Origin of the sequence: Bacillus sp. RC242, assembly GCF_044908245.1 — a bacterium.
Lineage (GTDB): Bacteria > Bacillota > Bacilli > Bacillales > Bacillaceae_G > Bacillus_A > Bacillus_A mycoides.
This window is the reverse complement of record NZ_JBIYCZ010000011.1, coordinates 1-115,343: the sequence shown is the minus strand read 5'-3', so window position 1 is coordinate 115,343 and position 115,343 is coordinate 1. Positions and strand designations below refer to the sequence as shown.

Genomic DNA, 115,343 nt, shown 5'->3' with positions numbered 1-115,343 from the left:
ACATGATGCAACCATACAAAAGTAGCGACTATTATATCTAACTTACTATGTTCGATCGCTTGTATATCCTTAATTTTCATCTGCTTATATTCGTTTACTTGAAAATCCTTCGGTATCATAAGTGGTTCATAATTTTGTTGTAAAAATTGTTCATATCTCTCCATATATGAACGTTTTAAGAAAATACTCATACTGAATCCTCTCGCTCTCCATAAAATAAAGTGAAACTTTAATCAGTGGGGGTGTTCATCCCCCACTGATTAAAATTCCACTTCCAACATCCTTAAATTCAGATATTAGACTATTGATTAAAGAAAGAAAGGTGCAGATTATATCTACACCTTATATTTTTTATTAACTTTTAAATTCTCCAATCAACTCTTGTAACTCCTGTGAAAGCCAACTTAAAGAAGTTGCTAATTCTGCTATATCTTGCACAGACATTTCTTGCTCCTTCATACTCTCTTCAACGTTACTACTACTGTTTGCATATGTATTTGCAATATGGGATAGCTCATTTACAACTTGTACAATATTTTGGCTATTTTGCAGAATATCACTTGAATTGCTAGAAACGGCTCTAACTTGATTTGTAACAGATTGTGCTGACTTTGAAATTTTCTCAAAGAAGGCACCACTACTTTGAACAAGTGCAATTCCAGACTCTACTTCTTTTGAGCCTTTCTGCATCGAGACTACCGCATCTTCTGCTTCAGATTGTGTTTCCCCTATTAATTTAGCTATGTCTTTTGCTGACGCTTCCGTTTTCTCTGCTAATTTACGAACTTCATCTGCAACAACTGCAAACCCTCTCCCAGCTGTCCCAGCACGTGAAGCTTCAATGGAAGCATTTAAAGCTAATAAATTTGTTTGATTTGAAATGCCAGTAATTACAGTTACAATATCACTAATTTCTTTTGATCTTGTTTCCAATGAATAAATGATAGAAGATAAATCTTGTACTGCATTTTGGATTAAACTCATTTGATTAATGATTTGTTCAATAACTCCATTACCCTCAACTGAATGTTGCTCCATACCTTCTGAGGAAACTGCAACTTGTTTGGCAGCCCCTGTTATTTCTTTCATCTTATTTCCCATCTCATGTACAATACTTAAACATTGTTGTACAGAAGCTTCTTGAGACTGAGCACCAGCTCTTAATCCTACCATAGAGCTTGCAATCTCCTGAACTGCCATACTATTCTCCTCTGTACTTGCTGACAATTCTTGTGAAGATGAAGAAACTTGTTCGGCCGTCTGCTTCACTTTATCTATAATTCCTTTAAACTTCTCAATTGTAGTATTAAAATACACATTAATAATACCAATATCATCTGGTCTTTCTTCTAATTTAATACTTAAATCTCCTTCACCCACTTTACGCAATCCTTCACGTAAATCTCGTAATGGAGCAAGTGAATTGCGCACAATCAAGAATTGAATAACTGTCGCAATTAAAACTGAAATACATATAAACATTAAACCTTGCATAATAAATTTCTTCTTTGTACTAGGAACAATAGAAGCATCTACATCAGCTGCAACAATTGCAACAATATTTTCTTCTCCGTCTGTAATCGGCTCTAATATCGTTACCCAAAATCCTAGTTCATCTTCATATACTTCCGTCATTTGTACTTTTTTTGTTGCCATTACTTTATCGTATGTTTTCATCCAACGAGCCGGTTGTTCATAATAATCTCCCGGTTTTACTGGAACAGCGTTTGCTAACTCTGTAGTCAAACCAAATACTTGTAGCTCACCTTTTGTATTTGGTTTTGCCCCAATAACATACGTTTGTCCAACACTTTTTAATTCTTTGGTAACTTCATCTAATTGCTCTGTTAATTTCGTTCTCTTCTCTTTTTCTGCTGTCGGATCTTTCGCAACATCTCTCACTACTTCTGCATCTAATTTATGTAATACTGCATCTCCTGTTTCAATAGACTGTCTTTCAAATAAAGACATCATACTACTTTGAAACATGTTAAAACTTAACGCCCCCATACTACCAACAAGCGTCAAGATAACTAGTACAGTTAACAATACATTTTTTTGAAGAAACGATAGCTTGTGCCAATATTTTTTCATTAACATCACCTTTCTCAATTCACTCCATCTAAAATGAAACTATCCACACATAAACACACCAAACTGATAACGATTCTCAAGTTTATATATATAAAAAAAAGACCAATGAAAAGAGCATTGGTCAAGACCAACCCTATCCGTCCGGTAACTGGCTAGCGTAGCCTTTCGACCTTAGCTCCTGTAGTTTTGCGTCCTAATGTTTCCATCAGTTTGCCTTTCTCGCTGAACGAGTTGAACGATATGGGAGTTCTATGAGAATTAAATTATTCTCTATCAAAGATTACAACATAAAAATTAAAATGTCCACCTATTTATAGATATAAATATAAAGTTTTAATGTATTATTTTTTCGAAATAATTTAACAAAGTACGTGAATGTTACATTTCTTGTGTTATATAATAAAAAATGTATATAATACAAGGATTATTTCGGATCATTACTTAATTTCCACTCAAATCAAACTATTCGAATATATCTTAACTTACGAATTTCGGAGGTAGTTTATCATGTTTTGGCTACAATTTCTTACGTTACTAATCTGCATTTTTATTGGTGCACGCCTGGGCGGAGTTGGTCTAGGAGTAATGGGTGGCGTTGGTATGGCAATACTTGTTTTCGTCTTCCACTTACAACCTACAGCTCCTCCTATTGATGTAATGCTTATGATTTTAGCAGTAATTACAGCTGCCGGTGCTTTGCAAGCTGCTGGAGGAATGGATTACCTTGTCTACCTTGCTGAGAAAGCATTACGAAAAAATCCAAAGCGTATTACATTTTTTGCTCCTATTGTTACTTATTTATTCACGCTATGCGCGGGAACTGGTCATGTCGCTTATTCTGTACTTCCCGTTATCGCCGAAGTATCTCGCGAATCAGGAATTAGACCTGAACGACCAATGTCAATTGCCGTTATCGCTTCCCAGCAGGCAATTACAGCTAGTCCAATATCGGCTGCAACAGTTGCGCTTTTAGCAATGTTAGCCGACTATAAAATCACCTTGTTAGATATTTTAAAAGTCAGTATCCCTTCTACTTTTATTGCTTGTATGGTAGCTGCATTCGTTGCTAGTAAAATGGGAAAAGAATTAAATGAAGACCCTGAATACTTGAAGCGATTAAAAGAGGGAATGATCCCTAAACTTGAAGAAAAAAAAGAATTTTCGGGTGTAAAAGGCGCTAAATTATCAGTTATCCTTTTCCTAGTAGGAACTTTCCTTGTCGTACTTCTTGGTTCATTTGAAGCCCTTCGTCCGGGATGGATGGTTGACGGAAAGTTAGCTCGTCTTTCCATGCCAAACACAATTGAAATGGTCATGTTAACCATTGCTGCTCTTATTATTATTTTCTGTAAACCAAATGTGGAAAGCATTGTAACTGGTAACGTCTTTAAAGCAGGCGCAACAGCAGTTGTTGCTATTTTTGGTATCGCTTGGATGGGAGATACTTTCTTCAACGGAAACTTAAATATAATTCAAGGATCAATTCAACACTTAGTGACAAGTGCACCATGGTTATTTGCTATTGCACTATTCATTCTATCTATTTTACTGTATAGCCAAGCAGCAACAGTTCGTGCTTTAGTGCCACTTGGACTATCACTTGGTATTCCGCCGGCATTACTTATTGCGATGTTCCCTGCAGTAAATGGATATTTCTTCATTCCAAACTACGGGACAATCGTTGCTGCAATTAACTTTGACCGTACTGGTACAACAGGAATTGGTAAATATGTTTTAAATCATAGCTTTATGATTCCGGGCCTGATCGCAACCTTTACTTCTATTGGAATTGGAATGCTCTTAATTTCAATTATGTTTTAAAGAAAAAGCACAAACCTTTATTTAAAAAGGTTTGTGCTTTTTTAATCAAACGTTTGTTTAAACTTTTTTGGCAGTCTATTCCTCCATATAGCATTTAAAATATTACATGGGCTTTTTCTACAAACTCTTATTTACTTTCCTCAACTAATTTCTTCGTACTTTCATACGCAGATTCCGCTAAGCTAATCGCTGAAATAACTGAAACACCATCCGCACCCGCTTCTATAACAGAAGCTGTATTTTCAATTGTAATCCCACCAATCCCAACGATCGGTATTGTAATCTCTTGTTCCCTAAAATACTTTAGACCTTTCGTTCCTTGAACCGCTTTTGTATCTTTTTTCGTACTCGTCGGAAAAATTGGACCAACTCCTAAATAATCGGCTCCATTTTCAATCGCCCAGCGTGCTTCTTCAATTGTATGTGTAGATACTCCAATAATTTTATCTCCCATTTTTTTACGAACAGATGTAATTCCTTCATCATCTTGTCCAACATGCACGCCATCTGCATCTAACTCGAGGGCTAGTTCCACATCATCATTTACGATGAATGGTACATCGTACTCCTTGCAAAGCGCTTGCAGTTCTTTCGCAAAATCAATACGTTTCTCTCCCGTTAAAGCCCCTTCCCCCTTTTCACGAAATTGAAAAATTGTTATACCGCCTTCAAGTGCATCTCTCAATACTTGTAGTGGCTCCTTCGTACAATTGTTACTTCCCATAATAAAATATACTCGTAATAACCTAGACATTTCATCCATTGTAATGCGCGACATCTAGTTCCCCTCCTTACTGTATAACCTCAATCTTTCCATACTTCTCAATATCATCTGAAGTTGTATTCGCTAACTGATTTAAAAATTCAATTTGAAAGCTTCCTGGTCCATTCTCTACTGTTTTCGAAGCCGCTATTTCTGCTGCTACTCCATAGAATGTTAATGCCGCTACTGCTGCCTTTACATAATCCTTTTCTACCGCTATAAATGCTCCTATTACAGAAGTTAGTAAACAACCTGTTCCAGTAACTTTCGTTAAAATAGGATGGCCATTTCGAATAAGAATAGTTCGCTCTCCATCTGTAACAACATCTTCTTGTCCAGTAATTATCGCAACTGTATTTAATTCATCCGCTGCCTGTTTTGCAATATTTACAACATTACCGTTTCCAGTACCAGCGTCTACACCTTTAATTTCCCATGTCTCATTAATAACGTTAGCTATTTCAGCTGCATTTCCGCGGATAACAGCTAAATCGATTTCAGCTGGAATATATCTCGCAACTTCTGTTCGATAAGAAGTTGCTCCTGCCCCAACTGGATCAAACAATACTGGTACATCATTCGTATTTGCTGATTTACCAGCAAGTAACATCGCTTCTACCTCTTCAGGACGAAGTGTACCCATATTTAAAACAAGGGCTCCCGCAATGCTAGCCATTTCTGCTACTTCTTCTTTTGCATACGCCATTACAGGTGATGCTCCTAATGCTAACAAACCGTTTGCTGTAAAATTTGTTACAACAACATTTGTAATATTATGAACGAGTGGATTAGATTCTCTCACCAAATCCACTACTTTACTAATTTCTTTCATATTCATCCTTCTCATCCCCTAACTATAGTGATGGGAGATACACAAAAAGACACTTTGCGCGTACGCAAAGTGCCTGAACATGTGCTTTTACACTCTCCCTACGCTGGCATTATCCAACAGGTTCAAATGGTCAATGACGGATTAGTCATACTCTCAGTTTGCATCCACAAACTCCCATGTGTTTAGTATTCATCTACTTCAAAGTCTACTCTTATTCTAATAAAATAACAAGTTCTTTACTTTTATAAAATGATAGAGATCATAACTCTCCTAGTTCAACCATTCTTCTCCTTTATATAAGTAAAACTCTCACACGTATATTTCATCACAAATAACTCAAACCGTCAGCAAGACTGAATAGAACAAAGATGTATGCTATATTTAACGTATGGAAATTTGAAAGGATGTTTTTAAATATGGCAAAAAGTATTGTAATTGCTGAAAAACCTTCTGTTGCACGTGATATCGCACGTGTACTGAAATGTGATAAAAAAGGGAACGGCTATCTTGAAGGTAGTAAATATATTGTTACTTGGGCTTTAGGTCATCTCGTTACATTAGCTGATCCAGAAAGCTATGATGTGAAATATAAACAGTGGAATTTGGAAGATTTACCAATGCTACCGGAGCGTTTAAAACTAACCGTTATTAAACAAACAGGGAAACAGTTTAACGCTGTAAAAAGTCAGCTTCTTAGAAAAGATGTAAATGAAATCATTATAGCTACTGACGCCGGTCGTGAGGGGGAGTTGGTCGCACGCTGGATTATCGATAAAGTTAAAATGCAGAAACCGATTAAACGTCTATGGATTTCATCTGTTACCGATAAAGCAATTAAAGATGGCTTCGCAAATTTAAAACCAGGAAAAGCATATGACAATCTATACGCTTCAGCTGTCGCACGTTCAGAGGCTGACTGGTATATCGGACTTAATGCGACTCGAGCATTGACTACTCGCTTTAATGCCCAACTAAATTGTGGTCGTGTTCAAACACCTACTGTAGCCATGATTGCAAGCCGTGAAGATGAAATCAAACATTTCAAAGCTCAAACTTACTATGGTATCGAAGCTCAAACAGCTGAGAGATTAAAGCTAACTTGGCAAGATACAAAAGGAAATAGCCGTAGCTTTAATAAAGAAAAAACTGATGCAATCGTGAACAAAATTAGTAAGCAACATGCTACTGTTGTAGACATTGATAAAAAACAAAAGAAATCGTTCGCCCCTGGTCTTTACGATTTAACTGAACTACAACGTGATGCGAATAAAATATTTGGTTATTCTGCGAAAGAAACATTAAACATTATGCAAAAATTATATGAACAGCATAAAGTTTTAACGTACCCTCGTACAGATTCACGCTATATTTCATCTGATATTGTCGGCACACTTCCAGAGCGTCTGAAGGCTTGCGGAGTCGGAGAATACCGTCCTTTAGCACATAAAGTATTGCAGAAACCTGTAAAATCTAACAAATCATTTGTTGATGATAGTAAAGTAAGCGATCATCACGCAATTATTCCAACAGAGAGCTATGTAAACTTCTCAGCTTTCACAGATAAAGAACGTAAAATTTATGACTTAGTTGTAAAACGTTTCTTAGCTGTTTTATTCCCAGCCTTTGAATATGAACAACTAACATTGCGCACGAAAATTGGTGATGAAACGTTCATCGCACGCGGAAAAACGATTTTACATGCTGGTTGGAAAGAGGTTTATGAAAATCGATTTGAAGATGATGATGCAAGCGATGATGTAAAAGAACAAATCTTACCTCGCATCGAAAAAGGCGATACATTAAACATAAAACTAATTGTCCAAACATCAGGTCAAACGAAAGCACCTGCACGTTTTAATGAAGCAACATTACTTTCAGCGATGGAAAATCCAACAAAATACATGGATACGCAAAACAAACAACTTGCTGACACGTTAAAGTCAACTGGTGGATTAGGTACTGTAGCTACACGAGCTGATATTATCGACAAGTTATTCAATTCGTTCTTGCTTGAAAAACGTGGTAAAGATATTCACATTACTTCAAAAGGCCGTCAGTTACTTGATTTAGTGCCAGAAGAACTGAAATCTCCTACACTAACTGGTGAATGGGAGCAAAAGTTAGAAGCTATCGCTAAAGGAAAATTAAAGAAAGAAGTATTCATTTCAGAAATGAAGAACTATACGAAAGAAATTGTTGCTGAAATTAAATCGAGTGATAAGAAATATAAACACGACAACATTTCAACGAAGTCTTGTCCAGACTGTGGTAAACCAATGTTAGAAGTAAACGGTAAAAAAGGTAAAATGCTTGTATGCCAAGATCGCGAATGTGGTCACCGTAAAAATGTATCCCGCACTACAAATGCACGCTGTCCTCAGTGTAAAAAGAAACTAGAACTTCGTGGTGAAGGAGCAGGCCAAATTTTCGCATGTAAATGTGGCTATCGTGAGAAACTTTCTACATTCCAAGAGAGACGTAAAAAAGAATCCGGCAGCAAAGCTGATAAACGCGACGTTCAAAAATATATGAAACAGCAGAACAAAGAAGAAGAACCATTAAACAATCCATTCGCAGAAGCATTAAAGAAATTAAAATTTGATTAAATAAAAAGGTTCCTACCTCTATCGGTAGGAACCTTTTTATTAATGAATGATTTTACTTCCTTTTGCATTCTCAACGAATTTTTCACTTGATTTGTTAATTGGTGTTTTCAGTAATAACGCAGCAACAATCATAACTACTACGAAAACACTTAACACAAGTAAATCTCTAGTTACTATATCCCAAAGCATTCCGCCAACTGTTTCACGAATTGCACTAATTGCATATGTGAATGGTAAGAACGGATAAATCGCTTGGAAGAACGGTGGTGTCATTTGAATTGGGAATGTTCCGCCTGATCCTGCTACTTGCAGTACAAGTAAAATGATCGCCATCGATTTCCCAACGTTTCCGAAAATAGAAACGAGTGAGTATACGATACAAACAAAGACTCCCCCAATAAATAAACTAAATAACACAAACCAGAACTTATCGACTACGTACGTACCGAGTAAGAATATATCTCCCATTGATACGATAAACGCTTGTGAAAGACCTATCGTTAAGAATGTTAATAAACGTCCGAAGTAAACTTCATGGCTCTTATAATTCGCGCCCTCTTCGTGTACTTCTACCGTTAATAATGAAACCATTAATAATGCGCCTACCCATAATGCAAGCACTGTATAGAATGGTGACATTGCTGAACCGTAGTTCGGCATTGCAAATAATTTATTCTCTTTTAAATTTACTGGATTTGCAAAGTAGTCACTTTGCTTTTCAACATCATTCTTTAATAAGCGTATGATGTCTTTTATATCCTCTTCAGATTCAAAATCACGAATTTTATCTGCTAATTCTTTAATCTTTTTCTCAGTAGCTGGCATTTCAGCTTTAATATCTGCAATTTTCTTTTGACCATCTACTAAGCCTTTTGATGAATCTTCAAGTAATTTTTTCACATCTGGAAGCTTCTTATCTGCCTCGCCTAAAATTTGAGATGTATTTTTAGACATCTCTTTTGTACGAGCAATTGCTGCGTTAAAGTTTGGAACGATTTCTGAATCATATTTAGCTAAAATGTCACCAATTTGGCCCGAAACATTTTTAGACACTTGATTAATACTTTCAATAACATCTGCTGCTGGTTTTTGACCTTTATTAATAGCGTCAATTCCTTTATCAGTTAAATCGATTCCTTTTTGCAAACCATCTTTTACTTTATTTAACTTAGCAATTGTGCCATTAAGATTTTTATCACTATTCACATCGCCCAAAACTTTATTTGTACTTTCCATAACCGGAATCATATCATTAACTAAATTCCATCCTGCTTTGAACTGTCCATTTAAATCATTTAAGGCTACTTTTGTAGAATCTAATCCATTAACACCTTTGTTACTTAAGTCTTCTCTTGCTTTTTCAAGCTCCGTTTTTAATCTGCTGTAATCATTTACAGCCTTATCATATTTTTCTCTACCATTGTCTAATGCTTCATTTGTTTGGTTTACTAAATCATTTGCCGCTTTTATATCTTGATTTAAATTCCCTCTTAACTGCTGAGCATCTTCTTTTACATTTTCAGCTTTGTTTTTCAATTGCTCAGCTGTGCTTACTGCTTTTTCGAAATCTGCTACAAACGTAGCATTATAATCTGCTTCTGCTTGATTTACCAAGTTATTTATTGCATCTAATTTTTTATTAGTAGCGTCTCTTACATCTTGTTTCACTTCTTGCCCTGTACCAATAATATTGGCAATATCTTTAACGCCACCATTTGCATTTTCAATAGCTGATTTAAGGTTTGTTAATTTTTCTATTCTCTTTTGGAAGAATTCTTTTCCAAAATCAGTTGATGCAGACTCTTTAAATTTAGTAAAGACATCAATTAAATATGAAACACTATCTGCTCGACCTTGCAACGTCTCAGAAACCTTATTAAGATCTTGTTTCGCTTTTTCCGGATCCAAATTACCATTTTGCAACCCGTTTATAACACCTTGTGCATAAGTTGTTCCGACACGTATCGAACTAAAAACATTATTTACAGTTTGATCAATATTTTTAGCAATATTTTTATACCCCTCACCATTCACTTGCGGTAACGCTGGAATTTCTGGTATTTGTGGTACTTGCGGAATAGTTATATTGGGCAACACTGGGAATTTAGCCGGATCTGGAAGTGTCAGATTAGAATCAAATGATGGATTTTTTAAGAAATCCGTAATTGCTGCCGCACTATCTAAACCTTGTTGCATTACAATTAAATTATTCTTAATTGTTCCAGGTGCACGCTTCAATGTTTCATCATTTCTCGCAAAGAATTTATCTAAATTCCCTAACGCCTCTTGCCCATCATTCATAACACTTTCTACAACTGGCAACTCTTTTTGTGCTACTTTCACAACATCTTCTGCCCGAGTCGCATCATCTAATGCCTTATCCACAAGTGTATTCATTTCTGGGAACTGTGCTTCTAACTTAAATACGAGATCCTTGACCTTCTCAATACTCGGTAAGTTAGTTTCTAAATCGATTCCAAGGTCATTGAAGATTTTAAAAATCTCACCGTTTGCTGTTTTAACAAAGTTTTTACTAACCTCTTCTGTAAGACCCGATGCACCTTTAGCTGTAATTTTCGGTGCAATCGCATTTACTTTTTCATTTACATAGTAATCAAGTTCTGGTTTCTGTGGATTTTCATTCAAGACCGTTGCAATCTTTTCAGAAAAATCTTTTGGAATAGTAATACTTGCGGAATAATCTCCACGCTCTACTCCATAAATTGCTTGCTTTTCATCAACAAACTTCCACCCGAAATTTTTGTTCTTCTTAAGTGAATCTACAATTTCTTCCCCGATGTTAATATCTTTCCCTCTTAAATTTGATCCAACATCTTGGTTAGAAACTGCAATTTGGATTCCTTTCGTATTTCCGTAAGGATCCCAAGAAGCTTTAATGTTAAACCATGCATATAACGATGGTAAAATCATTAACCCTAAAACAATAACAATTGCAGCCCAATGTTTGGCTACATTCCGTAAATCTGTCTTATAAATACGCCAAATTTGTTTCATAAAAGTTATCACCTAATTATATATTTTTCCTTCTTTAGAAAATGATACATACATTTTGTAATTATATCACTTTCTACATCGTGGATTAAACGAAAACATACTATTTTTCCCATTAAATATTTCACTTACTTCATTATATAACGAAGTAAAAAAAGTATGCATACAAAATGACCAAATTAGTTTTACATTCAATAATAACAAATATATAGGAAATGTCATAAAAAATACAAGTATTTTCTCTTGGGAATACTTGTATTTATCAAAAAATCCTCACAGCTTTTCATTATCTGTGAGGATTTCTTCTATTATATATCTAATTGTACTTCTACACCGAAATGGTCAGAAATTACATTTCGATTTGTTCCATTAAAAATGACTTTTGAAGAATTAACTGTTTTACTTTGATTGCTTAATATTAGGTCGATTCGTAAGTTTTGTTTATTTTCATCCCAACCAGCAATCTCTCCTTGGACAGTTGTTCCTTCATCCTTCTCTATCGCTAGTTCATATGTGTCATATAAACCTTTTTGCATCATATACTCATAACCCTCTCCTTCCAAACGAGCATTGTTATTAAAATCACCCATTAAGAAGGAAAGTTCATTGCTATTTACACGCTCCACTAAACGATCAACTTGGCCTTTGAATGATTCTTCTTCATCATTCCACCAACCGAGATGGCAAGAATAAAACGTTATATTCTTATCATTATAAGCAATTGTTGCACTTACAATTTTGCGTGTTTTCCAATACGTTGTATCCTTATTTTCTGAGACAAAGAACGTATCTTCCTTTACAATGTTGTGCTTAGTTATAATTGCTAATCCTTCTTCGTACACATCATATCCAATATGAGAGAAATCCCAAATAATATTGTATTCTTTTACATTTAATGCTCTTAACTCTTCTAGCAGTAAAAGCCCAAAATTATCTTTTTTCTTGTTACCGCATACATTTTCAGCTTGTATAGACTGACTTACTTCTTGCAATGCGATCACATCATAATCTTCTTCTTGAATTGCTTTAGCAAGATACTTTATTTTTTCAATTTGATTCTCTTCTTGCCAAGAGTGACAATTTAAAGTTAGCAATTTCATATTATTACGCACCTAACATATCTTGAATATCTGACTTTAATACGTCAGCTTTCGGGCCATATACTGCTTGTACACCTTTATCTTTTACAATAAGTCCTAAAGCACCATTTTGTTTCCATTGTGCTTCTGGTGCAACAACATCTAAATCTTTTACTGTTATACGTAAACGTGTCATACAAGCATCCACGTCAGCAATATTATCTTTTCCGCCCAATAAATCAATAACTTTTGTTGCTAATGAACCATCTTGTACATTTCCTGTTCCTTCTGTTGACTCATCTTCATTATCAATATAGTTACCTGCACGCCCTGGCGTTGGTAAATTGAATTTTTTAATTAAGAAGTTGAATAACGTAAAGTTAAGGCCGAAGAACACTAATGAAACAATGACAAAGTTGATTAAATCTCTCGTTAAACCTGCATTGATCATCATTGGTGTACGTGTAATTAACTCAATAAATCCAAATGCATGAACACGTAAATTAATTAAATCCGCTAATGCGAATGCAAGTCCTGTTGTAATTGCATACACAACATATAATACTGGTGCAATAAACATGAACATGAATTCAATTGGTTCTGTTACACCTGTTAAGAATACTGCTAATGCAGCTGATAAGAACATTGGTTTATATTTTGCACGTTTTTCTTTATCAACATTACGGAACATCGCAAACGCAATCCCCATTAACGCTGCCGTTGAGCCGATAACTTGTCCAGCTTTGAAACGAGCTGGTACAACGTTATTTAATAAATCGTTATATGCTTTCGTATCTCCATTTGCTAATAAGTTATTTAAATCTGTAATCCATGCAAGCCATAACGGATCTTGTCCCGCTACAATTTGTCCAACCTTTGAGCCAGTTAACATCGTATATGTTCCGCCTAGCTCTGTGTAGTTCATCGGAATTGTTAACATATGATGTAATCCAAATGGTAATAATAAACGTTCTAACGTTCCATATACAAACGGTGCAATAACTGGTGCACTATCTTTAGATGCTGCAATCCAGCGACCAAATTCATTTAATCCACTTTGGATAAATGGCCATACAAGTGATAATACAATCGCAGTGACTGTAGACCAAACAATTACAACGAATGGTACGAATCGTTTTCCATTAAAGAATGCTAATGCCTGTGGCAGTTTATTATAATTGTAGTATTTGTTATATAAAGTAGCTCCTAAAAAACCTGTGATAATCCCTACGAAAACTCCCATGTTTAATGCTGGTGCACCAAGTACAGAAGTAAAGTAATCTTTTACAAGTAAATCTCCTGCTAAAAATGAAGAAACTGTCGCTTTTGAATCCGTTAACATTTGAGCGTTTACGCCAAATATAGCTCCTGTAATTCTGTTTGTTAAGACGAATGCTAATAGTGCTGCAAATGCACCACCTGCTCGATCCTTCGCCCAAGATCCCCCAATTGCTACTGCGAATAAGATGTGTAGATTTGTAATAATTGCCCAACCGATGTCTTCCATTACTCGAGCAATTGTATGAACTGCGTTAATATCCCCAGCAGACATCCCAATTAACTTACCGATGGAAATCATTAAACCAGCTGCTGGCATTACAGCTACAACCACTAATAATGCTTTCCCGAACTTTTGCCAAAAATCAAAAGACGTAATTTTCATCTGTTCTTCCTCCCCTTTATTTATAACAACATAATGATTTAAATTATAATTTCTATTTCTCTTATGAAAACGATTCCTTATGTTACTTTTTTCTCTTTACGCAACCGTTTTCATAAATCTATTTTAATAAAAGCGTTTTCACATTGCAATAGAAATTTATTTTTTTTCATAAAAAAAGATGCTCAAGGAGCATCCTTTTTCATTATGAAATGCGATAAACCCTTGTTTCATAAGGTTTTAACGTGATTGTAGTTATTTGTTCATGTTCCGCAACTTTATAGTTATTTAAAAGCAAACGTTTGCGTTCTAATGCGAATAAACTCGCATTATACACAGCTTCCTCTTTTGAGATATTACTAATTACAATGACTTTTTCATCCTGTAACGTACGTGTATATGCATAAATTTGTGGATCGTCTTCTAAAAGTAAATCGTACGTACCGTAGTTCAGTACATCGTGCTCTTTTTTCAAGGCAATCATTTTCTTATAGAAATTGAAAATAGAGTTCTCTTCATTTTTTTGCTTTTCAACATTAATTTCTTTGTAATTTGGATTCATGCTAAACCAAGGTGTACTTGTTGTGAAGCCAGCATTCATTTCATCGTTCCACTGCATAGGTGTACGTGAATTATCGCGGCAAGAAGCCCATATAATTTCCATCATATCTTGATGTGATACGCCCTCTGCAATTTTCTCACGATATAAATTTTTAATTGCTACATCATCGTAATCTTCAATATTTGGGAACTGAACATTTGTCATACCAATTTCTTGTCCTTGATAAATAAACGGTGTGCCGTGCATAAAGAAATACATCGCTCCTAAAGCCGTTGCACTTTCACGCCAATATTCTTTATCATTTCCCCAAGTAGACACAATACGTGGCTTATCATGATTTTCAATATATAAAGCATTCCATCCCTTATTTTCTAAACCTTTTTGCCACTTTGTTAATACTTTTTTCAACTCAACAACGTCAAGGTCTTTCTTCTTTTCTGCATCCCATAAGCTTAAATGCTCAAATTGGAATACCATATTGAATTTACCGTTCTCTTCTCCAACCCAAAGATCAGCATCTTCAACTTTCACACCATTTGCTTCTCCAACAGTCATAATATCGTATTTAGCAAATGTGTTTTCTTTTAATTCTTCTAGTAATGGCTGAATACCATTTACATTCATATGTTTGTCAAAAGAAGGCACATACTTTAACCCTTTTGGGTTTGGCATATCCTTGAGGCCATCTTCTTTTTTTATATGACTAATCGCATCGACGCGGAAACCATCAATACCTTTATCAAGCCACCAATTAACAGTATCATATAAAACTTCACGAACTTCTTTATTCTCCCAGTTCAAATCTGGTTGTTTACGCGAGAATAAATGTAAATAATATTGCTCTGTCACTTCATCATATTCCCATGCAGAACCATTAAAGATACTTTCCCAATTGTTTGGTTCCGCGCCGTCTTTCCCATCCTGCCAAATATACCAATCACGCTTCGGATTGTCTTTAGAAGAACTTGATTCAATAAACCATGGATGTTCATCACTTGTATGATTAATAACTAAATCAATAATAAGCTTCATGTCACGCTTATGAACTTCATCTAGTAGCATATCAAAATCTTCCATCGTACCAAATTCATCCATAATATCTTGATAGTCACTAATATCATAACCATTATCGTCATTAGGTGATTTATACATTGGACAAATCCAAATTACATCTATACCTAAATCTTTTAAATAATCCAGCTTTGCAATAATCCCCTGCAAATCTCCAATACCATCACCATTTGAATCCATAAAGCTACGTGGATAAATTTGATAAGCAACTGCTTCTTTCCACCATGTTTTCTTCATAATAACTCTCTCCTTTTGCATCTCGATTTTTTATGCAAACGTTTTCGTAACACTATCATAACAAAATATGGAGAGTTTGCAACGAGAATTTTTCACACTACTATTAAATATCTACATTCCATTACGAAATCATCCCCTATTTCATTGTGATCGCATAAGTTTTATTACTATCAGACTTGATTAGCTTACTTTCCAAAATATAAAGTGTGAGTCTTCACCTTCCACTTATCTTCTTTGCTTTCACTAGATTTTGAGGTACGAGTATAATTTTCCGTTAATGCAAAATTCTTACTTGTCACATTAACCGATTGCGTATCTGATTGAATTCAAAAAAGATGATTCCTGTTTTCATACAGAGATCACCTTCTTAAAGTTACATTATTTGTTTAGTACCCTTTAAAAGGGTGACATTTCAACTTCCTTCTCCAAACCAATTCATTTCATTACCTATATAATTTAATTGCCCTGCTTCTTCTTCTTTCTTCTTCTCATATAAACAGAAAGTAAGAGTACAACTAAAATAAAGATTGGCACGGCCATCATCCAATCTTTGGACCTAGATGGTTTTGAAATCATTTCTTTTTCTTTTACTTCATAAGGAATTCGATGCCCTCTAATTAACAAACGATGTGTATTCACACCATAAGGAGTACATGTAATTAAAGTTGCATAATCTTTATTTTCCACAATTAATAAATCGTCTACTTCATGCGGCAACACAACTTTAATTTGATCTACTTTATAAGCGAGGACCTTATCTAATGAATGGATATAAAAAACATCCGATTCCTTCATTTTATCTAAATCAGTAAATAATACTGCAGAAGGTAAACCTCGATGCCCCGTTAAAACAGTGTGTGTGCTTGTCCCACCTACTGGCAATGAAGATTTATCTAAATGACCTACACCGCGACTCAAAGCTGCCTCTGAAGTCCCTTGATAGATTGGAAGCTTCACATTAATCTGAGGTATCTCAATATACCCCATTGTATCGCCTAGATTTAAAGCATCTGCATAAGAATTTTGATTATCTTTTGGTTGTTCAGCAAATGGATCTGCAAATGTTTGCCCAGAGCTTTGAACTTGCTTATTATGCTCATCCGCCTCTTTTTCTCGACGCTCGAGCTCTTTCTTTTGAAGGGACTTTACAGCTTTATCATAGGAACTAACTTGAGAATAATGTGTTCTTGTCGCGAACCAATCGCTTACAGTTGGATACAAAAATATACCCAGTCCTAATAAAAAAATGCATCCAAAAACGATATTTTGTTTCATAGTACCCCCTTTAAGTATTTAAAAATATTAAAAAGAGGAAAGCTATTCGCTTCTCCTCTTTTTATGCTATATCATTATCATTTTCTAAAACCTTAATTTTTCGCTGTATTTCTTCTGAAGAAAACAAATGCTGCTACAGCCATCAACACAAGACCTACTACAGTAAATAGCATTGTTCCCATACTACCTGTTGAAGGGAGTACCCAACCACTTTTATTATTCTCTACTTTTAATTCAATAGTTTTGTGCTCCGCATTAATTGTTACATCAATTGGATCTCTTAATTTTTGATAAGAAGCTTTTGTACCATCTTCTTTTTCATAAGTTGGTGCTTTCGTTTCAACTACTTGGTATTCTCCGTATGGGAGGTTATTCCATGTGATAATACCATTTTCATCAGATACACCTTTTACTTCTTGCTTTCCTACTACTACCACATTACCTTTTTTATCTTGTAATTCGAATTCTGCACCTTGTAATTTCTTATTATCAGCACCATCAACTTTCGTCAACTCAATGCTACCAGCTGTTGGGACAACAATTACCGGCTTAGATTCTTTTTTATCTGTTACATTATTATTATTTTCAAAATCGATTGTCGCTTTATTTGGAATTTCCGTTCCAGCTGCTACGTCTTCTTTAATCTGTGATTTAATTTGTAAATGCAACTCTTTTTTTTCATTTAATTTTGAGAAATCTTTCACAGTCGCTGTTACCTTTTGACCTTCTACAACTACTTCTACCACACTTGAATCTACTTCTACACCATCGATGTACACAACTGGTTTTCCTTGAATTACTAATCGATTATCTAACGTATCTGTTACAACATACTGTTTATATTCTTTAATATCTTCTGGAATTAATGTTTTAATATCATAGTTATAATCTGTTTGTGTATTAATTGGTAAGAACTCTAAATCTTTATTGATCTTTTTGTCAATCGTTGGCTCCTCATAGTTCTTTACTTCCACAGTCTCTACTTTACCAGATGTAATTGAGCCGTCCTCATTAATTGTACCTGATTCAGTAATTGAAAATGCATGTTTTGTTGAATCCTTAACATAACCTTTTGGTGCTTCTTTCTCTTGGAAATAATACTTACCATACTCTAAACCTTGTACACGAATTTTACCATCTGTACCTGTTACTAACTCTTCTTTAACTACTTTACCATCCTCTGTATATAAAGAGAACTTTACACCTGGAAGTACTTTATCTTTCGCACCTATTTTTGTTAATTCTACTGCTCCACGTTTGATTTCATTCTTTGGATACATGTGAACATCGTAGTTTAGCATATCGCCCGTTTTACTTGTCATTGGAATGTCGACTGTATACGTATTTGGATTTAAGTTAACATGTTCTGGTCCAGCAACTTCTTTTACTTCATAACGTCCTAACGGTAAATCTGTAAATACTGCCTCACCTTTATCAGTTGTTGTCATTTTGATTGACTCTGCGTTTGTTACAGGCTTTACATTTTCCTTTGCAATCTTCCCATCATTTGAAATCTTTTCGAATGACGCAATTTGCTTAATTTCAAATGTTACACCTTTTAATGGCTTAACGTCCTCAGGTACTGTTTGATTCGCAGAACCATCACCCTCTACACCTGGCTTCCCATTTTTTTCTTGTTCGTACTTATGAATGGTTAAAGAACCTGTATTTTTTGATGCTGCACTCACAAACATACTAGGCAACATAGAAAACGTTAATGCTAAAATTAACAACATACTAAAAATCTTTTTCATATTATTCTTCCTCACTATCTCTATAAATTTTTCAATTTAAAACTCTATTACTTATTCCTTTTATTTCGAACATATAAGAACACAACTAGTAACATTAAAATCCCACCGATGGAATAGAAAATGCCTGTTCCTATACCTCCCGTTTTCGGGATTTCCCACTGACTCTTTTGATTTTCTATTGTTATTTTGTGTACTGATGATCCGACTTCTACTGTAATTGGCTCTTTCAAAAGCATATAACCATCTGGGGCTTGTACTTCTTTAATTGTATATTTTCCGAACAGTAATGGATTGGAAACTGCCCTACCATTTTCATCGGTTGTTAATTTCCCAATCTCTTTACCATCTTTGTCTAAAATCTGAAACACAGCATTTTTTAATTTCAGATTGACATCTGTAGCATCGACCTTCGAAATTTCAATTACACCTTTTTCTAGCAATTCATTTTCAACGGTCTTCTCTATCGGCGTTTTTGTGTCTTTCGTTATTTCAAAGTCGTATGATTTATTATCTAGTTTATAACCTTCTGGAGCTTCGACTTCAACTAGCTTATATTCACCAATTGGTAAATCCATTGCCTTAGCTTTTCCATCTTCACCCGATGTAATTGTTTGAATGACATGATTATCTTTATCTCGGACTTCGAAAACAGCACCTTTTAATGGAATATTGCTGCCTTTTTCTACTTTCGTAACTTCTAACTCCCCAGCACCAACTATATCTTCAACTAGTCCAGCATCGATTGTCATATTATGTTCATCTTCACCAAGTTTGATCATTTCTGAATATCCATCTTTATCAACATTAGAATCAATTTTTTCATCGTTACCAACGTTTTTATTTGTCCATTTGTAACCATCCGGCAACATAAATCTCACTTGGTATTCACCCGGATCTAAATTTACAAACTTGTAATAACCAGGATTTCCTTTTTTGTCATTACCAGTTCTCGTCATACTAATAACTTTTCCATCTTTATCTAACAACTCTACGACTACACCATTCACACCAGTGTTTCCATCGTTTTGAATGCCATCTTTGTTTTTATCCAGCCAGACGTAATCTCCTAATGAACTCTTTTTCGAGGCATGTAGCTGTACACCCACTCTGTTTGGCTCTGCTGGTTGAATCCAATTTCCTGTTACATCATTTATCGCACTATATCCAAATGAATTCCATGCAATTCCCGCCGAAGCATCTAGATCAACAGGTGCACGCATTGACCATTCTAGTGTCGCTGCTTCGCCTGGATATACAAGCTTATTCTTATCAAATTCAAATTTAACTGCCGTTACCTTTGTTAAATCCGCCGGTGGCTCTAAAGACCACTTCGGATCATTTGCACCATCCGGGTTCACAAAAGCATCATTTCCTTGAATTAAATCATCACGCTTAGGTTTTGAAACAGTCGTGTAATAAATCTTAATGAAATCACCGTCAGTAAGTTGAATTGGTGATGTTAAGTATGGGGTCCATTTACTACCACGCTCTTGTGAATGATTCTGCGTTTGTAAAACTGACTGGTCACCCTCTGCAGGGAATATATCAATTAAGACACCATTCCTAACCGCTACGGTCCCACCATTTTCAATTTTTAAACGATACTTCACTTCTCCACCTGGTACTGTCGTCGCTACTTCTGGTGAACCTTTCCAACTATCATCTAGTTCACCTTTTACATATTTAATTGATTTTAAAGATTGCTCTTCTTCAATCTCAACAGCATCTTGACTTTCAATAATTGGGTCATTTATGTCACCATCACCATCAAGATCATTTTCATCTTTTCCTGTTGGTTGTCCCCACTTATCTGCAGATACTATTGTTGAGACATTAGACATTAAGCCCGCCTTATTATAGTACTTGCCTGCCATCGCAAAGTTATTAACCTTTACTTTAAACTTAACAGTCACAGCGTCTCTCGGTGAAACATCTAATTCAGAGAAAGTCCATCGTAAAAGGGTTCTTCCTTTTTCTTTATAGTTCGGAATCGTTTCTACCTTTATTTTTTTTGCATCATAAGGTTTTCTATCCCATTCATCTTTAACGACAGCAAATGTCTCCGATCCTGGAACATATTCTAATCCCTTTGGTAACCAATCTACAATTATTGGTTGTTTTAAAGGTGTAGAACTCCAATCAACTTTACCAGTTAATTCAAATTCCACTTCTTCTCCCTTTATATACTTTTCTCCAGGCTTCGTTAACGCCTTTTTCTTAAAAGTAACCTTTGATTCGGGATTTTCTTTTACTTTTACTTGCGCTGTCGCTTCTTTTATATAGTTTTTTCCATCAATATCATATGAAATATGTGCGGTATTTTTCAAAATACCTTCTTTAAAGTTCGGATCATCCACTTTAAACATTAACCATGCGCCATAACTCATTTTAAAATCTGCAGGCACTTTACCAAATTCATATCGAATTCCGGTTACTTTATCACCTTCAACTAATGATAAAGAAGAAACATCTAACCATTCTCCGTTCGTATTACCACGAATCATTTTCCATTCTTTCCACTCTGGATTATTCTTCGTTTTGTATAAAACCTTATATTCACTTACACCTGAAAATGCACCTGTATGCATTCTCGTAAAATGAAGTTGTTCATCAAAACGGTCATCTTGGAGCACAAAATTATCAATTTCCTTAGAATATTGATTTTGAATGTTAGATAGTGTAAAAGCAATTTCTTCTTCTTTACTGTATTCAGACTTTTGGGCAGCTTTTCTCAGCTCTGAAAAAGCTTGCTCTGGAGGAATAACAGGAGGTTTTTTATTTGATACTTCAACATACGCATGTGTTTGTTTTGTTAATTCCTCTTCCCCTTTTGGCTTTAGTTTTGCCTCAACCCTATTCAGAACTTGTTGATTTTGATCTTCACCAAAATTTTCCTCGGGGAACTTAACCTTAACTTTAACAAGTTTCTCGCTTTCTACATTTTTCAGATCCCATACGACTGTATGTGAATTTGCATCATATTTCCCGTTATCACTAGCTGAAATAAACTGCGCTTCTTTCGGTAGTATGTCTTTTATTGAAAGCGAATCAAGTGTAGTAGGTCCACTAACATGTTGAGCACGAATCGTGTATTCGACTTCTTCTCCTGGTTTAATCGACCACTTATTAGGAGTTTTACGCATTTCCCACTCTGGTTTCTTAGGTGGTTCAGGTGGAGTTTCTTTTTCATATGCTACAACCGTTACTTCATTGGAAGTTTTGCCTCCTTGATCAGATACAAAATCCGCTACAGCTGTAGCTTTCGTTCCATTTTTTGTTCCTTTAGGAAACTTCACTGTAATAGGGACTGCTTTAGAATCTCCATTGGGAAGGGGCTCTTTAAAGGTATAAATAACTGAATGCGTTTCTTTATCGTATACTGCATCCGTAGCACTAATTTTCCCATGTCTTACGTACTCGACCTCAGGTGGTAGTTTGACAATGACCTTTGCATCTTTATGCCCACCTTCTAAACCAAATGTACTTAAATCAAGTTGATATACAAAATCTTTATCTACATCTTTTTGCGAACCATCTCCGCCCTCAACCGAAAGCTTTAAACTGACATTCGCTTCTTTGTCATATGTTTCTGCTGCTACAATATGTATAAATGGCTGTACAATAATTTGCATTACCATTAAACAAATGACAAATATACTAATCTGTTTACTCTTCATACTCACACCTCTCTATTAATCTCCTTAACAACAAGGAGATTCACTATTTCTTCTAATACCATCCGCTTTCAGCCTAAGAACAATAAAGTGTGCCATCTTAAAACAAACATCTTATTATCTGATAATTGGGCAAATAAAAAAGGATTGTCGGGTTGCAAATTGTATTTGCAACCCGACAATCCTAGTAATAAGATTTATTACCTTAGACTCAAAGCTTTGCGACCTATTCTTTCAAATAGTGTGCCAAGATATTCCAATGTTACTATTCTATAAAAAAAATAAAAATTTATCCACTATATTTTTTTATTTCACATAATAATTCTCAAAAAAACTTCCAATAAACCAGCATACATCTTACTTCTAAAGTTTAAAATGACAATTCTCCTTCTCAATATAAAGCTATACTACATATACATTATTGCTCTATCTCTTTTATATTACACTTAGCATACAACTCAAACACCCTTAAATAATTTTTTCATATATATATTATAGTAAAAATAATCTTCTATAAAAAAGGAGTCATACTATGAAGCAGACAAAATTAACAGGTCGCATCGTTGTTCCCTCAGATCCTGACTACGACATAGCCCGAATGAATTTAAATTTAAGTATTCCAAAACTCCCTTGTATTATTGTTTTTTGCCAAAATAAAAAGGATGTGTGTAACGCCTTAAAATGGGCACGTGAACGTCATATACCATTTCGCTTAAGAAGCGGACGTCATAGCTATGAAAATTTCTCTCTTTTAAATGGCGGACTTATTATTGATATAAGTGAAATGAATAGAATTACTGTTCATACAGAGAAATTAACAGCAACAATTGAGGCTGGTGCAAATCTAGGCTCTGTTTATAAGAATCTTTGGAAACATGGCGTTACAATACCAGCTGGTACAAGTGCAAGCGTTGGAATTGTTGGGCTAACACTTGGCGGCGGCATCGGTATGCTTTCACGCTTATTTGGACTAACATGTGATCAATTACTAGAAGTCGAAATGGTACAAGCATGTAGAAAGTTTGGTGCAAAAACCATTCGTGCAAATGAAAAGGAAAACCCTAGCCTGTTTTGGGCATGCCAGGGTGGTGGTGGTGGAAATTTCGGAATTGTTACTTCCTTAACTTTCCGGGTCCATCCTATAAAAAACGTCTCCATTTTCTCACTCACATGGGAATGGGAAGACTTTATTGCTGCATTTCAAGCTTGGCAAAACTGGGCACCTTATATAGATGAACGTCTCACTTCATCAATTGAATTATTCTCTAAACAACGAAATAAAATCGAGGTGAAAGGTGAATTTGTCGGCTCTCCTTCTGAACTCTATCATCTATTATCTCCTCTTCTTGAAACTGGTAATCCTTCTCTCTTTATAGATGAAGTCCCGTATATAAAGGCTGTTCAATTCTTTAATAGCGGCAATATTCCTGAAAAATTCAAACGTTCTGGTTCCTACGTATATAAACCTATCCCTCTTAAAGGTATTCAAATCTTACAATATTTTCTTTCTCATGCACCAAATAAAGATGCGAGTATTTGGCACCAGTCACTCGTAGGTGCTGTTGAAAATATTTCGCCTAATGAAACAGCTTATTTCCATCGTAAAGCAATTATTGCTCAAGAATACATTACCTCTTGGAAATGCGACGATGAAGAAAATCAAAATTTACGCTGGGTTAAAGATTTAAGAGAAAGCTTAAATCCTTATACATTAGGTGACTATGTCAATTGGCCCGATATCGACATTAAAAATTGGCAAACTAGTTATTATGGCTCTAATTTTCAAAGGTTGCGTAAAGTGAAGACAGCATATGACCCTTGTAATGTTTTTCGTTTTCAACAAAGCATTCCTCCTTTCCATACGTAAAAAGGAAGAACAGAGTTCTGTTCTTCCTTTTTACATTGAAAATCGGTCAATGGTTTGTTTCAAGTCCGCTGCTTGCTTCTCTAAATCCTTTAATAATTGATCGATTACTACCATATTTTTAGATTGTTGCAACGTCACACGTGCCACTTCTTGTGAACCAGCTGATGTTTCCTCAGCAATTGCTGCTACAGCCTTTGTTTGTGCTCCTGTTTGATGAATGCGACTCACTTGTTCATTCATATAACTACTAATTTGCTTAGTTGCATCTGCTACTTCCATAATACTTGATGACATTTCTTTTAAAATTAATTCTGTAGCTCCCCCGCGTTTCGCCTCTTCTTTAGCTTTTTTCACTTGCTCCGTCATTTTCAATGCGACTTGTTGCACTTCCTCTTGCATATTTCGTAATAACTGCGATATATTTCTTGCAGAATGATCGCTTTCATCTGCAAGTTTACGTACTTCTTCAGCTACAACTGCAAAGCCCCTTCCATGCTCTCCAGCACGAGCTGCCTCAATAGAAGCATTTAATGCTAATAAATTCGTTTGACTAGCAATCTCACTCACAACAGAAACAATATGTTCTACTTGTTTCATTCGTTCTTCTAACTTCTGTACATTTTGCATCGAATCTTCATTCTCTTTTGCCAATGTTTGAATGCCTTGAATTAAAGAAGTAAAGACACGTGTACTTTGTCCTAAAGCTTGAACCATTTCTAAAGACAACTCGTCGGACTTTTTTGCTTTTTCTTCTACTTCACTCGCAATAGAGGTTGTTGTATCGACAGTTGAAACAATCGCCTGAATGGAAGCTGCTGATTGCTCGGCGCCAGAAGAAATCTCTGCAAGAGTTTCAGACACACCGCGTGCTTGCTTTGTCGCTTCCTCTGTTTGTCTTCTAATTTGCTGAACTTGATTATTTGTATACGAAAATGTAGTATCAATATTTTTTACCATACCTCTTAAGTTCCCTAGCATCATATTAAATGCAACACTTAAAGATTTAATCTCATCATCTACTTTTGGCAACGGGACATCTTCACGAATATCACCATCAGCCGCTTTCCTTGCTGCTTCTTCCAACTTTCGAAGTGGTTTAATTAAAAATATTGCTGCCCCATACGCTAAAATTCCAGACCATACTACACCTAATAGCATAACGATAATATTATAAACAGTTTGACTTACGTAACTTTGAAAATAATCATATATAACGTAAATAAAAAATAAACTTGTTGAATATGTAATTAAAGCTAAAACTGTAGTAAATAGCATAAGCTGTATACGTAAACCAAAGGAAAATGTCTTCCTTTCTTTTTCCATCTCTTCTTTCCCCCTTTTTATAAGCAATATAAGTGCTACCTATATATTATTATCCATATTTTCGTTATAGAAAGATATAGAGATTTTAAAAACCATAATTCCCTTGAATATCAAATTCCGTCAAAAAAATAAAGGATTCTGACAATTTATGACTAATAACAGAAATAAGGGGAAACATTTGTAAAATATATTTTTGACTGGGGGTTTTGTATGATTCAGGTTCGAAATCTAGTAAAATCATTCGGCTCGCTTGATGTTTTAAAAGGAATTGATTTAGAAGTAAAAGAAAAAGAAGTTGTTGTTTTAATTGGTGCCAGTGGTTCCGGTAAAAGTACATTACTTCGCTGTCTTAACTTTTTAGAAATGTACGATGAAGGTGAAATTCACTTACAAGGTGAACGAATTGATCCAAAGCATTCAAATTTAAACAAAGTCCGTGAAAATGTCGGTATGGTTTTTCAGCACTTTAACCTCTTTCCTCATATGACCTCACTAGAAAACATCATAGAAGCACCTATCCATGTAAAAAAATTAGAAACAGTAAATGCAAAGGATATCGGAAATCAGCTTTTGCAAAAAGTCGGCCTACAAGATAAAGCAGATGTAACTCCCCACCTTCTTTCCGGTGGTCAAAAACAACGAATTGCGATTGCACGAGCTCTTGCTATGAATCCTAAAATTATGCTATTTGATGAACCTACCTCAGCCTTAGACCCTGAACTTGTTGGAGAAGTATTGCAAGTTATGAAAGAACTTGCTGAAGAAGGAATGACCATGATTATTGTTACTCATGAAATGAATTTCGCAAGAGATGTAGCTGATCGCGTCATATTTATGGATGACGGAAAGATTGTAGAGGACGCTCCGCCAGCACAATTCTTTTCAGCTCCATCACATGAACGAGCAAAACAATTTTTACGCAACGTTTTATAATGTAATTTCTGTTTCAAATGAAAAGAAATACATCCATACGGTGCACAACTAATTGTCCAAATAAAATATCTCAGTAACATACTTAAAACCATCCGTATGATCAATATATAGGAGGGGTTTTATGAAAAGAAAACTATTAACCATTGTTGCGAGTATTACATTATGTACATCCTTCATACTAGGAGCCTGTAGTAAGGAAAGTGCTACTACTTCTTCAAATGGTGAAAAAGAATTTCGTTATGCGATGAGTGGCTTATATAAACCTTTTAACTATAAAGAAAATGACGGAAAGCTTGCCGGTTTTGATGTGGAAATTGGTGAGGCACTTGCGAAAAAAATGAATATGAAACCCACTCCTATTACAAATCCATGGGAAACGCTAATTCAAGGTCTACAATCGAAAAAATATGATGCTATATTGGGCAGTATGGCAATTACAGAAGAACGCTTAAAAGCTGTTAGTTTCTCCAATCCTTATTATCGTTCTGGTGCCCAAATTTTTGTGGCTAAAAAGAATACATCTATCTCTTCTCCAGAAGATTTGAAAGGTAAGAAAATTGGTGTTGTAAAAGCTAGTACCTTTAAAGACCTTGTTGCAAAACATACAGATCAAATCACAGAATATGATAGCGATATTACTGCACTTATGGACTTAGAGCCTGGACGTATTGATGCAGTAATCACTGATCAAATGGTCGGTTTACGTATGATCAAAGAAGGTAAATCAAATATAAAAGAAGCTGGAAAACCATTAAATCTTGATGAAATGGGAATTGCTATTCGTAAAGATGATAAAGAAATGGTTGAGAAAGTAAATAAAGCTTTAGATGAAATCATTAAAGATGGTACGTATGAAAAGATCAGTAAAAAATGGTTTGGGCGTAATATTCTCGGTGAAGAGGAAAAAACGAAGTAAATTAGCTAGTCAAATGTTTCATACATTATGCCCCACTTTTTATGTGGGGTATTTCATTCCCTACTAAAATCCATACAATATGAGGTGACACATATGTTTGAAATTTTTATGTCTACTTATCCCACACTCTTAAAGGCTACTATTGTCACATTACAATTAACATTAACATCCCTATTACTTGGTTCACTAATTGGATTACTATTCGCTTTTTTTCGAATCTCTAACAATAAGATTTTAAATAGTATTGCTCATGTATATATCGCCATTATTCGTGGTACACCTTTAATTGTTCAAATTGCCATTCTCTATTTCGGTATTACATCGATTATTGTCTTCACTCCTTTTTGGGCAGGAGCAATTGCTTTAGCAATCCATAACGGTGCATATATTACTGAAATTTTCCGCGGATCCATTCAGTCCGTTGACCGTGGACAATTGGAAGCTGCTCGCTCTTTAGGTATGCCTTACCCTTTAGCTATGCGCCGAATTATATTACCACAAGCATTTCGTCTGTCTCTTCCCCCTCTAGGGAACCAATTTATTATTGGATTAAAAGATTCTTCTCTTGTTGCTTACGTAGGATTGTCCGAATTATGGGGATCAGGTTTATCAATTGCTGCAAGTAACTTCCAACAATTAGATACATACATAATTGTTGGTTTATATTACCTCGTACTTGTTCTTCTATTTACTTATTTTGTTAATCTTTTAGAAAAACGACTTCAACGAAAAGAAAATAACTCTGTCCAGGTCAAGACGAAGAACAAGAAAGAAGTCTCTTTATAACAAAAAGCAAGCTCTAAGAGAGCTTGCTTTTTCATCGTAAAATATGTCTATTATTGATTTACTTTTTTTATAGTCTCTTTTTCCTCTATATGTTCCTCACGATATGAAATATTATGAGGATCCAATCCATTTCCTAAAGAACCATAGAAATGCTCCCTATGCGGATCAACTAATTCACTTCCGTGATAATACACACGTGGTGTATTCCAAAGTGCTGCCAAAGCTTTTGTCATCGGCATTTCGTGATAGCGTTCCGGCCACATTTCTTTAATTTTATCTTTTACTAATGGATAGTATTTAGAACTCATAGCAGGAAACAGATGATGTTCTGTATGGTATGAGAAATTGAAATGTAAAACGTCTACCCAGCGCGGTACTGTTACTGATAAACAGTTTGCTAAAGGATCATTTACTGGAACAATAGGATTTAAGCGGTGATTTGTTGCGATATACGCCATTACAATAAAGTTAGCAATTAACAACGGAATCACGTATGCAAAGAACCACTTTGTAGGTCCCATAATAAACAATAAACTAATCCAAACTGTCCAGGGCAAAAGAAGTTGAAGCCATACAGATTTTTGATTGGATGACTTAAATTCTTTTATAAAATGAAAGAACATTCGAGTCGAATGTAACGTAAATTGAATTGTTAGTGACAGGAAACTAAAGAATGAACGTACATGAAGAGGCATGCGATATACCCAACTCAAAAACTTACTCTTTTTCAGTTTCTCAAATGTCGGCCATGCATCTGGATCATTCTCTTCATGCTGTGTGTGAACATGATGCGTTGCATTATGCCACTTTCTCCAAAGTTTTGGGCCAGTTGATAATGGCATAAATGCTATCGCACCTAAAAAATCACGAAGCCATGCCTTTCTTACAACTGTTCCATGTAAAATTTCATGTCCTAAAAATCCAAGTGAAGCAAAACATAATCCAAGAACAATTGCAATTCCTAGATTTGCCCACACATTCAATTCAAATACACCGATCGTTATTAAACCAGCCAATGCCACAAGTAAATAAGCCAGTCCACCAAATAATCGATTAGGAACTGGTTTAAATGCTTTTTTCGGCAAATGTGGTGCTACACGTGCTGCATACCACCCAAACGTATGAAGCTCCTTCATCCTTTTGCCCCTTTCTTATGCCGCGCCCCGCGCAACTTGCATATATCAATTCTTGCTTCCAGATTGATTTTACTACGTGATCCAAAAAGCATTTATCATAAGGAAAATATACTCACTCTATCGTCACTTAATTTTCGCTTTTATTATCAATGAAAAACATTTCTCTTTTTACTCTCTATCAACCTTTCCACATGATGAATCATAACAATAGAATTTCTATATTGTCAACAACTTTTATGACCTAGTAATAAAAGTTGGTTATATTTTTATAATTATACTTTATTTCACTAAAGAAAAAGCATAGATTTCATAAGGCTTTATCAGGTATATATACATATCCACTTAAACAACATAGACTCTATCTTATTCAAGAACTCTCTATGTAATCAACAAATGGAATCACTTGAATTTAGCTTTATATAAATCCTACTTCTTCATACTGCCCCAATAAAATAATTATATTAAAATATTTTTTCTTTCGTTTAGTAAGAATAGAACGCTACGAAAACAACATACATGAATTCCATATAAGATGGAAATATTAAAAGGAAAATTGTTCTAATTTGGAGGTTTTCAAAATGACAGATGACACATTTCCGCAGTTACCATCATCCTATTGGATTGAATCTACTCAATTTCCTACTTTTCCTCATTTATCCGAAAATATAAAGACAGAAGTTGCTGTTATCGGAGCTGGTATTACAGGCATTACCACTGCCTATTTACTCGCTAAAGAAGGAATGAAAGTCGTTTTAATTGATTCTGGTCTTATTTTAAATGGAACGACTGGGCATACAACCGCAAAGGTAACGGCACAACATGATCTTATTTATGATGAATTAATAAATCATTTCGGTGTGGAAAAAGCCCGACTTTACTATGAATCAAATAATCATGCTCTACAATTCATAAATGAGACTGTGCAAACATATAAAATCGACTGTAATTTCTCAAATGAAGATTCGTATTTATATACAACTACTGATAATGGATTAAGAAATTTATCGAAAGAATATGAGGCCTATCAAAAATTAAATATACCTTGTGACTATGTTCAATCCCTGTCGATTCCTATTCCCGTACAATCTGCACTTGTCATGAAAAACCAAGCACAATTCCATCCCCTCCTTTATTTGAAAACACTTTTAGAAAAGTTTGTGGAGATGGGCGGCAAAGTTTATGAACAAACAACAGCTATTGATGTGGAAAAAGGTGATTGTCCACAAGTCATTACAAAGGGTGACCATCGCATCACTTGTAAATATATTGTCTCTTGTTCACATTTTCCTTTTTATGATGCTAATAGCTTTTTCTTTACGCGAATGTATGCAGAACGCTCATATGCTCTTGCAATAAAAGCAAAAACAGATTATCCAGGTGGCATGTATTTAAGTATTGATGATCCAAAACGCTCCATACGTTATACGACAAGCAATGGAGAAAAGTTGATATTGATTGGCGGAGAGAGCCATAAAACAGGCCAAGGAATTAATACGATGCTTCATTATGATGCACTATATTCCTTTGCTGAATCTACTTTTGGAGTAGATGAAATTCCTTATAGATGGTCAGCGCAAGATTTAATCACGCTAGATAAACTCCCTTATATCGGACATATTAACGAAAGGAATCCAAATATATTTGTGGCAACTGGATATCGTAAATGGGGAATGACGACTGGAACTGCAGCAGCTCATTTACTGAAGGACTCCATTCTAAAAGTCCACAGTCCATATAAAGAACTGTTTGCACCATCACGCTTTCATGCAAATCCGGATATAAAAACTTTCCTCTCTCAGAACATTGATGTTGCTAAACATTTAATTGAAGGGAAAATTGAAACCGCATTACGTAAACCAGAAGATCTTGAAGTTGGCGAGGGATCTGTTGTACATGTTAACGGTAAACGAGCAGGTGCTTATAAAGATAAAGAAGGAAAATTACATATCGTCGATACGACTTGTACACACCTCGGTTGTGAAGTTGAATGGAATAACGGTGATTGTACTTGGGATTGCCCTTGTCACGGTTCCCGTTTTTCAATTGATGGGAATGTTATGGAAGGTCCAGCAGATCAACCATTAAAGCGAGTTGATAACGAATAATTACAGATTCAGCGTGAATTTTCATTTACTCCCTTTTGTAAGAATAATCGTAACTAGCAACGTTTTCTTTATTCCTAAAACACAAAAAGAGCACAAACTCACTTGTGCTCTTTTTCATATACTTCAAACAACATATTTCGAAATAATGTATTCAAACTCTCAATATCAATCCCTAATCTCTTTTCAATATCTTTCACATATTGCTGATAATAATTAATTTGTTCTTCTAAAAATTGATTTAGCACCTCAATTTTCAATCCAACGTCCAATTCAGTACCTGCTTTTTTCTTTATTAACAACTTTTCAATTTCATTCAATACACTAGGCTCTACTGATAGTTCCATAATTAACCGGTCAAATTCTACTGGGGGCAATGTCCCTTTCTCTTCTAACCATTTACAAGCTAAAATAGGACGTAATACGTAAAAGTACTTTTTCAACTTTACATTTTCACCTTGTAAAAATTCACGATAGTTTTTTGAAGCCATATGTAAGTAATGATATATCGTTGATTTCGGATTAAAATCCTTTTCACTCATTTGCTGAAGCTGCTCTGGAAGGTTCGAGTTTTCCGAATAAAAAATCGGCGATCGAATCCATTCGAGTAACGCTGGATTTGACTTTGCAAACAGTTGCAAAGCCTTTTTAATATCCCAACCACTTATGTCTAAATCATCACTAATTGGATATTCGATTACATCACGCTTATCATGGATTGATAAATACCATTCTACAGGGTGTATATAAACAAACCTAACATCATAATCACTATCTTTCGATGGAAACCCCCACGCCCGACTCCCTGATTCCACAGCGAATAAAATTTTCACACCATTCTCTTTTTCAATTCGCTCTAGTTCTAATTCAATTTTCTCTCTCATTTCATACCATCTCCATTTTTTGATTATTTCCCTGGGAATTCGACAAATATACGACTAATTTTACTATATACCAAAACAGCTGTCAGACAATTTCTGACAGCTCAATAAAGCACCTATTTTTTATTTTCAATTACAGTAGCAGTAATTCGTTCAAACTCTTTTTGAATTTCCTCTTTATATGCATCCACTTTTGAAAAATCCATAGCAGCAATATAAATTCGTTCTAATTTATCACGAACTGATTTTGCTTTTGCTAAGAAAGACATTGCCTCATTCATTTTTGCTTTATATTGAATGGAAACGTCACGAATTTCTGTAGCATACTTCTCATCCGTCCCCGGTTTAACAATAAGAGCATACATATCTATAATCTCATCACCTTCGCGACTTGGAAAATATTCATGTGGTGCGGTACTATCAAAAATTGCAAATCCTAATTCTCTTACGATAACCATATCAAGACTATTCGGGTCAAATCCGCAATGATATACTTCAACGTCAAAACCTTTTTCTTCTGCTGCCTTCGATAACTTTTTGAGCATTGTTGATTTTCCAGAGCCCGGGCGTCCTTTTATAAAATAACGATGTGGTAACCCTTCTGTTAAATTAGGAACAAAATCAACTGCTCCTTTCGGTGTAGCAGCTCCTAAAAAACGATGTTTCACAATCGATTGTTCTCCCTTTTTATCTGCAAATAATTTCTGAATTAGCTGTTCTGTTAGTTCATTTGCTTTATTAAAATCAATGTTATTAATATATATTTTCTCCCACTCATCATGTATAACTAACGCCTCTTTAAAACATCCGTAAGCAGATTTGAAAGCCTTGCCCGCTTCTAATACAAACCGTTCAATTTCTAACTTCTGCTTTCTTAATTTATCTGAGTCCCAAGCAACTCCTAAATTTATATACTCTTCAATAACTCCTGGCATTTTCGGCTCAATAACATGCGGTGATGTTCCATCAACAATTCCTACTTTTAATTTCGGAATAATCACTCCATCAACTGACTTATTATCAGAAGAACAATGCAAAAGTTCAATATCATATCCTTTTTCAACCCATTCACGACCTATTGCCTTAATTAAAGAAGATTTTCCCGTTCCTGGACCACCCTTTAAAATAAACAACCTATCTAGTCCTTTTAAATTCTCTTCGTATAAATTATGAAATCCTCTAGCTGTATTGCCACCAGCATAATAATTCAATACATTCCCTGTCACTGCACTCACTCCTTCGCAACAGTCTACTTACATAAGCTACAATATGCGAGCAACTTTATTTGGGTGAACACCTAATTTGTATTGCACGAAAAAAGGAAATGAATTACAATTTAAATATCACAAACATTCCGAATTTAAAACCGAATAAACCTTTATCAAGAGAGGCAGAGGGACCGGTCCTTTGAAGCCCAGCAACCTCAGTTTATGCAAACTGAATAGGTGCTAATTTCTGCAAAATGCATTGCATTTTGGAAGATAAAACTCAACTAGTATGTAAAGCTCATCTTTCTTGATTATGAAGGATGGGCTTTTTATTATTTGAAAAAAATATATTGGAGGTATGTAAAATGAAAGTAATTGATCTATCACAAACGTTTGAAAATAATATGTCTCAATTTCCTGGAACACCAAAAATCCAACTAGAAGCCATTACAAGCGTTGAAGAAACAGGTTATCAAGTTACGAATTTTCATTCTGTCGTTCATGTTGGTACGCATTGTGATGCGCCTGCTCATTTCATTTCAGGCGCAACCACTATTGATCAATTACCCCTAAATCAATTTGTAGGCGAAGCTGTCCTTATCGATGTGACTCATGTTCAAGAGCGAAAATTACCTAAGGAAGTATTACATACTGTCGACATAAAAGAAGGCGATATTGTCATTTTCCATTCCAATCTATCTAATAAATGGAATACCGAAGCTTATGAGAAAGAAGCGTTTTATCTTTCCGAAGAATTAGCTGAAGAACTAGTTCAATTAAAAGTAAAATCTGTCGGTTTAGATTTTATTTCTCCTGATGAGGTAACGACAGAAACATCACCGATTCATCACATACTGTTAGGAAATAATATTTACTTAATTGAAAACTTAACAAACTTAGATGCCATTAAAGCGAAACGATTCTTTTTCTCAGCAGCACCTTTAAAAATTAAAAATAGTGACGGTGCTTTCGCAAGGGCATTCGCTGTTATTTTTTAAACATGGTCTACAAAAAAAGCAAAGATCACTTTTGACCTTTGCTTTTATATTTTTTATTTAAGTTAAAAAAGAATTGTTCCACCCTTGGGCGTATCCAAGCTAAATAATCTTTATCTTTCTTCTTTGTACAAGCTATCTCTTCTCCATCTACCATTTCGACAAGTTCTAGCTCTAACAGTTGCCTCGTAAATGCTACCATATTTACTTCTTCTGCTGGATATTCTTCTTTTAATTTCCCCTCAATTTCCCCCAATAAAAAACCGTCACGCATCATTGCTAGTGCATCAATCCAAAGTGGCGGCATTTCATATGTCTCTCCTGTAATCGTATCTTTTACAATATAGTTCTTTTGCTCTTTTCGAAATTGAATCGTGTGTAAACATACAGTCGAATTTAATGTTAATTCCATCATACCACCCCTTTCATCATATCCGCATAGAAAAAAGGATGCGCGTGCACCCCTTCTTTTCTTTTCATAACACTACTGAACCGTTACATGAGCTAAAAGCTCTATGTCGATATTTTCCTCCATTATAAACGAAGTGTTTTATAAAAAAAACCCTTCTTGAAACATTTTATAAAATGTTTATATTTACACAACAAGAACACTTTTCTGAAAAGTAATTTCGTCTAATGCACTACACTGTTGGTAAATAAATTTCCACTTTCGTTCCTATCCCCATACTACTTTCAATCGCGATACTCCCTTGATGTTCTTCAATAATTTTATATGTAATCATTAATCCAAGACCTGTACCATTCTCTTTTGTTGTATAAAAAGCTTTTCCGATCTTTTCTATTTTCTCATTTTCTATCCCAAGACCTTGATCTTCAACAGAAATACACAAGTTCTCTCCAGCTTTTTCATATGCCAGAATCTGAATATTCCCGCCTCCTGGCATCGATTCAATTCCATTTTTGATGATGTTTAACAACACTTGTTTTAATTGCTTATCATCACCATTTATAACGGGTAAATTTCCATCTACTTGCAAATTAAATTTCACTTTATATTGAGTCGCATAGCTTTCCATTAACTGTACAACATATAAAAGGATTTCCCCTATATTACACCATTCATAATTTGTTGGTTTCGGTTTTCCTAATAACATCAATTCACTAACAAACCCATTAATTCTCTCAATTTCTTGCAGCATAATCTCATAGCTCATCGTATCTTCAGGATTTCTTTCTTTTTGAATTTGTGTAAATCCTTTTAAAGCTGTTAATGGATTTCGAATTTCATGAGCGATTGTTGTAGACATAGTCCCAATAACCGCTAAATTTTCTGTCTCTTTCATACTGTTCATCATCTCAACAACTGTCCTTACATAAGATTGAAATCTCTTTAATAAAGAATGCGAAATGATGAAAAAGAATATACATAATACAAGCGGAATCACAACTTTTACATCTTGTAATATCAAAGTAAAAAATACATATTTTCCAATTACACTACAGGAAACGAAATAAAAATATTTTCTGTTCACGAAAATCGGTGCAAATAAAATTAAAAATATTTCAACCATATTTCCATTTTCAAAAACACGATCACTGTGTAAATAAATCATTAAGTTATTAATAAGATCAATAAGCATGTACCCAATTAAAAATAAGTATTTCACAAAATATACATAACCTTGTTTTTGAAGATATATTGAAATAGGAAATAAAGATATTACTAATATATATACACCTATTCCCATACCACCTTCTGGCCACCCTACCCTTGCTTCATTAATATTCATAGCGGGATAAATAAAATAATAGATAACGTCATATAAAAAGAATATAATATAGAATAATAATATAAATACTTTTAAAGCTTCTCTTTCTTCATAAATCAAGCTCTTGTATTTGTTCATATAAAAACTCCTCTTGATCAATACAAAAAAACATTTCAAGTGTTATCTCTTTAAATTATAATTATGAAATTGCTTTCAGGGCAACATGTAACCTTCTAATACTAAAAGGAAGGAGATACATCTCCTTCCTTTTCAGTTACAATTTACATCCATCTTACCCTATCATTTAGCAATCCATCTGTGAAATTATTATGTCCTACTACAAAATCCTTCATATATAAATTTAAATATTCCCCATACTTACTTTCAGTATTTAATAATAATTCTTCTACATAATAAGTGCCTTGTCCAAAAGTATCTAACAGTAAACTACATAAGCCAGCATAAATTCCACACCCGACTTGGAAGTACGTCGCATTTGTTTTATATTTTTGAAAAACTTGGCTACTATTCATTACATTATACATGTATGTCTCATTATGTTCATAAACGAGCAACACACCGACTAAATCTTCTCCTATAATATCATCTTCTGCTGGATTAAATACTTTACGATTCCAATTCCATAAATCTTCCACTTTATCTAAGTTCTGTCTGATTAAGTTTGTTGTATACTCATTGATCCGATAAAGAAAACCTACTTCCATATTAAAAGATTTCCCTAAAATTAAAACTTCTTCATGTGGCATTAAGCAACCATAAAATTCTTTTTCACCTAACTTTACTTTATACTCTGAAGCATATACATCCTCATAAAAGTAAAGTGGACGATGATGACTCATATACATAGGATAACTCCATATCGCTTCATCAAGAAAACGCTCAACTGCCCATGATGCATAAAGTGTATGAGGTTTTATAAGCTCTTTATCATTCAAAAATGAATTATCATGTTCTACAATATAGCATGCTCGCGGCTTTTCATTTGGACGTTCTTTCATAAGCTCAACAACCATCCATTGAACAACACCAGGATTCATACCTGAGCCTATAATCGCTCTTGTATTTGTAAATGTTTCTTTCTCCTTCTCAAACCTCGTATACCTTTCCGTAAGCTGAAAACCACGTAAACTATCGTCTTGATCTACTGCCTCATTTTCCAAAGCCGAATTAATATAACAAATGCCAAGGTCATTACAACAACTCAGTACCCTAATTGTATCTGCACCTGAAACATCAATAACAACCTTCGTTCTTTTTTCCTTTAAATGATGTTTAAATTTGACTACATCTTGAAGGTTTATTTCATATAAAAAAAATTGCTCTTTCAAATTTGGAAACAACTCATCATAATAACTTTTATCTTTTTGTTTTATATCCACCAAATGGAAGTTCATATTCTTTATCACTTCATAAATTGGATCTTTTTCATTTACTACCGCTTGATTCAAAATTGCTAACACTGCTTTTGCTGCTCCACCAGCACTTCCAAGTAATGTAATCGAAAACGAATTTGGAAACTGCTCCACAAACAAAACCCCTTTAATAAAGTAGTTGAGCAGCTCTTCCTCAAAAAGTGAGTTGAATACACCAAAAGGTAGCTCGTACACCTTTAGTACAAGATTGCCCCTTCAAAGATCACACTAACATACCTATATGATATTCAATTCATTTTCCCCTCATATCCAAATCGAATTAAACAAATAGGCTCGACCTTTTCTTCCCTATATATAAAAGAAAAAGCCAGCCCTTTCAACTAGCCTACGGACAATGGACAGATTTCACATGTTGAATATTCACGTACATTTTTGCGTCACGTGCTTTTAATATTTCAATATGCCCTTCATCAATTTTCGTCATCTTTCCGATTTTATTAGATTCCTCGCCTAAATCAAACACCATAATTTTCCCTGACATTTTAATAAGCTGTTCTTCAAAAGTTCTAGCTAGAGTAATATTTAATGGATTTACGGGGAGTTCATTTTTATTGAGGGAATAAGGTACTTGGTTCTCTTTATAAGGAATTAACCACTTCAAATGCTTTAAAGATATATATACAGTTTTGTAAACAGGGCTATAAAAAACAATATAATCGTTCATCACACTTGTAACATAACCGTGTATCGGAACATTTCCTGCCACATAAATTTCTGTAAAAATCCCTTTAGATGTGATTAATACTTTTCTCAAAGAAATTGAAGGTGATTCCCTCTTAATTACAGAGTCCACACCAGGCTTTAATATTTCTTCATCATGCTCTCTTAAAAATTTATAATACTGGATATGGTATAAAGATATATATACATAGTCTTGTCCATTGTAAAGAACTACAATATCATTTCCTACATCAATTAATACACCTTTAAATCTTTTTTCACCGATTAATTTAACGTATATATTTTCTCCAATATTTTTGTTTAACTCATTCATCTATATCCTCCTTTCTATAAAATACTACTTTTCCTGCCTTCCATTTCTAAAAAAATAATCAGGGCAATGTTCTGTCTTTTAGTAGTAAGAAATTCTTTTTCATATATCGCTAATAATTGTAGCGAACTATGAAATCGTTCTTCACTTCCAATCATAATGCCCCTCTTATTTATCAAACATTATTCTTCTTCATTCTTTTTACACTTAACTACTTGATTCACACTCTTAATATGATAAATAATCACGTAAATGACTTCATCACCATTTACTAGCGTAATGCATTCATCATGTACTTCACTTAATAAACCTTCCACACACTCTGGTCCACCACGATTAACCTTTATCCACTTATACTTCAGGTCACTTAATACATCTAAAAAAGTATCTTCATCAGAATAGAAACATGAACCATAGTAATCGTCACATTTTGTTTCTTTCACTTTCTTGACTAGACTCTTCACATGTTTCAACTGATAATATACTACTTCTCCATGAGGTAATTGTAGTGTAAGGTAATCTTTCCCCAACGATAAAAGTACACCTACTCGACTTTCCGGCCCGCGCAGATTTACCTTTACATTTTCACCGACTAAACCTTTAATTTGATCACAGCATAATAGACTCTCCAATTTCATATCCTCCTTTCTTATTATCTTCCTCTTCTTGATTGTCTTTGTGCACGAGCTCGACTTGAATCATTGCTACTTTCATCACTTTTCTCATCGCTCTCTCCACATACTGATTCGTTATAACTAACACTTTTAATATGAGCTAGTGCAATTAATATAACTTCCTCTTTTATAATTAACGTTACATAATCACAAGAAACGTCTTGTAAAATGCCTTCAACTTTCTCTGGACCACCACGATTAATTTTTACCCAGCGGTATTTGAAGCTTTGAAGTAGCTTTTCAAAATCTTCTGCACAGTCATATTCCAACCAGCCACAATCATCTGTTACACAATCTTTCGTATTCTTTGTAATACTTTTCAGATGGCGAAGCTGATAGTAATAGCGCTCTCCTTTTTCATTCTTTAATACGAAGTAGTCCGTACACACTGATACTATTGTTCCTTTTTGAGATTCTGGTCCACCTCTGTTTACTCTTACATAAGATCCAATTAAATCTTTCAAAAAATCACAATGAAGTAAACTCACGAGAAAACCCCTTCCATTAATTTATAAGCTTTTGCACTGATAGTATATGTATCTGTACAGGTTATGTTCGCTATGTTTGTCCCCGCTATGAAAAAATATGCTTTTAACTAATAATACTAATCCCTATAAAATCTTCTTTCCCTTAAAGTAACTCTAGGATTTCGGATGACTTTTTCATCCCTTAATATAAAAAGCCCCCGTATTAAGATACATTTCTGCATATCTTAATACGGGGGCTTTTTATAAATTTAATCTTCGTCTTTAACATCCATATCTTCTGGAATTGGTTCATTTAATATTTCTTCCACTAACTGCTTATATTTCTCCATTTGTTCTAAATGTGTATTAAACTGTTCCTTATTTATTAAATATTGCTCTCCATCAAACAATGCACGAACTTTCTTTTGCTGAATTAAGTCTTCAACATACGATTTTGGTAATTTCAAATACTCCGCAGCCTCTTCTATCGTTATATACAATGTGTTCATTCCTTTATTATTTTTTCATATACATAATGTATCTTACTTTATTTTTGTAAACAAATAAAAAAGATTTTGTAAATACAAATTAAAAAGCAGGTAGATGCATTCCATATATTGTATAATAGTATAGTAAGTATTTTTTAAATATAGAATGGTATTACCCATTTACACAAAGGAGAGTTAACATATGGCTACTCGTCACATCATTACAATGTTAGAAAAAACATTACGAGTTGAAACAGAAAACACAATTTCTCATCTATCTAAGTCTTTATCCGATCGTATTCTTTCACAAAGTGCAGCAGTACATGAAAATAATTGTTATCATACGATTGGTGAATGGTACAAAAATCATTTCTTATTCCAACAAGATGATTTCCTTTGGGCTAAATACGTTTTCTATGATGCATATTGTGAAGCTATAAAAAAACAAGGCAATCTTACAAAACGCGTTCGTCAAATATTAGAATCATTAGCTCGACAACATGGAAAACAATATATTGTTTCTATACAAAATATTCCATTTCCTAATGAACAGACAAAAGGGACCGCATAATTTAATAATGGTCCGCACAAACCAACTATAGATTCATTGTTTCCTAGAAAGATTTACAAATAAAATGTTCAAGTCTTTGTATTCCCTTTTTATAGAAATACATTCATATGACATGAACTAATGAAAACGGTGTCATGAAAATGATTGAAAATATAGTAAACAGGAAAAACCCCATTTGTATCTCTCGTCCATAGAAATAGAGATGTAAATGGGGGTATACTTGTTCCTTTATTATTTCATCATCTGCTTAATCAATTCTCGATTTCTCTTCTTAAATACTTCATTATGAGAAGAAACCATTCCGTACTCACTTGCATCAGGTTGAATAAATTGTTTCGCTTTATTCACAGCGTTTCCAGCATCTTGGAATGCCCCTGCGATTAAATGTAATTTCCCTTCATGCTTTAAAATATCTCCAGCGGCATATAATCCGTCTACCGAGGACTCACTATTTGCATTCCCTGCAATATAATAATTGTCAACAATAGCAACATCTAGCTCACTATTTTCTAATAATGTTATATCGCGTTCATATCCATGATTAATAATAACTTCATCGATAGATAAATGAGAAATTTCTCCAGTTTCATGATTTGTTAATTCTATATATTCAATCGCTTCATGGTTATCACCAGCAATTAATTTTGTAATCGATGTATTAAAGAAACATTCTGCTGAACTGTTCATAAGTTGTTTTACTTGTGCTTCATGACCAGATAATTCTTCTTTTCTATATGTTAAATAAACTTTTTTTGCGATTGGTTCTAATTCGTTCGCCCAATCAATTGCGGAGTTCCCTCCGCCTGAAATAATTACCGTTTTATCTTTGAAACGTTTTAACGATTTAACTGTATAATTTAAATTTGAGACTTCGAATCTCTCAGCACCTTCAATTGATAACTTTTGTGGATTCAATATACCACTCCCAGTTGCGACGATCACTGTTTTTGAAAAATGTTCTTCCCCAGAGCTTGTTTTCAATGTAAAAATGCCATCCTGATTACGAATAATTGATTCTATTTTTGTATTCAATACAACTTCAGGCTGAAATGTTAATCCTTGTTGTACAAGTTGCTCAATTAATTTATCACCAGTAACCGGTAATAATCCGCCAATATCCCAAATCATTTTCTCCGGATAAACATGTATTTTTCCACCTAACTGTGGTTGAAATTCTATTATTTTCGTTTTCATCTCTCTTAGTCCACTATAAAAAGCTGAATAAAGCCCTGCAGGTCCTCCGCCTATCACAGTTACATCAAACAATTCTTCTTGATTCATTCGTGTCACTCCTCAGCTACTAATAATTGATTATCATTCTCAATAAAATATAACTTGTTTTTATAAATTTTACAATCAAAATCACTATTGACAATACACCTATATAAAATTATAGTATTTAAAGAATCAATAGTGATAATCATTATCAATTTGTTAATTATTAGCAACTGTGAGATTACATCTTCTTCTATTACTATGGTGAATACTATATGGTAAAATCTCAAGTTCAAGATTGTTAATAAGACTTTTGTATTACCACTAACTTTTCAAAAGATCAAAGCCAAACAATTTATTGTATATCACATATCATCTATCAAAAGGAGAAAGACGATGAAAAAATTATTCATTTCACTAACAGTTCTGTTCGTCCTTGTTATGAGTGCTTGTAGCAATGGTTCAACAGACAAGAAGAACGACGCAAAAGGTAAGAAATCAGAAACAATTACATACCAATCTGAAAATGGTAAAGTTGAAGTTCCAGCAAATCCACAACGTGTTGTTGTCCTATCATCATTCGCTGGTAACGTAATGTCATTAGGTGTAAATCTTGTTGGGGTAGATTCATGGTCTAAACAAAACCCACGTTTTGATAGCAAACTGAAAAATGTCGCTGAAGTATCAGATGAGAATGTTGAAAAAATTGCTGAATTAAATCCAGATTTAATCATTGGTTTATCAAATATTAAAAATGTTGATAAGTTAAAGAAAATCGCTCCTACTGTAACATACACTTACGGAAAAGTTGATTACTTAACACAACACTTAGAAATCGGTAAATTATTAAATAAAGAAAAAGAAGCAAAAACTTGGGTTGATGATTTCAAGAAACGCGCACAAACAGCTGGAAAAGACATTAAAGCGAAGATCGGTGAAGATGCAACCGTTTCTGTTGTTGAAAACTTCAACAAGCAGCTTTACGTATACGGCGAAAACTGGGGCCGTGGAACAGAAATTCTTTACCAAGAAATGAAATTAAAAATGCCTGAAAAAGTAAAAGAAAAAGCCTTAAAAGAAGGATACTACGCATTATCTACTGAGGTATTACCTGAGTTTGCTGGTGATTACTTAATCGTAAGTAAAAACAAAGATACTGATAACTCATTCCAAGAGACAGAATCATATAAAAACATTCCGGCAGTAAAAAATAATCGTGTATATGAAGCAAACATGATGGAATTCTATTTCAATGATCCACTTACATTAGATTTCCAACTAGACTTCTTCAAGAAGAGCTTTCTTGGTCAATAATACAAACATGAGGAATTCTTAATTTAAGAATTCCTCTTCCTTTATTCTATGAAAAGAAAAGATGTGAAACTGATGAAAAAAGAGCAAGACAACCTACGTTCCAACGCTTTTACATACAAATTAATTTTGAGTATCATTGCATTCTTTCTTATTTTTATGTTTGCAATGGTGTTAGGCGCTGCAGATACTTCTATAAAAGACGTATGGTTAGCACTTACTTCCTCTGCTAAAGGAGATAAGCTATCCATCCTTCGTGAAATACGTTTACCACGTGAAGTTGCTGCTATTTTTGTAGGAGCTGGACTCGCTGTTTCTGGTGCAATTATGCAAGGATTAACGCGAAACCCACTTGCCGATCCTGGATTACTTGGCCTAACTGGTGGCGCAAATGCTGCACTTGCACTAACACTTGCCTTCAATCCTTCTATAAGCTACCTTTACTTAACACTAGCTTGCTTTATCGGTGCTGCAATTGGCGCTATTATGGTATTTGGAATTGGCATGGTGAAAAAGGGCGGACTTTCTCCTCTTCGAATTGTATTAGCTGGTGCTGCTGTTTCAGCATTTCTACTTGCAATCTCAGAAGGTGTTGGCATTTACTTTAAAATTTCACAAGATGTATCAATGTGGACGGCTGGGGGCGTAATTGGAACGAGTTGGAGCCAATTAAAAATTATTATTCCGGTTATTTCAATAAGTATATTTATCGCTATCTTACTTGCAAAGAAATTAACAGTTCTTAGTTTCAGTGAAGAAGTTGCCGTTGGACTCGGTCAAAAAATAATCGTTATTAAAACGATTTTATTTATCATTATTATCTTGCTTGCTGGTGCTTCTGTAGCACTTGTCGGAAACATGGCATTTATCGGCCTTATGGTACCCCATATGGTTCGTCCAATCGTTGGACCAGATTACCGTTTTGTTATACCGATGTCAGCGATTGCTGGTGCTTCCTTTATGCTGCTCGCAGACACAATCGGACGTACAATTAACGCTCCGTATGAAACACCAGTTGCTGCAATCGTCGCAATTGTAGGATTACCATTCTTCCTATTTATTGTACGTAAAGGAGGAAGAACTTTCTCATGATGCAATCTATTCTAAAGAAACAACGCCTTATCATACTTGCATTACTCATACTTACCATCACAACAATTGTAATTGGAATGGGACTCGGTTCTGCCGCTCTCTCCTATGACAGATTAATCCCAACACTTATGGGACAAGGTACATTTAAAGAAGAATTCGTTTTATATTCTTTAAGGCTACCTAGAATCGTCATTACATTATTAGCCGGTATGGCACTCGCTTTATCAGGTGCTATATTACAAGGTATTACCCGAAACGATTTAGCTGAACCTGGTATTCTGGGCATTAACGCTGGTGCTGGTGTTGCAGTTTCTGTTTTCTTTCTATATTTCCCGATAGACGTAGGTTCATTTCTTTACCTACTACCAGTCGTTGGATTTATCGGTGCGTTTCTAACAGCTGTTCTAATTTACGTATTTTCATATAGCAAATCCACAGGCCTTCAGCCAATAAGATTAACATTAACCGGCATCGGTTTTTCCTTTGCACTATCTGGCGCGATGATTGTACTTATTTCATCTGCAGATCGTATGAAAGTAGACTTTATCGCTAAATGGATTGCCGGAAACATTTGGGGAGATGACTGGACATTTGTTTTAGCAATGCTTCCATGGCTAATCGTATTAATCCCATTTGTCTTCTATAAAGCAAATCGATTAAATATACTAGCATTAAACGAACCAGTAGCAATCGGTGTTGGAATTGAAATTGAAAAAGAACGAAGATACTTATTAATCGCAGCCGTTGCACTTGCTGCCGCTGCTGTTTCCGTAACAGGAGGCATTAGCTTTATCGGACTTATGGCTCCTCACATCGCCAAATCTTTAGTAGGTCCAAGGCATCAAATATTCATCCCTATCGCCGTTTTAATCGGCGGATGGTTATTACTACTAGCGGATACAATTGGACGAAATATCGTCGAACCTAGCGGTATTCCAGCTGGTATTGTCGTTGCTTTAATTGGTGCACCTTACTTTATGTATTTGTTGCTTAAGAAAGTGTAAGAAACACCCTCAAGATTTTTTCTTGAGGGTGTTTTCATTTCATTCTACTGCTGTCCATACCCTTCAAACTTCTTCGACAAATTCTCCATCTCGTCTTCTGGCAGTAATTTCGGTTCTCCAACACTTTTCGTTTGATAATAAATTTGAGCACAAAACTCTATTTCTTCTGCAATAGTAAACGCCATTTTTATATTATTTGCACCAGCCATTAAACCATGATTCGCAAGTAAAACTGCACGACGATCAATCATTCCTTCCAAAGCAGCCTCTGCTAATTGCTTCGTACCAAATGTTTCATATGGTGCACAGCGAACATTCGGACCTGCAAAAGCAATTAAATATGATACAGCAGGAAGTTCCCATCCTAATGATGCGATTGTCTTCGCATAAGGAGAATGTGTATGTACAAGCGCATTTATATCTTCACGATTTCTATAATAGATAAGGTGCATATCTAATTCGCTTGATGGTTTTCTCTCTCCTTCTATCACTTCACCATCTAAATTCAATATAACTACATCTTCAGGCGTCGTTTCATAATAATCTAGACCACTTGGGCTAATTGCAACAAGACCTTGTTCACGATTGAAAATACTAATATTACCGCCAGTCCCCTTTGTTAAACCACTAGAAATCATTTTCTTTCCGTACGCTACAACTTCTTCTCTTTCTTTTTGCAATAACATATACATCCCCCTAGTAAGAAACTTATGATGACTATTTTTCTAAAAACTATCTACTTATTGAAATAGCTTTTTTAAATTCTCCATAAACGGTGCTCTCACAATTCCTTTTTCCGTAATAATCGCTGTTACATTTTCATATGGCGTGACATCAAATGCCGGATTGTATACTTTACTTTCTTGCGGAGCAGAGTATTGTCCGAAACGATTGATCACTTCAGAAGCATCTCTTTCTTCAATTGGAATTTCTTTTCCTGTCAGTGTTTTCAAATCAATTGTCGGCGTTGGTGCTGCTACATAAAACGGAATGTTATAATATTTAGCCAAAATCGAAACACCTAATGTTCCAATTTTATTTGCTACATCCCCGTTTGCTGCTACACGATCACATCCAACGATTACTGCATCGATTTTCCCTTGTGACATGACCATTGCTGCCATATTATCTGTAATGACCGTTACATCAATTCCCGCTCGCTGCAGTTCTAATGCCGTTAACGTTGAACCTTGTAATCTAGGGCGTGTTTCATCGGAATAGATTTTTAAGTCCCATCCTTTTTCTTTCGCTAAGTACATTGGAGCTGTCGCAGTACCATACTTAGTCGTTGCTAACGCACCTGCATTACAATGCGTTAATACCCCCATGCCATCATGGAATAATGTTAATGCATGTTCTCCAATTTGACGGTTAATTTCTTCATCTTCTCTATGAATCTTTTTTGCTTCTTCTAATAATCTATCTTTCAACTGCGCAATTGATAAGTGAGCATTCTCTTTCGCTACACTTTCCATTCTTTCAAGCGCCCAAAATAAATTTACTGCCGTCGGTCTTGATGTCGCTAAGTATGCACATACCTTTTTTACTTCCTCTATGAATTCTTCCGCCGAACTTTCCGCAACTTCCTTTACTCCTAAATACACACCGTAGGCTGCTGAAACACCTATTGCCGGCGCTCCTCGTACTTTCATTACTTGAATCGCATCCCACACACCCTCAGCTGTTTTAAAAGATTCATAGACTACTTCGTTCGGTAATACCGTTTGATCCAATAACACTAAAGCATCATCTTTCCACTGAATTGGTATTAATTGCTCTGCCATCATCTTCTCCCCTTATTTCGCACTATGCATTGACTGTTTTTTTAACGTTTCTACAAAGCTACTACCTGTTTTATATTGATTCGCTTGTAAAATAAACTTCTTCGCTGCCTGTAGACAAATTCGCTCCGCTCTAGCACGCGCTGCATCATTCTCAATACAAGTCATATCCTTCACCTTCGCTAGACCAACAATACGACGAATTAACTCAAGACCCGTCACTGCAGCTGTATCCTCTAATACAGATTGTAAATAAACTTGGTTAAAACCTTCTTCCTTCGCCATAATCTCTGTTACATGAATATCCCAAGCATCTAAAAACTTCTTCTTAAATAAATCAATTACATCTATCATGGTAGATTCTATCCAGTTCATATATGTATCTTTCTCAATACCAGATTGCATCACTGCATCTGCATTCACCCATGCAAACATTAAATTCGCCATTATATTCCCAACGTCATATCCCATAGGTCCATAAAAAGCAAATTCAGGATCAATAACCTTTGTAGAATCACTTTTTACAAAAACAGAACCAGTATGTAAATCACCGTGAAGCAGCGCTTGTGCATTCGTCATAAAAGAAAACTTAAGTTTTGCTACTTCCATACGAAGCTCTTTATCACTATAAATAAGCTCTCTAATCCATCCTTCGTTTAATTGAAACAATTCGTTGCGTTTATTATGATTTGTAAATGGCTCTGAATATACGAGGTCCTCTGTAATCTCACATAACTCAGGATTTATATAATTCTTCACAAGTTCCTTCTTTTCTTTATGATTCATTACAACATCTGATGTTAATAGAAGAGTGTTTACCATAAAAGTAGTTAAATCCTCAGCAAGCCTCGGAAACATTTGATGATTTATGAGTGCTGTACGCAATATTGTGTGATCTGATAAATCTTCCATCACGCAACAATTCATCACACTATCGAACAAATATACATTTGGCACGAGTCCAGGTGCTAATTCTCCTTCTAATCGTAAAACATCTGATTCTATACGGATTCGATTCGTCGACAACTTAAACTCATCTGAAATACGCGCTGTATCCCCAGCTTGTTTTACAATGACAGAAATGCTCTTCTGTTCATCACAAACGCGGAACACATAATTTAAATTACCATCACCTATTTCTTTACACTTTAGCCCCTTTGCATGCTCGAACTTAGGTACTTTCTCTTGCACATATGTAATCACATCTTTAGCTTCCATTAAAAAATACTTCGTGAACTTAGACATGGTTTCCCCTCCATACCAAATGTAAACGTTTTCTAAAAGCCGTAAAAAATAATAGATTGAAATTTTTTCAATCTATACTATATCTTCTCTATTGCAATACATATCTCGCTTTTATTATATCTTGTTAGAAATGAGCGTCAATGCTTCTATTTCTCATTGCAATATACTTCTTATTATATATATTTATGATGACAATAATTGTTCACAAAGATTCCGATACATTTTGTTTTATTTATTGCACAATTCTTTGTAAAATAGAAGTAAGTAGTTCCTTTTCAAATCCACAACTTCTAAGAAATATTTCCTTCCTAAGAATTTATACTTACACCATGTCTCTAACATACACACTACTCTTTCAAACACCCATTGAAAATTTATGACTTGAAAATTACCTTTTAATTCCCTAGCAGCCTTAATTGAGAATAAATATTAATTAAATTGGTATAAAGTTGGTTTATTCTCTTGACAAAATAACCACTTCTATATGATAATTAATATCGAATTAGAATTATTATAGTTAATTAAAAAATATATTTTATGAGCAAACTAATTTCCGATGCTCAAAACCAACCTTTAGGAGGAATTTTAATATGTTATTAATCGGCACAGAAGTAAAACCGTTTAAAGCTAATGCTTACCATAATGGAGAATTTATCCAAGTTACTGACGAAAGTTTAAAAGGAAAATGGAGCGTAGTTTGTTTCTACCCAGCAGACTTCACATTCGTTTGTCCAACTGAACTTGAAGACTTACAAAACCAATACGCAACTCTAAAAGACTTAGGCGTTGAAGTATACTCTGTATCTACAGACACTCACTTCACTCACAAAGCATGGCATGATAGCTCAGAAACTATCGGCAAAATCGAATACATTATGATTGGTGACCCAACTCGTACAATTACTACAAACTTCAACGTTTTAATGGAAGAAGAAGGTCTTGCTGCTCGTGGTACATTCATCATCGATCCAGACGGCGTTATCCAATCTATGGAAATCAATGCTGACGGTATCGGCCGTGACGCAAGCATCCTTGTTAACAAAATTAAAGCAGCTCAATACGTACGTAACAACCCAGGTGAAGTTTGCCCAGCTAAATGGCAAGAGGGTTCTGCAACACTTAAACCAAGCCTTGACCTTGTAGGCAAAATCTAAGGAGTTCGATCAAAATGATACTAGATGCAGATATAAAAACACAACTATCCCAATACCTTCAGTTAATGGAGAACGATATTTTACTTAAAGTAAGCGCAGGAGACGATAACGTATCTAAAGATATGTTATCTCTAGTAGATGAATTAGCTACTATGTCATCTAAGATTACAGTAGAAAAAGTTGAACTAGAGAGAACACCAAGCTTTAGCGTAAATCGCCCTGGTGAAGACACTGGTGTCGTATTCGCTGGTATTCCATTAGGACACGAATTTACTTCATTAGTGTTAGCTTTACTACAAGTTAGTGGACGTGCTCCAAAAGTTGAACAAAAATTAATCGATCAAATCAAAAACATTCAAGGCGAATATCATTTTGAATCTTATATCAGCCTAAGTTGTCATAACTGTCCTGATGTTGTACAAGCTCTTAACGTAATGAGCGTTCTAAACTCTAGTATTACACATACTATGATTGATGGCGCTGCATTCAAAGAGGAAGTAGAAAGTAAAGACATCATGGCAGTACCAACTGTTTACCTAAACGGCGAATCTTTCGGAAGCGGTCGTATGACACTTGAAGAAATTTTAGCTAAAATGGGTAACGGTCCAGATGCATCAGAGCTTTCTGATAAAGATCCATACGATGTTCTTGTTGTTGGTGGCGGCCCAGCTGGTGCAAGTGCAGCAATTTATGCAGCACGTAAAGGCATCCGCACTGGTATCGTTGCTGAGCGCTTCGGTGGTCAAGTAATGGATACTATGGGTATTGAGAACTTCATCAGCGTAAAACGCACTGAAGGTCCTAAGCTAGTAGCAAGCCTTGAAGAGCACGTAAAAGAATACGACATCGATGTAATGAATCTACAACGTGCGAAACGTTTAGAGAAAAAAGAACTTATTGAAGTGGAACTTGAAAACGGCGCTATTCTGAAAAGTAAGAGCGTAATCGTTTCAACAGGTGCTCGCTGGCGTAATGTTGGCGTACCGGGTGAAGCTGAGTTCAAAAACAAAGGTGTAGCATACTGCCCACACTGTGACGGTCCATTATTCATCGGAAAAGATGTAGCGGTTATCGGCGGTGGTAACTCTGGTATTGAAGCAGCTATCGACTTAGCAGGTATTGTTAAGCACGTAACTGTTCTTGAATTCATGCCAGAATTAAAAGCTGATGCTGTATTACAAGAACGTCTTAACAGCTTACCAAACGTAACTGTTCTGAAAAACGTTCAAACGAAAGAAATCACTGGTACTGATAAAGTAAACGGTATTTCTTACATCGATCGTGAAACTGAAGAAGTACACCATGTTGAATTACAAGGTGTATTCGTTCAAATCGGTCTTGTGCCAAACACAGACTGGTTAGGCGAAACAGTTGAACGCGTTCGCGGTGAAATCGTAACAGACAAGCACGGCGCTACAAACGTACCAGGAGTGTTTGGTGCAGGTGACTGTACAAATAATCCGTACAAACAAATCATCATCTCTATGGGTTCAGGTGCGAATGCAGCTTTAGGTGCATTTGATTACTTAATCCGTAACTAATTATATAAACGTGAGTTTTAAAAAAGCAGGTGCCAAGGCACCTGCTTTTTTTATAATCCTAATGTATAAACTAAAAATCTCTCATTCCCATTCTTCTCATAAGCACCCGGTAATCTAACTTCTCTCTTCAATTCAAAAGCAGTCTGATTCTCCAAGAAGAAAATATAATCTTCAGAAGGGTAGTATAAAATAATATCCACTTTCCTCTCTATTTCCTCTACCGAAAGCAAAATGTTATTTACTACATTCATAAACACTTGGACAGAAAATGGATTGAAGAAATAAAACCGGTTATCACGTGGATCAATCTCATATTCCTGTGCTAAACAACATTCAAACCGAATTTTATCTTTACTGTTTCTCACTTTCCGCGCATAACGATCACGATTATCCATTGCTTCTTTATAAAACTCTTCATTCATTTCAATCCCAACGGCCGAAGCACCACACTTATGGTGCATGTAAAAATTCAATCTCCCTTTTCCGCACCCAAAGTCTACAATTCGATCGCTACTTGTTATTTCATATTGATTTAATAACTCATCTAATCCGCTATATGGCGTCGGTTCATAACGGTGATAATGCATAGACTTATTAAATCCTTTTTGCTCACCGACGGTTTTTATATTTAATACAGCATCGTAATATTGTTCGTTCATTCGTTTGCTCCTATTAAGAAATATTACTATTATTATACACCACGTACTGAATGCTCATTTTTATCAAATTAATTGGTACGTGAAATTATATTATCGCGAAATCGAATATATCGACTTAACAACAAATTCCTACCAAAAAAACAGGAGCTTTCTAGCCCCTGTCTTCTAATACTTTCAATACAGTTTGTTTCAATATTTCTACTCCATCCATTATACAGCTATGATCAAACTTCATATACGGATGGTGTAATCCAGGTTGTAAGTTCGCCCCTAGTCCAAGCATGACAGCTTTTAAATGGGGTCTTTTCACTGTATAGTAATGGAAATCATCGCTTCCTGTCGTATACAGTGGTCCAGTACATCCCTCTTCCCCGTACACTTCAAGAATGCCTTTCCGCATGAAACGCTCAGCTTCTTCTGACACTTCAGCTCCTGGTGCGAGATCAATCCACTCATAAGAAAGTTTAGATCCCATTGATTCAGCTGACTGAATTACTTGCTCTATTTTTCGCTTCAATTCATCTAGTAATATGTTATTTTCTGCTCTTACATCTAAACTAAAGTGCCCGTTACCTGGAATAATATTTAGATTATCACCACCAGCTTGGCATCTCGTCATCTTAACAGAATAAGACGTCTGCGGCGGTAACCATATATTTTTCAATCCAATATTGATCATCGAAATGACATCAATTGCATTTATACCTTGATGTGGGCGTGCCCCGTGTGCATCATCTCCATGAATCATCCCTTCTAAAAATGCTGCAGCTCCGTGACGAATAGATGGGGCTGCTTGTTTCAAAGGCAGCTCTTCAATCGGCCTTAAATGAACACCAAATAAGAAATCAGCATCATCCACGGCGCCCTTCTCTACCATCTTTAAGGAACCATTTCCTTTTTCCTCTGCCGGCTGAAAAATAAATCTAACAGTACCACTATCCCATCTCATATTTTTCAATTGTAAAATAAGACCCATCACAATTGTCATATGAGCATCGTGGCCGCATGAGTGATTCGCTTTAAATTCTCCGTCTACTTCTTGCCATAGTGCATCCATATCAGCACGAATCGCGATAACTGGATTCCCTCTTCCGATTTCAGCAATCACGCCAGGGCAATCATCAAATATTTTATATGAAATTCCTTCTTCTTTTAGAAAGTTAGTAATATAAGATGTCGTTTCATATTCCTTCCAGCTTACTTCAGGGTTTTCATGTAAATGCTGAAAAATTTCAGTTAAACGCTCTTGTAGTTCTAATGTTTTCAAAGCTTCATTCTCCTTCCCCTAATTACAAACCATTCAGATTAATTATACTTATGAAAAACAGATGTTTTTATGAACATATTGAATTTTAAGAAAAAAGTCAATTGTTTATTTTTTAATACCGTTAATACCCGATTTCAACTCATCTTATAAAGATATCCATACAAATAGAAGATTCGATATTTTCTGTTTTTATATTGACGCTTACATCTATTTTTAGTTATTATAACTTAATAACGTCTATTTTGCGACAATTCTAAAAATACAAACATACATAATGAGGAGGCAGTTTATGAAAAGAGAAATACCTTTTGGCATAGCAATAATCCCTATTATCATTACAGTTGCAGTTATGATGGTTACAATTGTTGTATTAGAACAAAGCCCTCACGTCCCACTTATTATCGGTACAACCGTTGCTTCGATCGTCGCTTGGCGATACGGTTACAAATGGAATGACATTGAAGAATCGATGTATAAAGGAATTCGCCTTGCATTACCCGCTATCGTTATCATTATTCTTGTAGGTTTAACGATCGGTGCTTGGATTGGCGGCGGAATCGTCGCTACTATGATTTATTACGGCTTAAAACTTTTAACTCCATCACTATTTTTAGTTTCAATTACAATTATTTGTTCTATCGTTGCATTAGCAATCGGTAGCTCTTGGTCTACAATGGGAACAATCGGTGTTGCTGGAATGGGAATTGGCCTAAGTATGGGAATCCCAGCTCCAATGGTTGCTGGCGCTATAATTTCCGGTTCTTATTTTGGCGATAAAATGTCACCGCTTTCAGACACGACAAACTTAGCCGCAGGATTAACAAATACAGATTTATTCACACATATTCGTCACATGTTATTTACTACAATTCCAGGTTTAATTATTACTCTTATCGTTTATGCGTTCTTAGGAAGAAGCTTTGGCGATAACAATATTGATTCAAAAAGCATCGATCAAACGTTACAAGTATTGCAACAAAACTTTGTTATCTCACCTTTTCTATTAATTATACCAGTAGTTGTTATGGTATTGGTCGCTAAAAAAGTCCCTGCTATACCAGCTATTCTCGTAGGTGTTATTTTAGGATTCTTATCACAAGTCTTTATTCAAGGTGGTTCTGTCTCATCAGCTGTCGGTGCACTCCAAAGTGGATTTGTTATAGACACTGGAAACAAGCTAGTAGACGAACTATTTAACCGTGGTGGCTTAAGCTCTATGATGAATACAGTTTCTATGACAATTGTCGCTATGACTTTCGGAGGAGTACTAGAACATACTGGCATTCTTCGCTCAATTGTAAATCAAATTTTAAAATTAGCGACATCAGCAAAGGGACTTATCGCTTCTACTATCACATCTTGCTTTGCAACGAATCTTACTTGCTCTGAACAATATATTTCGATTGTTGTTCCTTCAAGAATGTATGCAAATGCGTACACAGAAAAAGGACTACATTCTAAAAATTTATCCAGAGCATTAGAAGATGGCGGAACATTAACTTCTGTTTTCGTACCTTGGAATACATGTGGTGTATTTATACTCGCAACACTTGGTGTAGGCGCATTCGAATATGCTCCTTATGCTATATTGAATTTCATCGTACCTATTATTTCAATCATTTATGGTATAACTGGCTTCACAATTACGAAGCTATCTGATATTGAAAAAGCAGACCTACTGAAAAAACAAAAAGCACAACTAGAAGCTTAAAATTTTTGAAACGAATACAACGGTAAATTTAGCTCATATATTGCACGAGGGCGCCCTTGTTGATAGGGCATTTCCTCGCCGCAAATATTGGCATATCTGTAATCAACTAATTTCTTTAACAGCCTTTCCGTCGATCGCCGAGTCACTTGTAAGTACTCAGAAAGATCCGCCGCTGTAAATTTCAATGATGGATGCGATTGACTAAACTGAATAATTTTTGACAAGTTTGCAGGACTAAGCTTCGTTTCCTTCGCTATTTTCATTAATTCTGGATTATCGTTTTTTAAACTTTGTACTCTCTGTTCTTTCGGGAACGGGCCAAATAATTTTTTATCACTTGTTAGTATATAAAAGCAGCGTTCTATCGGATTATTTTTTGCGAAACCTTGAGCGATTTTTGCATTTTGTTCCGCTTCATTTACTGTTTTTCCGTAACCAAATCCAATAGATACAGCTCCTTCTATATTCGTAAATAAACGATCTATCGTATTTGTTTTTATACTCGATTCGATATCACCACGAGTTGTATACAAAATAAAAGTCATTTCATCAACTTGTTTAAATGAACCACGTAATTCTTTTGAAATTACATTTAATTGTTCAAGCGATCTTTCTTGTAACTCTATAAAGGATATAATACAAGCACCAACAGTAGCTGAATGGCTTTTTGCTAACTCAGCTTTTATTTTTGCATCTTTTAATCCATGTATAATTGACTGCGTTGGATCTATCATACGCTCTGAAGGAATACCTATTTTTTGAAGTTCATCGTAGACAGCGTGAATACTAGTTAAAGCTAAATCAGCCTCTCCTGATTGATATTTAGCTAAATGAAAATCAATGATTCTCTTAATTTCATCATTACTCCATAACACATTTTCATAATCCATCACTTGCGGAGTTTCTTTCAGACCGATATCATGGAACACATTTTTAATAAACGAACGATCTACTAAATCAATTGAAATTTTATGAGGTTGAATACTTTGATGATATATTATAGAAAGAAGTGAAGAAGCGACAGTTGTCTCGTCTTGCTGTAAGTACGTACTTGGAATTGGTAATTGTTCTCTTATTTCTTTTGCCATATAATAAGGTAGGGCACCCGAGAAAAAAATAACATCACAAGGTTTTAAACGCTTTAATAGTTCAGAAGATTCTGCCGGGTGAAGGTAAATATATGGATCAATCTCTATCTCTTCTAGTTTATGAGCAATAGGTAAAAGATTCTCCATAAACTCTTTTGAACCGACAACTGCAATTTTTATCATCATTTTCTCTAACTCCTTATCATTAATTAACGACTATTTAACGTCAACTATATCAAATGTACAAAACCATTGTAAACAGGAAGGGGTCTTTATTCAATGAAAATTACAGCTATTCACCTTTACGCAATTCGTTTACCGCTTCGCGATCCGTTTGTTATTAGTTATGGTTCTTATTCTGATATGCCTTCTATTATCGTCAAAATGGAAACAGATGAAGGCATTATCGGTTACGGTGAAGGCGTTGCTGATGATCACGTTACAGGTGAATCATGGGAAAGTACTTTCCATGTTTTAAAACATACACTAGCTCCTGCTCTAATTGGGAAAAATCCAATGAATATCGAAAAAATACACGATATGATGGACAATACAATTTACGGTATTCCTACTGCGAAAGCTGCGATTGATATCGCTTGTTTTGATATACTGGGTAAAAAACTAAATCAACCTGTATATCAATTAATTGGAGGACGCTACCATGAAGCATTTCCTGTCACTCACGTCTTAAGTATCGCCGATCCAGAAAATATGGCTGAAGAAGCAGCTTCCATGATTAAGAAAGGTTACCAATCTTTCAAAATGAAAGTCGGTACGAATGTAAAAGAAGATGTAAAACGAATTGAAGCTGTACGTGAACGTGTAGGAAATGATATCGCGATTCGTGTTGATGTAAACCAAGGCTGGAAAAATAGCGCAAACACATTAACAGCACTTCGTTCATTAGGACATTTAAACATCGACTGGATTGAACAACCTGTTGTAGCGGATGATATTGATGCAATGGCTCACATTCGTTCGAAAACAGATCTTCCGCTTATGATTGATGAAGGACTAAAAGGCTCTCGTGAAATGCGCCAAATTATTAAATTAGACGCAGCTGATAAAGTGAATATAAAACTAATGAAATGCGGCGGCATATATCCAGCTGTAAAACTCGCTCATCAAGCTGAAATGGCAGGCATTGAATGCCAAGTTGGATCCATGGTCGAATCATCTGTTGCCTCTTCCGCAGGATTCCATGTCGCTTTCTCAAAAAAAATCATTACTAGTGTCGAGCTAACGGGGCCATTAAAATTCACGAAAGACATCGGAAACTTACATTACGACGTACCATTTATTCGCTTAAACGAAAAGCCGGGACTCGGCATTGAAATAAACGAAAATACATTACAAGAATTAACCGTCTTTCAAGACGTTGTACGCTAAAGGAGGACTAACACATGACGACTCTTTACGAAGGAACATTAAAACAAAACAACGATTCATTTCACGTTACATTACTATCTTTAGAACATATGGAACAAATTTTATCATTACAAAACGTTGTAGTTGAAGCGCTAGAAGATAAAGGTCGTTTACAACCACTCTTGCTAGAAGAATTTCAATACATTCTAGAAGGAAATGGCATGATGATCGGTGCGTTTATACAAAACGAGCTCATCGCATTTCGTGCCCTACTCGTCCCTCCTATCGACGATGAACATTTAGGACTTGATATCGGCCTATCAGAAAGTGAACTACACCGCGTCATCTATCAAGAAATCTCAAACGTTCACCCGAACTGCCGCGGAAATGGCATGCAAAAAATATTAGCCACAGTCATCATGGATGAATTACAAAAAGAAGGCAGCCAGTACGACTATGTTTGCTGCACCGTTGCACCTTTTAACATTCCTAGTTTAAAGGATAAATTTGCGCAAGGGATGGAAATTGCTGCGCTGAAGGAGAAGTATGGCGGGAGTATGCGGTATGTTTTTGTGAAGGAATTGCGTAAGGACACAGAAAGAGATTGGACGAATGTTAAAAGTGTTCCGATGAGTGATGTTAGTGAAAAGCAAGCGTTACTTTCAGAGGGGTATCGTGGATATAAGATGGAGAAAATAGATGGGGATTTCGTTGTGAAGTTTGGACGATAGTTCCTACACCTGAAAAAGGAGATGTCCACTGTGACACCTCCTTTTACTTTCTCCTCATTCAATAATCCCCTGGCAAATGAAATTATATGAGCGATTTTTTAAATATATCGACTTACCGACAAGTATTGACAATAATCGCAACCTATATAAAGCGCATTACTAAACCGTCATCTTCCAACTTGATAACGCTAACCAGTTTTCCATTTCCTTATAATCAGGCATTATCTTCCCAACAAGACGCCAAAAAGAACGATCATGATTTAAATGAACCATATGACACATTTCATGAACAACTACATAATCAATTACTCGCTGTGGTGCCATTGCTAACTTCCAATTAAACGTTAACTGTAGATTTGAATCACAAGTTCCCCACGTACGACTACTATCTGTAATACGAATAGAACGTGGTTTTGTTTTAAAATTACTTTGATGCGCTTTAATACTCTTCTCTACTAATGCCTTGCACTGCTTATAGTAAAATCGTTTTAAAGCCTGCTGGATTTTCTCATCCTTAAGCTCATTCACGTAAATATGTAGCTTATTCCCTTCAAATACTGCATTATCTTGTTCAATACTTGCATCTTGAGAAATCTGTATCGGATACGTATTCCCTAAATACAGAAAGCCCTCGCCTTGATCATAACCCTTTTCCTGTGGTCCAAGCGCTCGCTCCTGCATTTCCTTACGTGTTTTCTGAATCCAATCCCATTTCTCCTCTAACAATTGGACTAAGTATTCAACAGGCGTTCCTTTTGGAGCTTGCACTTCCACATTTCCGTACGAATCTACAAAAAGACGCACCGACTTTTTCTTCTTATAAGTTATATGAAAATTAATTGTCTCACCTAAATATGTATGTACCATTTCATCACCTAGTGTATTATTTTACAAATAAAAAAGAATAGGACACAAACGCCCTACTCTATCTATTATATCATTTACTGTTTCACCGAACTTATTATCCTCTGTACTTTACACCTAATCCCTTAATGAAATTCCTTGCGTATCTATCGCCGCACTCTTTGTAATGCTTATGGCCTTTCTTTCTTAATAAAGCGCCTAACTCTCCTTTTGTTACGATAACTCCTACGCTGTCTAATATATCAAGCACATCTTCACTCGTTAAAGATAGTGCTATTTTCATTTTCTTTAGAAGAAGGTTATTCGCACTCTCCTTGCTCTGTACAGGTGCCGGTTGCCCTGGTTTCGGATCTTGCTTCCCTCTTTTTAAAGTAATAAATCCATTTAAAAATGCCTCTAGCATCATCATGTCGCATGTTAATACGTACTCATCTTCGATTACATCATCATTTTCAGCTTCATGTTGTGGACTTCTCTTTACTTTTGTAAGCATATCAAGTACGTCCTCTTTCGTTACTTCCATGCCACCAAGATTAAATATTTCCACCATATCTATATCTCTTATATCTAAAGCGTATCTTACTCTTTTTAATATATCGTTGTTGCTCATTGCCATTGTATTTCCTCCTGAAATGTTGATTATAGTAATGCTTTTAGCATGTGTAAATTAATGTCGTTAAGTTACTACTTTAACATTTTAGGGTGAGGTTTTGTAGTCTTGGGTGGATTAATGCTTTTGGGGATGAGTTTAAAACAGCAATATATGTTGTTTAGGTACTTGGAATTATCCATTTTAAACCAATTGAATTATAATGATACTAGAGTTCATACGGGAGGGAATCAATAGTGAATTATCTAATTGGTTATAAAGATGCTGAACGAAACTTCGGACATGAGGACCCAATGCTAACAGAATATACATATGGAGAGTCAGGGGCTAATACCGAAAAGCTCCTAAAAGTACAAAAGGGAGATTTTCTATTCTTTCATAAAACAATACATAACAAGCGCTATATAACCGCATATTATCTGGTCGAAGAAGTCGTGCTTGTAAAAGATATCAAACAGAATCGTTTAATCATGAATAAATATGATAATCCTCACCTAAAGAAAGAGATTCAGCAACTGACACCAAGCGAATGTATTGCGTTTGGAAATCCTATTCAATCTAAAGTCCTTCAAGTTCCTTTGGAAATTACACCTGAATTATTGAGTAAATTATCCAGGTCTGCAAACCTTAATCCTAATCAAACTTTATTAAGTGCAATTTCTTCTGCTCTTCGTACTTGGAAAGAATTGAATCCATCTGATATCAATTTATTATTAGATTTAATTGAACAAAATGAGTCCAAGGGTAGACTTACTAATAGAGTTTTAACCGCTGAAGAAGTATTTCAAATTTTAGAAAGAGATATCGAGAAATTCATCATTTCTAACCCTTCAATACTTGATGCAAACTATACAATTGAAAAATCACAGCATATCTTCTCAGATGAATCACGTTTAGATTTGTTATTAAGAGATACTACTAATAACGAATTTATTGTAGTAGAAATTAAGAAAGGCCCTATTGATAGAAACGCTTTAAATCAAATTAAACATTATATTAAACTATGTAAAGAAGAATTAAAATTAAATACTGTAAAAGGTTTTTATTTGGTAGTGGGACATCACCTTCCTTTGAGGATGATATTAATAAAGCAAAAAAGGATAGGATAATCGTGCGAAATTACGGATGGGGATTTACTATTAATTAACATACTTGAAAATGGACAAACCTAATATAGGTTTGTCCATTTTTTTATGCAACTCAAATATGAATATTTGTGGTACAGTTCACCATAACTAATCTAAATGAGGTTATTGTTCATTATTTTCATAATTAAATTTAACAAAAAAGGTCGTGCCTTCCGAGCCTGTTTGAATTTCTATTTTTGCATTATGACGGGTAGCAATGGCATAACATATGCCTAGCCCCAATCCAGTTCCATTATCTTTGGTCGTGTAAAATGGAGTACCCAGTTTCTCTAATACTTCAGGCCTGATACCTTTTCCTTGATCCCGCACTGCAAGCACCACACAATTTTGACATTCCTTGTAGGTGCTAATGGTTAGAACTTTCCCTGTGCTCATCGCTTCTAAGCCATTACGGTATAGGTTTATTAATAATTGTCGTATCTCATTACGATTTAAAAATAATTCCGGAATGTCATTTGTATCGACTTGAATAGATTTATTTTGATTATACGTATCAATCTTTATTAAAGGAATAATATCGTGGATAATTGAATTTAAATCTAACATCTGCAAATCCGATTTCCTTGTATTACCGATTGAGAGAAATTCAGTAATAATAGAATTGGCACGATCAAGTTCTTCAATCATTAAATTAAAGTACTTATTATGTTTCTCATAGGTGCGCTCTTCTTTTAATAACTGCAAAAATCCTCTTACTGTTGTCATTGGATTTCTAATCTCATGGCTGATACCTGCTGCCATTTGCCCTATTAAATCTATGTTGGATAACCTTTTCAATTCCTGCTCATATTGCTTTTTTTCCGTTATGTTTTTAAAAATACAACAAATACCATCATCATACGGATATGCAATAACTTCGTGCCAATATTCATCAGAGATAGAAAAAAATTCGAAATGAACTGTAATTCGTCCTGACATTGCACGATGAAATTCCTTATACATAACTGCGTCGACGCTACTCGGGAAGACCTCCCATATATTCTTACCTAATACATCTTTTGCTGTTTTTCTTTGTGGAAAATATTGATGCTTATTTACGTACGTGAATTCCCATTCATTATTCAGAGTAAAGAATCCATCCGTAATAATTTCAATCACACTTGTAACTTTTTCATTAGCGGCAGCTAGTTCTCTCGTTCGCTCTTCCACCATGCTTTCAAGTTGATCCATATATAACAAGTTTGAAAACGTAGGAGCTGTGGCATCAACGATAGATTTTGCCAGTTGAATTTGGGAATTATCGTAATTGTGAGCTTTTCCCTCTTTGCCAACGACGATTACCCCTAATACTTCTCCCATTGAAACCAATGGAATCATCAGTAGACCCTTACTATCTATATTTTTTGTTTGAATAACCTCTTGGATCTTGGCTTCATAGCTTTTCTCCATCCAATCCGCTTCTGTCCAATCACAGTCCTTGCTTAACTTCGTTGTTTTAATCGTTGTTTTGTCTAGCGGGTCTAAAAGGTGGGCAGCCATGTTTTTACTCTCTAAAATCTGTCCTAAGTAAAAAAAACATTTATCAAAACTCTCCTGTATCGAGGAACACATTGATAAATCACGGGTAACATCTAGTAACAGCTGCTTCTCGGCAATAAGGTTTTCCTTTTGTGTTAAATTATTTGCGTTTTGAATTGCGACCGCAGCCATATTTACATAAGCTTCAACACTTTGAATCTCTGAATCTGTTAAGTTCATTGGAACTCCATAATCAAATAAAAAAACCAGACCAAATAACTCTTGTCCAAATGAGATAGGCAGGGCTAATAAGGACTTAATTTTGAACGCATCAACTGGTCTTGGATCCGGCCGATGATCCTTTGAGGTATCAGGGATATAGATGGTTTTTTTTGTTTCAATAACTTCTTTTGCCAGTAAGTCTATTTCAGGATCAATTACCTGAGTATCGAGCGTTACGCCATTTATGGTCTCTGGTTTCCCTGCAAACCCTCTAAATGTTCCATCTTCCTGGGGTAAATAAATTCCAACAGCGTTGCACCTAACAATCTCCTCTGATATCGCCATTGTTACACGCTGCAATACTTCACGTAATTCTAATTTTGTATTTATTATTTTTGTTATATTCGCGAGCCTAGAATACCTCGTCTGATCACTTAACATTCACATAGCCTCCAAGTTATAGGCATAATAAAATAAACATGATAATATCAGTGAAAATCAAGACCAACCTGCCATTTTCAATTTTCTCCTGTATTCTTTTCTTACCCTTGTTTTACATAGAATACCTCACTTACTTATGATACGGTTCACCTTAATTAAAATGGAACAAACACTCATAAAATCGCTACACCCTATCCCTCTAACTTTCAAAAGTTACACTGTTTCACTATCTCCATCCTTATCAACACTCGCCTCAAACTTATCAAGCAACGCACGCACTTCATCAGTTGATTTCGTGTTCATCAATTGATTTCTTAGTTCAGCAGCTCCAGGGAATCCTTTTACATAAATTTTGAAGAAGCGATGAAGCCCTGTGATTGAACGTGGTAGTACTTCTGCATATTGATCTTGAAGGTCAAGCTGCAGTCTTAAAAGGTCAAGGTGTTCTTGACTGCTATGTTCTCTTGGCTCTTTTTCAAAGGCAAATGGATTTTTAAAGATACCTCGTCCGATCATAACGCCATCAATACCGTATTTTTCAGCAAGTTCCATTCCAGTTTGACGGTCAGGAATGTCTCCATTGATTGTTATTAGCGTATTTGGTGCGATACGGTCACGTAATTTTTTAATTTCCGGAATTAGTTCCCAGTGCGCATCTACTTGGCTCATTTCTTCTCTTGTACGTAAGTGAATAGAAAGGTTCGCAATATCTTGTTTGAAAATGTGCGTTAACCAATCCTCCCACTCACTTAACTCTTTAAAGCCAAGTCGTGTTTTTACGCTGACAGGTAGTCCGCCTGCTTTTGCTGCTTGAATAAGTTCTGCCGCAACGTCTGGACGTAGAATAAGGCCACTACCTTTTCCTCTTGATGCTACATTCGGTACAGGGCAGCCCATATTAATATCGATACCTTTAAATCCTAGCTCTGCCATACCAATACTCATTTGGCGGAAATATTCAGGAGTATCTCCCCAAATATGCGCGACAATCGGCTGTTCATCTTCTGTAAAAATTAAACGGCCACGTACACTTTTCATACCTTCTGGATGACAATAGCTATCCGAGTTTGTAAACTCTGTGAAGAATACATCTGGGCTACCAGCTTCACTTACTACGTGACGAAAAACAACATCTGTCACATCTTCCATTGGTGCAAGTACGAAAAATGGTCGTGGTAAATCATTCCAAAAATTATCTATCATTTCAAATTCAAATCCTCTCAATATGAATACAATTTCAAACTCTCAATTTAAAAATATAAAGCCAAATAGCAAAAGTACATTTGGGCATTTATATTTTGTGAAAATCAGCAATATTCATTTTAACTAAAATCGTTGCTGAATGGTATTTTTATAAACCAAAAAGCAGATGGTATAGATTTTTCTATATCAACTGCTTTTTTATTATACCAACTTAAGCCAAGCCACACACTCCACATGAGTCGTATGCGGGAACATATCAACAGGTTGTACTTCCTGTGTTTTATATCCGCCTTCTTCTAGTACTTTTAAGTCGCGTGCTAATGTTGCTGGGTTACACGATACGTATACGACGCGCTTTGGCTTCATGTCGATGATTGTGTTTAGTAATGCTTCATCACAGCCTTTACGCGGTGGGTCTACGACCATTGTGTCGGCGATTACGCCTTCTTTGTACCATTTTGGAATGACTACTTCTGCTTCTCCTACGCCAAATTCAGCGTTTGTCATGTTGTTTAGTGCTGCGTTTCGGTTTGCGTCTTCGATTGCTTCTGGAACAATTTCAACACCGTACACTTTTTTCGCTTTTTGCGCTAGGAATAAGGAGATTGATCCGATTCCGCAATAGGCATCGATTACTGTTTCGTCACCATTTAATTTTGCGTATTCTAACGTTTTATCGTATAGCACTTTCGTTTGTTCTGGGTTTACTTGATAGAATGAACGTGCTGAAATCGCAAATTTAATGTCACCGATAAAGTCATAAATATATTCTGATCCGTACAGTACTGTCGTTTTATCTCCGAAAATAACGTTTGTACGTTTCGTATTTACGTTTTGAACGATTGATTTTACTTCTGGGAATTTCGCAGCGATTTCTTCAATGATTGCTTCTTTATTTGGCAATTCAGCTGTACGTGTAATGAAGACAAGCATAATTTCCCCTGTTACTTGTCCGTAGCGAGCCATTACGTGGCGAAGTGTTCCTTTGTTACGCTCTTCATTGTAAGCCGAAATACCGTGCTTTTCACAAATACGTTTTACTTCTTGAATTAATGTATCGTTTTCTTCCGCCTGAATTAAGCATGATTCCATATTAATGATGTCATGCGTTCCTTGACGATAGAAACCAGCTACAAGTCCACCTTCACGTTCTCCAATTGGCACTTGTGCTTTATTGCGGTATACCCACGGGTTTTTCATTCCAAGTACAGGATGAACAGGAACATCACTTAATCCACCGATGCGCTGCATAACGTCACGTACTTGTTTTTCTTTCGCTTTTAATTGTCCCTCATATGTTAAGTGCTGAAGTTGACAACCTCCGCACTCGTTGTACACGGGGCATTCTGCATCTTTACGATATGGACTTTCTTGATGAAGCTTCATTAAACGACCAAACGCGAAATTTTTCTTCACTTTAATAATTTTAATTTGCGCTTCCTCACCTGGTAATCCGTTTTTTACGAAAATAGGATATCCCTTCACTTTCGCAACACCGGCACCATCATGTGTTAAATCTTCAAACACTACATCTATAAACTCGTTTTTTTCAACTGGTGGCGTCATTTTTATACTCATTTTCCGACCTCTCTTTTTCATAACACTGCGTTACATTTTATCATACTTATATGGTCTATTTCTATTGGAAGAAAAAAAGCTATTGACGATAGTTCTCTAGTAATGTTACGCTACTACTAATTTAATACGGACGATGTTACCTCATATATAGTCGATAATATGGATCGAGAGTTTCTACCCGGCAACCTTAAATTGCTGGACTATGGGGAAAACTAATGAATATTAGCCTATGTATAAAAAAGACTCCTATTGATTAGCTTTCTCTCATAGATGAAAGTGAATCCATAGGGGTCTTTTTTTATTTTTCAAAAAGGTCAGACATCTTACGTATGACATGAAACTTCCATTACTTTATTTTTAGTAATATAACGAGCGTTTTATGTAAAAACTTTATACGAACTTCTGAAAGGGGCAACTACATGCAATATGTAATGAGCATTATCGGTATTCTTGTCGTTTTAGGTTTATGCTTTGCTTTGTCAAACAACAAAAGTAAAATCAACTTCCGTGCAATTGCTATTATGATTGGTTTCCAAATTTTAATCGGTTGGTTTATGTTTGGCACAAAAATTGGTCAACAAATTATCATCTTCATTAGTAAAGTTTTCAACAAACTAATTAAACTTGGTACGACAGGTGTCGATTTTCTCTTTAATGGAATTCAAAGAGATTTTGTCTTTTTCTTAAATGTATTATTAATTATCGTATTTTTCTCAGCACTACTTTCTATCTTTAGTTATTTAGGTGTTTTACCATTCATCGTTCGCGTTGTCGGCGGTGCAATTTCAAAAATTACTGGTTTACCACGCGTTGAATCATTCCACGCAGTAAACTCTGTATTCTTCGGTTCAAGTGAAGCGTTAATCGTTATTAAAAACGATTTACAGCATTTTAATAAAAACCGTATGTTTATCATTTGTTGTTCTGCGATGAGCTCAGTTTCTGCTTCTGTTACAGCATCATACGTAATGATGTTAGATGCGAAATATGTACTAGCAGCTCTTCCACTAAACTTATTCTCAAGCTTAATCGTTTGTTCGTTATTAACACCAGTTGATACGAAAAAGGAAGATGAAGTGATTCAAAAATTTGATAGAACTCTATTCGGAGACAGCTTTATCGGCGCAATGATTAACGGTGCGCTTGATGGTTTAAAAGTAGCTGGTATCGTTGCCGCATTAATGATCGCCTTTATCGGTGTTATGGAAGTTGTAAACTACGTAATCAGCGCTGCTTCAGGTGCAATGGGATATGCTGTTACTTTACAACAAATCTTCGGTTATATACTTGCTCCATTCGCATTCTTAATGGGTATCCCAACTCATGATATTATCCCAGCTGGTGGTATTATGGGTACGAAGATTGTATTAAACGAGTTTGTAGCAATCCTTGATTTAAAAGGCGCTGCTGCAACATTAGATCCACGTACAGTTGGAATCGTTACTGTATTCTTAATTAGCTTTGCAAGTATTAGCCAAATTGGTGCAATCGTTGGTACAATCCGTGCCCTTTCTGAAAAGCAAGGAAGCATCGTATCAAAATTCGGTTGGAAAATGCTATTTGCATCAACACTTGCTTCTATTTTATCTGCAACAATCGCTGGATTGTTTATTTAATAAAAAATCACCTTACGCTTTTAAGTAAGGTGATTTTTTTGATTCCTTATGAAATAGAACGGAATTCAATTACTTCCTCTTTACTAATAAGTTTTCCTTCGTGTATACCTTTTACTGAAATATCAATAATGGATTTATCCTCTCCTTCAAGCTTACCCAAAGAAAATATATAAATTAAATTTTCTTCTTTTAGCATCCATTGCTTGCCATGCCAGGGCCCCGTTATCTTTTGTTCCAAAGATGTTTTTTCTTCTCCAACATACTGACATTCTCCAAACGAAGTTTTTACTATATTTTTCTCCGTATCAATTACTATATTTCGAAATAGCTCTAAGTTTTTGCTTGAAACAATTTCTATCTCATGGTTACTTTTTTGTTTAAATTGCAGTTTTCCATCACTTGTATTAGATAAACTACTATTCTCAACGGCGTTCCTAAAAAAGTTATATTCTTCTTCTGTAATACCAAAATTAGGATGATATGGCTTCACCTGTTTATCTATATGCCCCGATATGTAGTTTACATACCACTCTTTATCATTTTTCACATGATCACTCATTTTTTTAGTAATAGCCTCTACTTTTTTAAGAGTATCACGATCCATCTCAATCGTCATAATATCCGCCGTCACTTCCGCATTCATAAGATGCGGCGGAATATACTCTTCCACACTATTCGCTTTACTCGTTTCACTTTGACAACCGACTATGAATAGCAATATGAGCAGGATATATACTAATTTTTTATACTTCATCTCTGTTCTCCACTCCGTACATCATTCTTGCTTACATTTATAGCGGTTCTTATTATAGTCCAAAATCCTGATATTTCAATAGAAACTACTCTACATATGCAAAATTACATATTAATAAACCTTTCTCTTACTTTAAAATTAACTTAAATCATTTACAAAAATATACAAATTACAAATGAAAAATGTTATAATTTGCAAAAATATATTGGAGGATATTATGAAAGCCCACGCCCTTTTCGACTTCTTACACTTACTAATTTTAAGCATGAAAAGCTATTATGTATGGGGAATGCCAATCTATGTATTTATTATCCCTCTTATTTTTGTAGTAGGTTATATCATTATCAAATCAAATAAAAAACGAACGAATACCTCTATTCAAAGTCATTAACCTACCCTTCACCTAAAAGTGATATGATGAACAAGGGTATATCCCCACCTCTCTTATAGCGGTGGGGATTTTAATGTAAGTATGCAACATAATACACAATAGAAGGTGATTTCATGAGAAAATACGCAGCGATTGCTTTATGTACGTCTGCCATTCTAGCAGGCTGTAACACAAATAATGCTAGCCCAGAACCTGCAAAAGAGAAAAAGGTACAAGAAGTAAAAAAACAAGCAGAGACTGTACAAACACAAGGTAAAATTTCTTATAATCCACTTACGCACGAATCTACAAACGCAAATATTCATATTACAGACATAAAAGATTCTTTAACCGAAGTACAATATAAAATTTGGCGCACTGCTGATGGAAGGGAAAGTGCTAAATCCTTTTCTTCTAAAGAAAAAAATCAACAATTTACACTTCCCTTTGATATAAAAGAATTTGAAGGAAAACGCGGTGAGTACCAAATTGAAGCAACAGGAACAACAGAGGGCGGAAAAGCTATTCCACTTACGAAATCTACTATTACTTTCGAGCAAAAAGTTCCTGTTCTTATGTACCACGCAATTGATGATTATCATGGACAAGGTATTAAAGATTTATTCGTATCGCCTGCTAACTTTGAAGCACAAATGAAGTATTTAAAAGACAATCGTTATACATTATTAACATTTGAACGCTGGAGCGATATAAATAAAGTAAACAAGCCGATTTTCGTTACATTTGATGACGGTATGAAAAATAATATGAATGCATTTCATGTTTTACAAAAACTAAAAGACGATAAATTTAAACCAGCGGCAACGGAATATATGATTGTTGATAACGTTGATGTAGAAGGAGCTCTTTCTACATCTGAAATAAAAGAAATGGTTGATTCAGGTATTTTTTCTGTACAATCTCACACAGCAACACACGCAGACTTGCCGAAAATTACAAACTATGATGAAGAGTTAAAAGGATCAAAAGAAAAGCTAGAGAAAATAACAGGTAAGCCTGTTATCGCAATTGCTTATCCTTTCGGTCATGTAGATGATAAAGTTGTCGCAGAAACAAAGAAACACTATCAATTTGCAACAACAACGAAGCCTGGACAATTCATTACGAAGGGTGAACCTGATGAGTTGTTAAAAATGAAGCGTGTTCGCATACACCATACAACGACTGTAGAACAATTTGCTTCTTCGATTAAATAACTATTAGAGCTCAATACATTTTGAGCTCTCTTTTTACGTTATATTTATATATATTTTTAGAATTTTCTTGTATTATATATAGTAAGAAATCTTTCAAACTAAAGGAGATTATACATATGTCATTTGAACAAACGTTAGAGAAATATGCTGCCCTTGCAGTCAATGTTGGTGTTAATATTCAACCCGGACAAACTTTATCAATCAGTGCACCTCTTGAGGCTGTACAGTTTGTACGCCTAGTTACAGAAAAAGCATATAAATCTGGTGCAAAACACGTATATGTTGATTGGAATGATGAGACGTTAACACGCTTAAAGTTCGATCTAGCTCCTGAAGAAGCTTTCTCTGAATTCCCTTCTTGGAGAGCACATGCTCGTGAAGAATTAGCAAAAGAAGGCGCTGCATTTATGTCCATCTATGCAGAGAATCCTGATCTATTAAAAGGTGTAGAACCAAAGAAAATTGCAACAGCTCATAAAGTAGCTGGAGAAGCGATGAAAGTATACCGTGATTATGTACAAGCAGATAAAGTAAGCTGGTGCGTAATTTCTGTTCCTACGAAAGAATGGGCTGCAAAAGTATTCCCTGACGTAGCGCCAGAAGAACAAGAAACAAAACTATGGGATGCTATCTTCAAAGCTACTCGTGCTGATTTAGAAAATCCTGTGGAAGCATGGAAAGAACATGATGAAACACTACATACAAAAGTAGATTACTTAAACGAAAAACATTATAAAGCTCTTCACTATACAGGCCCTGGAACAGACTTAACAATCGAACTTCCAGAGAAGCATGTATGGGCTGGTGCTGGTAGCTTAAATGAAAAGAACGTAGCATTTATGGCTAACATTCCAACTGAAGAGGTATTTACAATGCCTCTTAAAACAGGTGTGAACGGCCAAGTATCTAGCACAAAACCGTTAGCATTTGCAGGTAATATTATCGATAACTTTACATTAACATTCGAAAACGGACGTATCCTAGACTATAAAGCTGAATCTGGTGAAGAGGCTTTAAAACATTTAGTAGAAACAGATGAAGGTTCTCACTTCTTAGGCGAAGTAGCTTTAGTACCTCATGATTCACCAATTTCAAACACAAATATTTTATTCTACAATACGCTATTTGATGAAAATGCATCTTGCCACCTTGCAATCGGAAATGCTTATGCATTTAACTTAGTTGGCGGAAAAACAATGTCTAAAGAAGAACTTGCTGAAAATGGCGCAAACGCTAGTATTACACACGAAGACTTCATGATTGGATCAGCTGAGCTTGATATCGACGGCATTACAGCTGATGGAAGACATGAGCCGATCTTCCGTAAAGGTAACTGGGCGTTTTAATAAAAATAAAAGGCTATCTTCCACGCCGGAAGATAGCCTTTTATGATGCCGATGACACTTTCAGTCCAATTACTCCTAAAACAATAAAGAGAATACAAAATGCTTGGAATAAATTAATATGCTCTTTAAAAAAGTACACACTAATGATTGTAATAAGTAGCGTTCCCACACCAGACCAAATTGCATAAGCAATGCTTAAATGAATCTTTTTAACAACGATAGCAAACACGCTGAAACAAATTCCATAGAATACGAAAATAAGTACACTTGGAACAAGCTTTGTTAAACCGTTCGATAACTTCATCGCAATCGTTCCAGCTACTTCAAAAATAATTGTTACGAGTAATAATAGCCAATATACCATACTAGAATCTCCTTCTCTGTTACCTTATAGAGATTCTAGTATACTACTTATAGTCCTAACGAAATATGTTTAATTTCTAAATATTCCTCGATACCGAAATGGCCTCCTTCACGGCCGATACCACTTTCTTTAAAGCCACCAAACGGTGCTTGTGCAACTGATGGAAGGCCATCGTTTAAGCCGATAATTCCGTACTCTAACGCTTCACTAATTTGGAATGCTTGGCTAATATCTTTTGTAAAAATATAAGCAGCCAAGCCATACGGTGTATTATTTGCTCGTTCGATTACTTCTTCAACTGTTTTAAATTTCGCAACTGGTGCAACTGGTCCAAATGTTTCTTCATTCATACAAAGCATCGTGTCATTTGCCAATCCAATTACTGTTGGCTGAATGAAATAACCATCTAACTCTGCAAATTTATGGCCACCGTATAAAACTTCTCCGCCCTTTTGAATTGCATCTTCAATATGTTCTTGTACTTTCGAAACTGCATTCGCATCAATAAGTGGCCCTACAGTTGTTCCTTCGCCGAATCCATCTCCAACTTTAAGCTGCTCTACAGCTTTTGTGAACTTCACTGCAAATTCTTCGTACACTTCTTCTTGAACAAAGACGCGGTTTGTACATATACACGTTTGTCCTGCATTACGGAATTTCGAACCAATTACCGCTTCTACCGCCTTATCTAAATCAGCATCATTCATAACAATAAATGGAGCGTGACCACCTAATTCAAGCGAAACCTTTTTCATCGTTTGCGCAGCGCTAGCCATTAATTCTTTCCCAATTTCAGTTGATCCTGTAAAAGAAACTTTTCGAACGCGCTCATCTTCCATCCACGTATCAGCAATTGCTTTTGCACTACCTGTTACAATATTTATTACACCTTTTGGAATGTCTGCTTCATGTGCTAATTCAACTAACTTCAATGCAGTTAATGGCGTTTGACTCGCTGGTTTCACAACTGCCGTACAGCCTGCTGCAAGTGCTGGAGCTACCTTTCTTGTAATCATAGCAGCTGGGAAGTTCCACGGTGTAATAGCTGCCATAACCCCAACTGGTTGCTTCATAACTAAAATACGCTTATCCGGATGAGAAGCAGGAATCATTTCACCGTATATTCTCTTTCCTTCTTCTGCGTACCATTCAACAAAACTATTTGCATAATTCACTTCACCAAGTGCTTCTGCAAACGGCTTCCCTTGTTCTCTCGTCATGATTGCTGCAATTTCTTCTTTATTTTCATCAATGAGCGTGAACCACTTTTTTAACTTTACTGCACGATCCGCTGCCGTTAATTTTGACCATGATTTAAAAGCTTCATGTGCAGCATCAACTGCTTGCTTTGCCTCTGTAATCCCGCCCTTTGGTACAGTTGCAAATACTTCCTTTGTCGCTGGATTATTCACTTCGATTTGTTCTTGCAGTGTAATCCACTCACCATTTATATACATCGCCTTTTTCTCTAAGTTTACGAACGTCGCTTTTTTATCCAATGTTTTCTTCCTCCTCTATATCTTCATTCTCATTAGAATTATTCTTATACTTATCAAACAGCATTCTCATAAAGAAATAACCACCTAAAATCGTCCACCCTAACACCATTAGCCATTCGTACGGCCAAATTAATGCAGCAGGCATCCCTGGCATATACAATAAAATAAAACCAATACTTAATATTACCGCTATACTCCCGACTACTTTTCCATTCTTCACTCGAAACGGTCTAGCCATATTAGGTTCTGTTTTGCGTAACTTTAAAAATGATAAACTAACTAATAAATATGAAACAACAATCCCAAGCCCACCTGCATTTACAATCCATACAAGTGCTGGTCTTCCAAGTAACGGAGCAAAAAATGATAGCATCCCTAGGAACATAATCGCATTAGTAGGTGTTTTATATTTCGGATGTACTTTTCCAAACCAAGCTGGAATCATTTCATTTTTAGCCATCGCATATAACACACGACTACCTCCAATAATAAAAGCATTCCAACTTGTAACAATTCCAGCTAACCCACCAAAGATTAAAATATTCGCAAATATTTTCGATCCAAAAACTGCTCCCATCGCATCAGCAGTTGCCAATTTTGTATTCAGGAGTGCGTTTTGATCTAATGCCATCGAAACTCCAACTGTAATAAGTAGATAGAATACGACCGCACAAACAACAGAGAATATTAAAAGTTTTCCGATTTCTTTAAACGGAAGATTCACTTCCTCCGCTACTTGTGGGATTACATCAAATCCGACAAATAGAAACGGAACCATTATAAGGACAGCCATTACTCCACCTGCACCATTTATAAAAAATGGCTCTAAATTTTTTGTATCTCCGTTGAAACTAGATCCAAAAACGAGCATAATGCCCGTCGCTACAATAAATATTGTAAATATACTTTGAAATACAGCGGCTGTTTTGACACCAAAGTAGTTAATGATTGTAATAAGTAATGCTCCGCCCATTCCAATCATCGCCCACGTCAAGTATACATCCCAGCCTCCTATCGTCCATAAATAAATACTTTGATAATTTGGCAATATATAATCTACCACTGTTGGTAAGGCAACAGCTTCAAAAGTAACAACTGATACATATCCAAGCACCATTGCCCACGATGCGATAAATGCTGATTTTTTCCCAAATGCTTTTTTTACATATAGTAAACCACCGCCTGTTTCCGGCATGGCAGAAGCAAGTTCAGCATATGTTAGTCCAACGAAAATAACAAGTAATCCTCCTATAACGAAAGCAATAACTGCCCCTATAGAACCAGCCGATGTAACCCAATCCCCTGAGAGTACAACCCAACCCCATCCAAGCATAGCGCCTATCGCAAGGAAAAGAACATCAAAACGTGATAGCACTTTTTTAAGTTCCTTCTTCTCCTCCAACTATATAATCCTCCTCTATAAACTTCTTAATTTTCCTAGTAGCAGCAGATTGGCTTATTTTCAAGAATTCTGCGACTTTATAACTGGATCCATGTGTTTTGTATGTTTTTAAGATAATGTTTCGTTCCACTTCTTCTAACATTTTATAGAGACTTTGACCCGATTGCTCCACTGTAGACTCCTGCATCGATATTGGCAAATCTTCTATCGTGACAACATCGTCAGCAGTTATAACAATCCTCTCAATTACATTTTCAATCTCTCTATTATTTCCTTCCCAAGGGTACCCTACAAACATTTGTAACGTACTAGGTGCTAACTTCACATCACGTCCGTACTTTTTATTAAAATGCTGTAAATAATGATAGATGAGCGGCAAAATGTCTTCTGTTCTCTCCCGAAGTGGCGGAATTGAAATTGGAATGACATTCAGACGATAGTATAAATCTTTCCGGAATGTTCCTTGTTTCACCATCGTACTTAAATCTCTATTTGTTGCCGCTACAATTCTAACGTCCACCTTTTTTAATTCTCTTCCGCCTATAGGACGAAACGTTTTTTCTTGCAATACTTGCAAAAGCTTCGCTTGAATTTCAAGCGGCATTTCACCAATTTCATCTAAGAAAAGGGTTCCTTTATGCGCTGATTCTAATAGCCCCTTTTTCCCTTCACGATTTGCACCTGTAAAAGACCCACCTGAATATCCAAAAAGCTCAGATTCGATTAAATTCGTCGGCAATGCCGCACAATTAATTTCATAGAAACTTTCATTCTTCCGGTGACTCACTTCATGCAAATGGCGTACTAATCGGCTTTTCCCCACTCCAGTCTCACCTAATACGAGAACAGTACTATCTACTACAGATACTTTTTTTATTGTTTCGATTATTTTTTGCATAGTGATACTTTTAAAAATAAGTCCTTCGTGTTCATATGTTTCTCTTAATTCTTTTTTATATGTTTTTAACTGATTATCCATTTCCTCTACCTTTTGACGTAATTGATAGAGTTCTGTAAGATCACGAGAATAACTAATCACTCTTCTTAAATTTCCCTCATCATCAAAAACAGGCCTTGTACGAACATGCAAATACTCTCCTGATTTCGTTGTTTGAACAAGTTCAACTGGCCTTTTCTTTTCAATTACTTCTAACGTTGCAGACGGATAAAAAATCCCTTCTTTTTGTAGTTCTTTTACATGCTTTCCTACCAATTCCTTAGCAGAGAGCTGGTAATGTCTTTCACACATGCTATTTACACGTACAACGATTCCTTTATCATCCGTAACAAAAATTTCGTCAAATGCATATTCAAATACATCTTGTAAATCCATCAACACTCGTTCCTTTTCTGCAACCATCCTAGCCACCCCTTACTTTAAATCCATCGATTCACTTCACTACCTTTATTATAAAGTGAATTTTCTGCATTTTATATAGAGTAAGCTAGAATGTTTTCAATTTGTTATTTATACAAATCTATTTATATTTTTCAACACATAATTCGCTGCCTTGAAAAATACAGAATGCCATCGCAACCACACCCTCACTTTGTTTTAGCTTGGCATGGAGCAGGAAAAGGGGCTGATCGATTCTATATATGACCAGATGCTCTCTTCCGCCTAAAAAGAAAAGCTTTATGCCCTTTTTTAAGTTATCCCAATTCTTTAAACACGAGCGATATTTGCTTGCTCATAACAAGCTTGCAATGATTCTTCAATTATTGTTAAACCTTCCTCAAGTTGCTCATCTGTAATCACTAATGGCATTAAAACACGAATAACATTTCCATATGTTCCTGCTGATAGTAGAAGTAATCCATGCTTATTTGCTTCTGCACATAAATTAGACGCTAGTGTTTTATCAGGCGCTTTCGTCTTGCGATCTTGAACGAGCTCGAATGCACACATTGCCCCTAAGCCACGCACATCACCGATGCAATTATATTTGTTTTTCATCTCTTGGAATCGGTTCATTACGACTTTCCCTACTTCTATCGCTCTATCATTTAATTTCTCTTTTTCTATTACATCAAGCACAGCTAATGCAGCCGCACATCCTAGTGGGCTTCCTGCATATGTTCCGCCCAGTTCTCCCGGTGCAGACTCATTCATAATTTCTTTACGCCCAATCACGCCGCTTATCGGTACACCAGCACCTAATGATTTAGATACCGTAATTAAGTCTGGAACGACATCATAATGATCAATTGCAAAGTATTTTCCGGTACGACTAAAGCCTGTTTGAATTTCATCAGCTACAAATAAAATACCGTGCTCTGAACAAATGCTGCGTACTTCTTGAACGAATTTCTTACTTGGAACGATAAATCCGCCTTCCCCTTGAACAGGTTCCATTACAACAGCTGCAATTGTTTCTGGTGCTACTTCTGATATGAAGAAGTTCTTAAACTCTTCAATGATAAAGTCATCATACTGCTCTTCTGTTAACCCTTCTGGGCGACGGTATTCATATGGGAATGGCGCTTTATATACTTCTGGAGCAAATGGGCCAAATCCAAATTTATATGGTTTTACTTTACTTGTCATCGTCATTGTCATTAATGTACGCCCATGAAATCCTTTAGAAAATGCGATAATTCCAGGTCTCTTCGTATATTTACGAGCAATCTTCACTGCATTTTCAACCGCTTCTGCCCCACTATTTAAAAACAGCACTTGTTTATCGAAATTACCTGGTGCTAATGCGGCAAGCTTTTCCGCTAATTCAATATACGGCTCATACATCATCACATTAAATCCAGTATGAATATATTGATCTACTTGTTTATGAAGCGCTTCTTTAACAGCTGGATGACAGTGTCCTACATTAATTGTCCCAATTGCTCCTGCGAAATCAATGTAATGATTTCCATCCACATCTGTTACGAGTGCACCATTTGCAGACTGTACAAATGTTGGAATACCATTACTTACTCCTTTTGGTACTATATTTTGGCGGCGTTCTAATAAAGACGCTGCTTTCGGTCCTGGAATTTGTTCATTTACCTTAGCAAATTTTTTTGTGTTCATTGTGTACCCCATCCTTTTCTATACAATGTTTTCTCTTTATATTGCAAGATGTATGCCAACTTCCTCTTTCTAGTATTCATCCCATTCTCTTACTATCTTGGCATAAAAAAATAAGTCTATAAGGACTCATATAGAGTCCTTATAGACTTATCCATTTATACATTAGACTTTCCTTCTTCCCAAATAAACTCACCTGAATGAGAAATTAAATCTTCAACAGATTGTAATACTAAATCTGCAAGTGGTTCTAACGTTTGACGATCACCCGTACCAGATAGTACGCCAATCGCATAACAGTCGCCACCATTTTTCGCTAAATGTAAATCCGTCGGTGTATCCCCGACGACTGCTACTTCACATGTCTCTAAATTAAATCTCTCACAAAACGATTCTACAATTTTTTTATCTGGCTTCTGTGCTGGAAATGTATCTGAAGCTATAACACAATCAAAAAAAGCTTCCAATTGATATTGCTTTAAAAATAATTCTGTCGGCGCGAAATCATCAGCTGTAACGACACCTAGAATAAACCCTCTATCCTTTAACGCTTGTAAAACTTTCGGTAAATCTGCCGTCATTCTCATATGTGAACGATGCTCGTACATAAGAGCAAACAACTTTTCACTCACCCATTGATGCATCTCTTCTTCTCTAGATGATGCAACATATTTACAAAGCCCCTTGGCCACATCAAGACTTGTTCCAGCAGCGAGCGCACTACGCGGATGAACAAATGCTCCATCTACGCCAATCTCTTTTAATAAAGCCTGCTGCATTGACTGTGGGAGTTGATATAATTTTATACATTCAGCGACAAGCTCTTCAGCTACTTTTATCCAAATTGAATGAAAATCCATTAATGTCCCATCTTTATCAAATAGTATTGCTTTTACCTTCTCCATAGCATCCTACCTCTCATTTCTTATCTCTTCCAGTGTATCAATAAAATATGGATATAAAATAAACGGATTGTAAAAATACCATAAAAATCAAACTAACTTACAATTTACAATTCATCTGCACATAGAGAAACTTTAATCAGTGGGGGAATCTTATTGCTCGCAAATAGTGAGGTGAAAGCAAAAAAAAGGATGCCTTTACAGGGCATCCTCTTGATGTTCAGGAACAAATAGTTCCAGACAATGATATATATTTTCAAATTCCATTGGTGCATCTCCGCCATATTCACCATCTAAGTTGATCATTAATTTATCAGGTGAATGCACTTTAATACGATTCGCTTGTGTATATAGTACTTTCGGATTGTTAATATGTTCCCCACGCTGCGCTTGTGTTGCTGCTTTAATTAAATCAGCGATAGAACCTTTTTTCAGTACTAATAAATCAAATAATCCATCGTTAATAGATGCATATGGTGCTACTTTTTCGAATCCACCAACTGAACGAGTATTCGTAATTAAAAACATCGTAATTTCTTCTTGTAGCAGTTTCCCATCATACTCAATTTCAACATATGTTGGATGTAATGATGGTAACATTTCGATTCCTTTTAAATAGTAAGCAAGTTGGCCTAATACCGTTTTTAGCTTGCTTGGTACTTCATATGTTAATTCTGTAATACGGCCGCCACCAGCGATATTAATGAAATATGTATCATTCGCTCTACCAAGATCTAACGGTACCGTTGTTCCTTCACAAATAATATCCGCAGCCTCTTCAATAACACGAGGTACACCGATCGCACGCGCAAAATCATTTGTCGTTCCAACTGGAATAATTCCAAACTTTGGACGATGCTCATGTCCTACTAAACCGTTCACTACTTCATTTAATGTACCATCACCACCAGCTGCAATAACAACATCAAACTTACGATCCGCAGCTTGCCTCGCTGCCACAGTCGCATCTCCAGGACCAGTTGTCGCATGACAAGACGCTTCATATCCAGCTTGTTCTAATTTTTGTAATACTTCTGGTAAGCTCTTCTTAAATAGCTCGCGCCCAGAAGTAGGATTATAAATAATTCTTGCTCGCTTCATCATTTATTAGCACAGGAAATTCCTTATTCATTGAAAAACGAATACACCGAACCCTTATTCAGTATCCCTATGCTTACCTCCTCTCATCTTCCTATCCTTCTTTAATTCCGCTCAAACAGGCAGTAAGAACCCGATTCGTGTAGCCCATCAAAAGTAACTATTCACTCCTGATAGTTTTGCTTTATTTAACCAAGAAATTTATCCCGCTATTTGCGGGCAGTAAAACTCCCACCTCAAAATTCGGCTGGGGCAAAGAAGTTATGTGGGAGTCGGGCTGCCCGTAAATGCCCGATTGGTGAAGGCTAATAATCAGTGGGGGATGAACACCCCCCACTGATTAAAGTTTCACTTTATGTCTATCCATTCTCTCACATCAATTTACATATAATGAATAATAATTATCTATTATTTCATGAGATGAAAAAACTCTCTATGTCTAGATTTATCATTATTCCCACCTTTTTGCAACTATCATACCATAGTTGCTATACAAACATTTTTTCACTTTTGACAGTTAATCAAACGTTTGTTTAAATTATTTTTCACCATTTAAACAAACGTTTGATTAACTCAGAAAAAACACCCAAATACGGGTGTTTTTTCTGTTTAATCTTTAAGAATCTATACTATTTTAGCGTTCAAAAATAAGAATTCTTCTCTTTTTTTAGCGCTTATTAATCTCTTCAAGTAAGATTTTATTAACAAGCGGTGGATTTGCTTGTCCTTTTGTAGCTTTCATAATTTGACCAACTAAGAAGCCAATTGCACGGTCTTTACCGTTTTTAAAGTCTTCAATAGATTGCTCATTATTATCAAGAATTTCTGTTACAACCTTACGAAGTGTTCCTTCGTCAGAAATTTGAACCAGACCTTTCGCTTTAACGATTTCGTCTGGGTCTCCACCTTTTTCAATTAATTCATTAAATACTTTCTTCGCGATTTTAGAAGAAATTGTACCTTTTTCAATTAATTGAACCATTTTAGCTAAACCAGCTGGCGTTAATGCAACGTCTTTTAATTCTTTTTGTTGTTTGTTTAAGTATGCAAGTACTTCACCCATTAACCAGTTTGATGTTAATTTCGCATCAGCACCGTCTGCAACTGTTGCTTCAAAGAAATCAGACATCTCTTTCGTTAATGTCAATACATGCGCATCATAAGCTGGTAAGCCAACTTCTTCAACATAGCGAGCTTTACGTGCATCTGGAAGTTCTGGAATAGAAGCACGAATTTCTTCTTTCCACTCATCGTCGATGTAAAGTTCAACTAAGTCTGGCTCTGGGAAGTAACGGTAATCGTCAGATCCTTCTTTTATACGCATTAAGATCGTTTTCTTCGTTGCTTCATCATAACGACGTGTTTCTTGTTGGATGATACCACCAGATAATAATTCTTTTTCTTGGCGCACTTGCTCATGCTCAAGACCTTTTTGCACGTAAGTGAAAGAGTTTAAGTTTTTCAGTTCTGCTTTTGTACCGAACTTCTCTTGTCCAACTGGACGAAGTGAAATATTCGCATCACAACGAAGAGAACCTTCTTCCATCTTACAATCAGATACACCTGTATATTGAATGATTGATTTTAACTTCTCTAAGTACGCATATGCTTCTTCTGGAGTACGCATATCTGGCTCAGATACGATCTCGATTAAAGGCATACCTTGACGGTTGTAGTCTACTAATGAACCGTCAGCTGCATGCGTTGATTTACCAGCATCTTCTTCTAAATGAAGACGTGTAATACCGATACGTTTCTTTTTACCGTCTACTTCGATTTCAATCCAACCATTTTCACCAATTGGCTTATCAAATTGAGAGATTTGGTAAGCTTTCGGATTATCTGGGTAGAAATAGTTTTTACGGTCGAACTTCGTTTCCGTTGCGATTTCACAGTTTAATGCCATTGCGGCTTTCATTGCAAAGTTAACTGCTTCCTTATTTAAAGTAGGAAGTACCCCTGGGTATCCTAAGTCAATTACACTTGTTTGTGTATTTGGCTCCGCTCCGAATTCTGTTGGACTCGCAGAGAAAATTTTCGAATTTGTTTTTAACTCAACGTGAACCTCTAACCCAATAATTGTTTCTAAATTCATCTATGCTCGCCTCCTTACAGACTTGCTTTTTTTGTATGATAGTCTGTTGCTTGCTCAAACGCATGTGCAACGCGGTAAATCGTCGTTTCATCGAAGTGTTTACCAATGATTTGTAGACCAAGTGGCATGTTGTTAGCACCGAATCCACATGGAACAGAAATCGCTGGAACACCCGCTAAGTTTACTGGAATTGTTAAAATGTCATTTGCATACATTGTCATTGGATCGTCCACTTTTTCGCCTACTTTAAATGCTGGAGTTGGCGTTGTTGGTCCAATAATAACATCGTAGTTAGCAAATACATTTTCAAAGTCATTTTTAATTAATGTACGTACTTGTTGTGCTTTTTTGTAATATGCATCATAGTAACCAGAGCTAAGAGCAAATGTACCAAGCATAATACGACGTTTTACTTCATCACCGAAACCTTCGCTACGTGTGTTTTTGTAAAGATCTAATAAGTTATTTACATTATCAGAACGAACACCGTAACGTACGCCATCAAAGCGTGAAAGGTTCGCAGATGCTTCAGAAGAAGATAATAAGTAATACGTTGCTAGAGCGTATTTAGAGTGTGGAAGAGATACTTCCTCCCAAGTTGCGCCCATACCTTCTAACACTTTTAAAGCAGCTAGCACTGACTCACGAGCTTCTTCGCCAACACCTTCGCCTAAGTATTCTTTCGGTACAGCAATACGTAAACCTTTAACATCGCCTGTTAAACCAGCTAAGTAGTTTCCTACTTCAACGTTTGCAGAAGTTGCATCCATACGGTCAATACCTGAAATAGCTTGTAATAAGTATGCATTGTCTTCTACTGTACGTGTAATCGGTCCGATTTGGTCAAGTGAAGATGCGAATGCTACTAATCCGTAACGAGATACGCGTCCGTAAGTTGGTTTTAAACCTACAACGCCGCAATATGCAGCTGGCTGACGGATAGAACCACCCGTATCAGAACCTAGAGAGAATAATACTTCTCCTGCTGCTACTGCTGCTGCAGAACCACCACTAGATCCGCCTGGAACGTAATCTAAGTTCCATGGATTTTTTGTAGCGTAGAAGCCTGAGTTTTCATTTGAAGAACCCATTGCGAACTCGTCCATATTTAATTTACCAATTGTAACTGTGTCAGCAGCTTTTAGCTTTTGTACAACTGTCGCATCGTAAATTGGATCGAAGTTTGCTAATATTTTGCTCGCACAAGTTGTACGAAGACCGTTAGTTACAATGTTATCTTTTACACCAATTGGCATACCGAATAATAAACCATTATCCTCAGCACCAATCTTTGCATCTAATTCTTTCGCTTTCGCGCGTGCATTTTCTTCATCTAATGTAAGAAAAGCTTTTACGTTATCTTCAACATCCGAAATACGTTTGTAAGATTCTTCTACTAAATCCGTAACGGAAATTTCTTTGTTGTTTAACTTCTTATGTAACTCTGATACAGAATGATCAAATAATGACATCGAAATTCCCTCCTCTATTCTAATACTGCTGGAACACGGATTTGATTATCTTTGTGATCCGGTGCATTTTTTAATACTTCTTCTACTGGTAAACCTTTTTCTGGCACATCTTCACGCATAACATTTTTCATAGTTAATACATGAGTTGTTGGTTTTACATCAGTTGTATCTAATTCATTTAACTGTTCTGCAAATGTAACAATTGCATCTAGTTGTTTTTGAAATTTTTCTGCTTCTTGATCAGTAATTGCAAGACGTGCTAAATGTGCTACGTGCTTTACATTCTCAACGGAAATTCTTGACACGGCTAGGCCACCTCCATAATATATCGTTCAATCTACAATACTATTGATGATACCAAATTTTCAGTACTTCAAGCAAGTCAACACACGGCACTTACGGTATTTTTACATAAAAAAAGAAAGGCAAGTGCCTTTCTTTACAATTTACTCTTTATCTAACGATTTATTTTTCGGAAATCTTTCATTATCTTCCTCATTATCACGAATTGTTTTTTGTAATACAAAACAAGACATCGTTAAAAATAATGTTCCAATTAAATAGTACCCTTTTACACTAAGCGTTTCATCTAACGTGTAAATCCCAATTAGCATTCCTGAAAGCGCACAAACAAATGAAGTCCATGCTAAAAACGTGAACGCTTGCGTATTTCGTCTTCTCATCGTTCTCCCCCTCGTTAGCTGTACACCTATTATAGATAAATATATTTATCACAATGGGTTTTTATGTAAAATCACTTTTCTATTTATTAATCTATCACAAAAAATTTCTATTTTGAAGGTATTTTTCTTTCTAATCTGAAAAAACAGTTAAAAACATTGACATTTATTTCAATTCCACATAAAATAAAAAACAAATATTACGAACCTCGAAATATACGGGAGTGGAAATAATTGTTGCAATATGAACATTTTTTAGACTTACTGCTAGATAACGCCAAGAAACTTTTCTATCCTGAAGAATGGGTAAGCCTTGATTTAACACTTTCCAAGACAGAAGTATTTTGTTTACTTTGGATGGAGCGAAATACGGATATTACAATGACAAAAATCGCTGATCTTCTTGATATACCGATGAGTACAACAACGGGCGTTGTAAATCGCCTTGTAAAAAAGGGATATATTGAACGCTACCGGAATGAAAGCGATCGACGCATTGTATTAATTCGTTTAACAGAAAACGGCGTAATGCTCGTTCAAGAAGTAAAACAAAATGCGGCCCATTACTTTAGCCTAGTGACAGATGCATTGTCAGAAGAAGAAAAAGCATTCTTACTACAAATATTCCAAAAGATCATGAATCACATTGCTACGTCACAGCAAAAAACAGAAGAAAAGGTTTCTACACCTAAAATGAAAAACATTCCGATTGAATAAGACCCTAGTTGGGTTTTTATTCAATTAAATATTTCGACACTCGTAATATTCGATACTCGAAACAAAGGGGATAGAATAATGAGAATTATTTTGTATACAGGTAAAGGCGGCGTTGGAAAAACTAGCATTTCAGCAGCAACAGCAATCCAAAGTGCAAAACAAGGATTAAAAACATTAGTAATGAGCACAGATCCTGCTCATAGTTTAGGGGATTCATTTGGCATAAAACTATCTTCTGAGCCACTAGAAATTCGCGAAAACTTGTGGGCACAAGAAATTAACACTATTTATGAAATGGAAAAAAGCTGGGGGAAATTGCAGAAATATATTACACTACTCTTCACTTCCAAAGCAGCCGATGATATTACAACAGAAGAATTAACGATGTTCCCTGGTATGGAAGATTTAATTAGCTTACTTCGAGTACTCGATTACTATAAACACAACACTTACGACGTCATCATTATTGATTGCGCACCGACTGGAGAAACTTTAGCAATGCTTAGCTTTCCAGACATGCTCGGCTGGTGGATGGAAAAACTCTTTCCTATTAAAAGGAAGATTTTAAAAGTTGTTCGTCCTGTAGCTCAACCACTTCTTGGTGTCCCCCTTCCAACTGATGATATTATGGACGAATTAACGAATACGCTTGAACAACTTGGAGAAATGAGAGATATTTTATCAAACCGAGAAGTAACGAGTATTCGCGTTGTTGTAAATCCTGAAAAAATGGTCATTAAAGAAGCTCAGCGTAGTTTTACTTATTTAAACTTATACGATTATAACGTAGATGCCATTATGATTAACCGCGTCATCCCTAACACTGTTACCGACCCTTACTTTCAGGCATGGAAAGATACACAAAAGAAATATAAGGCGTTAATTAAAGATAGTTTTCAGCCACTTCCTATTTACGAAGCTCCCATGTTTGAACAAGAAGTTGTTGGTTTACCTATGTTAGAGCGTGTAGGAAATGCTTTATTCAAATCAGACCCTTCTCCTACTGAAGTGAAATTTAATGGCCGCACACAATATGTAAAAAAAGATGGCGATGAGTATATTTTCGTTCTGTCTATTCCCTTCTCAAACAAAAGTGAACTTTCATTAAATCAAAAAGGTGATGAACTTATTATTCGAGCCGGCTCTATGAAGCGAAATATCACCTTACCAAAAACATTAACACACCTTTCTATTCAAGGAGCTAAGTTTGAAGCTGATGTACTAAACATTCGGTTTGGAGGTGTAGTACATGCATGATGAATTACTAAGAAAGGTAATTCGTACAAAAATAAAAATCGGTATGCGTATATTAGAAGAGCTACCGAATCCGATTCAGCAATCAGCTAAGCACGCACTAAATATTTTGCAAGAGGAGCTCTCCTCTTATGCTGAAGAACAACCGCAACCTGAGAGTAATTTAAAAAGCATCATAATTGAATAACTATACCCTTGTAGAAAGCCTTTTCTTATAGGCTTTCTATCCCTTTATTGGAGCTGATATAAGTTGATAAACACATCTTCAACAAGACATTTCACCACTAATATAATCTGGCTAATCCCCCTTCTATTCTTTTTTCATAACCTTGAAGAAGCTTTCCAAATGCCACAATATATCGCTAATCGATTTTCGATCCATTTTATAACTAACAAACAATTTTTCATTGCAATTTCCATATTAACAACCTTCGTCTTACTCATAGTCATTCTATATCAATTAAGCATCATATCTTCTATTTATTTGATCATTTTTATACAGGGCTGTATCTTCTTTAACGCCGTTCAACATATTATCTTGTATTTCATTTATCGTTCTTATAATCCAGGAGTAATCTCAGCATCTATCATTATCCTATTTTCTCTTTTCTTATTTTCATCAAAGAAACTATTAATCCCTAAAAAGAAATTAGCAAGTACACTCATTTTTAGTTTAATCTCTTACCCAATCATAATTTGGATTTCCTTATTATTAGCCAGCTGCTTTAATTAAAAAAAGACCAGGAAAACTCCTGGTCCATCACTCTACTTAACAAACATTGGATTCTATGTTATACAAAATTAGAAGGTACAGAATTAGGGTTTTGTTTGTTAAGTAGATTATATGTTGAACGAGCTAACAGCGGAGGGGTTCCTACTGCTAGTCCGTTAAACTCAATATTATTTTGCGATTTTTGCAAGCTCATCAAGTGAAAGATCTACTGAAATTGAACCATCATTCGTTTCTTTCTTAATTGCATCTGTTACTTCTTTTGAATGATACAATTCAATTACTTTTTTCAGCGTTGGATCATCTTTGTCTTTCGTACGAGCTGCGAAAATATTAATATAGGCCTTTGCATTTTCATTCTTTGGATCTTCTAAGAAAATAGGATCCTTCGCTGGATCTAATCCAGCTTGACCAGCAACACCGTTATTAATAACTGAAGCCGCTACATCTTTTAATACACGAGGTGTTTGCTGTGCGATAACCGGTGTGATTTTTAACTTCTTCGGATTTTCAGCGATACCGCTTGGATCCCCAAATAGACCAAAATCTTTCTTAAGCTTTAATAATCCAGCTGCATCAAGAAGTTTTAATGCACGTGCTTGGTTCGTTGGATCATTCGGAATAGCAATTTCCGAACCATCTGGGATTTCATTTGCTTTCTTATATTTTTCAGAGTATAAGCCCATCGGTGCAATTTGCGTTGTACCAACAGCTGTAATATCTAACTTATGCTCCTTTTTAAATTGCTCTAAGAAAGCGATGTGCTGGAATGAGTTTAGTTCAATATCTCCATCAGCTAACGCTTTGTTGGGTGTTGTGTAATCAGAGAACTCAACCAGTTTAATTTTAATCCCTTCTTTTTCAGCTTTTTTCTTTAAAATTTCCCAAACGTCTCCATCTGTTCCAGTTACACCGACGCGAACTACTTTCTCTTTCGCTCCTGCACCTGTGTCTCCACCTGAGCAGCCGCTTAACGCTGTAATTCCTACGATCGCTGATAATGCAAATGCTAAAATTTTCTTCATTTTCTTTTCCCCTCTTCCTTTTTATGATCTGCGTAAAAAAACTTTCGCAAAGTAGTTCCCTAAATTTTGAGCTACCTGTACAAGAATAATAAGTAAAACGACCGTTACAAACATAACTGACGTATCAAAGCGTTGATAACCATATGTCATTGCTAAGTCACCAAGACCGCCACCACCGACAAGCCCAGCAACTGCAGAAAATTCAATTAAACCAACCGTCATAAACGTGACACCTAAGATCAATGGTGCTAAAGCTTCTGGTACGAGGATTTCAAAAACAATTCTAAGTGGTGAAGCGCCCATTGCTTGTGCTGCTTCAATTACCCCTTTCGGAACGGAAACAAGATTTGTTTCAACCATTCTAGCAATACCAATTGATGCAACTAACGTCATTGGGAAGATTGCTGCAGCCGTTCCAATCGTCGTTCCAATAACACTTCTTGTTAGTGGGCTTAAAGCTACTAAAAAGATAATGAATGGAACCGGACGAATTGTATTAATTATGATATTAAGAATAGAAAAGACCCATTTATTTTCTAAAAAATTTCCTTTTCTCGTTACATACAATAGTAAACCTAGAGGTATACCAAGAATTGTAGCGAATATAAGGGTTACAATTACCATTAAGAGGGTATCCCCCGTCGCATCTAATATGCGAGGCCAAAATATACTCCAATCAACTCGCATGAGCTTCTACCTCCTTCAGCTGCACTTGCAGTCTTAGATGTTGTAATGCTTTTTGAATTTCTTTCTGTTCACCTTGTAGCTCTACAAGAAGATTTCCAAATAGCACATTTTGGAGTTCAATAATATTTCCATAAAGAACATTTACATCGACGTTATAGTTTTTCGCAATATATGATAGTACAGGCTGCCCTGTCTCTTCCCCAGTAAAAGTCAGGCGATAAATCTGACCTCCGTTTTGAATTTTCGCTAGAACACTTTCTGGTAAGTGATCATTAATAACAGAGCGTACAAAATTTTGAGTGGTCTTTGTTTTTGGTTGTGTGAAAACGTCAAACAGTTTTCCTTCTTCAATTACTTTTCCTTTTTCCATAACGGCTACACGGTGACAAATCTCTTTCACAACGTGCATTTCATGTGTAATAAGTAGAATCGTTAAATTGTACTCTCTATTTACCTTCTTTAATAAATTTAAGATTTCTGTCGTTGTTTCCGGATCTAAAGCTGATGTTGCCTCATCACATATGAGAATATCCGGTGATGTCGCAAGTGCTCTTGCAATCCCAACACGCTGCTTTTGCCCACCTGATAACTGTTCTGGATAATAGTTCGCTTTATCTTCTAAACCAACAAATTTTAGTAGTTCATTCACTCTTTCTTTTATCTCATTCTTCGGCAATTTCGCTAACCTTAATGGATAAGCAATGTTCCCAAACACCGTTCTTGAATTAAATAGATTAAAACTTTGGAAAATCATCCCAATTCTTTGTCTTAGTTTCCGTAATTCTTTCGCCGATAATGATGTAATATCTTTATCATCTATTGAAATTGTTCCTGCAGTTGGTCTTTCTAACATATTTACTAAACGTAATAACGTACTCTTTCCAGCACCACTAAATCCGATAATGCCAAAAATTTCGCCCTTTTCAACTGACAGCGTTACATCCTCAACCGCATGAACAGATTGCCCACCTGATTCATATACTTTACTTACATTGTTAAAAGAAATCATTTTCTTCCCTCCTATATGCTGTAAAAACTTGAAGTAGAGCTTTCGAGGTAAAATAAAAAGTGCTCTCCTTCTTATCAGTAATAAAAGATAAGAAGGAGAGCACTTTTATATGTACTCATTCACATCTTCTCATCTTCCAAGCCTTTATAGGCTTGCTGGAGTTAGCACGGTATTAAAAAACCCGTTGCTGAGGTATCGTAGGGCCAGTCCCTCCACCTCTCTGGATAAGAGTGTATCGATTTAATTGTCGTTTAATTAAGTCTTATTATAGAACTCAGAATAATGAGAGTCAATACAATTTTTAGAAAAAACATTAACTATTTCTCTATTTAAATTTTTAAATAAGAAGTAACAATACAATAGTGATTTTTAAAGTTATGTAAAATCCTTCTCACTCATACTTTTAAAAAGGAGTATCTTCTCTACTCATTGAATAACATTATTTGAATATGAAATCGGAGGAAGATAGATATATGAAAACAGCTCTTTTGCTCGTCGACATTCAAAATGATTATTTTCCAAGCGGAATGATGGAATTACGTAATCCAGTAGAAGCAAGTGAATATGCTAGTCAGCTACTACAACATTTTAGAATAAGAAACGAACCTATTTTTCATATCCAACATGTAGCTATAAAAGATAGCGCTACTTTTTTCCTACCCAATACAGAAGGTGTCCATATTCACGAAAATGTCCGTCCACTTAGAGAGGAAACCGTTATCCTTAAACATTATCCAAATAGCTTCCGAGAAACTGATCTTCTAGAACAATTACAACGTTCAGGAATTGAGCACGTCGTAATATGCGGGATGATGACCCATATGTGTATTGATGCTACAGTAAGAGCTGCTTTTGATTTTGGCCTTCACTGTACCGTAATACACGATGCTTGTGCTACAAAAGATCTTTCATTTAAGAATGCTACTATACCAGCTGTTTATATTCATAATACAATTTTGGCGAGTTTAAATGGAGTATACGCAAATATAATGAGTACAGAAGAGTTTTTAGCGACCTAAAAAAAAACACTCCTTTCAGTTAGCAAAGCCGAAAGGAGTGTTCTCTTGTCTAACCATAGATTTTCTTTCAAATTGTATTATACAGGAAATCCTCAAAATGAATACTAAAAAATATGACTAATAAGTCAATTTTTCTCGTTGTTTTGTTTCTATTTACATGTTTATCCCGATATTAATAGGGTTTAGCTAGTTCCAACCACCAAATAGTAATATATGGTAATGCCTTTCGATTCAAATTAACTAACTCCTATTATAGAGAGTTTCTCAAAAAGAAGAGATCTTCACAGACTGTGAAGATCTCTTCTACTATTTCTTATAAAGTTTCAGAAGTAGTTTTTGCTTGCATGTGAAGTGCTAAGTAGTCAGGACCACCAGCTTTAGAGTCTGTACCAGACATGTTAAAGCCACCGAATGGTTGGTAACCTACGATTGCACCAGTACATCCACGGTTGAAGTATAAGTTACCAACGTGGAAGTCTTCACGTGCTTTTTCAATATGGTCACGGTTGTTAGTAACAACTGCTCCTGTTAAACCGTATTCTGTATTGTTTGCAATTGCAAGTGCATGATCAAAGTCTTTTGCTTTACAGAATGCTACTACTGGTCCGAAGATTTCTTCTTTCATTAAGCGAGCATCTTCTGCAACGTCAGCAACGATTGTTGGTTGGATGAACCAGCCTTTAGAATCGTCTCCTTCGCCACCTGATACGATTTTACCTTCTTCTTTACCAATTGCAACATAGCTCATTACTTTATCGAATGCAGCTTGGTCATTAACAGGTCCCATGTTAATATCTTTTGCATCTGGGTTACCTACTGTTAATTCTTTTGTTAATTCAACAGCACGATTTAATACATGATCGTATACATCTTCATGGATTACTGCACGAGAACATGCAGAACATTTTTGTCCTGAGAATCCGAATGCTGATGCAACGATAGATTTAGCTGCTAATTCAAGATCTGCCTCTTTATCAACAACGATTGTATCTTTACCACCCATTTCAGCGATAACACGTTTTAACCAAATTTGTCCCGGGTTTACTTTTGCTGCACGTTCGTAAATACGAATACCTACATCGCGAGATCCAGTAAAGCTAACGAAACGTGTACGAGGGTGATCTACTAAGTAGTCACCAACTTCAGAGCCATTACCTGGAACGAAGTTTACTACGCCAGCTGGTAAACCAGCTTCTTCTAATACTTCCATAAATTTCGCTGCTACTACAGGAGTTGTACTAGCTGGTTTTAGTAATACTGTGTTACCAGAAACTACAGCAGCTGTTGTCATACCTGCCATAATTGCGAATGGGAAGTTCCAAGGAGAAATAATAACACCTACTCCTAATGGAATGTAAGAGAAACGATTATATTCAATTGGACGGCTTTCTACTGGAATACCGTCTTTTAATTCCAACATTTGACGAGCATAATATTCCATAAAGTCGATTGCTTCTGCTGTATCAGCATCTGCCTCATTCCATGGTTTACCTGCTTCTTTTACAAGAATAGCAGAGAACTCATGTTTTCTACGACGAACGATTGCTGCAGCACGGAATAAAATATCTGCACGCATTTCTGGTTTTGACTTTCTCCAAGTTTGGAATGTTGCATCCGCTACTTGCATTGCTTTTTCAGCTAATTCACGGCTTGCTTTTGAAACGCGACCAACAAGTTCCTCTTTATTTGCAGGGTTTACAGAAACAATTTTGTCTTCTGTAGTGATTTTTTCTCCCCCGATAATTAATGGATAGTCTTGTCCAAGATAAGATTCTACTTTCTTTAAACCCTCTTCAAACGCTAATTTGTTAGCCTCTACTGAAAAATCTGTAAATGGCTCATGTTTGTATGCTACTACCATCTTTTTAGCCTCCCCTTAGAAAAACGTTTACATTTTACAACATTATTCTACACGATAATTTAGATTTATTCAAATATTCCTAGACTTATATTTTAAAAATTAATAAATTTTTAAAATATAATAAAAAAAAGAGATTCATACATACGTATGAATCTACAAAATATGAGTATATTCCAAAACATTTTTCCCGATTAATAAAATAGTAACTAATAAAAATAAAGTCCTTACATATCCAACACCTTTTTGAACCGCAAACTTCGATCCAAAATAAGCACCTAAAATCATTGATAAGCCCATAATTATACCGTATTCAAAATGAATCACATCTAAAAATAAAAAAGTAATTAAAGATACGATATTACTAACGAAGTTCAAAAGTTTTCCAGATGCTGCCGCTTGAATAAAATCCAAACCAATTAATAAAAATGCAAAAATTAAAAAGGATCCTGTCCCTGGTCCAAAAAAACCATCATAAAACCCTATCATTAAAATAACAAAGAAAAATATTAATGTTTTCCCTTTTGTCATCTTTTTATAGGTAGATGCACTTCCCCAATCTTTTTTCGCAATAATATAAATGGCAATAAAAACCAACATTACGAGTACTAGTGGCCGCAAAATATCAGGCGGAATAAACTTTACTACTAAGGCCCCTGCGACTGCTCCAATAATAGTTAACGGGATTAACTTTCCTACAATCCGAAAATCCACCTTACCTGATCGAATAAAATAAATTGTACTCGTAAGCGTCCCCATCGTTGCAGCTAATTTATTCGTTGCAATTGCCGAAGCTGGTGATAAACCAACAAACATAAGTGCAGGAAGCGAAATTAACCCTCCCCCTCCAACAACTGAGTCAATAAAAGCAGCTAAAAATCCGAATGCAATTAATAAAATAATGACTTGAAAGCTTAGTTCTTCCATGAATTTGCCCCTTACCCCTTTATTTGTAACATTTAAAATTATAACAAAATTTTTCAAGAAAAAAAGCTGTTCCTTTATGGAACAGCTCTCATCTTTAATCTAAAATTTTCACAAACGGTTCATCTTGCTTCGCTTCACGTATAATAATTGCTTCTGGACGTTCTACAGATTTAATTGTTACTTGTACTTTCATATAATTCGGGAAGTATTCCATAACAAGTCCAGCTACATATTGTGTAAAACCAATTACTTCAGCTTTCCCATTGAATTGGACAGGAATATCGAGCTTCATTTCTCTTAATTCATCATCTCTATACATTCCAGTACCGATAACAGCTGTATAATCTCCTTGGAAATACTCACTTAATTTTGCTTTAAAGTTTGACACCCTCGCAAGATCTTCACGTTTATTATCCGATTTCGCTTGTTCAGACGGGAATAAATAGTATTTCTCATTGATTGGCTTCCAATCCTCAACCGTTTCACTGCCTTTTTCTACCTTAGCATAAGAAACAAAATTCCCTGGTACAAGCGAAGACTTTGGACCTTGACGATAAATCGCAAATGTAACCGGAATATTTTTTATTTCAGGCTTTTTTTGCTGCATTACTTTCAAGATTTCTTGGGCCATCCTTTTCCCTTCAGCTAACATTTTTACATCTGGAATTGCAGCCTCACGCGGATAACCATGCTCTTCCTCATAATATTGAACAGAATTCATCGCTAATCCAACTACAATGCCACCACGTTCAACATCGTTCTCACCTTTTCTTACATAATAATCATGCTCTAAAATATTTGAGATATACATTGGACTTTTTTTATTCTTTACTTCTAGCGATTCTGATCCTTCACTTAAGGCTGGATTCAACCCTACATTCGGAAATTTAACCGCATCTTTTTTCAACTTATCCTCTAGCTCTTTTTGTTCAGCATCTGTACGCTTTCTTTTCACAAGCATTTGAATCGTTTGTGTGTCTAAAACGTCTCCACCTTTAAAGAAATAATCTTTCGTGCTAAATGATTCTTTCGCAATGCGCATTAGTCCCGTTTCAAATTCATCTATATCTAGACGATTGTTCAAACTTTGTCCAACTAAACCACGTGCACGACCTGGATCAAATGGAACCGTTGTCTTATAATATTCATCCGAAATCGAGTATTTCGGGATAACAGCTTGCTCTTTCGCTTTCCCCGATTTCTCAACTGCTTTTTCATCTTTATTGGAACCCATACTACACCCACTTACAAGTAGGCTAAGACTTAATACCGCTAACGCTATTTTTTTCATCGTAAGTTTGCACCTCTTACTTATTCAGCTCTTGTAAGAACCTCTCTTCATTCCAAACTTCAACATTGTGCTTCTCTGCTTGCGCTAATTTCGAACCAGCAGCTTCACCAGCAACAACTAAATCCGTACTTTTACTAACACTTCCTGTTACTTTTCCACCCAATGCCTCAATATTCTTCTTTGCTTCACTGCGTCCCATAACTTCTAATTTCCCTGTTAAGACGACAGTTTTTCCTGCAAAGTACGATTCAACATTTTGTAAATCAGTAATTTTCATACCTTTGTATGCCATGTTCACGCCATACTCTTTAAATTGTTGTAATAGCTCTAATACGTCTTCATTATCGAAATACGTTACAACGGATTGAGCCATTTTTTCACCAATCTCGTTAATTGTTTTTAGTTCTTCTTCCGTCGCTTTCACAAGCTCATCCATCGTTTCGAAATGCTCAGCAAATGTACGTGCGGCTTTCGCACCGACGTGGCGAATACCAAGACCGAATAATAATCGCTCTAATGAGTTTTCCTTAGAATTCTCAATTGCTTGGACTAAATTTGTTGCTGATTTTTCACCGAAACGTTCTAGTTCTAATAATTGCTCTTTCGTCAATGAATATAAATCAGCAAACGTACGAATATAATCCGCATCAAAGAGTTGTGTAATTACACGTTCTCCAAGTCCATCAATATTCATTGCATTTCTTGAAACGAAATGGATTAATCCTTCACGAATTTGAGCTGGACAAGTCGGATTTATACATCGAAGTGCTACTTCTTCTTCTAAACGAACAAGTTCACTCTCACATGCTGGACAATGCGTTGGCATATGATATTCTTCTTCCTCACCAGTACGCTTATCAAAAATAACGTTCACAACTTCAGGAATAATATCTCCAGCCTTTTTCACAACAACGTAGTCACCAATTCGAATATCCTTTTCACGAATTAAATCTTCGTTATGTAAAGAAGCACGACGGACAATAGTTCCGGCTACTCGCACTGGCTCCAGCTCTGCAGTTGGTGTTACAACTCCTGTACGGCCGACACTTAATTCAATCCCTGTTAATCTCGTCACAACTTCTTCAGCTGGGAATTTATAAGCTATTGCCCATCTTGGACTCTTTGCTGTAGTTCCTAAGCTTTCTTGAATAGCAACATCGTCTACTTTTATAACAATTCCGTCAATCTCATAATCAAGATGCGGGCGTTTTTCTTGCCACTCTTCTACATAGGCTATTACGTCTTCAATTGTTTCACATGTACGACGATTTGGATTCGTCTTAAATCCAAGCTCACCTAAGAAATCCAGTGATTCACTGTGGGATGGAATTGTTTTTTCTTCTACATTAGCAAGACCATACACAAACATAGATAAGTTACGCTTCGCTGCAATTTTCGGATCAAGTTGGCGTATCGATCCTGCTGCCGCATTACGTGGATTCGCAAATACATCTTCACCATTTTGCTCTTTTTCCTCATTTAATTTAACGAATGAACGCTTCGGCATATAAGCCTCGCCTCGTGCTTCTAACGTTACTTCTTCATTTAAACGCAGCGGGATAGCTTTAATCGTTTTTAAGTTTTGGGTAATATCTTCACCCGTTATACCATCACCACGTGTTGCTCCTTGAATGAAGCGTCCTTTTTCATAATGAAGTGAAACAGCAAGTCCGTCAATTTTTAATTCGCATATATATCTTACATTCGCATCATCAATTCCCTGATGTACTCTTCGATCAAAATCACGCAAATCTCCTTCATTAAACGCGTTTCCTAAACTTAACATTGGTGATTTATGCGTTACCTTTTCAAATATATCAAGAACAGTCCCCCCAACGCGAATGGAGGGAGAGTCTTCACTCATAAACTCTGGGTTCTCTGCTTCTAATTTTATAAGCTCCTGCATATCACGGTCATATTCCGCATCAGAAACAGAAGGATTGTCTAATACGTGATATTGATAGTTAAATGTATTTAACAAATCACGCAGTTCTTCTATACGTTTTTTGGCTATCTCTTTTGACATATCCTCAGTCCTTTCCTATTGTTTCGTCACAGGTGCAAATTTTGCTAATAAACGTTTAATACCAATTGGGCTTGGGAACGCAATATCTAATTCTTTTGAATCTCCTTCACCCTTTACACTTACAACTGTACCGACTCCCCACTTCTGGTGAGCAGCTTTATCGCCTATTCCCCAGCCAATTTGCTCGCCACCTGTCGTCTTAACAGCCGGACGCGCGAAAGCTGAACGAGAACGTGTTGTAGTTGTGCTTGTCGTTCTTCCTTTTGCACCAAACGAAGTTTCACGCTTCGGTGTTGTTTCGTTTAATGGTTCTACTAATTCTGTCGGAATTTCTGTAATAAATCGAGATGCTGCATTCATACTTGTTCTACCAAATAAAGTACGCATTTGAGCATTGGATAAGTATAGCTCTTCTTCTGCACGAGTAATACCTACATAGGCAAGACGACGCTCTTCTTGCATTTCATCCTCTTCCATAAGAGAACGAGTATGCGGGAATATCCCTTCCTCTAAGCCAACAATAAAGACAACTGGGAACTCTAATCCTTTTGCTGAGTGCATCGTCATTAAAATAACTTCTTCACCAGCAGTTGGATCTTCATCTACACGATCAATATCCGCAACAAGAGCTAAGTCTGTTAAGAATGCAACAAGGCTCTTATCTTCGCTTTGGGATTCAAATGTTTGTGTAACAGATAAAAACTCGTCTAAGTTTTCTAAACGACCTTCTGCTTCTAAAGAACGCTCATTTTTCAACATATCGCGATAGCCTGTCTTCTCAATAACTTCTTCTACTAATTCTGTAACAGATAAATACTCTTGCATATTTACCCAGTTGTGTAATAAACTTGCGAATTCTTTTACTGCTTTTGTTATTTTTGCACTTACACCAACATGCTCAATCTCATCAAATACAGCAGTTAATGAGATTCCGTTTTGCACACCATAATTAATAATTTTATCGATAGAAGTCGCACCAATCCCGCGCTTTGGCATGTTTATAATACGTGCAAAACTAATCTCATCATCTGGATTCCCAATTAAACGTAAGTACGCCAAAATATCTTTAATCTCTTTACGGTCGTAGAACTTAGTACCTCCGACGATTTTGTAAGGGATATTAGATTTCAGGAAGATCTCCTCGACCATACGAGACTGGGCATTTGTACGATATAACACTGCAAAATCAGTATATTTTCGGTTCCCCATTTGAATATCATCACGAATTTTTTTCGCAACAAAATACGCTTCGTCCTTTTCAGTTGCAGCACGATAATACGAGATTTTGCTTCCAATTTGATTGTCTGTCCATAATTTCTTCGGTTTACGGTTTGAATTTTTTTCAATTACAGCATTAGCTGCATTTAAAATATTTTGTGATGAACGATAATTTTGTTCTAACAAGATAACTTGCGCATTCTCATAGTCTTTTTCGAATGACAAAATGTTAGAAATGTCAGCCCCGCGCCAGCGGTAAATAGACTGATCCGAATCACCAACAACACAAAGGTTTTTAAAACGTGATGCCAAATGTTTAACAAGAAGGTACTGAGCTTTGTTCGTATCTTGATACTCATCAACGTGAATATATTGGAATTTACGCTGATAAAACTCTAGTACTTCTGGAACACGTTCAAATAACTGAATCGTCGTCATAATTAAATCATCAAAGTCTAATGAGTTATTTTTCAAAAGACGTTTTTGATATTCTGTATATACATCGCTCGTTAATTTTTCATATGGATCAGCGGTTGTAATTTTTTTTGCATATTTATCTGCAGATAACAGTTCATTTTTCGCATTGCTAATACCCGCTAAAATAGAGCGCGGCTCAAACTTCTTCGGGTCAATATTGCGCTCCTTCATAATTTTTTTTACTACAGTTAACTGATCACCTGAATCTAAGATTGTAAAGTTACGATTAATACCAATGCGGTCAATATCACGTCGTAAAATACGTACGCACATAGAGTGGAACGTAGAAATCCAAATATCTTCTGCTTCTGGTCCAACAAGTTTATCAATACGCTCACGCATTTCACGAGCAGCTTTATTTGTAAAGGTAATTGCTAGTACATTCCATGGCGCCACACCTTTTTCACCAAGTAAATATGCAATACGGTGTGTTAACACACGTGTTTTCCCACTACCTGCGCCTGCCATTAATAGAAGTGCTCCATTTGTTGTTTGTACTGCTTTTTGTTGCTGCGGATTTAAACCATTTAATAACTTATCTGTCGTACTCATATGTGCCTGCACCTACTCTCCTTTTACTGCTTTAACTGTTTTTAATGCCGATTTTATATCATCATAAATAATATTTCCAACAACTACTGTATCAGCATACTGTGCCATTTCTTTCGCTTGTTCTGCATTAGAAATACCACCGCCATAATATAGCTTAGCTTGTTTCAATTCTGCTTTTACATTTTTAACAAGCTCAATATCTCCATACGTCCCGCTATATTCTAAATAGAATATAGGTAAATGTAATAACTTGTCTGCTAAACGTGCATATGCAATAACATCATCTTCTGTTAAATCACATTTTGCATCTGTAAGCTGGGCTACTTTCGCTTCAGGGTTTAAAACACAATACCCTTCCATGAAAATTTCGTCCCAGTCCATAATATCCCCAAATTCTTTCAATGCCTCATGATGAACACCTGTTACCCATTCTACTTTTCGGCTATTTAAAACGCTTGGGATATAATAAAAATCAAATCCTGGTGTAATTGCCTCCACATCAGAAACCTCTAACACACAAGGAACTGCATATCTACGAATGCTAACTAGCATGTGTAATACGTTATCAATTGTCACTCCATCACTTCCGCCTACAATAACAGCATCCGTTCCAGATTCACAAATCATTTCTAAATGTTCGTCACTTAACTCCTTATTTGGATCAAGCTTAAATACATGTTTCCATTTGGAAATATCGTACATGAAAACACCCTTTCTTTTCTCTAGTTATATAATTTCTGTTCAAAATAACAGTTAATTTTCATCAAGATTTTTTACATTCCTTGCTATATCTTTACCGGACTGGCGTATGCAACGATGAAATGCGACAGCTATCTTTACCGGACTTTTTGAACTTCCTTTTACGCATTCTTTCATTATAACAAAAAAAGCTACCTACACACACGCCCAATCCAACATCTTTTTCAACGTCAAATGTTGGATTACATATCAAAAAACTTATACGGAATACTAACAAATGAAATAGTATTTTCTATTTCGAAGTTAATTAAAAAGGAGTGTTTTTCTAATGAAGCAAAACATCGGCACAATTAGTGCTCTAATTCGAATTACACTCGGACTCATCCTCTTCGGTTGTAGTACAGCTAAACTCGTACGTAAACCTTGGTGCACTTGGTCTAAAGTTTTGCTATGGATTGGTGCCATGAAAATTGCGGAGGGAATCGTTCGTTTCTGCCCTATTGTTGAAGCCTGTAAGTTTGGAAAATATATGAATATGAGCGCATTTAAAATGCCTAGCATGAATTTCACTGAAAAAGGACATAATAAAGAAGAAGTTAATTCAGCTTCCAGCCATGACAAGCCAAAGTCAAAGTCAGATGGAAGTTATGACACTTCTGACAAAGAGATTGAGTCAGCGATTGAAGAATTAATCCTGGCAAAACCGCTTTGAATCATTTGTCACGATGCAAGATGCTCTCAAAGGGACTTAGCTGCTGCAGTGGGCAGCTAAGTCTTCTTTATTTTACCACGAAACAGAACGTACATTCTCATTTTTCACCCTTAAAACGTACATAAAAGATATCAAACAATAAAATTCAGAAAATTAGGTGTAACCCTCTTGCATATAATGATATAAAAGTGATATCATTTTTATATCAAGGAGGCAATCATATGAAAGAAAAACAAGTATTTTATGTTAATGGATTTCTCGGCGTTATTGGAATTTTAGTTTTAGCCGCTATCGGTGTATTTTGCCTTGTACAAGAAATGTTTGTAATAGCTATTTTAGCTCTCATATTAGCATCTGTTTTAGCTACAGGTATCGGTATCGTTCAACCGAATCAAGCGAAAGTTATTACGTTCTTCGGTAGTTATTTAGGAACAATTCGTCAAAATGGTTTATTTTTAACAATTCCATTCGCGTTTCGTCAAACTGTATCTTTACGTGTTGAAAACTTTAACAGTAAGAAATTAAAAGTAAACGATGTTGAGGGAAATCCAATTGAAATTGCAGCCGTTATCGTATATAAAGTTGTTGATTCCGCAAAAGCAATTTTCGGTGTTGAGCATTATGATCGATTCGTAGAAATTCAAAGTGAAACAGCAATCCGCCACGTTGCTACAAAATATCCTTATGATAATTTCCAAGATGAAACTTGCATCACGTTACGAGGAAATACTGAAGAAATCTCTGAAGAATTAAAGCGTGAGTTAGAAGCACGACTTGAAATCGCTGGCGTAGAAGTATTAGAAACTCGTTTAACACATTTAGCTTACGCAACAGAAATTGCCCATGCAATGCTTCAACGTCAACAAGCGAAAGCGGTATTAGCTGCTCGAAAAGAGATTGTTGAAGGTGCTGTGAAAATGGCTAAAGATTCAATCCTCATGCTAGATGAAGAAGGCGTACTTGATTTAGATGACGAGCGTAAAGCAAATATGGTAAACAACTTATTAGTTGCCATCGTTTCAGATAAAGGTGCGCAACCAGTTATTAATACAGGAAGCCTATATTAAAGGTTGTAAATGATTATGGCCAAAAAGAAAAGCTTTCCATTACGTATTGATCCTGAATTACACGCAGTCATCGAAAAATGGGCGAATGATGAGTTTCGTAGCGTCAATGCACACATCGAGTATTTACTTCGAGAAATAGCAAAGCAAAAAGGGAAATTGAAAAAAGATAAAGATGCATAAAAATCCCGCTGAGAAATCAGCGGGATTTTTTATACATTAGCTTCTCGTCATCTCATGACCAATTGCACGATATCCTATATCACTTCGGTAAAATAAACCATCACTCTCAATTTTACCGATTTCTTTATAGACCTTATCTTTCGCTTCTTGTAAACTATTCGCCTTACAAGCAACAAATAATACACGGCCACCGTTTGTTACAAAGTCACCATGTTTCATCGCTGTACCCGCATGGAAAACAATCACATCTTGCAGTGCATCTAATCCGTTAATAATTTCACCTTTTTTATATGCTTCTGGATATCCTTTCGAAGCAAGTACGACACCAATAACTGCTTCCTTTGACCATTGTAACGTTAATTCACTTTCATCTAATACAGCGTTACATACATCAACTAAATCATTTTCTAAGCGTGGTAATACAACTTCCGTTTCAGGATCGCCAAAGCGTGCATTGAACTCAATTACCTTTGGACCATCATTGGTTAAAATAAGCCCCGCATATAAAATTCCTGTAAACGAACGATTTTCTTGGATCATCGCTTTAGCAGTTGGATGTAATACTGTTTGAATCGCTTCTTGAACCGCTGATTCCGGAATTTGTGGTACTGGGGAATATGCACCCATTCCGCCTGTATTAGGACCTTTATCGTCATCAAAAGCTCGTTTATGATCTTGAGCAATTACCATTGGATGCACAGTTGTTCCATTTACAAATGCCATTAATGAAAATTCTTGTCCATCTAAAAACTCTTCAATAACGACCTTCTTGCTTGCTGCGCCGAATTTCACATCTTGTAGCATTTCTTTCACAGCTTGCAATGCATCTTCAAGCGTCATTGCTACCGTTACACCTTTACCAGCAGCTAATCCATCTGCCTTAATTACAATCGGCGCACCAACTTTTTGAATGTACTTTACTGCCTCTTCATAGTCTGTAAAAGTTTCATATGCCGCAGTTGGGATATCATACTTTTTCATCAATTCTTTTGTAAAAGCTTTACTACCTTCAATAACAGCAGCCGCTTTATTAGGACCAAATACACGAAGTCCCTCTTCCTTAAAACGATCCACGATTCCGTTCATAAGTGGAATCTCTGGTCCAACGAAAGTTAATTCAACATTCTTCTCTTTTGCAAATAAGACTAATGCATCAAAATCATTTTCATCAATATCAACTGGTGTTGCAACATCTCGCATACCTTCATTACCTGGCGCTACATATACTTTTTCTACCTTTTCAGATTGCGCAAACTTCCAAGCTAAAGCATGCTCACGTCCACCACGGCCAATTACTAAAACATTCATATTTCATCCCCCAATAATTAAATAAGTACAAACTAGAAGCTATGCTCCTAGTTTGTTTTCATATCAATAAAAGTTTAAAAAGGAGGATCAAGAGAACCGAGCAGGTCGAGGCGCATTTGCCAGGAGGACACAGAGTGTAGCTTTCCTACATGAGTACCGCACTGGCATTGCAACGACGACATGCGACAGTTATCTTGACCGGACTTTTTAAACATCCCTAACAATAACAGTTTAAAAGGGAGGATCAAGAGAACCGAGTAGGTCGAGGCGCATTTGCCAGGAGGAAACGGAGTGTAGCTTTCCTACATGAGTACCGCACTGGCATTGCAACGACGACATGCGACAGTTATCTTGACCGGACTTTTTAAACATCCCTAACAATAACAGTTTAAAAGGGAGGATCAAGAGAACCGAGTAGGTCGAGGCGCATTTGCCAGGAGGAAACGGAGTGTAGCTTTCCTACATGAGTACCGCACTGGCATTGCAACGACGACATGCGACAGTTATCTTGACCGGACTTTTTAAACATCCTCTATTAATGTTTGAAATGACGTACGCCAGTGAACACCATCGTAATCCCATACGCATCTGCCATTTTAATAGAATCTTCATCACGAATCGATCCGCCTGGTTGGATGATTGCTGTAATTCCAGCTTTTGCTGCTTCTTCTACTGTATCTGGCATTGGGAAGAAAGCATCAGATGCAAGTGCGCTACCCTGTGCTTTTTCGCCAGCTTGTGTAATTGCGATTTTTGCAGAACCTACACGGTTCATCTGTCCCGCGCCTACACCAACTGTCATGTTATCATTCGCTAAAACAATTGCATTTGATTTCACATGTTTTACAACTTTCCAAGCTAGTTTTAAATCTTTCCATTCTTGTTCTGATGGTTCACGTTTCGTTGGAATTGAAATTGCGTCCTCATCTAATGATAACGTATCTTCTTCTTGAACAAGAAGACCACCCTGTACAGAAGTTAGTTTTTTACTTGCACTTGTCGCTTTTTCAATATTTACAGTTAGTAAGCGTAAGTTTTTCTTACTTTGCAACACTTCTAAAGCTTCTTGCGAGAACGAAGGAGCGATAACAATTTCTAAGAAAATTTCGTGTAACTTTTCTGCTGTAGCTTTATCAATTTCACGATTTGCTGCAATAATACCGCCGAAGATTGATACTGGATCCGCTTCATAAGCACGTGTGTATGCTTCGTGAATATCAGTTCCTACTCCAACACCACATGGATTCATATGTTTTACCGCTACTACTGCTGGTTCTGTAAATTCTTTCACGATGCTAAGTGCTGCATCCGCATCGTTGATATTGTTATAAGATAATTCTTTACCGTGTAATTGTTCTGCGTATGCAACAGAAGAAGTTGCTGCGAATGGCGCTTTATAGAATGTCGCTTTTTGATGTGGATTTTCGCCATAGCGTAAATCTTGTTTTTTCTCAAATGTCACCGTTACTGTTTCAGGACTTTCTTCGCCCATTTGCTTTGTTAAGTAGTTAGAAATTAACGCATCATATGCCGCTGTATGACGGAATACTTTCGCTGCTAATTTACGTTTCGTTTCCTCTATTACTTCACCGTTCTCTTTCAGTTCTGCTAATACAACATCATAATCTACTGGATCTACAATTACCGATACAAATTTATGATTTTTCGCAGCAGAGCGAATCATTGTTGGGCCACCGATATCAATATTTTCAATTGCATCAGCAAATGTTACATCAGGCTTAGCGATTGTTTCTTTAAATGGGTATAAGTTAACAACAACAAAGTCAATTGGTTGAATACCTAATTCATTCATTTGCGCTACATGCATTTCATTATCACGAACTGCTAATAGACCACCATGAATATTTGGATGTAATGTTTTTACACGACCATCCATAATTTCTGGAAAACCAGTTACTTCAGAAATACCAATTACTTGCAAGCCGTTTTCTTCTAATAATTTTTTCGTACCACCTGTTGAAATAACTTCAATCCCTTGTTCAAGTAAACCTTTAACAAATTCTACTACTCCTGTTTTATCTGAAACACTTACTAATGCACGCTTTTTCATTTATCCTTCACCCCTGGTTGTATGTTAGTTAACAGTTGGTTTTTTCACAGACTGAACAATTTGATTCACTGTATTTACGTATAATTTATGTTCAACTTGTTGAATTTTCTTTTGTAAGCTTTCTCTCGTATCCCCTTCAGAAACAACTACTGCTTCTTGCGCAATAATTGGACCTGTATCCATACCTGCATCTACATAGTGAATCGTTACTCCGGTTACTTTCACACCCGCTTCTAACGCTTGACCAACAGCATCTTTCCCTGGAAAACTCGGTAGTAGTGATGGATGAATATTAATAATTTTCCCGCCGTACGCTTCTAGTAAAGTCGTTCCAATTAAACGCATATATCCAGCTAAAATAACATAATCAATTTCATACTCTTCTAGCTTTTTTAATATCTCTTTTTCAAATGCTTCTTTTGACTCATATGCTTTCGCTGAAAAGGAAAAACACGGAATATGGTGATAATGTGCCCGTCCAATAGCGCGTGCCTCTGGTTTATCACATACTAATAAACTAATATCTGCATCCAATATTTTGTCTTCTACCGCATTAATGAGAGATTGAAAGTTAGAGCCGCTCCCAGAAGCAAAAACTGCTAATCTACTCATACTTCTGTTCCCTCAATAAAGGTAACACCAGACCCTTGTACAGTGTGTCCAATAATACGAGCTTTCTCGCCTTGTTCCTCAAGAAGACGAACAATATCTTTTGCCTCATCTTCCTTTACTGCTACTACCATACCAATACCCATGTTAAAAATATTGAACATTTCTTTCTCTTCTAGTTTTCCAACCTCTTGAAGTAAACTAAAAATCGGTTGAACTTGCCAAGATCCTAATTCAATTTCCGCACCGATTCCTTCTGGCAACATACGTGGAATATTTTCAATGAATCCACCACCTGTAATATGTGCCATACCGTATACTTCATGTTTCTTCAATAGTTCTAAAATAGGTTTGACATAAATTTTCGTTGGTTTTAATAATTCTTCACCAAGAGGTAGTTCTAAGCGTCCGTAAATACGATTTAAAGATAGTTCTCCATCTTCTAGTAGCACTTTTCTTACTAAAGAATAACCGTTACTATGAATACCGCTAGATGCTAAGCCAATTAATACGTGACCAGCTTCAATTTTTTCACCTGTTACAATTTTCTTTTTATCAACAATTCCAACTGTAAAACCAGCTAAATCGTATTCTTCCGTAGAATACATTCCTGGCATTTCAGCTGTTTCTCCACCAATTAATGCACAACCAGCTTGGCGACAGCCCTCTGATATACCTTTGACGATGTTTTCAATTTTACTAGGTTCAGCTTTACCACAAGCAATATAATCAAGGAAGAAAAGCGGCTCTGCTCCTTGGACAACAATATCATTTACACACATTGCTACTGCATCAATACCAATTGTGTCATGTTTATCTGCCATAAAAGCGAGCATCAATTTCGTTCCCACGCCATCTGTTCCAGATACTAATACAGGTTCTTCTAATGCAAATTTTGATAGATCAAACATACCTCCAAAACCGCCTAAACCGCCTAGCACTTCTTTTCTCATTGTTGTTTGTACGTGTTTTTTCATGCGAGATACCGCTTCATATCCAGCTTCAATATCTACTCCTGCTTGCTTATATGCATTCGCCATCGTTTTTTACACCTCGTCTTTTAATTTCTCCCCATCCAGGGCGGCCGTTTTAAGAAAGAAGCTAGCTTCTACATCAAAAGAAGTAGAAGCTTTTTTCTTCTTATTTCATACTTTCTAAAAGCTCTTGCTCATAATCATAAAGAGCTGTTGGATAGTCTCCATTGAAGTAAGCCATACATAGACCACCGTATTTCCCTTCATATGGGCGTCCAATTGCATCTACTAATCCATCTTCACTTAAAAATGTTAGTGAATCTGCTCCGATGATTTGACGGATTTCTTCTATTGAATTATTTGCTGCGATTAATTCTTTTCTCGTTTGAATATCAATGCCATAGAAGCATGGATACTTAAGAGGTGGTGAAGCAATTCTTACATGGACTTCTGTCGCTCCAGCCTCGCGAAGCATACGAACAATTCGTTTACTTGTCGTTCCTCTTACGATAGAATCGTCAATCATAACAACTCGTTTTCCTTCAACTACGCCTCTTACTGCTGAAAGCTTCATCTTAACCCCTTGCTCACGCAGTTCTTGAGAAGGTTGAATAAACGTACGTCCAACGTAACGATTTTTAATTAACCCTAACTCATACGGAATTCCTGTCGCCTCCGCATAACCAATTGCTGCTGAAATACTAGAGTCTGGTACACCAGTAACAACATCAGCTTCAATAGGAGCTTCCGCCGCTAAACGTTTCCCCATATTTTTACGAGCTGCATGAACATTAATACCAGCGATATTAGAATCTGGACGTGCAAAGTAAATGTATTCCATACTGCAAATCGCATGGTCTACTTCATTTGTAAAACGATCTACGTGAATTCCTTCATCATTGATAATAAGCAATTCACCAGGTTCTACATCACGAATGTATGTTGCACCAACTACATCGAAAGCACATGTTTCCGATGCTACAACGTAAGCATCCCCCATCTTTCCGATTGAAAGAGGACGGAATCCATTTGGATCTAGCGCAACGATCATTTCATTTCCAGTTAGTAAAAGATATGCAAACGCACCTTTCACTTTATTTAGAGCCTCTTTTACACTATCAATTAAAGAATCTTTTGTACTACGCTTAATAAGGTGTAAAAGTACTTCTGTATCTGAACTTGTTTGAAAAATACTTCCCTCTGCCTCTAATTCACGACGAAGCATTTTTGCGTTAATTAAATTTCCGTTATGAGCTAACGCCATGCTATGATCGGAAAAACGGAATAACAATGGTTGAACGTTAGCAACTTCACTTCCACCAGCTGTTGCATATCGTACGTGTCCAATTGCTGATTTCCCGTTTAATCCCTCTAGCTCACCTCTTGAAAACACTTCTGATATTAAACCTAACCCCTTGTGACCGATGATTTTTTCTCCATTATTTACAACAATGCCTGCGCCTTCTTGCCCACGGTGCTGCAAACTGTGCAATCCGTAGTACGAAACTTGTGCTGCATTTTCATGCCCCCAAATTCCGAAAACGCCACATTCTTCATTTAACCCCTTTATTTCAGTAAGCATGGGATTGCCCCTTTCCAAGCCTTTCTCATTTCATCTACATTTGCTGTAAGTAATACTTCATTTTCTTCATTATGAATTGTTACTTCATTTGTATTTGTCACTTCTCCAACTTGAATTGCTTCAACCGCTTTCTCAAATGCTTCTTTATTTTCACGTTTTACAGTTATAACGAAGCGCGATTGTGATTCTGCAAATAATACTGTTGTTGCTTCCCCATCTAATTTCACAGTAGCACCTAAACCGTTAGCACCAATTGCACTTTCAGTAATTGCAACTGCTAAACCACCTTCTGCAACATCATGTGCAGATTGAACAAGGCCAGCTTGAATTGCTGCTAGTACTTGCTTTTGGCGTTTTAATTCTACATCTAGATCGATGCTTGGTGATTGACCGAAAATTTTTCCGTAGATCATTTTCTGTAATTCACTTCCACCAAACTCAGCTTTCGTCTCTCCAATTACATAAACTAAATCGCCAGCTTGTTTAAATTCTTGTGTTGTTACGTGTTTTAAATCGTGTACAAGTCCAACCATCCCAACAGTTGGTGTTGGATATACAGCTTCACCACTACGCTCGTTATACATTGATACATTCCCGCCGATAACTGGCGTTTGTAACTTGCGGCAAGCTTCACTCATACCGTCTACTGATTTCTCAATTTGCCAGAAGATTTCTGGTTTTTCTGGGTTACCGAAGTTTAAGCAATCTGTAATTGCAAGTGGCTCCCCGCCAGAACATACGATATTACGTGCTGCCTCTGCTACTGCAATTTTACCGCCCACTTCTGGATCTAAATAAATGTAGCGAGAGTTACAATCTGTCGTCATTGCTAATCCTTTTTCTGTGCCGCGTACACGTATAACCGCTGCATCTGAACCTGGTGTAACGATTGTGCTAGTGCGCACTTGATAATCATATTGATCATATACCCACTCTTTACTTGCAATCGTTGGTTGTTGTAATAAAGATAATAACGTTGCTTTATAATTTTCTACTTTTGGTGTTTCCATTTTCATCTGCTGGAACTCAGCAAAGTATGCTGCTTCTTTTGACGGTTTATGATAAATTGGTGCTTCTTCTGCAAGAGCATCCGCCGGTACTTCAGCTACCATTTCGTCTTTATGGAATAGACGAAGCATTTTATCTTCAGTTACTTTCCCCATCTTAACTGCTGCAAGACCATATTTTTCAAATAAATCTACTATTTCTTGCTCTCTACCTTTTTTCACAACGATTAACATACGTTCTTGTGATTCAGATAACATCATTTCATATGGAGTCATTCCAGTTTCACGCTGTGGTACATCATCTAAGTACATTTCAATACCCATACCTGCTTTACTTGCCATTTCTGCAGAAGATGATGTTAAACCAGCAGCTCCCATATCTTGAATTCCAACAAGTGCATCAGACTGAATAAGTTCTAAACATGCTTCAATAAGAAGTTTCTCCATAAATGGATCCCCTACTTGAACTGCCGGACGCTTCGCTTCTGAGCTTTCAGATAGCTCTTCAGATGCGAACGTTGCACCGTGAATACCATCACGACCAGTTGATGCTCCTACGTACATTACTGTATTACCAGCACCATGCGCTTGCCCTTTTTTAATATCTTCATGATTAATTAGGCCTACACACATTGCATTTACAAGTGGATTTCCTTCATAGCATGGATCAAACTGTACTTCTCCACCAACAGTAGGAATACCGATGCAGTTACCGTATCCTGCGATTCCTGCTACTACTTCTTCGAATAAATATTTCACACGTGGTGATTGTAATTCACCGAAACGAAGTGAGTTTAATAGAGCTACCGGACGTGCGCCCATAGAGAATACATCGCGAATAATACCACCGACACCTGTTGCTGCCCCTTGATATGGCTCAATTGCAGAAGGATGGTTATGACTTTCCATTTTAAATACCACCGCTTGGTTATCACCGATATCTACAATTCCAGCGCCTTCTCCAGGTCCTTGTAAAACACGCTCACCTGTCGTTGGAAACTTACGAAGAACTGGCTTTGAATTTTTATAACTACAATGTTCAGACCACATAACAGAAAATAGTCCCGTTTCTGTATAATTCGGCAAACGGCCTAAAATCTTTTCAACCATGGCAAACTCTTCGTCTGTTAGCCCCATTTCCGCATATATACGCTCTTCTTTAATTTGTGTTGGATTTGGCTCAAGCATTAACGACATATGTTTCCCTCCACTGTTTTAAGATAGATTGAAAGACTTTTAACCCTTCAGCACCGCCAAGTAATTCATCTACAGCACGCTCTGGGTGTGGCATCATACCAAGAACATTTCCTTTTTCATTTACAATACCTGCAATATCTGAAACGCTTCCATTCGGATTTTCTACGTAACGGAATGCGATTTGATTATTCTCTTCTAATTGTTTAAGAGTCGCTTCATCACAATAGTAATTTCCTTCGCCATGTGCAATTGGAATGTTAATTACTTCATCTTTTTCATATTGTGATGTAAACATCGTTTCATTATTTTCAACACGTAACTGAACAGTACGGCACATAAACTTTAAGTTTTCGTTTCTCATTAATGCTCCTGGTAGTAATCCTGATTCAACAAGAATCTGGAATCCATTACACACTCCTAAAATCGGCTTTCCTTGCTCAGCAGCTTTTTGCACTGCTTTCATTGCGTTAGCAAAGCGAGAAATAGCCCCGCATCGTAAATAGTCACCGTAAGAGAATCCACCTGGTAGTAAAATTGCATCATATTCATCTAAATTCTCTCTATCGTGCCAAACGTAATCTACTTCTTCACCAAGCTCATCTTTAATTGCATGGAACATATCGACATCACAGTTCGAACCTGGAAATACTATGACTGCAAATTTCACTGTGCGACAACCTCCTCAACTTCATAACGGAAGTCTTCCATTACAACGTTTGCTAATAATTTTTCACACATTTCTTTTACCTTGCTATCCAGATCAGATACTGATTTATCAATTGTTAATTCCATATATTTTCCGATTCGAACGTCTTGTACTTCTGTAAATGAAAGACTATGAAGTGCTCCCTTTACCGCAGTTCCTTGTGGATCTAATACACTTTCTCTTAACGTTACATATACCTTAACTTTATACATGTGAAGCTCCCCCTAAACGTTTTAAAATTTCTTCATATGCTTCTGTTAAATTCCCAAGATCACGACGGAATACATCTTTATCAAATTTTTCGTTGCTCGTTTCATCCCATAAACGGCAAGTATCTGGTGAAATTTCATCTGCTAATATGATTTCCCCTTCTTCTGTTACGCCAAACTCTAATTTAAAATCTACTAATCTTACACGACAGCTTGCGAAATGCTCAATCATCACTTGATTGATTTGTAGAGCTGCATCTCGTAATACGCTTACTTGCTCTGGTGTTGCAACATTTAACAAACGAATATGATCTTCCGTTACAAGTGGATCTCCTAAATCATCATCTTTGTAGTAAAATTCTACGATTGGTGTTGTAAGAGCAGTTCCTTCTTCCATTCCTAGTCTTTTTGAAAGACTACCTGCAATTACGTTTCTTGTGACAACTTCTAATGGAATAATACTCACCTTTTTGACAAGTTGTTCTGTATCAGATAACTTCTCCACAAAGTGTGTTTTAATTCCAACTTCTTGTAACTTTCTGAACAATAAAGTTGTAATCTCATTGTTCAAACGACCTTTTCCTGTAATTGTCGCTTTTTTCTCCCCATTGAAAGCAGTCGCACTATCTTTGTACTCTACCCAAACCATATCTGCTGCTTCTGTACGATAAATTCTTTTTGCCTTACCTTCATACAGCAATTCTAGCTTTTGCATTTCGCAAGCCCCCTGTAGTTTGAAAAATGTGAATAATGTTTTTATAAAGAATGGCACAGAATGACTCTATTCTGTGCCATATGAAATTTTACGCTTCGTTTAATCCAAGGCGTTCAAAGATTGTATCAACGTGTTGCATATGATGTTCATAATTGAAACATTCGTTAATTTCTTCTTGCGTTAACTTACTTGTAATACGCTCGTCAGCTTCTACAAGCTCTTTAAATTGTACTTGTGTTTCCCAAGCTTCCATTGCTTTAGGCTGTACGATATCATAAGCTTCTTCACGTACCAGACCTTTGTCAATTAGTGTAAGCATTACGCGCTGAGAGTAAATTAAGCCGTATGTTCTTGTCATATTGCGTTTCATATTCTCTGGGAATACAGTTAAGTTTTTAACGATATTACCAAAGCGATTTAACATGTAATTTAACGCGATTGTAGCATCTGGTAAAATTACGCGTTCTGCAGAAGAGTGAGAGATATCACGCTCATGCCATAACGGAACATTCTCGTAAGCTGTCATCATATAACCGCGGATAACACGAGCTAAACCAGTCATATTTTCAGATCCAATTGGATTACGTTTATGCGGCATTGCAGAAGAACCTTTTTGACCTTTTGCGAAAGCCTCTTCAACTTCACGTGTTTCACTCTTTTGTAAACCACGAATCTCAACTGCCATCTTTTCAACAGATGTTGCGATTAGTGCAAGTGTTGACATGTAATGTGCATGACGATCACGTTGCAATGTTTGTGTTGAAATTGGTGCTGCTTCTAATCCTAAGTTTTCACAAACATACTTTTCTACGAATGGATCAATATTTGCATATGTACCAACCGCACCAGATAATTTACCAACGCGAACTGTATCAGCAGCTTGTTTGAAACGCTCTACGTTACGTTTCATTTCTTCATACCAAAGACCAAGTTTTAAACCAAATGTTGTTGGCTCTGCATGTACACCATGTGTTCTTCCCATCATGATCGTGTATTTATGCTCTTTCGCTTTATTAGCTAAAATGCTAACAAAGTTTTCTAAGTCTTTTAACAAGATTTCATTTGCTTGTTTTAAGATATAAGATAACGCTGTATCTACTACGTCTGTAGATGTTAAACCGTAATGAACCCATTTACGTTCCTCGCCTAATGTTGGTGTTTCTGATACAGCACGAGTGAAAGCAACTACGTCATGACGTGTTTCTTTTTCAATTTCATAAATACGATCAATATCAAATGATGCATGTTCACGAATTTTTTTAACATCTTCTTTTGGAATGTCGCCAAGCTCTGCCCATGCTTCACAAGCTAAAATCTCAACTTCTAACCATGCCTTAAATTTGTTTTCTTCCGTCCAAATTGCACCCATTTCAGGGCGTGTATAACGATTAATCATCTTTTTCCCTCCAACAGTTGTTCTTGATGGTCCCAAATATGCAAACTCTTCGCTTTTTCTAGAGCGACTTCAATATTATCATTTAAAATATTAACATGCCCCATTTTTCGCTGCGCTTTTGCTTCTTCTTTTCCATACAAGTGTAAATAGCACCCGGTTAGTCTATTCACTTGTCCTAGGACCCCTTCTATATGTTCGCCTAAAATGTTTACCATGACAACTGGTTTTAACAAATTTGTTTCTCCAAGAGGTAAATTACAGATTGCTCGAATATGTTGACCAAATTGACTCGTTTCACATGCATCCTGTGTATAGTGTCCTGAATTGTGAGGTCTTGGTGCTAATTCATTAATGTAAATCTCACCGTCAGCTGTAGCAAACATCTCTACCGCTAGTGTTCCCACAAGTTCTAGTTCATCCGCAAGTACCTTTGCGTAAGCAATTGCTTTTTGAGAAAGTTCTTCTGTAATGCGAGCTGGAACGATAGATTCATGTAAAATGTTATTTACATGAATATTTTCCGCTACCGGAAATACTTTCGTTTCACCACTTACACTACGAATTACAATAACTGATACTTCTTTTTCAAAAGGCACCCATTTTTCTAGAATGCACTCTGCTTCATCCGCAAGCTCTCGTGCCTTCTCAACATCAGTTTCACTTCTTAAAACAACTTGCCCTTTCCCATCATATCCACCTGTCGTCGTTTTTAAGACCGAAGGAAATGATAATTCAGCAATCGCTTCAGTAAGCTGATTTTGATTTTGAACTAATCTATACATTGCTACTGGTAACCCAGCTTTCTCAATTGCATTCTTTTCTGTAAAACGATTTTGCGTTTTATTTAACAACTGACTACCTTGTGGTAAGTAAGCATGTTTTTCAAGCCATTGTAAACATCTATAATCAATATTCTCAAATTCATATGTGACAACGTCGCTTATCTCTGCTAAATGCTGAATTGCTTTTAGATCGTCATATGGTGCAACGACTTCAACATCAGCAACTTGTGCACATGGTGAATGCTTTGTAGGATCTAAAACAGCAATTTTATAACCCATTTCCTTAGCTGCCAACGCCATCATTCTTCCAAGCTGGCCGCCTCCAATAATGCCGATTGTTTTTCCAGGTAAAATGATTCTCGTCATACTAGCTCACTACCTTCACGCACAGTTTTCTCAATAGCTTCTCGTCTCAACTCTAATGCATCATGTATATCATCATGAAATGATCCAAGTATTTGTGCAGCAAGTAATCCAGCATTCGTTGAACCAGCCTTACCAATTGCAACAGTTGCAACTGGAACCCCTCCTGGCATTTGGACAATGGATAATAATGAATCTAGACCGTTTAACGCTTTTGATTGAACTGGGACACCGATTACAGGAAGATTTGTCTTCGCTGCAACCATTCCTGGTAAATGCGCTGCTCCACCGGCTCCAGCAATAATAACTTTTAATCCACGTTCACGAGCTGTTTCTGCATATTCAAACATATAATCCGGAGTCCGATGAGCGGATACAACTTTTTTCTCATACGGTATATTTAATTCATCTAAAATGTCACAAGCATATTTCATTGTTTCCCAGTCTGACGTGCTTCCCATTATGACTCCAACTAGTGATTTCATATTAGAATCCCCCCGATTCAAATAAAAAAAGCCTGAAATAGAACAGTTTCTCTTTTACTATGAGAGAAAGCGCTCTACTCAGGCATACGTATCCCTTGTGAATAGAAAAATACCGAGTGACTTTCCCTCATAGTCTAACGAATAACGGTCGTTAGGTAGAGACTTGCAGGCCATATCCCCGCGATTATATGAGGTCTTATATATTATTGTTTCTATGGCTATATTAACAATATTTCATAAACAATGTCAATAAATAATCGAATGTTTTTTTATTAGTCATCGATAACGTTCGTGTTTTAGTTATATTCAAAAGAAGAATTGCAACTATATACAAGAAGAAAAGGGAATTAGAATATATATTTCTAGAGATCTATTTTATACATAACTGTTCATATATACTGTTGTGTCTACAAATCAATATAATTTATAAGGAGGATAACCGTGAAAAAATAACTATGCTATTATCATATTTGTTTTTCTCTGTCGCAGCAATTGCTGTAATTATTGAATACTTATTGATATCATCCCATTTTTAAAATGTACACTTATGATAGAAATAATGTTTCCTATCTTAGGGATTATTTTAGGGGAATTTGGAAAATTAGGAGCACAAAAAATCATTGCCATTATTTTAAATAGTCTCTATTTTGTTCTTTTTTCGTCTTTAGGATTATTAAATTTATGAATTTTAACCTTCGGTAAATAAAAATAAACACAAAAAAACCTAAGTCGAAACGACTTAGGTTTTTGCTTGGCGACGTCCTACTCTCACAGGGACAAGGTCCCAACTACCATCGGCGCTAGAGAGCTTAACTTCCGTGTTCGGTATGGGAACGGGTGTGACCTCTCTGCCATCATCACCAAACTATGAAGGTATATTCCTTCAAAACTAGATAACATTTGCTTCATATTATATGGTTAAGTCCTCGATCTATTAGTATTCGTCAGCTCCACATGTCACCATGCTTCCACCTCGAACCTATCAACCTGATCAT

At 36.0% G+C, this 115,343-nt stretch carries 97 protein-coding genes, 1 rRNA gene, 3 pseudogenes and 7 riboswitches (1 of these 108 running past the window's edge); of the genes and pseudogenes, 31 read left to right on the top strand and 70 right to left on the bottom strand.

The window, feature by feature from the left end; genetic code table 11:
- Together ABH957_RS19970 and ABH957_RS19965 are read right to left on the bottom strand one after the other, a co-directional pair.
- Positions 1–191: the start of a non-ribosomal peptide synthetase family protein gene (locus ABH957_RS19970; RefSeq protein ID WP_404512078.1), read on the bottom strand. It extends 3,382 nt beyond the left edge of the window; only the first 191 of its 3,573 coding nucleotides appear in the window; it begins with the start codon at positions 189–191; its stop codon lies beyond the left edge, outside the window.
- Between the two features lie 163 nt (positions 192–354).
- Positions 355–2,094, bottom strand: a complete 1,740-nt coding sequence (locus tag ABH957_RS19965) for a methyl-accepting chemotaxis protein (protein WP_404457633.1) — start codon at positions 2,092–2,094, stop codon at positions 355–357.
- Positions 2,095–2,234: 140 nt separating this feature from the next.
- A riboswitch (cyclic di-GMP riboswitch) is annotated at positions 2,235–2,319 on the bottom strand.
- A 282-nt stretch (positions 2,320–2,601) separates the two neighbouring features.
- Here ABH957_RS19965 and ABH957_RS19960 point away from each other — a divergent pair.
- Entirely contained in the window at positions 2,602–3,915 is a 1,314-nt protein-coding gene (locus ABH957_RS19960) for an anaerobic C4-dicarboxylate transporter family protein (RefSeq protein ID WP_219300385.1), read from the top strand.
- Positions 3,916–4,042: 127 nt separating this feature from the next.
- On the opposite strand, the gene thiE is transcribed toward ABH957_RS19960, so the two are convergent.
- Both thiE and thiM read right to left on the bottom strand, forming a co-directional pair.
- Complete coding sequence (thiE, locus tag ABH957_RS19955; protein ID WP_404512076.1) at positions 4,043–4,693, bottom strand: thiamine phosphate synthase; 651 nt, start codon at positions 4,691–4,693, stop codon at positions 4,043–4,045.
- A gap of 13 nt (positions 4,694–4,706) precedes the next feature.
- A complete protein-coding gene (thiM, locus tag ABH957_RS19950; protein WP_404457627.1) occupies positions 4,707–5,516 on the bottom strand; it encodes a hydroxyethylthiazole kinase in 810 nt (269 codons plus the stop codon).
- Positions 5,517–5,588: 72 nt separating this feature from the next.
- Positions 5,589–5,698: riboswitch (TPP riboswitch) on the bottom strand.
- A 228-nt stretch (positions 5,699–5,926) separates the two neighbouring features.
- Here thiM and topB point away from each other — a divergent pair.
- Complete coding sequence (topB, locus tag ABH957_RS19945; RefSeq protein WP_113937995.1) at positions 5,927–8,116, top strand: DNA topoisomerase III; 2,190 nt, start codon at positions 5,927–5,929, stop codon at positions 8,114–8,116.
- A gap of 39 nt (positions 8,117–8,155) precedes the next feature.
- Here topB and ABH957_RS19940 read toward each other — a convergent pair whose 3' ends face one another.
- The 7 genes from ABH957_RS19940 to ABH957_RS19910 form a co-directional block, all read right to left on the bottom strand.
- Positions 8,156–11,131, bottom strand: coding sequence for a YhgE/Pip family protein (locus ABH957_RS19940; RefSeq protein ID WP_404491632.1), 2,976 nt, complete (start codon positions 11,129–11,131; stop codon positions 8,156–8,158).
- 305 nt (positions 11,132–11,436) lie between these two features.
- Complete coding sequence (locus ABH957_RS19935) at positions 11,437–12,228, bottom strand: endonuclease/exonuclease/phosphatase family protein (RefSeq protein ID WP_404446821.1); 792 nt, start codon at positions 12,226–12,228, stop codon at positions 11,437–11,439.
- Between the two features lie 4 nt (positions 12,229–12,232).
- Entirely contained in the window at positions 12,233–13,870 is a 1,638-nt protein-coding gene (locus ABH957_RS19930; RefSeq protein ID WP_002140238.1) for a PTS transporter subunit IIBC, read from the bottom strand.
- A gap of 202 nt (positions 13,871–14,072) precedes the next feature.
- Positions 14,073–15,737 (bottom strand): glycoside hydrolase family 13 protein, encoded by a 1,665-nt coding sequence (locus ABH957_RS19925; protein WP_404457617.1) that lies wholly within the window; start codon positions 15,735–15,737, stop codon positions 14,073–14,075.
- A gap of 456 nt (positions 15,738–16,193) precedes the next feature.
- Positions 16,194–17,012 carry a class C sortase gene (locus tag ABH957_RS19920; protein ID WP_404512074.1) on the bottom strand — a complete coding sequence of 273 codons (819 nt, stop codon included), beginning with the start codon at positions 17,010–17,012 and terminating at the stop codon, positions 16,194–16,196.
- 92 nt (positions 17,013–17,104) lie between these two features.
- Positions 17,105–18,766: a SpaH/EbpB family LPXTG-anchored major pilin gene (locus tag ABH957_RS19915; protein WP_404512072.1), complete on the bottom strand. Its 1,662-nt coding sequence runs from the start codon at positions 18,764–18,766 to the stop codon at positions 17,105–17,107.
- A 47-nt stretch (positions 18,767–18,813) separates the two neighbouring features.
- A complete protein-coding gene (locus ABH957_RS19910; protein ID WP_404512070.1) occupies positions 18,814–22,443 on the bottom strand; it encodes a SpaA isopeptide-forming pilin-related protein in 3,630 nt (1,209 codons plus the stop codon).
- A gap of 163 nt (positions 22,444–22,606) precedes the next feature.
- Positions 22,607–22,698: riboswitch (cyclic di-GMP riboswitch) on the bottom strand.
- 274 nt (positions 22,699–22,972) lie between these two features.
- Between ABH957_RS19910 and ABH957_RS19905 the strand changes: the two genes are divergently transcribed.
- Positions 22,973–24,307 (top strand): FAD-binding oxidoreductase, encoded by a 1,335-nt coding sequence (locus ABH957_RS19905; RefSeq protein WP_404512068.1) that lies wholly within the window; start codon positions 22,973–22,975, stop codon positions 24,305–24,307.
- Positions 24,308–24,337: 30 nt separating this feature from the next.
- Here ABH957_RS19905 and ABH957_RS29485 read toward each other — a convergent pair.
- Both ABH957_RS29485 and ABH957_RS29480 read right to left on the bottom strand, forming a co-directional pair.
- A pseudogene (locus ABH957_RS29485) lies at positions 24,338–24,910 on the bottom strand (methyl-accepting chemotaxis protein); the annotation flags it as partial.
- Between the two features lie 369 nt (positions 24,911–25,279).
- Positions 25,280–25,465: pseudogene (locus tag ABH957_RS29480) on the bottom strand (HAMP domain-containing protein); the annotation flags it as partial.
- A gap of 375 nt (positions 25,466–25,840) precedes the next feature.
- Between ABH957_RS29480 and ABH957_RS19895 the strand changes: the two are divergent.
- From ABH957_RS19895 to ABH957_RS19885, 3 genes are all read left to right on the top strand, one after another.
- Positions 25,841–26,563 carry an amino acid ABC transporter ATP-binding protein gene (locus ABH957_RS19895; protein WP_087979278.1) on the top strand — a complete coding sequence of 241 codons (723 nt, stop codon included), beginning with the start codon at positions 25,841–25,843 and terminating at the stop codon, positions 26,561–26,563.
- 121 nt (positions 26,564–26,684) lie between these two features.
- Positions 26,685–27,479: an ABC transporter substrate-binding protein gene (locus tag ABH957_RS19890; RefSeq protein WP_002016697.1), complete on the top strand. Its 795-nt coding sequence runs from the start codon at positions 26,685–26,687 to the stop codon at positions 27,477–27,479.
- 93 nt (positions 27,480–27,572) lie between these two features.
- Positions 27,573–28,265: an amino acid ABC transporter permease gene (locus ABH957_RS19885; protein ID WP_002029538.1), complete on the top strand. Its 693-nt coding sequence runs from the start codon at positions 27,573–27,575 to the stop codon at positions 28,263–28,265.
- A gap of 50 nt (positions 28,266–28,315) precedes the next feature.
- On the opposite strand, the gene desB is transcribed toward ABH957_RS19885, so the two are convergent.
- Positions 28,316–29,401 (bottom strand): Delta(10) desaturase DesB, encoded by a 1,086-nt coding sequence (gene desB, locus ABH957_RS19880; protein ID WP_002091268.1) that lies wholly within the window; start codon positions 29,399–29,401, stop codon positions 28,316–28,318.
- Between the two features lie 578 nt (positions 29,402–29,979).
- Here desB and ABH957_RS19875 point away from each other — a divergent pair.
- Positions 29,980–31,506, top strand: coding sequence for an FAD-dependent oxidoreductase (locus ABH957_RS19875; protein ID WP_404457599.1), 1,527 nt, complete (start codon positions 29,980–29,982; stop codon positions 31,504–31,506).
- Between the two features lie 98 nt (positions 31,507–31,604).
- On the opposite strand, the gene ABH957_RS19870 is transcribed toward ABH957_RS19875, so the two are convergent.
- Both ABH957_RS19870 and ABH957_RS19865 read right to left on the bottom strand, forming a co-directional pair.
- On the bottom strand, positions 31,605–32,387 hold the full coding sequence (locus tag ABH957_RS19870) for a nucleotidyltransferase domain-containing protein (RefSeq protein ID WP_404457597.1): 783 nt from the start codon (positions 32,385–32,387) through the stop codon (positions 31,605–31,607).
- 113 nt (positions 32,388–32,500) lie between these two features.
- A complete protein-coding gene (locus ABH957_RS19865; protein ID WP_404457594.1) occupies positions 32,501–33,610 on the bottom strand; it encodes a PRK06851 family protein in 1,110 nt (369 codons plus the stop codon).
- 149 nt (positions 33,611–33,759) lie between these two features.
- A riboswitch (SAM riboswitch) is annotated at positions 33,760–33,872 on the top strand.
- An 85-nt stretch (positions 33,873–33,957) separates the two neighbouring features.
- Here ABH957_RS19865 and ABH957_RS19860 point away from each other — a divergent pair.
- Positions 33,958–34,590 (top strand): cyclase family protein, encoded by a 633-nt coding sequence (locus tag ABH957_RS19860; protein ID WP_002091277.1) that lies wholly within the window; start codon positions 33,958–33,960, stop codon positions 34,588–34,590.
- 25 nt (positions 34,591–34,615) lie between these two features.
- On the opposite strand, the gene ABH957_RS19855 is transcribed toward ABH957_RS19860, so the two are convergent.
- From ABH957_RS19855 to ABH957_RS19820, 8 genes are all read right to left on the bottom strand, one after another.
- Complete coding sequence (locus tag ABH957_RS19855; protein ID WP_404512064.1) at positions 34,616–34,999, bottom strand: hypothetical protein; 384 nt, start codon at positions 34,997–34,999, stop codon at positions 34,616–34,618.
- A 229-nt stretch (positions 35,000–35,228) separates the two neighbouring features.
- On the bottom strand, positions 35,229–36,455 hold the full coding sequence (locus ABH957_RS19850; protein WP_151304929.1) for an ATP-binding protein: 1,227 nt from the start codon (positions 36,453–36,455) through the stop codon (positions 35,229–35,231).
- A 143-nt stretch (positions 36,456–36,598) separates the two neighbouring features.
- Positions 36,599–37,864, bottom strand: a complete 1,266-nt coding sequence (locus ABH957_RS19845; RefSeq protein WP_404512062.1) for an S-adenosylmethionine decarboxylase related protein — start codon at positions 37,862–37,864, stop codon at positions 36,599–36,601.
- 232 nt (positions 37,865–38,096) lie between these two features.
- Positions 38,097–38,765, bottom strand: coding sequence for an LSm family protein (locus ABH957_RS19840; protein ID WP_002016710.1), 669 nt, complete (start codon positions 38,763–38,765; stop codon positions 38,097–38,099).
- 14 nt (positions 38,766–38,779) lie between these two features.
- A complete protein-coding gene (locus tag ABH957_RS19835; RefSeq protein ID WP_219300418.1) occupies positions 38,780–38,920 on the bottom strand; it encodes a hypothetical protein in 141 nt (46 codons plus the stop codon).
- 24 nt (positions 38,921–38,944) lie between these two features.
- On the bottom strand, positions 38,945–39,394 hold the full coding sequence (locus tag ABH957_RS19830) for a spore coat protein (RefSeq protein WP_113938009.1): 450 nt from the start codon (positions 39,392–39,394) through the stop codon (positions 38,945–38,947).
- A gap of 20 nt (positions 39,395–39,414) precedes the next feature.
- Complete coding sequence (locus tag ABH957_RS19825; protein ID WP_113938010.1) at positions 39,415–39,924, bottom strand: spore coat protein; 510 nt, start codon at positions 39,922–39,924, stop codon at positions 39,415–39,417.
- Between the two features lie 248 nt (positions 39,925–40,172).
- The gene (locus ABH957_RS19820) at positions 40,173–40,412 is read right to left on the bottom strand and encodes a helix-turn-helix domain-containing protein (RefSeq protein ID WP_002010190.1); all 240 of its coding nucleotides are present in this window, start codon (positions 40,410–40,412) and stop codon (positions 40,173–40,175) included.
- A gap of 181 nt (positions 40,413–40,593) precedes the next feature.
- Here ABH957_RS19820 and ABH957_RS19815 point away from each other — a divergent pair, with 181 nt between their 5' ends.
- A complete protein-coding gene (locus ABH957_RS19815; protein WP_016103223.1) occupies positions 40,594–40,962 on the top strand; it encodes a hypothetical protein in 369 nt (122 codons plus the stop codon).
- 231 nt (positions 40,963–41,193) lie between these two features.
- Here the strand turns inward: ABH957_RS19815 and ABH957_RS19810 are convergent, their stop codons facing one another.
- Positions 41,194–42,243: an NAD(P)/FAD-dependent oxidoreductase gene (locus ABH957_RS19810; RefSeq protein ID WP_113938012.1), complete on the bottom strand. Its 1,050-nt coding sequence runs from the start codon at positions 42,241–42,243 to the stop codon at positions 41,194–41,196.
- 330 nt (positions 42,244–42,573) lie between these two features.
- On the opposite strand from ABH957_RS19810, the gene ABH957_RS19805 reads away from it, so the two are divergent.
- The 3 genes from ABH957_RS19805 to ABH957_RS19795 are packed head-to-tail and all read left to right on the top strand — an operon-like array spanning position 42,574 to position 45,584.
- Positions 42,574–43,491: an iron-hydroxamate ABC transporter substrate-binding protein gene (locus ABH957_RS19805; RefSeq protein WP_000732562.1), complete on the top strand. Its 918-nt coding sequence runs from the start codon at positions 42,574–42,576 to the stop codon at positions 43,489–43,491.
- 48 nt (positions 43,492–43,539) lie between these two features.
- Positions 43,540–44,580, top strand: a complete 1,041-nt coding sequence (locus ABH957_RS19800; protein ID WP_002139451.1) for a FecCD family ABC transporter permease — start codon at positions 43,540–43,542, stop codon at positions 44,578–44,580.
- A complete protein-coding gene (locus tag ABH957_RS19795) occupies positions 44,577–45,584 on the top strand; it encodes a FecCD family ABC transporter permease (protein ID WP_044444293.1) in 1,008 nt (335 codons plus the stop codon). Before ABH957_RS19800 ends, ABH957_RS19795 begins: the two co-directional genes overlap by 4 nt.
- A gap of 44 nt (positions 45,585–45,628) precedes the next feature.
- Here the strand turns inward: ABH957_RS19795 and ABH957_RS19790 are convergent, their stop codons facing one another.
- From ABH957_RS19790 to mtnK, 3 genes are read right to left on the bottom strand one after another with little or no spacing between them, the layout of a single operon-like run.
- A complete protein-coding gene (locus tag ABH957_RS19790) occupies positions 45,629–46,270 on the bottom strand; it encodes an L-fuculose-phosphate aldolase (protein ID WP_404446861.1) in 642 nt (213 codons plus the stop codon).
- Between the two features lie 54 nt (positions 46,271–46,324).
- Positions 46,325–47,368: an S-methyl-5-thioribose-1-phosphate isomerase gene (gene mtnA, locus ABH957_RS19785; protein ID WP_404446864.1), complete on the bottom strand. Its 1,044-nt coding sequence runs from the start codon at positions 47,366–47,368 to the stop codon at positions 46,325–46,327.
- Between the two features lie 12 nt (positions 47,369–47,380).
- Positions 47,381–48,610, bottom strand: coding sequence for an S-methyl-5-thioribose kinase (gene mtnK, locus ABH957_RS19780; protein WP_404491640.1), 1,230 nt, complete (start codon positions 48,608–48,610; stop codon positions 47,381–47,383).
- Between the two features lie 590 nt (positions 48,611–49,200).
- On the opposite strand from mtnK, the gene ahpC reads away from it, so the two are divergent.
- A complete protein-coding gene (ahpC, locus tag ABH957_RS19775; RefSeq protein WP_000924420.1) occupies positions 49,201–49,764 on the top strand; it encodes an alkyl hydroperoxide reductase subunit C in 564 nt (187 codons plus the stop codon).
- A gap of 14 nt (positions 49,765–49,778) precedes the next feature.
- Complete coding sequence (gene ahpF, locus ABH957_RS19770; RefSeq protein WP_016093439.1) at positions 49,779–51,305, top strand: alkyl hydroperoxide reductase subunit F; 1,527 nt, start codon at positions 49,779–49,781, stop codon at positions 51,303–51,305.
- Positions 51,306–51,355: 50 nt separating this feature from the next.
- Here the strand turns inward: ahpF and ABH957_RS19765 are convergent, their stop codons facing one another.
- Both ABH957_RS19765 and ABH957_RS19760 read right to left on the bottom strand, forming a co-directional pair.
- A complete protein-coding gene (locus tag ABH957_RS19765) occupies positions 51,356–51,964 on the bottom strand; it encodes an SAM-dependent methyltransferase (RefSeq protein WP_404491642.1) in 609 nt (202 codons plus the stop codon).
- Positions 51,965–52,115: 151 nt separating this feature from the next.
- Positions 52,116–53,231 carry a M20 peptidase aminoacylase family protein gene (locus tag ABH957_RS19760; RefSeq protein WP_404512060.1) on the bottom strand — a complete coding sequence of 372 codons (1,116 nt, stop codon included), beginning with the start codon at positions 53,229–53,231 and terminating at the stop codon, positions 52,116–52,118.
- 289 nt (positions 53,232–53,520) lie between these two features.
- Here ABH957_RS19760 and nhaC point away from each other — a divergent pair, with 289 nt between their 5' ends.
- The gene (gene nhaC, locus ABH957_RS19755) at positions 53,521–54,942 is read left to right on the top strand and encodes a Na+/H+ antiporter NhaC (RefSeq protein WP_404512058.1); all 1,422 of its coding nucleotides are present in this window, start codon (positions 53,521–53,523) and stop codon (positions 54,940–54,942) included.
- Here nhaC and ABH957_RS19750 read toward each other — a convergent pair.
- Positions 54,939–56,216 carry a transcriptional regulator gene (locus ABH957_RS19750; protein WP_404457572.1) on the bottom strand — a complete coding sequence of 426 codons (1,278 nt, stop codon included), beginning with the start codon at positions 56,214–56,216 and terminating at the stop codon, positions 54,939–54,941. The two genes, nhaC and ABH957_RS19750, sit on opposite strands and share 4 nt — an antisense overlap.
- A 93-nt stretch (positions 56,217–56,309) precedes the next feature.
- On the opposite strand from ABH957_RS19750, the gene ABH957_RS19745 reads away from it, so the two are divergent.
- Positions 56,310–57,419: a mandelate racemase/muconate lactonizing enzyme family protein gene (locus tag ABH957_RS19745; RefSeq protein ID WP_078178036.1), complete on the top strand. Its 1,110-nt coding sequence runs from the start codon at positions 56,310–56,312 to the stop codon at positions 57,417–57,419.
- Between the two features lie 14 nt (positions 57,420–57,433).
- Complete coding sequence (locus ABH957_RS19740; protein ID WP_404457569.1) at positions 57,434–58,129, top strand: GNAT family N-acetyltransferase; 696 nt, start codon at positions 57,434–57,436, stop codon at positions 58,127–58,129.
- A gap of 159 nt (positions 58,130–58,288) precedes the next feature.
- On the opposite strand, the gene ABH957_RS19735 is transcribed toward ABH957_RS19740, so the two are convergent.
- Both ABH957_RS19735 and ABH957_RS19730 read right to left on the bottom strand, forming a co-directional pair.
- A complete protein-coding gene (locus ABH957_RS19735) occupies positions 58,289–58,996 on the bottom strand; it encodes a M48 family metallopeptidase (RefSeq protein ID WP_000233748.1) in 708 nt (235 codons plus the stop codon).
- 94 nt (positions 58,997–59,090) lie between these two features.
- On the bottom strand, positions 59,091–59,609 hold the full coding sequence (locus ABH957_RS19730) for a YehS family protein (protein WP_404457566.1): 519 nt from the start codon (positions 59,607–59,609) through the stop codon (positions 59,091–59,093).
- A gap of 230 nt (positions 59,610–59,839) precedes the next feature.
- Here ABH957_RS19730 and ABH957_RS19725 point away from each other — a divergent pair, with 230 nt between their 5' ends.
- Positions 59,840–60,712, top strand: coding sequence for an endonuclease NucS domain-containing protein (locus tag ABH957_RS19725; protein WP_404512056.1), 873 nt, complete (start codon positions 59,840–59,842; stop codon positions 60,710–60,712).
- Positions 60,713–60,853: 141 nt separating this feature from the next.
- Here ABH957_RS19725 and ABH957_RS19720 read toward each other — a convergent pair whose 3' ends face one another.
- The 3 genes from ABH957_RS19720 to rlmD form a co-directional block, all read right to left on the bottom strand.
- On the bottom strand, positions 60,854–62,872 hold the full coding sequence (locus ABH957_RS19720) for a GAF domain-containing sensor histidine kinase (protein WP_404457564.1): 2,019 nt from the start codon (positions 62,870–62,872) through the stop codon (positions 60,854–60,856).
- Between the two features lie 213 nt (positions 62,873–63,085).
- Positions 63,086–64,075: a tRNA dihydrouridine synthase gene (locus ABH957_RS19715; protein WP_063217660.1), complete on the bottom strand. Its 990-nt coding sequence runs from the start codon at positions 64,073–64,075 to the stop codon at positions 63,086–63,088.
- Between the two features lie 201 nt (positions 64,076–64,276).
- Positions 64,277–65,653 (bottom strand): 23S rRNA (uracil(1939)-C(5))-methyltransferase RlmD, encoded by a 1,377-nt coding sequence (gene rlmD / locus ABH957_RS19710; RefSeq protein ID WP_044444283.1) that lies wholly within the window; start codon positions 65,651–65,653, stop codon positions 64,277–64,279.
- Positions 65,654–65,774: 121 nt separating this feature from the next.
- A riboswitch (purine riboswitch) is annotated at positions 65,775–65,876 on the top strand.
- Positions 65,877–66,072: 196 nt separating this feature from the next.
- On the opposite strand from rlmD, the gene ABH957_RS19705 reads away from it, so the two are divergent.
- Positions 66,073–67,269, top strand: a complete 1,197-nt coding sequence (locus ABH957_RS19705; RefSeq protein WP_002063580.1) for a NupC/NupG family nucleoside CNT transporter — start codon at positions 66,073–66,075, stop codon at positions 67,267–67,269.
- Between the two features lie 46 nt (positions 67,270–67,315).
- Here ABH957_RS19705 and ABH957_RS19700 read toward each other — a convergent pair whose 3' ends face one another.
- A complete protein-coding gene (locus ABH957_RS19700; protein ID WP_404512054.1) occupies positions 67,316–68,023 on the bottom strand; it encodes a hypothetical protein in 708 nt (235 codons plus the stop codon).
- A 217-nt stretch (positions 68,024–68,240) separates the two neighbouring features.
- On the opposite strand from ABH957_RS19700, the gene ABH957_RS19695 reads away from it, so the two are divergent.
- The 3 genes from ABH957_RS19695 (at position 68,241) to ABH957_RS19685 (ending at position 70,956) form a co-directional block, all read left to right on the top strand.
- Positions 68,241–68,414, top strand: a complete 174-nt coding sequence (locus tag ABH957_RS19695; protein ID WP_404491646.1) for a hypothetical protein — start codon at positions 68,241–68,243, stop codon at positions 68,412–68,414.
- Positions 68,415–68,527: 113 nt separating this feature from the next.
- On the top strand, positions 68,528–69,610 hold the full coding sequence (locus ABH957_RS19690) for a polysaccharide deacetylase family protein (protein WP_377954386.1): 1,083 nt from the start codon (positions 68,528–68,530) through the stop codon (positions 69,608–69,610).
- Between the two features lie 116 nt (positions 69,611–69,726).
- Positions 69,727–70,956, top strand: coding sequence for an aminopeptidase (locus ABH957_RS19685; protein ID WP_404512052.1), 1,230 nt, complete (start codon positions 69,727–69,729; stop codon positions 70,954–70,956).
- Positions 70,957–70,996: 40 nt separating this feature from the next.
- Here ABH957_RS19685 and ABH957_RS19680 read toward each other — a convergent pair whose 3' ends face one another.
- The 11 genes from ABH957_RS19680 to ABH957_RS19630 form a co-directional block, all read right to left on the bottom strand.
- On the bottom strand, positions 70,997–71,320 hold the full coding sequence (locus ABH957_RS19680; protein ID WP_000263259.1) for a DMT family transporter: 324 nt from the start codon (positions 71,318–71,320) through the stop codon (positions 70,997–70,999).
- A 47-nt stretch (positions 71,321–71,367) separates the two neighbouring features.
- On the bottom strand, positions 71,368–72,819 hold the full coding sequence (gabD, locus tag ABH957_RS19675; RefSeq protein ID WP_404512050.1) for an NADP-dependent succinate-semialdehyde dehydrogenase: 1,452 nt from the start codon (positions 72,817–72,819) through the stop codon (positions 71,368–71,370).
- The gene (locus tag ABH957_RS19670) at positions 72,812–74,221 is read right to left on the bottom strand and encodes an APC family permease (protein WP_071735241.1); all 1,410 of its coding nucleotides are present in this window, start codon (positions 74,219–74,221) and stop codon (positions 72,812–72,814) included. Before ABH957_RS19670 ends, gabD begins: the two co-directional genes overlap by 8 nt.
- Positions 74,199–75,581: a sigma-54 interaction domain-containing protein gene (locus tag ABH957_RS19665; protein WP_404457547.1), complete on the bottom strand. Its 1,383-nt coding sequence runs from the start codon at positions 75,579–75,581 to the stop codon at positions 74,199–74,201. The genes ABH957_RS19670 and ABH957_RS19665 overlap by 23 nt, the downstream gene beginning before the upstream one ends.
- A gap of 306 nt (positions 75,582–75,887) precedes the next feature.
- The gene (gene gabT, locus ABH957_RS19660) at positions 75,888–77,252 is read right to left on the bottom strand and encodes a 4-aminobutyrate--2-oxoglutarate transaminase (protein ID WP_404491647.1); all 1,365 of its coding nucleotides are present in this window, start codon (positions 77,250–77,252) and stop codon (positions 75,888–75,890) included.
- A 155-nt stretch (positions 77,253–77,407) separates the two neighbouring features.
- Entirely contained in the window at positions 77,408–78,154 is a 747-nt protein-coding gene (locus ABH957_RS19655) for an HAD family hydrolase (protein WP_404446955.1), read from the bottom strand.
- Positions 78,155–78,349: 195 nt separating this feature from the next.
- Positions 78,350–79,255 (bottom strand): diacylglycerol kinase, encoded by a 906-nt coding sequence (locus tag ABH957_RS19650; protein WP_002010051.1) that lies wholly within the window; start codon positions 79,253–79,255, stop codon positions 78,350–78,352.
- 661 nt (positions 79,256–79,916) lie between these two features.
- A complete protein-coding gene (gene gatB, locus ABH957_RS19645; protein ID WP_002063571.1) occupies positions 79,917–81,344 on the bottom strand; it encodes an Asp-tRNA(Asn)/Glu-tRNA(Gln) amidotransferase subunit GatB in 1,428 nt (475 codons plus the stop codon).
- 14 nt (positions 81,345–81,358) lie between these two features.
- Positions 81,359–82,816, bottom strand: coding sequence for an Asp-tRNA(Asn)/Glu-tRNA(Gln) amidotransferase subunit GatA (gatA, locus tag ABH957_RS19640; RefSeq protein WP_002010048.1), 1,458 nt, complete (start codon positions 82,814–82,816; stop codon positions 81,359–81,361).
- A gap of 14 nt (positions 82,817–82,830) precedes the next feature.
- Positions 82,831–83,121 (bottom strand): Asp-tRNA(Asn)/Glu-tRNA(Gln) amidotransferase subunit GatC, encoded by a 291-nt coding sequence (gene gatC, locus ABH957_RS19635; protein WP_000086999.1) that lies wholly within the window; start codon positions 83,119–83,121, stop codon positions 82,831–82,833.
- 141 nt (positions 83,122–83,262) lie between these two features.
- Entirely contained in the window at positions 83,263–83,499 is a 237-nt protein-coding gene (locus ABH957_RS19630; RefSeq protein ID WP_002029490.1) for a YiaA/YiaB family inner membrane protein, read from the bottom strand.
- A gap of 231 nt (positions 83,500–83,730) precedes the next feature.
- On the opposite strand from ABH957_RS19630, the gene ABH957_RS19625 reads away from it, so the two are divergent.
- From ABH957_RS19625 to ABH957_RS19610, 4 genes are all read left to right on the top strand, one after another.
- Complete coding sequence (locus tag ABH957_RS19625; protein ID WP_000942491.1) at positions 83,731–84,213, top strand: MarR family winged helix-turn-helix transcriptional regulator; 483 nt, start codon at positions 83,731–83,733, stop codon at positions 84,211–84,213.
- Between the two features lie 75 nt (positions 84,214–84,288).
- Positions 84,289–85,470: an ArsA family ATPase gene (locus tag ABH957_RS19620; RefSeq protein ID WP_404457666.1), complete on the top strand. Its 1,182-nt coding sequence runs from the start codon at positions 84,289–84,291 to the stop codon at positions 85,468–85,470.
- Entirely contained in the window at positions 85,463–85,654 is a 192-nt protein-coding gene (locus ABH957_RS19615) for a DUF3926 domain-containing protein (protein ID WP_002091335.1), read from the top strand. Before ABH957_RS19620 ends, ABH957_RS19615 begins: the two co-directional genes overlap by 8 nt.
- Positions 85,655–85,717: 63 nt before the next feature.
- Positions 85,718–86,200 carry an HXXEE domain-containing protein gene (locus ABH957_RS19610; RefSeq protein ID WP_080001730.1) on the top strand — a complete coding sequence of 161 codons (483 nt, stop codon included), beginning with the start codon at positions 85,718–85,720 and terminating at the stop codon, positions 86,198–86,200.
- Between the two features lie 167 nt (positions 86,201–86,367).
- On the opposite strand, the gene ABH957_RS19605 is transcribed toward ABH957_RS19610, so the two are convergent.
- The 3 genes from ABH957_RS19605 to ABH957_RS19595 are packed head-to-tail and all read right to left on the bottom strand — an operon-like array spanning position 86,368 to position 88,918.
- Positions 86,368–87,222, bottom strand: a complete 855-nt coding sequence (locus tag ABH957_RS19605) for a MetQ/NlpA family ABC transporter substrate-binding protein (RefSeq protein ID WP_219300544.1) — start codon at positions 87,220–87,222, stop codon at positions 86,368–86,370.
- 21 nt (positions 87,223–87,243) lie between these two features.
- The gene (locus ABH957_RS19600; protein WP_002091343.1) at positions 87,244–87,909 is read right to left on the bottom strand and encodes a methionine ABC transporter permease; all 666 of its coding nucleotides are present in this window, start codon (positions 87,907–87,909) and stop codon (positions 87,244–87,246) included.
- Positions 87,899–88,918, bottom strand: coding sequence for a methionine ABC transporter ATP-binding protein (locus ABH957_RS19595; protein ID WP_002029486.1), 1,020 nt, complete (start codon positions 88,916–88,918; stop codon positions 87,899–87,901). The genes ABH957_RS19600 and ABH957_RS19595 overlap by 11 nt, the downstream gene beginning before the upstream one ends.
- 126 nt (positions 88,919–89,044) lie before the next feature.
- Positions 89,045–89,149, bottom strand: a riboswitch (SAM riboswitch).
- Positions 89,150–89,391: 242 nt separating this feature from the next.
- Between ABH957_RS19595 and ABH957_RS19590 the strand changes: the two genes are divergently transcribed.
- Positions 89,392–89,937, top strand: a complete 546-nt coding sequence (locus tag ABH957_RS19590) for a cysteine hydrolase family protein (protein ID WP_002091344.1) — start codon at positions 89,392–89,394, stop codon at positions 89,935–89,937.
- A 313-nt stretch (positions 89,938–90,250) separates the two neighbouring features.
- Here the strand turns inward: ABH957_RS19590 and pruA are convergent, their stop codons facing one another.
- The 6 genes from pruA to pcrB all read right to left on the bottom strand — a co-directional run bounded on the left by pruA (position 90,251) and on the right by pcrB (position 98,988).
- Positions 90,251–91,798, bottom strand: coding sequence for an L-glutamate gamma-semialdehyde dehydrogenase (gene pruA, locus ABH957_RS19585; protein WP_404512048.1), 1,548 nt, complete (start codon positions 91,796–91,798; stop codon positions 90,251–90,253).
- Between the two features lie 153 nt (positions 91,799–91,951).
- Positions 91,952–92,722, bottom strand: coding sequence for a TSUP family transporter (locus ABH957_RS19580; RefSeq protein WP_002010034.1), 771 nt, complete (start codon positions 92,720–92,722; stop codon positions 91,952–91,954).
- 94 nt (positions 92,723–92,816) lie between these two features.
- Entirely contained in the window at positions 92,817–94,013 is a 1,197-nt protein-coding gene (locus tag ABH957_RS19575; protein WP_404446973.1) for a CamS family sex pheromone protein, read from the bottom strand.
- A 16-nt stretch (positions 94,014–94,029) separates the two neighbouring features.
- On the bottom strand, positions 94,030–96,039 hold the full coding sequence (gene ligA, locus ABH957_RS19570; RefSeq protein ID WP_404446976.1) for an NAD-dependent DNA ligase LigA: 2,010 nt from the start codon (positions 96,037–96,039) through the stop codon (positions 94,030–94,032).
- Between the two features lie 15 nt (positions 96,040–96,054).
- Positions 96,055–98,286: a DNA helicase PcrA gene (pcrA, locus tag ABH957_RS19565; RefSeq protein WP_404446978.1), complete on the bottom strand. Its 2,232-nt coding sequence runs from the start codon at positions 98,284–98,286 to the stop codon at positions 96,055–96,057.
- 12 nt (positions 98,287–98,298) lie between these two features.
- Positions 98,299–98,988 carry a heptaprenylglyceryl phosphate synthase gene (pcrB, locus tag ABH957_RS19560; RefSeq protein WP_113735433.1) on the bottom strand — a complete coding sequence of 230 codons (690 nt, stop codon included), beginning with the start codon at positions 98,986–98,988 and terminating at the stop codon, positions 98,299–98,301.
- A 325-nt stretch (positions 98,989–99,313) separates the two neighbouring features.
- On the opposite strand from pcrB, the gene ABH957_RS19555 reads away from it, so the two are divergent.
- The 3 genes from ABH957_RS19555 (at position 99,314) to ABH957_RS19545 (ending at position 100,944) form a co-directional block, all read left to right on the top strand.
- Positions 99,314–99,697, top strand: a complete 384-nt coding sequence (locus tag ABH957_RS19555; protein ID WP_002124877.1) for a YgaP family membrane protein — start codon at positions 99,314–99,316, stop codon at positions 99,695–99,697.
- Positions 99,698–99,918: 221 nt separating this feature from the next.
- Positions 99,919–100,764 carry an SPFH domain-containing protein gene (locus ABH957_RS19550; RefSeq protein WP_219300556.1) on the top strand — a complete coding sequence of 282 codons (846 nt, stop codon included), beginning with the start codon at positions 99,919–99,921 and terminating at the stop codon, positions 100,762–100,764.
- A 15-nt stretch (positions 100,765–100,779) separates the two neighbouring features.
- Positions 100,780–100,944, top strand: coding sequence for a type II toxin-antitoxin system antitoxin (locus ABH957_RS19545; RefSeq protein ID WP_193648067.1), 165 nt, complete (start codon positions 100,780–100,782; stop codon positions 100,942–100,944).
- Between the two features lie 36 nt (positions 100,945–100,980).
- Here ABH957_RS19545 and purD read toward each other — a convergent pair whose 3' ends face one another.
- The 12 genes from purD to purE all read right to left on the bottom strand — a co-directional run bounded on the left by purD (position 100,981) and on the right by purE (position 114,348).
- On the bottom strand, positions 100,981–102,252 hold the full coding sequence (gene purD / locus ABH957_RS19540) for a phosphoribosylamine--glycine ligase (RefSeq protein ID WP_404512045.1): 1,272 nt from the start codon (positions 102,250–102,252) through the stop codon (positions 100,981–100,983).
- Between the two features lie 535 nt (positions 102,253–102,787).
- Positions 102,788–104,323, bottom strand: coding sequence for a bifunctional phosphoribosylaminoimidazolecarboxamide formyltransferase/IMP cyclohydrolase (gene purH, locus ABH957_RS19535; protein ID WP_404457531.1), 1,536 nt, complete (start codon positions 104,321–104,323; stop codon positions 102,788–102,790).
- A 24-nt stretch (positions 104,324–104,347) separates the two neighbouring features.
- Positions 104,348–104,935 carry a phosphoribosylglycinamide formyltransferase gene (gene purN / locus ABH957_RS19530; RefSeq protein WP_002124872.1) on the bottom strand — a complete coding sequence of 196 codons (588 nt, stop codon included), beginning with the start codon at positions 104,933–104,935 and terminating at the stop codon, positions 104,348–104,350.
- Positions 104,932–105,972 carry a phosphoribosylformylglycinamidine cyclo-ligase gene (purM, locus tag ABH957_RS19525; RefSeq protein ID WP_404512043.1) on the bottom strand — a complete coding sequence of 347 codons (1,041 nt, stop codon included), beginning with the start codon at positions 105,970–105,972 and terminating at the stop codon, positions 104,932–104,934. Before purM ends, purN begins: the two co-directional genes overlap by 4 nt.
- A 100-nt stretch (positions 105,973–106,072) precedes the next feature.
- On the bottom strand, positions 106,073–107,488 hold the full coding sequence (gene purF / locus ABH957_RS19520; protein WP_002091359.1) for an amidophosphoribosyltransferase: 1,416 nt from the start codon (positions 107,486–107,488) through the stop codon (positions 106,073–106,075).
- A complete protein-coding gene (gene purL / locus ABH957_RS19515) occupies positions 107,473–109,692 on the bottom strand; it encodes a phosphoribosylformylglycinamidine synthase II (RefSeq protein ID WP_404512041.1) in 2,220 nt (739 codons plus the stop codon). Before purL ends, purF begins: the two co-directional genes overlap by 16 nt.
- On the bottom strand, positions 109,676–110,359 hold the full coding sequence (purQ, locus tag ABH957_RS19510) for a phosphoribosylformylglycinamidine synthase subunit PurQ (RefSeq protein WP_000666771.1): 684 nt from the start codon (positions 110,357–110,359) through the stop codon (positions 109,676–109,678). The genes purL and purQ overlap by 17 nt, the downstream gene beginning before the upstream one ends.
- A complete protein-coding gene (purS, locus tag ABH957_RS19505) occupies positions 110,356–110,610 on the bottom strand; it encodes a phosphoribosylformylglycinamidine synthase subunit PurS (RefSeq protein ID WP_000278823.1) in 255 nt (84 codons plus the stop codon). The genes purQ and purS overlap by 4 nt, the downstream gene beginning before the upstream one ends.
- A complete protein-coding gene (gene purC / locus ABH957_RS19500; protein ID WP_002029482.1) occupies positions 110,603–111,322 on the bottom strand; it encodes a phosphoribosylaminoimidazolesuccinocarboxamide synthase in 720 nt (239 codons plus the stop codon). Before purC ends, purS begins: the two co-directional genes overlap by 8 nt.
- A gap of 88 nt (positions 111,323–111,410) precedes the next feature.
- Entirely contained in the window at positions 111,411–112,718 is a 1,308-nt protein-coding gene (gene purB, locus ABH957_RS19495; protein WP_002091361.1) for an adenylosuccinate lyase, read from the bottom strand.
- Positions 112,715–113,866 (bottom strand): 5-(carboxyamino)imidazole ribonucleotide synthase, encoded by a 1,152-nt coding sequence (purK, locus tag ABH957_RS19490; protein WP_219300564.1) that lies wholly within the window; start codon positions 113,864–113,866, stop codon positions 112,715–112,717. Before purK ends, purB begins: the two co-directional genes overlap by 4 nt.
- Positions 113,863–114,348, bottom strand: a complete 486-nt coding sequence (gene purE, locus ABH957_RS19485; RefSeq protein WP_002010008.1) for a 5-(carboxyamino)imidazole ribonucleotide mutase — start codon at positions 114,346–114,348, stop codon at positions 113,863–113,865. Before purE ends, purK begins: the two co-directional genes overlap by 4 nt.
- A gap of 110 nt (positions 114,349–114,458) precedes the next feature.
- Positions 114,459–114,560: riboswitch (purine riboswitch) on the bottom strand.
- Positions 114,561–114,803: 243 nt separating this feature from the next.
- Between purE and ABH957_RS19480 the strand changes: the two are divergent.
- Positions 114,804–115,033, top strand: a pseudogene (locus ABH957_RS19480) (hypothetical protein).
- A gap of 64 nt (positions 115,034–115,097) precedes the next feature.
- Here the strand turns inward: ABH957_RS19480 and rrf are convergent.
- A 5S ribosomal RNA gene (gene rrf / locus ABH957_RS19475) occupies positions 115,098–115,213 on the bottom strand.
- Between the last annotated feature and the right edge of the window lie 130 nt (positions 115,214–115,343).

Bases quoted from the DNA above. Each gene is read 5' to 3' on its own strand.
- ABH957_RS19965 (WP_404457633.1), bottom strand. From the start codon at position 2,094: ATGAAAAAATATTGGCACAAGCTATCGTTTCTTCAAAAAAATGTATTG.
- ABH957_RS19960 (WP_219300385.1), top strand. From the start codon at position 2,602: ATGTTTTGGCTACAATTTCTTACGTTACTAATCTGCATTTTTATTGGT.
- thiE (WP_404512076.1), bottom strand. From the start codon at position 4,693: ATGTCGCGCATTACAATGGATGAAATGTCTAGGTTATTACGAGTATAT.
- thiM (WP_404457627.1), bottom strand. From the start codon at position 5,516: ATGAATATGAAAGAAATTAGTAAAGTAGTGGATTTGGTGAGAGAATCT.
- topB (WP_113937995.1), top strand. From the start codon at position 5,927: ATGGCAAAAAGTATTGTAATTGCTGAAAAACCTTCTGTTGCACGTGAT.
- ABH957_RS19940 (WP_404491632.1), bottom strand. From the start codon at position 11,131: ATGAAACAAATTTGGCGTATTTATAAGACAGATTTACGGAATGTAGCC.
- ABH957_RS19935 (WP_404446821.1), bottom strand. From the start codon at position 12,228: ATGAAATTGCTAACTTTAAATTGTCACTCTTGGCAAGAAGAGAATCAA.
- ABH957_RS19930 (WP_002140238.1), bottom strand. From the start codon at position 13,870: ATGAAAATTACGTCTTTTGATTTTTGGCAAAAGTTCGGGAAAGCATTA.
- ABH957_RS19925 (WP_404457617.1), bottom strand. From the start codon at position 15,737: ATGAAGAAAACATGGTGGAAAGAAGCAGTTGCTTATCAAATTTATCCA.
- ABH957_RS19920 (WP_404512074.1), bottom strand. From the start codon at position 17,012: ATGAAACAAAATATCGTTTTTGGATGCATTTTTTTATTAGGACTGGGT.
- ABH957_RS19915 (WP_404512072.1), bottom strand. From the start codon at position 18,766: ATGAAAAAGATTTTTAGTATGTTGTTAATTTTAGCATTAACGTTTTCT.
- ABH957_RS19910 (WP_404512070.1), bottom strand. From the start codon at position 22,443: ATGAAGAGTAAACAGATTAGTATATTTGTCATTTGTTTAATGGTAATG.
- ABH957_RS19905 (WP_404512068.1), top strand. From the start codon at position 22,973: ATGAAGCAGACAAAATTAACAGGTCGCATCGTTGTTCCCTCAGATCCT.
- ABH957_RS19895 (WP_087979278.1), top strand. From the start codon at position 25,841: ATGATTCAGGTTCGAAATCTAGTAAAATCATTCGGCTCGCTTGATGTT.
- ABH957_RS19890 (WP_002016697.1), top strand. From the start codon at position 26,685: ATGAAAAGAAAACTATTAACCATTGTTGCGAGTATTACATTATGTACA.
- ABH957_RS19885 (WP_002029538.1), top strand. From the start codon at position 27,573: ATGTTTGAAATTTTTATGTCTACTTATCCCACACTCTTAAAGGCTACT.
- desB (WP_002091268.1), bottom strand. From the start codon at position 29,401: ATGAAGGAGCTTCATACGTTTGGGTGGTATGCAGCACGTGTAGCACCA.
- ABH957_RS19875 (WP_404457599.1), top strand. From the start codon at position 29,980: ATGACAGATGACACATTTCCGCAGTTACCATCATCCTATTGGATTGAA.
- ABH957_RS19870 (WP_404457597.1), bottom strand. From the start codon at position 32,387: ATGAGAGAGAAAATTGAATTAGAACTAGAGCGAATTGAAAAAGAGAAT.
- ABH957_RS19860 (WP_002091277.1), top strand. From the start codon at position 33,958: ATGAAAGTAATTGATCTATCACAAACGTTTGAAAATAATATGTCTCAA.
- ABH957_RS19855 (WP_404512064.1), bottom strand. From the start codon at position 34,999: ATGGAATTAACATTAAATTCGACTGTATGTTTACACACGATTCAATTT.
- ABH957_RS19850 (WP_151304929.1), bottom strand. From the start codon at position 36,455: ATGAACAAATACAAGAGCTTGATTTATGAAGAAAGAGAAGCTTTAAAA.
- ABH957_RS19840 (WP_002016710.1), bottom strand. From the start codon at position 38,765: ATGAATGAGTTAAACAAAAATATTGGAGAAAATATATACGTTAAATTA.
- ABH957_RS19835 (WP_219300418.1), bottom strand. From the start codon at position 38,920: ATGATTGGAAGTGAAGAACGATTTCATAGTTCGCTACAATTATTAGCG.
- ABH957_RS19820 (WP_002010190.1), bottom strand. From the start codon at position 40,412: ATGAACACATTGTATATAACGATAGAAGAGGCTGCGGAGTATTTGAAA.
- ABH957_RS19815 (WP_016103223.1), top strand. From the start codon at position 40,594: ATGGCTACTCGTCACATCATTACAATGTTAGAAAAAACATTACGAGTT.
- ABH957_RS19810 (WP_113938012.1), bottom strand. From the start codon at position 42,243: ATGAATCAAGAAGAATTGTTTGATGTAACTGTGATAGGCGGAGGACCT.
- ABH957_RS19805 (WP_000732562.1), top strand. From the start codon at position 42,574: ATGAAAAAATTATTCATTTCACTAACAGTTCTGTTCGTCCTTGTTATG.
- ABH957_RS19800 (WP_002139451.1), top strand. From the start codon at position 43,540: ATGAAAAGAAAAGATGTGAAACTGATGAAAAAAGAGCAAGACAACCTA.
- ABH957_RS19795 (WP_044444293.1), top strand. From the start codon at position 44,577: ATGATGCAATCTATTCTAAAGAAACAACGCCTTATCATACTTGCATTA.
- ABH957_RS19790 (WP_404446861.1), bottom strand. From the start codon at position 46,270: ATGTTATTGCAAAAAGAAAGAGAAGAAGTTGTAGCGTACGGAAAGAAA.
- mtnA (WP_404446864.1), bottom strand. From the start codon at position 47,368: ATGGCAGAGCAATTAATACCAATTCAGTGGAAAGATGATGCTTTAGTG.
- mtnK (WP_404491640.1), bottom strand. From the start codon at position 48,610: ATGTCTAAGTTCACGAAGTATTTTTTAATGGAAGCTAAAGATGTGATT.
- ahpC (WP_000924420.1), top strand. From the start codon at position 49,201: ATGTTATTAATCGGCACAGAAGTAAAACCGTTTAAAGCTAATGCTTAC.
- ahpF (WP_016093439.1), top strand. From the start codon at position 49,779: ATGATACTAGATGCAGATATAAAAACACAACTATCCCAATACCTTCAG.
- ABH957_RS19765 (WP_404491642.1), bottom strand. From the start codon at position 51,964: ATGAACGAACAATATTACGATGCTGTATTAAATATAAAAACCGTCGGT.
- nhaC (WP_404512058.1), top strand. From the start codon at position 53,521: ATGAAAAGAGAAATACCTTTTGGCATAGCAATAATCCCTATTATCATT.
- ABH957_RS19750 (WP_404457572.1), bottom strand. From the start codon at position 56,216: ATGATGATAAAAATTGCAGTTGTCGGTTCAAAAGAGTTTATGGAGAAT.
- ABH957_RS19745 (WP_078178036.1), top strand. From the start codon at position 56,310: ATGAAAATTACAGCTATTCACCTTTACGCAATTCGTTTACCGCTTCGC.
- ABH957_RS19740 (WP_404457569.1), top strand. From the start codon at position 57,434: ATGACGACTCTTTACGAAGGAACATTAAAACAAAACAACGATTCATTT.
- ABH957_RS19735 (WP_000233748.1), bottom strand. From the start codon at position 58,996: ATGGTACATACATATTTAGGTGAGACAATTAATTTTCATATAACTTAT.
- ABH957_RS19730 (WP_404457566.1), bottom strand. From the start codon at position 59,609: ATGGCAATGAGCAACAACGATATATTAAAAAGAGTAAGATACGCTTTA.
- ABH957_RS19720 (WP_404457564.1), bottom strand. From the start codon at position 62,872: ATGTTAAGTGATCAGACGAGGTATTCTAGGCTCGCGAATATAACAAAA.
- ABH957_RS19715 (WP_063217660.1), bottom strand. From the start codon at position 64,075: ATGATAGATAATTTTTGGAATGATTTACCACGACCATTTTTCGTACTT.
- rlmD (WP_044444283.1), bottom strand. From the start codon at position 65,653: ATGAGTATAAAAATGACGCCACCAGTTGAAAAAAACGAGTTTATAGAT.
- ABH957_RS19705 (WP_002063580.1), top strand. From the start codon at position 66,073: ATGCAATATGTAATGAGCATTATCGGTATTCTTGTCGTTTTAGGTTTA.
- ABH957_RS19700 (WP_404512054.1), bottom strand. From the start codon at position 68,023: ATGAAGTATAAAAAATTAGTATATATCCTGCTCATATTGCTATTCATA.
- ABH957_RS19695 (WP_404491646.1), top strand. From the start codon at position 68,241: ATGAAAGCCCACGCCCTTTTCGACTTCTTACACTTACTAATTTTAAGC.
- ABH957_RS19690 (WP_377954386.1), top strand. From the start codon at position 68,528: ATGAGAAAATACGCAGCGATTGCTTTATGTACGTCTGCCATTCTAGCA.
- ABH957_RS19685 (WP_404512052.1), top strand. From the start codon at position 69,727: ATGTCATTTGAACAAACGTTAGAGAAATATGCTGCCCTTGCAGTCAAT.
- ABH957_RS19680 (WP_000263259.1), bottom strand. From the start codon at position 71,320: ATGGTATATTGGCTATTATTACTCGTAACAATTATTTTTGAAGTAGCT.
- ABH957_RS19665 (WP_404457547.1), bottom strand. From the start codon at position 75,581: ATGGTTGCAGAAAAGGAACGAGTGTTGATGGATTTACAAGATGTATTT.
- gabT (WP_404491647.1), bottom strand. From the start codon at position 77,252: ATGAACACAAAAAAATTTGCTAAGGTAAATGAACAAATTCCAGGACCG.
- ABH957_RS19655 (WP_404446955.1), bottom strand. From the start codon at position 78,154: ATGGAGAAGGTAAAAGCAATACTATTTGATAAAGATGGGACATTAATG.
- ABH957_RS19650 (WP_002010051.1), bottom strand. From the start codon at position 79,255: ATGATGAAGCGAGCAAGAATTATTTATAATCCTACTTCTGGGCGCGAG.
- gatB (WP_002063571.1), bottom strand. From the start codon at position 81,344: ATGAATTTAGAAACAATTATTGGGTTAGAGGTTCACGTTGAGTTAAAA.
- gatA (WP_002010048.1), bottom strand. From the start codon at position 82,816: ATGTCATTATTTGATCATTCTGTATCAGAGTTACATAAGAAGTTAAAC.
- ABH957_RS19630 (WP_002029490.1), bottom strand. From the start codon at position 83,499: ATGAGAAGACGAAATACGCAAGCGTTCACGTTTTTAGCATGGACTTCA.
- ABH957_RS19615 (WP_002091335.1), top strand. From the start codon at position 85,463: ATGCATGATGAATTACTAAGAAAGGTAATTCGTACAAAAATAAAAATC.
- ABH957_RS19605 (WP_219300544.1), bottom strand. From the start codon at position 87,222: ATGAAGAAAATTTTAGCATTTGCATTATCAGCGATCGTAGGAATTACA.
- ABH957_RS19600 (WP_002091343.1), bottom strand. From the start codon at position 87,909: ATGCGAGTTGATTGGAGTATATTTTGGCCTCGCATATTAGATGCGACG.
- ABH957_RS19595 (WP_002029486.1), bottom strand. From the start codon at position 88,918: ATGATTTCTTTTAACAATGTAAGTAAAGTATATGAATCAGGTGGGCAA.
- ABH957_RS19590 (WP_002091344.1), top strand. From the start codon at position 89,392: ATGAAAACAGCTCTTTTGCTCGTCGACATTCAAAATGATTATTTTCCA.
- pruA (WP_404512048.1), bottom strand. From the start codon at position 91,798: ATGGTAGTAGCATACAAACATGAGCCATTTACAGATTTTTCAGTAGAG.
- ABH957_RS19580 (WP_002010034.1), bottom strand. From the start codon at position 92,722: ATGGAAGAACTAAGCTTTCAAGTCATTATTTTATTAATTGCATTCGGA.
- ABH957_RS19575 (WP_404446973.1), bottom strand. From the start codon at position 94,013: ATGAAAAAAATAGCGTTAGCGGTATTAAGTCTTAGCCTACTTGTAAGT.
- ligA (WP_404446976.1), bottom strand. From the start codon at position 96,039: ATGTCAAAAGAGATAGCCAAAAAACGTATAGAAGAACTGCGTGATTTG.
- pcrA (WP_404446978.1), bottom strand. From the start codon at position 98,286: ATGAGTACGACAGATAAGTTATTAAATGGTTTAAATCCGCAGCAACAA.
- pcrB (WP_113735433.1), bottom strand. From the start codon at position 98,988: ATGTACGATATTTCCAAATGGAAACATGTATTTAAGCTTGATCCAAAT.
- ABH957_RS19555 (WP_002124877.1), top strand. From the start codon at position 99,314: ATGAAGCAAAACATCGGCACAATTAGTGCTCTAATTCGAATTACACTC.
- ABH957_RS19550 (WP_219300556.1), top strand. From the start codon at position 99,919: ATGAAAGAAAAACAAGTATTTTATGTTAATGGATTTCTCGGCGTTATT.
- ABH957_RS19545 (WP_193648067.1), top strand. From the start codon at position 100,780: ATGGCCAAAAAGAAAAGCTTTCCATTACGTATTGATCCTGAATTACAC.
- purD (WP_404512045.1), bottom strand. From the start codon at position 102,252: ATGAATGTTTTAGTAATTGGCCGTGGTGGACGTGAGCATGCTTTAGCT.
- purH (WP_404457531.1), bottom strand. From the start codon at position 104,323: ATGAAAAAGCGTGCATTAGTAAGTGTTTCAGATAAAACAGGAGTAGTA.
- purN (WP_002124872.1), bottom strand. From the start codon at position 104,935: ATGAGTAGATTAGCAGTTTTTGCTTCTGGGAGCGGCTCTAACTTTCAA.
- purM (WP_404512043.1), bottom strand. From the start codon at position 105,972: ATGGCGAATGCATATAAGCAAGCAGGAGTAGATATTGAAGCTGGATAT.
- purF (WP_002091359.1), bottom strand. From the start codon at position 107,488: ATGCTTACTGAAATAAAGGGGTTAAATGAAGAATGTGGCGTTTTCGGA.
- purL (WP_404512041.1), bottom strand. From the start codon at position 109,692: ATGTCGTTAATGCTTGAGCCAAATCCAACACAAATTAAAGAAGAGCGT.
- purS (WP_000278823.1), bottom strand. From the start codon at position 110,610: ATGTATAAAGTTAAGGTATATGTAACGTTAAGAGAAAGTGTATTAGAT.
- purC (WP_002029482.1), bottom strand. From the start codon at position 111,322: ATGCAAAAGCTAGAATTGCTGTATGAAGGTAAGGCAAAAAGAATTTAT.
- purB (WP_002091361.1), bottom strand. From the start codon at position 112,718: ATGATTAATCGTTATACACGCCCTGAAATGGGTGCAATTTGGACGGAA.
- purK (WP_219300564.1), bottom strand. From the start codon at position 113,866: ATGACGAGAATCATTTTACCTGGAAAAACAATCGGCATTATTGGAGGC.
- purE (WP_002010008.1), bottom strand. From the start codon at position 114,348: ATGAAATCACTAGTTGGAGTCATAATGGGAAGCACGTCAGACTGGGAA.